The organism is Microbacterium sp. HMH0099 (assembly GCF_049384025.1).
Taxonomy (GTDB): domain Bacteria; phylum Actinomycetota; class Actinomycetes; order Actinomycetales; family Microbacteriaceae; genus Microbacterium.
The window spans coordinates 159279-274621 of the sequence record NZ_JBMRJR010000004.1; the positions used below are offsets into that span (position 1 = coordinate 159279).

Annotated in this window: 100 protein-coding genes and 1 tRNA gene (1 of these 101 only partly in view); 40 read left to right on the forward strand and 61 right to left on the reverse strand. The window is 72.2% G+C overall.

Annotated features, from left to right (window positions below; all coding sequences use genetic code 11):
- Positions 1-315: 315 nt before the first annotated feature.
- From ACO03V_RS10860 to ACO03V_RS10930, 15 genes are all read right to left on the reverse strand, one after another.
- Positions 316-1257 carry an endonuclease domain-containing protein gene (locus tag ACO03V_RS10860; protein WP_423137592.1) on the reverse strand — a complete coding sequence of 314 codons (942 nt, stop codon included), beginning with the start codon at positions 1255-1257 and terminating at the stop codon, positions 316-318.
- A 423-nt stretch (positions 1258-1680) separates the two neighbouring features.
- Positions 1681-2757, reverse strand: a complete 1077-nt coding sequence (gene prfA / locus ACO03V_RS10865) for a peptide chain release factor 1 (RefSeq protein ID WP_423137742.1) — start codon at positions 2755-2757, stop codon at positions 1681-1683.
- A gap of 33 nt (positions 2758-2790) precedes the next feature.
- On the reverse strand, positions 2791-4974 hold the full coding sequence (gene rho, locus ACO03V_RS10870; RefSeq protein WP_423137593.1) for a transcription termination factor Rho: 2184 nt from the start codon (positions 4972-4974) through the stop codon (positions 2791-2793).
- A gap of 154 nt (positions 4975-5128) precedes the next feature.
- Positions 5129-6061: a homoserine kinase gene (thrB, locus tag ACO03V_RS10875; RefSeq protein ID WP_423137594.1), complete on the reverse strand. Its 933-nt coding sequence runs from the start codon at positions 6059-6061 to the stop codon at positions 5129-5131.
- On the reverse strand, positions 6058-7140 hold the full coding sequence (thrC, locus tag ACO03V_RS10880; RefSeq protein WP_423137595.1) for a threonine synthase: 1083 nt from the start codon (positions 7138-7140) through the stop codon (positions 6058-6060). Before thrC ends, thrB begins: the two co-directional genes overlap by 4 nt.
- A 1-nt stretch (position 7141) precedes the next feature.
- Positions 7142-8467, reverse strand: a complete 1326-nt coding sequence (locus tag ACO03V_RS10885; RefSeq protein WP_423137596.1) for a homoserine dehydrogenase — start codon at positions 8465-8467, stop codon at positions 7142-7144.
- Entirely contained in the window at positions 8464-9930 is a 1467-nt protein-coding gene (gene lysA / locus ACO03V_RS10890; RefSeq protein WP_423137597.1) for a diaminopimelate decarboxylase, read from the reverse strand. The genes ACO03V_RS10885 and lysA overlap by 4 nt, the downstream gene beginning before the upstream one ends.
- Before the next feature lie 147 nt (positions 9931-10077).
- The gene (locus tag ACO03V_RS10895; RefSeq protein WP_423137598.1) at positions 10078-11664 is read right to left on the reverse strand and encodes a M60 family metallopeptidase; all 1587 of its coding nucleotides are present in this window, start codon (positions 11662-11664) and stop codon (positions 10078-10080) included.
- Positions 11665-11711: 47 nt separating this feature from the next.
- A complete protein-coding gene (locus ACO03V_RS10900; RefSeq protein ID WP_423137599.1) occupies positions 11712-12374 on the reverse strand; it encodes a hypothetical protein in 663 nt (220 codons plus the stop codon).
- Between the two features lie 200 nt (positions 12375-12574).
- Positions 12575-13342: a DUF2993 domain-containing protein gene (locus ACO03V_RS10905; protein ID WP_423137600.1), complete on the reverse strand. Its 768-nt coding sequence runs from the start codon at positions 13340-13342 to the stop codon at positions 12575-12577.
- A gap of 3 nt (positions 13343-13345) precedes the next feature.
- Positions 13346-15010: an arginine--tRNA ligase gene (gene argS / locus ACO03V_RS10910; RefSeq protein WP_423137601.1), complete on the reverse strand. Its 1665-nt coding sequence runs from the start codon at positions 15008-15010 to the stop codon at positions 13346-13348.
- 241 nt (positions 15011-15251) lie between these two features.
- Complete coding sequence (locus ACO03V_RS10915; protein WP_423137602.1) at positions 15252-16052, reverse strand: transglutaminase-like domain-containing protein; 801 nt, start codon at positions 16050-16052, stop codon at positions 15252-15254.
- Between the two features lie 69 nt (positions 16053-16121).
- Entirely contained in the window at positions 16122-16745 is a 624-nt protein-coding gene (locus ACO03V_RS10920) for a hypothetical protein (protein ID WP_423137603.1), read from the reverse strand.
- Positions 16745-17956, reverse strand: a complete 1212-nt coding sequence (locus ACO03V_RS10925) for a serine/threonine-protein kinase (RefSeq protein ID WP_423137604.1) — start codon at positions 17954-17956, stop codon at positions 16745-16747. Before ACO03V_RS10925 ends, ACO03V_RS10920 begins: the two co-directional genes overlap by 1 nt.
- A 41-nt stretch (positions 17957-17997) precedes the next feature.
- On the reverse strand, positions 17998-18252 hold the full coding sequence (locus ACO03V_RS10930) for a DUF6458 family protein (protein WP_367730227.1): 255 nt from the start codon (positions 18250-18252) through the stop codon (positions 17998-18000).
- Between the two features lie 120 nt (positions 18253-18372).
- On the opposite strand from ACO03V_RS10930, the gene ACO03V_RS10935 reads away from it, so the two are divergent.
- From ACO03V_RS10935 to ACO03V_RS10945, 3 genes are all read left to right on the forward strand, one after another.
- Positions 18373-18570 (forward strand): DUF2188 domain-containing protein, encoded by a 198-nt coding sequence (locus tag ACO03V_RS10935; protein ID WP_387055878.1) that lies wholly within the window; start codon positions 18373-18375, stop codon positions 18568-18570.
- Between the two features lie 202 nt (positions 18571-18772).
- A tRNA-Arg gene (locus ACO03V_RS10940) sits at positions 18773-18848 on the forward strand.
- Between the two features lie 200 nt (positions 18849-19048).
- A complete protein-coding gene (locus tag ACO03V_RS10945) occupies positions 19049-23383 on the forward strand; it encodes a family 43 glycosylhydrolase (RefSeq protein ID WP_423137605.1) in 4335 nt (1444 codons plus the stop codon).
- A gap of 253 nt (positions 23384-23636) precedes the next feature.
- On the opposite strand, the gene ACO03V_RS10950 is transcribed toward ACO03V_RS10945, so the two are convergent.
- The 7 genes from ACO03V_RS10950 to ACO03V_RS10980 all read right to left on the reverse strand — a co-directional run bounded on the left by ACO03V_RS10950 (position 23637) and on the right by ACO03V_RS10980 (position 28979).
- On the reverse strand, positions 23637-23810 hold the full coding sequence (locus ACO03V_RS10950; protein ID WP_367730221.1) for a hypothetical protein: 174 nt from the start codon (positions 23808-23810) through the stop codon (positions 23637-23639).
- A 245-nt stretch (positions 23811-24055) separates the two neighbouring features.
- Positions 24056-24508, reverse strand: a complete 453-nt coding sequence (locus ACO03V_RS10955; protein ID WP_423137606.1) for a hypothetical protein — start codon at positions 24506-24508, stop codon at positions 24056-24058.
- Between the two features lie 73 nt (positions 24509-24581).
- The gene (locus ACO03V_RS10960; protein ID WP_367730217.1) at positions 24582-24872 is read right to left on the reverse strand and encodes a hypothetical protein; all 291 of its coding nucleotides are present in this window, start codon (positions 24870-24872) and stop codon (positions 24582-24584) included.
- A 161-nt stretch (positions 24873-25033) separates the two neighbouring features.
- Positions 25034-27574, reverse strand: a complete 2541-nt coding sequence (locus ACO03V_RS10965) for a bifunctional lysylphosphatidylglycerol flippase/synthetase MprF (RefSeq protein WP_423137607.1) — start codon at positions 27572-27574, stop codon at positions 25034-25036.
- Between the two features lie 184 nt (positions 27575-27758).
- The gene (locus ACO03V_RS10970; protein ID WP_423137608.1) at positions 27759-28115 is read right to left on the reverse strand and encodes a hypothetical protein; all 357 of its coding nucleotides are present in this window, start codon (positions 28113-28115) and stop codon (positions 27759-27761) included.
- A gap of 133 nt (positions 28116-28248) precedes the next feature.
- Positions 28249-28428 (reverse strand): hypothetical protein, encoded by a 180-nt coding sequence (locus tag ACO03V_RS10975; RefSeq protein ID WP_423137609.1) that lies wholly within the window; start codon positions 28426-28428, stop codon positions 28249-28251.
- Positions 28425-28979 carry a MarR family winged helix-turn-helix transcriptional regulator gene (locus ACO03V_RS10980; protein ID WP_367730206.1) on the reverse strand — a complete coding sequence of 185 codons (555 nt, stop codon included), beginning with the start codon at positions 28977-28979 and terminating at the stop codon, positions 28425-28427. Before ACO03V_RS10980 ends, ACO03V_RS10975 begins: the two co-directional genes overlap by 4 nt.
- Before the next feature lie 119 nt (positions 28980-29098).
- Between ACO03V_RS10980 and ACO03V_RS10985 the strand changes: the two genes are divergently transcribed.
- The 3 genes from ACO03V_RS10985 (at position 29099) to ACO03V_RS10995 (ending at position 30204) form a co-directional block, all read left to right on the forward strand.
- On the forward strand, positions 29099-29464 hold the full coding sequence (locus tag ACO03V_RS10985) for a hypothetical protein (protein ID WP_367730136.1): 366 nt from the start codon (positions 29099-29101) through the stop codon (positions 29462-29464).
- 1 nt (position 29465) lies between these two features.
- Positions 29466-29807: a hypothetical protein gene (locus ACO03V_RS10990; protein WP_367730134.1), complete on the forward strand. Its 342-nt coding sequence runs from the start codon at positions 29466-29468 to the stop codon at positions 29805-29807.
- A 235-nt stretch (positions 29808-30042) separates the two neighbouring features.
- Positions 30043-30204: a hypothetical protein gene (locus tag ACO03V_RS10995; protein WP_367730132.1), complete on the forward strand. Its 162-nt coding sequence runs from the start codon at positions 30043-30045 to the stop codon at positions 30202-30204.
- A gap of 9 nt (positions 30205-30213) precedes the next feature.
- Here the strand turns inward: ACO03V_RS10995 and ACO03V_RS11000 are convergent, their stop codons facing one another.
- The 5 genes from ACO03V_RS11000 to ACO03V_RS11020 all read right to left on the reverse strand — a co-directional run bounded on the left by ACO03V_RS11000 (position 30214) and on the right by ACO03V_RS11020 (position 35489).
- The gene (locus tag ACO03V_RS11000; RefSeq protein WP_423137610.1) at positions 30214-31284 is read right to left on the reverse strand and encodes a spore photoproduct lyase family protein; all 1071 of its coding nucleotides are present in this window, start codon (positions 31282-31284) and stop codon (positions 30214-30216) included.
- Positions 31285-31293: 9 nt separating this feature from the next.
- The gene (locus tag ACO03V_RS11005) at positions 31294-32118 is read right to left on the reverse strand and encodes a DNA-formamidopyrimidine glycosylase family protein (protein ID WP_423137611.1); all 825 of its coding nucleotides are present in this window, start codon (positions 32116-32118) and stop codon (positions 31294-31296) included.
- 2 nt (positions 32119-32120) lie between these two features.
- Positions 32121-33632 (reverse strand): phytoene desaturase family protein, encoded by a 1512-nt coding sequence (locus ACO03V_RS11010; protein WP_423137612.1) that lies wholly within the window; start codon positions 33630-33632, stop codon positions 32121-32123.
- Positions 33629-34132: an SRPBCC family protein gene (locus ACO03V_RS11015; protein ID WP_367730060.1), complete on the reverse strand. Its 504-nt coding sequence runs from the start codon at positions 34130-34132 to the stop codon at positions 33629-33631. The genes ACO03V_RS11010 and ACO03V_RS11015 overlap by 4 nt, the downstream gene beginning before the upstream one ends.
- Positions 34133-34304: 172 nt before the next feature.
- Positions 34305-35489 (reverse strand): sensor histidine kinase, encoded by a 1185-nt coding sequence (locus tag ACO03V_RS11020; protein WP_423137613.1) that lies wholly within the window; start codon positions 35487-35489, stop codon positions 34305-34307.
- A 108-nt stretch (positions 35490-35597) separates the two neighbouring features.
- Between ACO03V_RS11020 and ACO03V_RS11025 the strand changes: the two genes are divergently transcribed.
- Positions 35598-35867: a hypothetical protein gene (locus ACO03V_RS11025; RefSeq protein ID WP_367730056.1), complete on the forward strand. Its 270-nt coding sequence runs from the start codon at positions 35598-35600 to the stop codon at positions 35865-35867.
- Between the two features lie 82 nt (positions 35868-35949).
- Here the strand turns inward: ACO03V_RS11025 and ACO03V_RS11030 are convergent, their stop codons facing one another.
- From ACO03V_RS11030 to ACO03V_RS11045, 4 genes are all read right to left on the reverse strand, one after another.
- Positions 35950-37254: a hypothetical protein gene (locus tag ACO03V_RS11030; protein WP_423137614.1), complete on the reverse strand. Its 1305-nt coding sequence runs from the start codon at positions 37252-37254 to the stop codon at positions 35950-35952.
- Between the two features lie 184 nt (positions 37255-37438).
- Entirely contained in the window at positions 37439-38320 is an 882-nt protein-coding gene (locus ACO03V_RS11035) for a CPBP family intramembrane glutamic endopeptidase (RefSeq protein WP_423137615.1), read from the reverse strand.
- Positions 38317-39036: a tRNA (guanosine(46)-N7)-methyltransferase TrmB gene (gene trmB / locus ACO03V_RS11040; protein WP_423137616.1), complete on the reverse strand. Its 720-nt coding sequence runs from the start codon at positions 39034-39036 to the stop codon at positions 38317-38319. The genes ACO03V_RS11035 and trmB overlap by 4 nt, the downstream gene beginning before the upstream one ends.
- Positions 39037-39131: 95 nt before the next feature.
- A complete protein-coding gene (locus ACO03V_RS11045; protein ID WP_423137617.1) occupies positions 39132-39965 on the reverse strand; it encodes a DUF3097 domain-containing protein in 834 nt (277 codons plus the stop codon).
- A gap of 151 nt (positions 39966-40116) precedes the next feature.
- Between ACO03V_RS11045 and ACO03V_RS11050 the strand changes: the two genes are divergently transcribed.
- The 4 genes from ACO03V_RS11050 to ACO03V_RS11065 all read left to right on the forward strand — a co-directional run bounded on the left by ACO03V_RS11050 (position 40117) and on the right by ACO03V_RS11065 (position 44318).
- Entirely contained in the window at positions 40117-42135 is a 2019-nt protein-coding gene (locus ACO03V_RS11050; protein WP_423137618.1) for a TPM domain-containing protein, read from the forward strand.
- A gap of 92 nt (positions 42136-42227) precedes the next feature.
- The gene (locus tag ACO03V_RS11055; RefSeq protein WP_423137619.1) at positions 42228-42980 is read left to right on the forward strand and encodes a PspA/IM30 family protein; all 753 of its coding nucleotides are present in this window, start codon (positions 42228-42230) and stop codon (positions 42978-42980) included.
- Between the two features lie 73 nt (positions 42981-43053).
- Positions 43054-43866, forward strand: a complete 813-nt coding sequence (locus ACO03V_RS11060; RefSeq protein ID WP_423137620.1) for an arginase family protein — start codon at positions 43054-43056, stop codon at positions 43864-43866.
- Entirely contained in the window at positions 43863-44318 is a 456-nt protein-coding gene (locus tag ACO03V_RS11065; protein WP_367729970.1) for a Fe-S oxidoreductase, read from the forward strand. Before ACO03V_RS11060 ends, ACO03V_RS11065 begins: the two co-directional genes overlap by 4 nt.
- A gap of 39 nt (positions 44319-44357) precedes the next feature.
- On the opposite strand, the gene ACO03V_RS11070 is transcribed toward ACO03V_RS11065, so the two are convergent.
- Genes ACO03V_RS11070 through ACO03V_RS11080 form a run of 3 tightly spaced genes read right to left on the reverse strand, consistent with a single transcriptional unit; the run spans position 44358 to position 46151 of the window.
- On the reverse strand, positions 44358-44822 hold the full coding sequence (locus ACO03V_RS11070; RefSeq protein WP_423137621.1) for an SIP domain-containing protein: 465 nt from the start codon (positions 44820-44822) through the stop codon (positions 44358-44360).
- Positions 44823-44856: 34 nt separating this feature from the next.
- Positions 44857-45603, reverse strand: coding sequence for a tyrosine-protein phosphatase (locus ACO03V_RS11075; protein WP_423137622.1), 747 nt, complete (start codon positions 45601-45603; stop codon positions 44857-44859).
- Complete coding sequence (locus ACO03V_RS11080) at positions 45600-46151, reverse strand: carboxymuconolactone decarboxylase family protein (protein ID WP_423137623.1); 552 nt, start codon at positions 46149-46151, stop codon at positions 45600-45602. Before ACO03V_RS11080 ends, ACO03V_RS11075 begins: the two co-directional genes overlap by 4 nt.
- 150 nt (positions 46152-46301) lie before the next feature.
- Between ACO03V_RS11080 and ACO03V_RS11085 the strand changes: the two genes are divergently transcribed.
- The 8 genes from ACO03V_RS11085 (at position 46302) to ACO03V_RS11120 (ending at position 54048) form a co-directional block, all read left to right on the forward strand.
- Positions 46302-47222: an alpha/beta fold hydrolase gene (locus tag ACO03V_RS11085; protein ID WP_423137624.1), complete on the forward strand. Its 921-nt coding sequence runs from the start codon at positions 46302-46304 to the stop codon at positions 47220-47222.
- A gap of 146 nt (positions 47223-47368) precedes the next feature.
- Complete coding sequence (locus ACO03V_RS11090; RefSeq protein ID WP_423137625.1) at positions 47369-48883, forward strand: ABC transporter substrate-binding protein; 1515 nt, start codon at positions 47369-47371, stop codon at positions 48881-48883.
- On the forward strand, positions 48880-49830 hold the full coding sequence (locus ACO03V_RS11095; RefSeq protein ID WP_423137626.1) for an ABC transporter permease: 951 nt from the start codon (positions 48880-48882) through the stop codon (positions 49828-49830). Before ACO03V_RS11090 ends, ACO03V_RS11095 begins: the two co-directional genes overlap by 4 nt.
- Positions 49831-49892: 62 nt before the next feature.
- The gene (locus ACO03V_RS11100) at positions 49893-50798 is read left to right on the forward strand and encodes an ABC transporter permease (RefSeq protein WP_367730930.1); all 906 of its coding nucleotides are present in this window, start codon (positions 49893-49895) and stop codon (positions 50796-50798) included.
- Positions 50795-51664 carry an ABC transporter ATP-binding protein gene (locus ACO03V_RS11105; protein WP_423137627.1) on the forward strand — a complete coding sequence of 290 codons (870 nt, stop codon included), beginning with the start codon at positions 50795-50797 and terminating at the stop codon, positions 51662-51664. Before ACO03V_RS11100 ends, ACO03V_RS11105 begins: the two co-directional genes overlap by 4 nt.
- Complete coding sequence (locus ACO03V_RS11110) at positions 51661-52452, forward strand: ABC transporter ATP-binding protein (protein ID WP_423137628.1); 792 nt, start codon at positions 51661-51663, stop codon at positions 52450-52452. The genes ACO03V_RS11105 and ACO03V_RS11110 overlap by 4 nt, the downstream gene beginning before the upstream one ends.
- Before the next feature lie 242 nt (positions 52453-52694).
- On the forward strand, positions 52695-53753 hold the full coding sequence (locus tag ACO03V_RS11115; protein WP_423137629.1) for a M4 family metallopeptidase: 1059 nt from the start codon (positions 52695-52697) through the stop codon (positions 53751-53753).
- The gene (locus ACO03V_RS11120; RefSeq protein WP_367729954.1) at positions 53740-54048 is read left to right on the forward strand and encodes a protealysin inhibitor emfourin; all 309 of its coding nucleotides are present in this window, start codon (positions 53740-53742) and stop codon (positions 54046-54048) included. The genes ACO03V_RS11115 and ACO03V_RS11120 overlap by 14 nt, the downstream gene beginning before the upstream one ends.
- Before the next feature lie 147 nt (positions 54049-54195).
- Here the strand turns inward: ACO03V_RS11120 and ACO03V_RS11125 are convergent, their stop codons facing one another.
- Genes ACO03V_RS11125 through ACO03V_RS11140 form a run of 4 tightly spaced genes read right to left on the reverse strand, consistent with a single transcriptional unit; the run spans position 54196 to position 56869 of the window.
- Positions 54196-54804: a GNAT family N-acetyltransferase gene (locus ACO03V_RS11125; RefSeq protein ID WP_367729953.1), complete on the reverse strand. Its 609-nt coding sequence runs from the start codon at positions 54802-54804 to the stop codon at positions 54196-54198.
- Positions 54805-54830: 26 nt separating this feature from the next.
- Positions 54831-55517 (reverse strand): uracil-DNA glycosylase, encoded by a 687-nt coding sequence (locus ACO03V_RS11130; RefSeq protein WP_367729952.1) that lies wholly within the window; start codon positions 55515-55517, stop codon positions 54831-54833.
- A 43-nt stretch (positions 55518-55560) separates the two neighbouring features.
- Complete coding sequence (locus ACO03V_RS11135) at positions 55561-56055, reverse strand: phosphoribosyltransferase (protein ID WP_423137630.1); 495 nt, start codon at positions 56053-56055, stop codon at positions 55561-55563.
- Between the two features lie 43 nt (positions 56056-56098).
- On the reverse strand, positions 56099-56869 hold the full coding sequence (locus ACO03V_RS11140; RefSeq protein WP_423137631.1) for an SDR family oxidoreductase: 771 nt from the start codon (positions 56867-56869) through the stop codon (positions 56099-56101).
- A 146-nt stretch (positions 56870-57015) separates the two neighbouring features.
- Here ACO03V_RS11140 and ACO03V_RS11145 point away from each other — a divergent pair, with 146 nt between their 5' ends.
- On the forward strand, positions 57016-58338 hold the full coding sequence (locus tag ACO03V_RS11145; RefSeq protein WP_367729949.1) for a bifunctional o-acetylhomoserine/o-acetylserine sulfhydrylase: 1323 nt from the start codon (positions 57016-57018) through the stop codon (positions 58336-58338).
- A 174-nt stretch (positions 58339-58512) separates the two neighbouring features.
- Here ACO03V_RS11145 and ACO03V_RS11150 read toward each other — a convergent pair whose 3' ends face one another.
- On the reverse strand, positions 58513-59223 hold the full coding sequence (locus ACO03V_RS11150) for an SDR family NAD(P)-dependent oxidoreductase (protein WP_423137632.1): 711 nt from the start codon (positions 59221-59223) through the stop codon (positions 58513-58515).
- Positions 59224-59493: 270 nt separating this feature from the next.
- Here ACO03V_RS11150 and metX point away from each other — a divergent pair, with 270 nt between their 5' ends.
- Entirely contained in the window at positions 59494-60699 is a 1206-nt protein-coding gene (gene metX / locus ACO03V_RS11155) for a homoserine O-acetyltransferase MetX (protein ID WP_367729947.1), read from the forward strand.
- 106 nt (positions 60700-60805) lie between these two features.
- Here metX and ACO03V_RS11160 read toward each other — a convergent pair whose 3' ends face one another.
- Positions 60806-62089 (reverse strand): MFS transporter, encoded by a 1284-nt coding sequence (locus ACO03V_RS11160; RefSeq protein WP_423137633.1) that lies wholly within the window; start codon positions 62087-62089, stop codon positions 60806-60808.
- A 265-nt stretch (positions 62090-62354) separates the two neighbouring features.
- Here ACO03V_RS11160 and ACO03V_RS11165 point away from each other — a divergent pair, with 265 nt between their 5' ends.
- From ACO03V_RS11165 to ACO03V_RS11180, 4 genes are all read left to right on the forward strand, one after another.
- On the forward strand, positions 62355-67787 hold the full coding sequence (locus tag ACO03V_RS11165) for a DUF6531 domain-containing protein (RefSeq protein ID WP_423137634.1): 5433 nt from the start codon (positions 62355-62357) through the stop codon (positions 67785-67787).
- 472 nt (positions 67788-68259) lie between these two features.
- Positions 68260-68838 carry a hypothetical protein gene (locus tag ACO03V_RS11170; RefSeq protein ID WP_423137635.1) on the forward strand — a complete coding sequence of 193 codons (579 nt, stop codon included), beginning with the start codon at positions 68260-68262 and terminating at the stop codon, positions 68836-68838.
- A 1628-nt stretch (positions 68839-70466) separates the two neighbouring features.
- A complete protein-coding gene (locus tag ACO03V_RS11175; RefSeq protein ID WP_423137636.1) occupies positions 70467-71057 on the forward strand; it encodes a hypothetical protein in 591 nt (196 codons plus the stop codon).
- Positions 71050-71565: a hypothetical protein gene (locus ACO03V_RS11180; RefSeq protein ID WP_423137637.1), complete on the forward strand. Its 516-nt coding sequence runs from the start codon at positions 71050-71052 to the stop codon at positions 71563-71565. Before ACO03V_RS11175 ends, ACO03V_RS11180 begins: the two co-directional genes overlap by 8 nt.
- A gap of 325 nt (positions 71566-71890) precedes the next feature.
- On the opposite strand, the gene ACO03V_RS11185 is transcribed toward ACO03V_RS11180, so the two are convergent.
- The 4 genes from ACO03V_RS11185 to ACO03V_RS11200 form a co-directional block, all read right to left on the reverse strand.
- Positions 71891-72469, reverse strand: coding sequence for a serine/threonine-protein kinase (locus tag ACO03V_RS11185; RefSeq protein WP_423137638.1), 579 nt, complete (start codon positions 72467-72469; stop codon positions 71891-71893).
- A 102-nt stretch (positions 72470-72571) separates the two neighbouring features.
- Positions 72572-72895: a thiamine-binding protein gene (locus ACO03V_RS11190; RefSeq protein ID WP_367729945.1), complete on the reverse strand. Its 324-nt coding sequence runs from the start codon at positions 72893-72895 to the stop codon at positions 72572-72574.
- Positions 72896-72999: 104 nt separating this feature from the next.
- Positions 73000-74295, reverse strand: coding sequence for a hypothetical protein (locus tag ACO03V_RS11195; protein ID WP_367729944.1), 1296 nt, complete (start codon positions 74293-74295; stop codon positions 73000-73002).
- 108 nt (positions 74296-74403) lie between these two features.
- Positions 74404-75255, reverse strand: coding sequence for an ADP-dependent NAD(P)H-hydrate dehydratase (locus ACO03V_RS11200; RefSeq protein WP_423137639.1), 852 nt, complete (start codon positions 75253-75255; stop codon positions 74404-74406).
- Between the two features lie 28 nt (positions 75256-75283).
- On the opposite strand from ACO03V_RS11200, the gene ACO03V_RS11205 reads away from it, so the two are divergent.
- On the forward strand, positions 75284-76345 hold the full coding sequence (locus tag ACO03V_RS11205) for an NADH:flavin oxidoreductase/NADH oxidase (protein ID WP_423137640.1): 1062 nt from the start codon (positions 75284-75286) through the stop codon (positions 76343-76345).
- A 162-nt stretch (positions 76346-76507) separates the two neighbouring features.
- On the opposite strand, the gene ACO03V_RS11210 is transcribed toward ACO03V_RS11205, so the two are convergent.
- Positions 76508-77569: a hemolysin family protein gene (locus ACO03V_RS11210; RefSeq protein ID WP_367729941.1), complete on the reverse strand. Its 1062-nt coding sequence runs from the start codon at positions 77567-77569 to the stop codon at positions 76508-76510.
- Positions 77566-78909: a hemolysin family protein gene (locus ACO03V_RS11215; RefSeq protein ID WP_423137641.1), complete on the reverse strand. Its 1344-nt coding sequence runs from the start codon at positions 78907-78909 to the stop codon at positions 77566-77568. The genes ACO03V_RS11210 and ACO03V_RS11215 overlap by 4 nt, the downstream gene beginning before the upstream one ends.
- Positions 78910-79038: 129 nt before the next feature.
- Here ACO03V_RS11215 and ACO03V_RS11220 point away from each other — a divergent pair, with 129 nt between their 5' ends.
- Positions 79039-80022, forward strand: coding sequence for a glycoside hydrolase family 76 protein (locus tag ACO03V_RS11220; protein WP_423137642.1), 984 nt, complete (start codon positions 79039-79041; stop codon positions 80020-80022).
- Between the two features lie 33 nt (positions 80023-80055).
- Here the strand turns inward: ACO03V_RS11220 and ACO03V_RS11225 are convergent, their stop codons facing one another.
- The gene (locus ACO03V_RS11225) at positions 80056-81513 is read right to left on the reverse strand and encodes a GuaB1 family IMP dehydrogenase-related protein (protein ID WP_367729938.1); all 1458 of its coding nucleotides are present in this window, start codon (positions 81511-81513) and stop codon (positions 80056-80058) included.
- Between the two features lie 154 nt (positions 81514-81667).
- Between ACO03V_RS11225 and ACO03V_RS11230 the strand changes: the two genes are divergently transcribed.
- Positions 81668-85345 carry a multifunctional oxoglutarate decarboxylase/oxoglutarate dehydrogenase thiamine pyrophosphate-binding subunit/dihydrolipoyllysine-residue succinyltransferase subunit gene (locus tag ACO03V_RS11230; RefSeq protein ID WP_423137643.1) on the forward strand — a complete coding sequence of 1226 codons (3678 nt, stop codon included), beginning with the start codon at positions 81668-81670 and terminating at the stop codon, positions 85343-85345.
- 110 nt (positions 85346-85455) lie between these two features.
- Here ACO03V_RS11230 and ACO03V_RS11235 read toward each other — a convergent pair whose 3' ends face one another.
- From ACO03V_RS11235 to ACO03V_RS11255, 5 genes are all read right to left on the reverse strand, one after another.
- On the reverse strand, positions 85456-86757 hold the full coding sequence (locus ACO03V_RS11235) for an alpha/beta hydrolase-fold protein (protein WP_423137644.1): 1302 nt from the start codon (positions 86755-86757) through the stop codon (positions 85456-85458).
- Positions 86754-89276, reverse strand: a complete 2523-nt coding sequence (locus ACO03V_RS11240; protein ID WP_423137645.1) for a bifunctional lysylphosphatidylglycerol flippase/synthetase MprF — start codon at positions 89274-89276, stop codon at positions 86754-86756. The genes ACO03V_RS11235 and ACO03V_RS11240 overlap by 4 nt, the downstream gene beginning before the upstream one ends.
- 51 nt (positions 89277-89327) lie before the next feature.
- Positions 89328-90632: a GNAT family N-acetyltransferase gene (locus tag ACO03V_RS11245; RefSeq protein ID WP_423137646.1), complete on the reverse strand. Its 1305-nt coding sequence runs from the start codon at positions 90630-90632 to the stop codon at positions 89328-89330.
- 69 nt (positions 90633-90701) lie between these two features.
- Entirely contained in the window at positions 90702-90944 is a 243-nt protein-coding gene (locus ACO03V_RS11250; RefSeq protein WP_367729933.1) for a zf-HC2 domain-containing protein, read from the reverse strand.
- Complete coding sequence (locus ACO03V_RS11255; RefSeq protein WP_367730928.1) at positions 90941-91537, reverse strand: sigma-70 family RNA polymerase sigma factor; 597 nt, start codon at positions 91535-91537, stop codon at positions 90941-90943. The genes ACO03V_RS11250 and ACO03V_RS11255 overlap by 4 nt, the downstream gene beginning before the upstream one ends.
- Before the next feature lie 98 nt (positions 91538-91635).
- Between ACO03V_RS11255 and aroA the strand changes: the two genes are divergently transcribed.
- Genes aroA through bcp form a run of 3 tightly spaced genes read left to right on the forward strand, consistent with a single transcriptional unit; the run spans position 91636 to position 94514 of the window.
- On the forward strand, positions 91636-92979 hold the full coding sequence (aroA, locus tag ACO03V_RS11260) for a 3-phosphoshikimate 1-carboxyvinyltransferase (protein ID WP_423137647.1): 1344 nt from the start codon (positions 91636-91638) through the stop codon (positions 92977-92979).
- A 3-nt stretch (positions 92980-92982) separates the two neighbouring features.
- Entirely contained in the window at positions 92983-94044 is a 1062-nt protein-coding gene (rsgA, locus tag ACO03V_RS11265) for a ribosome small subunit-dependent GTPase A (protein ID WP_423137648.1), read from the forward strand.
- Positions 94041-94514 (forward strand): thioredoxin-dependent thiol peroxidase, encoded by a 474-nt coding sequence (gene bcp / locus ACO03V_RS11270; protein WP_367729930.1) that lies wholly within the window; start codon positions 94041-94043, stop codon positions 94512-94514. The genes rsgA and bcp overlap by 4 nt, the downstream gene beginning before the upstream one ends.
- Before the next feature lie 22 nt (positions 94515-94536).
- Here bcp and ACO03V_RS11275 read toward each other — a convergent pair whose 3' ends face one another.
- The gene (locus ACO03V_RS11275) at positions 94537-94920 is read right to left on the reverse strand and encodes a histidine kinase (RefSeq protein WP_367729929.1); all 384 of its coding nucleotides are present in this window, start codon (positions 94918-94920) and stop codon (positions 94537-94539) included.
- A 217-nt stretch (positions 94921-95137) separates the two neighbouring features.
- Here ACO03V_RS11275 and ACO03V_RS11280 point away from each other — a divergent pair, with 217 nt between their 5' ends.
- Complete coding sequence (locus tag ACO03V_RS11280; protein ID WP_013583608.1) at positions 95138-95386, forward strand: WhiB family transcriptional regulator; 249 nt, start codon at positions 95138-95140, stop codon at positions 95384-95386.
- Positions 95387-95446: 60 nt separating this feature from the next.
- Here the strand turns inward: ACO03V_RS11280 and ACO03V_RS11285 are convergent, their stop codons facing one another.
- Entirely contained in the window at positions 95447-96943 is a 1497-nt protein-coding gene (locus ACO03V_RS11285; RefSeq protein WP_367729928.1) for a sensor histidine kinase, read from the reverse strand.
- 258 nt (positions 96944-97201) lie between these two features.
- Between ACO03V_RS11285 and ACO03V_RS11290 the strand changes: the two genes are divergently transcribed.
- Positions 97202-97648, forward strand: coding sequence for an Rv3235 family protein (locus tag ACO03V_RS11290; RefSeq protein ID WP_423137649.1), 447 nt, complete (start codon positions 97202-97204; stop codon positions 97646-97648).
- A 36-nt stretch (positions 97649-97684) separates the two neighbouring features.
- On the opposite strand, the gene ACO03V_RS11295 is transcribed toward ACO03V_RS11290, so the two are convergent.
- Positions 97685-98911 (reverse strand): pyridoxal phosphate-dependent aminotransferase, encoded by a 1227-nt coding sequence (locus ACO03V_RS11295; protein WP_423137650.1) that lies wholly within the window; start codon positions 98909-98911, stop codon positions 97685-97687.
- A gap of 156 nt (positions 98912-99067) precedes the next feature.
- Positions 99068-101878: a preprotein translocase subunit SecA gene (gene secA, locus ACO03V_RS11300; protein ID WP_423137651.1), complete on the reverse strand. Its 2811-nt coding sequence runs from the start codon at positions 101876-101878 to the stop codon at positions 99068-99070.
- 185 nt (positions 101879-102063) lie between these two features.
- On the opposite strand from secA, the gene ACO03V_RS11305 reads away from it, so the two are divergent.
- A complete protein-coding gene (locus ACO03V_RS11305; RefSeq protein ID WP_423137652.1) occupies positions 102064-103383 on the forward strand; it encodes a hypothetical protein in 1320 nt (439 codons plus the stop codon).
- A 182-nt stretch (positions 103384-103565) separates the two neighbouring features.
- On the opposite strand, the gene hpf is transcribed toward ACO03V_RS11305, so the two are convergent.
- From hpf to mtrA, 5 genes are all read right to left on the reverse strand, one after another.
- The gene (gene hpf / locus ACO03V_RS11310) at positions 103566-104228 is read right to left on the reverse strand and encodes a ribosome hibernation-promoting factor, HPF/YfiA family (protein ID WP_387055821.1); all 663 of its coding nucleotides are present in this window, start codon (positions 104226-104228) and stop codon (positions 103566-103568) included.
- A 91-nt stretch (positions 104229-104319) separates the two neighbouring features.
- Entirely contained in the window at positions 104320-105012 is a 693-nt protein-coding gene (locus tag ACO03V_RS11315) for a ComF family protein (RefSeq protein WP_423137653.1), read from the reverse strand.
- 93 nt (positions 105013-105105) lie between these two features.
- A complete protein-coding gene (locus ACO03V_RS11320) occupies positions 105106-106764 on the reverse strand; it encodes an LpqB family beta-propeller domain-containing protein (RefSeq protein WP_423137654.1) in 1659 nt (552 codons plus the stop codon).
- Entirely contained in the window at positions 106761-108452 is a 1692-nt protein-coding gene (gene mtrB, locus ACO03V_RS11325) for an MtrAB system histidine kinase MtrB (RefSeq protein WP_423137655.1), read from the reverse strand. Before mtrB ends, ACO03V_RS11320 begins: the two co-directional genes overlap by 4 nt.
- A 7-nt stretch (positions 108453-108459) precedes the next feature.
- On the reverse strand, positions 108460-109140 hold the full coding sequence (gene mtrA, locus ACO03V_RS11330; RefSeq protein WP_367729919.1) for an MtrAB system response regulator MtrA: 681 nt from the start codon (positions 109138-109140) through the stop codon (positions 108460-108462).
- 160 nt (positions 109141-109300) lie between these two features.
- Here mtrA and ACO03V_RS11335 point away from each other — a divergent pair, with 160 nt between their 5' ends.
- The 6 genes from ACO03V_RS11335 to ACO03V_RS11360 all read left to right on the forward strand — a co-directional run.
- The gene (locus ACO03V_RS11335) at positions 109301-110686 is read left to right on the forward strand and encodes a glycerophosphoryl diester phosphodiesterase membrane domain-containing protein (protein ID WP_423137656.1); all 1386 of its coding nucleotides are present in this window, start codon (positions 109301-109303) and stop codon (positions 110684-110686) included.
- A complete protein-coding gene (locus tag ACO03V_RS11340; protein ID WP_423137657.1) occupies positions 110683-111354 on the forward strand; it encodes a DUF4129 domain-containing protein in 672 nt (223 codons plus the stop codon). Before ACO03V_RS11335 ends, ACO03V_RS11340 begins: the two co-directional genes overlap by 4 nt.
- Positions 111351-112532: a DUF4350 domain-containing protein gene (locus tag ACO03V_RS11345; RefSeq protein ID WP_423137658.1), complete on the forward strand. Its 1182-nt coding sequence runs from the start codon at positions 111351-111353 to the stop codon at positions 112530-112532. The genes ACO03V_RS11340 and ACO03V_RS11345 overlap by 4 nt, the downstream gene beginning before the upstream one ends.
- Complete coding sequence (locus tag ACO03V_RS11350) at positions 112529-113521, forward strand: AAA family ATPase (RefSeq protein ID WP_423137659.1); 993 nt, start codon at positions 112529-112531, stop codon at positions 113519-113521. Before ACO03V_RS11345 ends, ACO03V_RS11350 begins: the two co-directional genes overlap by 4 nt.
- The gene (locus ACO03V_RS11355; protein WP_367729914.1) at positions 113521-114822 is read left to right on the forward strand and encodes a DUF58 domain-containing protein; all 1302 of its coding nucleotides are present in this window, start codon (positions 113521-113523) and stop codon (positions 114820-114822) included. The genes ACO03V_RS11350 and ACO03V_RS11355 overlap by 1 nt, the downstream gene beginning before the upstream one ends.
- A 133-nt stretch (positions 114823-114955) precedes the next feature.
- Positions 114956-115343 carry the 5' portion of a 3-oxoacyl-ACP synthase III gene (locus ACO03V_RS11360; RefSeq protein WP_387055600.1) on the forward strand. Its footprint extends 635 nt past the window's final position, so only the first 388 of its 1023 coding nucleotides appear in the window; the start codon lies at positions 114956-114958; its stop codon lies off the right edge, out of view.

Sequence of the window (115343 nt, forward strand, 5' to 3'; positions counted from 1 at the left end):
ACGCGCAGCCCACCCCTGCGCGAGCAATTGCGACAAGTCACGGAAGCAGCAGACCCACCCCCGCGCTGGCTGGGCGCACATGCACGCGGAGCGCATCCCCGCGCGAGCAAATGCGACAAGTCAAAGACCCAGACCCGGTGACTGGGCGCACATGCACGCGCAGCCCACCCCTGCGCGAGCAATTGCGACAAGTCACGGAAGCAGCAGACCCACCCCCGCGCTGGCTGGGCGCGAATGCACGCCCAATACGCGCCTGCGCACGCGCGTGCGGCCAGTCACGCCTGCAGCAGATACACCGCGGGGCGCGGGCCGTCGTCAATGCTCGAGCGCGCGGAGCACGAGGCGGACAAGGGTCTCCGGCTTGGAGAACAGCATGTCGTTCGTCACTCGCACGATGCGCCAGCCCGCCGCCGCGAGACGCTCGTACCTCTCGATGTCGCGGAACCACTGTCGGCTGTCACTGCGGTGCTGATCGCCTTCGTACTCCACCCCGACCAGTGCCTGGGGGTAGGCGAGGTCGACGCAGGCGACGAACCCGTCGCGGTCGTAGACATCGTGGTTCAGCTCGGGCTCGGGCACGCCGCCGTCCAGGAGAATTAGTCGGGTCCACGTCTCGCGCCGCGAAGCCGGTCCCGGCCGGACCATCGGAAGCGCCTCACGCAGCGCGACGATGCCCCGTCGCTTGGGAGCGCGCAGCACAGCCGCCTCGAGCTCCTCGATACTTGCGAGCGGCTCACGCAACACCCGTCCGCGGGGGCCCGGCACACGCGGGGTGGTGACCAGGTAATCCGCGGCAGCGACAAGATCGAAAGGATGCCGCACCGTGCCGCCGAGCAGCGCCCACGTCGTCGCGGCACTGGTCAGCGGCATCCCGACGTCGTTTCTGGAGAGGCGCACTCCCGCCGGCCGTAACTGGTGGCCACGCACGCCGCGCCCCCTCGGTGCGCGCACGGGCGGCAGGACGGAGACGTGGATGTCCTCATCCGGCAACGGCGGAAGAGGGATGCCGTACAGGAGTGCGGCGGTCGTATGGGAGAAGAACTGTCCCGGCGCGAGGAGGACCGCGTACTCCTCCGTCCGACGCAGGACGTCGAGCTCTCGTCGTCGAGCGGGATGCATGTCGTCCGGGTGCTCTCTGGCGAGGGACCGGACTCCATGGAAAGGTCTGATGAACGCCGGCGCGTCGACCTGTCGGCGGGTGAGGCCGAGTAGACGTGCCTGGGCCGTGGTGAACACACCCACCCCATCGATATCCATGTCGCGAAGTCTGCCCACCGGCATCCGTTCATCCGGGGTTGTCCACAGCCCTGCAGAGCTTTCCCCAGGTGTCCGTGTACGAATGCGGCAACTCAGGGCAGAGAAGACCCACCACAGGCGCAGCCGGGGCAGTGAACCCCCTAGCGCTGACTTGGCGCAGATGTACACGCAGACGCCCCCACACGTACATCTGCGACAAGTCACGGCGGAGAACACCCACCCCTACCGCTGACTGGGCGCAGATGTACACGCAGACGTCCCCCACACGTACATCTGCGACAAGTCACGGCGGAGAACACCCACCCCTACCGCTGACTGGGCGCAGATGTACACGCAGACGCCCCCACACGTACATCTGCGGCAAGTCACGGCGGAGAAGCCCCACGCGTGAGCGCGGCCGCGGGCGGGCAGGGAGCCCGAGGGTCAGGCGTCGGAGAGGGCGGCCAGGCGGGCCTCCTCGTCGGCGGTGATCGCCGACTGGATGATCGGCGCGAGTGCGCCGTCCATCACCTGGTCGAGGTTGTACGCCTTGTAGCCGGTGCGGTGATCGGCGATGCGGTTCTCGGGGAAGTTGTAGGTGCGGATCCGCTCCGACCGGTCCATGCCGCGGATCTGCGATCGGCGGGCGTCGGCGGCGACCGCGTCCCGCTCCTCCTGCTGCTTGGCGAGCAGACGGGCGCGCAGCACGCGCATGCCCGCCTCGCGGTTCTGCAGCTGCGACTTCTCGTTCTGCATCGACACGACGATGCCCGTGGGCACGTGGGTGATGCGGACGGCGGAGTCCGTCGTGTTGACCGATTGCCCGCCCGGCCCGGACGACCGGAAGACGTCGATCTTCAGGTCGTTCGGGTCGATGGCGATCTCCTCGGGCTCGTCCACCTCGGGGAACACGAGAACACCGGTGGTCGAGGTGTGGATGCGCCCCTGCGACTCGGTCGCCGGGACCCGCTGCACGCGGTGCACCCCGCCCTCGTACTTCAGGTGCGCCCAGACGCCCTGCGCGGGGTCGCTGGACGAGCCCTTGATCGCGACCTGGACGTCCTTGTAGCCGCCGAGGTCGGACTCGTTGCGCTCGAGGAGCTCGGCCTTCCACCCCATGGATGCCGCGAACTGCAGGTACATACGGAGGAGATCGGCCGCGAACAGCGCGCTCTCCGCTCCGCCCTCGCCCGCCTTGATCTCCATGATCACGTCGCGGGCGTCGTCGGGGTCGCGCGGGATCAGCAGCCGCCGCAGACGCTCCTGCGTCTCGGCGACCCGCTCCTCCAGGGCCGGCACCTCGTCGGCGAACGCCGCGTCCTCACGCGCGAGCTCGCGAGCGGCATCCAGGTCGTCGGATGCCGCCCGCCACGCGTCGTGCGCGTGCACGACTCGGTTCAGCTCGGCGTAACGGCGGTTGACGCGCTTCGCGCGCGCCGCGTCGGCATGGACCGCCGGGTCGTTGAGCTCGAGCTCGACCTGCCGGTGCTCCTCGAGCAGTCCGCGGACGGACTCGAGGATGCCGGACTGCTCGGCGGGCTCAGGCGACACGGGTCAGCGGATGCCGTTGTCGTCGCCGCCGCGCGCGGGCGCCGGGATCGACTTCTGCATCTGCACGAGGAACTCCACGTTCGACTGAGTCTCCTTGAGCTTGCCGAGCACGACCTCGAGGGCCTGCTGGGGCTCGAGACCGGCCAGCGCGCGGCGGAGCTTCCAGGTGATCTTGACCTCGTCGTTGGACAGCAGCATCTCCTCGCGGCGGGTGCTGGACGCGTTGACGTCGACGGCCGGGAAGATGCGCTTGTCCGCGAGCTGGCGGTTCAGACGCAGCTCGCTGTTGCCGGTGCCCTTGAACTCCTCGAAGATGACGTCGTCCATCTTGGAGCCGGTCTCCACCAGCGCGGTCGCGAGGATCGTCAGCGAGCCGCCGTTCTCGATGTTGCGCGCGGCGCCGAAGAAGCGCTTCGGCGGGTAGAGCGCCGAGGCGTCCACGCCACCGGTCAGCACGCGGCCCGAGGTCGGCGCCGACAGGTTGTACGCACGGCCGAGACGGGTGATCGAGTCCAGGAGCACGACGACGTCGCGGCCCAGCTCGACGAGGCGCTTCGCGCGCTCGATCGCCAGCTCGGCGACCGTGGTGTGGTCCTCGGCCGGACGGTCGAACGTCGAGGCGATGACCTCGCCGCGCACCGTGCGCTGCATGTCGGTGACCTCTTCGGGGCGCTCGTCGACGAGCACGACCATGAGGTGGACCTCGGGGTTGTTGTGCGCGATGGCGTTCGCGATCTGCTGCAGCACGATCGTCTTGCCCGCCTTCGGCGGCGCGACGATGAGTCCGCGCTGGCCCTTGCCGACTGGGGCGACCAGGTCGATGATCCGCTGCGTCAGCTTCTCGGGCGCGGTCTCCAGGCGCAGGCGCTCCTGCGGGTACAGCGGCGTCAGCTTGCCGAACTCGACGCGCGCGGCGGCGTCGTCGACCGAGAGGCCGTTGATCGAGTCGACCTTGACCAGCGCGTTGTACTTCTGGCGGGTGGACTGCTCGTTCTCGCGCGGCTGCTTGATCGAGCCGACGACCGCGTCGCCCTTGCGCAGGTTGTACTTCTTCACCTGGCCGAGCGAGACGTAGACGTCGCTGGGACCGGGCAGGTAGCCGGTGGTGCGCACGAACGCGTAGTTGTCGAGCACGTCGAGGATGCCGGCGATCGGCACGAGCACGTCGTCCTCGCCGATCTCGGTCTCGAACTCGTCGCCCGTGGTGTTCTGCCCGCGGCGCTTGTTGCGCTGGCGGTTGCGACCGTTGGCCTGCTGCTGCTGCGCCTGCTGCGCGCCCTGCTGCGGCGCCTCGGGCTCGTCGGCCTTCTCGGCCGGCGCGGGCTTCTCGACCGGCTCCGGCTTGTCGGCGGCGTCGGCCTTGTTCCGGTTGCGGTTGCGCGACCGGCTGCGGCTGCGGCTGCGGGACGGGGTCTCGTCGGCGCTCTCGCCGTTCTCGGGCGCCGCGGCCGGGGCGTCCTCGCTCGCGGGGGTCGCGTCGCCCTCGGCGGTCGTGGCGGTCTCGGCCTCGGCGGGAACGGTGGATGCCGCTGCGTCGGGCGTCACGTCGGCGGCGGTGTCCGCGGCGGCCGGCGTCTCGACCTCGACGGCGGGCGCCTCGACGGCGGCCGGCGCCTCGTCGGCGGCGGGGGTCGCAGCCTCGGGGGCGGCACCCTCGGCGGGGATCTCGGTGGCCGCAGCGGTCTCGACCGGCGCCTCGGCGGTGGGAGCCTCCGCAGCGGGCGCCTCGTCGGCGGGCGCGCTCTTGGCCCGGCGGGGCGCACGCTTGCGCGGTGCACGGGCCGGCTTCTTCTCCTCCCCGGGGGCGGTCTCCTCCGCAGCGGGCTCCGCCGCGGCGGGCTCCTCCGCAGCGGGCGCCTCGGGGGCGGGCGACGTCACGGGCTCGACGGGCTCGGCGACGGGCGCCTCGGGGGCGGCCTCCACGGCCGTCTCCTCCGCGGCCGGCGCGTCCGCCGCAGCGGGCTCCTCGGCAGCGGGCTCCGCCGCGGCGGGCTCCGCGTCCTCGGTCCCGGAGGCCGCGGCATCCGGGTCCTCGTCGGCGGGCACCTCGTCGAACAGCGTCGGCTCGGCGGGAGTCTCGTCGGCAGACGTCTCGGTCTGCTCGGCAGCCGCGGCGGGCTGCTCCTCGGGGGTGGTGTCGGCGCCCTCGGGCGCGTCGACGGGCTGGGTCTCGGAGATGGACTCCACGACTGCTCCTCAGAAATGAAACGTGATCAGATCGCGGGTCGTCGGTGCAGACGGCAGACGAAGACACTCACCAGCGGCTCGGAAGACTGCAGCCGACGCCGGGTTCGCGATTTGTTGCGGATTTCGCGGGGTGCAGAGGCTCAGATTCGCGTCTTTACGCGGAACCCTCTGCGGTCCTCACTGTACCACCCTTGACGTCGACGGCCAGCATGAGCGCCTCCCACGGGGTGTCGACGAGGGATGCCGTAAGATCCGCTGCGGCCAGGCGCTGGCCCGGTCCGTCGGCGAGCACCAGCACGCTCGGCCCCGCACCGGAGACGACCGCCGCGTAGCCCTCGGCCCGCAGCGCCCGAACCAGCCGGTCCGTCTCGGGCATCGCCTGCGCGCGGTAGTTCTGATGCAGCTTGTCCTCGGTCGCCGCCATGAGCAGCTCGGGGCTCTGCGTCATCGCCGCGATCAGCAGCGCCGAGCGCGAGACGTTGAACACCGCATCCTCGCGCGGCACCTGCAGCGGCTGCAGGCTCCGGGCGACGGCCGTGGACATCGTGAAGCTCGGCACGAGCACGAGCGGGGAGACGCCGCGGTGCACGATCAGCTGCTTGTGCTGGGGGCCGGCGGCATCCATCCACGCGATGGTCAGGCCGCCGAAGAGGCCCGGCGCCACGTTGTCGGGATGCCCCTCCATCTCGGTCGCCAGGCGCAGCAGGTCGGTGTCGGTCAGCTCCACCTCGTCCGCGAGCAGGCCTTTCGCGGCGAGGATGCCCGCGACGACGGCGGCGCCGGACGACCCCATCCCCCGGCCGTGCGGGATGACGTTGGTCGCCGAGAGCCGCAGGCCCGGCATCTCACGGCCCACCGCCGCGTACGTGTGGGCGATGGCCCGCACGACGAGGTGGGAGGCGTCGCGCGGGACGTCCGCCGTGCCCTCGCCGGCGACCTCGATCTCGAGGCGGCCCGCCTCGAGTGCCTCGACCTCGAGCTCGTCGTACACGCTGAGCGCGAGACCGAGGGTGTCGAAGCCGGGCCCGAGGTTCGCGCTCGTGGCCGGGACGCGGACGGCGACCCGGCGCCCGAGGGCTGCGGTCACGCGGTCACCGGCTGCAGGTCGAGCACGGAGGCGACCTCCGACGTCGTGGCGTCCACGACCGTGGGCTGCACGTCGGTGCCGTCGCTCTGGCGCAGGGCCCACTGGGGGTCCTTCAGGCCGTGACCGGTGACGGTGAGGACGACCTTGGCGCCGGCGGGGATGACCCCGGCCTCGGCACGGTCCAGCAGACCGGCGACGCTGATCGCGGAGGCGGGCTCGACGAAGACGCCGACCTCGCCCGCGAGGATCTTCTGCGCCGCGAGGATGCGCTCGTCGTCGATCGCCCCGAACCAGCCGTCGGTGGCATCCCGGGCCTCCAGCGCCAGGTCCCACGAGGCCGGGTTGCCGATGCGGATGGCGCTGGCGATGGTCTCGGGGTTCTTCACGACCTCGCCGCGCACGAGCGGGGCCGAGCCGGCGGCCTGGAACCCGAACATGCGGGGAACCGTGCGGGCGGCGCCGCGGGCGGCCTCCTCGCGGTAGCCGCGGGAGTAGGCGGTGTAGTTGCCGGCGTTGCCGACCGGGATGAAGTGGAAGTCGGGGGCATCGCCCAGGACCTCCACGACCTCGTAGGCAGCGGTCTTCTGACCCTCGATGCGGTCGGGGTTGACCGAGTTGACGAGGTGCACCGGGTAGTGGTCGGCGAGCTCGCGCGCGATCTCGAGGCAGTCGTCGAAGTTGCCGCGGATCTGGATGAGACGGCCGTTGTGGGCGACGGCCTGGCTCAGCTTGCCCATCGCGATCTTGCCCTCGGGCACGAGCACGGCGGCGGTGATGCCGGCGTGGGCGGCGTAGGCCGCGGCCGACGCGGAGGTGTTGCCGGTCGAGGCGCAGATGACGGCCTTCGCGCCGTGCTCGACCGCGCGGGACAGCGCGACGGTCATGCCGCGGTCCTTGAAGGAGCCGGTCGGGTTCATCCCCTCGAACTTCACCCAGACGTCCGCGCCGGTGCGGCGCGACAGCGACGGCGCCGGAATGAGCGGCGTGCCGCCCTCGCCCAGCGTGACGACGGTGGAGGCGTCGGTGACGCCCAGACGGTCGGCGTATTCGCGGAGGACTCCGCGCCAGACGTGTGCCATGTCAGTTCCCTTCCACGCGCAGTACGGAGACCACGCGCTCGACGACGCCGCTTGCGGCGAGACGCTCGACGGTCTCGCTCAGGTCCTGCTCGCGGGCTGTGTGCGTTCCGATGACGAGGCGCGCCGATGCGCCCGTCGCGTCCGCGGTCGGCTCGATGACGGTCTGCTCGACCGTCGCGATCGAGACGCGGCCGTCGCTGAGGATGCCGGCGACCGTGGCGAGCACGCCCGGCTTGTCGTCGACCTCGAGCGTGATCTGGTAGCGCGTGATGACGCGGCCGATCGGCACGGTGGGCAGGTTGGCGCGGGTGGACTCCCCCACGCCGACACCACCGGCGATGTGGCGACGGGCGGCCGAGACGACGTCGCCGAGGACCGCCGAGGCGGTCTGGACGCCACCGGCGCCGGCGCCGTAGAACATGAGGTCGCCCGCGGCCTCGGCCTGGACGAAGACGGCGTTGTTCGCGCCGTGGACGCTGGCGAGCGGGTGGGCGCGGTCGACGAGCGCGGGGTAGACGCGCACCGAGATGGACTCGCCCTCCTCGCCGTCGGCGGCGGAGAGGCGCTCGCACACGGCGAGCAGCTTGATGACGTAGCCGGCGTGCCGCGCGGACTCGATCATCGCGGCATCCACCGAGATGATCCCCTCGCGGTGGACCGCCTCGAGCGGCACGGTCGTGTGGAACGCCAGGCTCGCGAGGATGGCGGCCTTCTGGGCGGCGTCGTAGCCCTCGACGTCGGCGGTGGGGTCGGCCTCGGCGTACCCCAGGTGCTGCGCCTGCGCGAGCACATCGGCGAAGTCCGCGCCCTCGGTGTCCATGCGGTCGAGGATGTAGTTCGTCGTGCCGTTGACGATGCCCATGATGCGCACGACCCGGTCGCCGGCGAGCGAGTCGCGCAGCGGACGGATGATGGGGATGGCACCGGCCGCCGCGGCCTCGTAGTACACCTGCGCGCCGACCTGGTCGGCGGCGTCGAAGATCTCGGTGCCGTGCGTGGCCAGCAGGGCCTTGTTGGCGGTGACGACGTCGGCGCCGGAGTTGATCGCCTGCAGCACCTGCGTGCGGGCCGGCTCGATGCCGCCCATCAGCTCGATGACGATGTCCGAGCCGACGATGAGCGTCTCGGCGTCGGTGGTGAACAGCTCGCGCGGCAGGTCGACGTCGCGCTTGCCGTCGAGGTTGCGGACGGCGATCCCGGACAGCTCGAGCGTGGCTCCGGCGCGGTCGGCGAGCTCGTCGCCGTGCTTGAGGAGCAGGTCGGCGACCTGCGAGCCCACGGCGCCGGCGCCCAGCAGGGCGACCCGGAGCGTGCGGTAGTCGGTCATTCGGTGTCTCCGTACGTCGAAGCGGCGAGGCCGCGGAAGGCAGGCGACGCGGTGGCGTCGCGGGAGTCGGATGCCGCGACCCCGACGTCCCGCGCGAGCAGGTCGTCTACGGTCTCGCCGCGGACGATCACGCGGGCGCGGCCGTCGCGCACGGCGACCACCGGCGGGCGGGGGGTGTAGTTGTAGTTGCTCGCGAGCGAGAAGCAGTAGGCGCCGGTGGCGGGGACGCCGAGCAGGTCGCCGGGCGTGACGTCGCCGGGCAGGTACTCGGCGTCGACGACGATGTCGCCGGACTCGCAGTGATGGCCGACGACGCGGGACAGCGCGGGCGTCGCGTCGCTCGTGCGCGAGACGATGCGGGCCGAGTAGTGCGCGCCGTAGAGCGCCGTGCGGGCGTTGTCGCTCATTCCCCCGTCGACGCTCACGTAGGCGCGGTCGAGGTCGTCGCCGACCGGCACCGTCTTGACCGTGCCGACCTCGTAGAGGGTCACCCCGGCCTGGCCGACGATCACGCGCCCGGGCTCGCAGGCGATGTCGGGCATCGGGATGCCGCGGACGGCGCACTCGTCGGCGACGGCGTCGACGATGCCGTCGGCGATCTCCTCGATGGGCCGCGGCGCGTCGACGGAGGTGTACGAGATGCCGAAGCCGCCGCCCACGTTCAGCAGCGGGATGACTCCCCCGGCGAGCAGCTCCGCGTGCAGGTCGACCAGGCGTGCGGCGGACTCGCGGAAGCCGGCGACGTCGAAGATCTGCGAGCCGATGTGGGCGTGCAGTCCGACGAAGCGCAGGCTCGGCAGCTCCCGGATGCGCGCGACGGCCGCGGCCGCACCGGCGAGCGGGAACCCGAACTTCTGGTCCTCGTGGGCGGTGGCGAGGAACTCGTGCGTCTCGGCGTGCACGCCGGTGCGGACGCGGACGAGCACCGACTGGACGGCGCCGCGACGGTCGGCGATGGCGGCGAGACGCTCGATCTCGATGGCGCTGTCGACGATGATCGTGCCGATGCCGACCTCGACGGCCCGCTCGAGCTCGTCGACCCGCTTGTTGTTGCCGTGGAACCCGAGGCGGGCCGGGTCGGCCCCGGCGGCGAGCGCCACCTCGAGCTCTCCCCGGGTGCACACGTCGACGGCCAGGCCCTCGTCGGCGACCCAGCGGACGACCTCGGTCGAGAGGAAGGCCTTGCCGGCGTAGTACACGCGCGCCGACACGCCGTGGCGGGCGGCCGCGGACGAGAAGGCCTCCCGGGCGCGTCGCGCGTGCGCGCGCACCTCGTCCTCGTCGAGCACGTAGAGCGGGGTGCCGAAGCGGTCGCGCAGGTCGAGAACGGAGACCCCGCCGATCTCGACGGAGCCGTCGTCGACGCGATGCGCGGACGCGGGCCACACGGGGGCGACGAGCTCGTTGGCCTCGGCCGGGGCGAGGAGCCACGCGGGCACGGGCGCGGAGTGCGAGGCGGACACGGAGGGACCAATCGGTTTTGCGGCGACGCGACGGCCGCGGATCACGGCACCCACCCCCGCGGGGCGTCACGCGGCGGGCAGTCCTTGCAGTCTAGGGCACGACGTATGCCGTCCCCGTCCCGCGTCTGCCCGCCGCGGACCGGCGCGTCAGACCTCGAAGCGCCCGTTGCGGACCACCAGGGTCTGCGGGGTGGAGGAGAGCGTGCCGGAGCGCTCGCTGTTCTGCCACACCCGGACCCGGCTCGGCTCCTGCGCCTCCACGACGAGCCGGTACCCGTCGCCGACGGCCGTCCCGTCGAGGGCGGTGACGACCTTGTCGTGCGTGTCGTCGCCGTTCACGGTCACCGTCCGCAGCTCGGTGCCGTCGGCATCCTGGACCGTGATCTTGTAGTACGGCTTGCCCGTGAAGTACTCGTGCAGCACCTCGCCGGTGGAGGTGGCGACGAGGCGCGAGCCGTCGCGGCTGATGCCGAGCCACCCGCCGACGACATCGCTCAGGCCGTGGAACTGCAGCGCGGACGTGGCGGTCACCGGGACCCGGTCGTGCCAGAGCACCTCCTGCGTGCCGTCGGGCGCCTCGAGCACGGCCAGGAGTCGTCCCGCCGTCGGGCTCACCTCGGGGGCCGACGACTGCTGGGCCACCACCGTGCTCGACGACCCGCCCAGCGTCGACGCGCCGCTCACCACGCCCGAGGCCCCGTCGCGTTCGCCGAGGTTCAGCGAGCCCGTCTTGCTCGACAGCGATCCGACGGGGAGGTCGTAGCCCACCTCTCGCTCCCGGTGCGCGTCGCGCGAGTCGATGGCGGTCCAGATCTTGTTCTGCAGCGCCGGGTAGGAGGCGAGGGACTTCTTGACGGATGCCGAGAGGGGCACACCCCATTCGGCAAAGAACGGGCTGAGGTCGCGGTCGGCGACCTGCGAGGCGACCTGAGCGAAGAGGTCGCGCTTCTCCTGGTCCGATGACGGCCTGACCTGGCCGCGGATCCTCCGCACGCGATACGCCTGGCTCACCGCCGGGTAGAACCCCTCCCCGAAGGACTGTCGCAGCTGATCGAACAGGAACAGGCCGTAGAACGCGCTCTCCTCGGTGAGCTTGGCGTGGTCGCGGTCGCCGACGGGCTGCTCGAAGTAGCGTCGGATCCGGTCCTTCGAGTCCTGGTCCTCGTCGAGGCGGTGCTTCCCGGTCAGACGCTGCTGCAGGGCGAGTGACGAGATGTTGACCGTGACCTCCGTCAGCCCGCTCCATGTGTAGTCCCGCGTCTGGAAGGTGTGCCCGACCTCGTGCCACGTGCCCCACCCGTCGGGAGTGACGAGCAGGTCCTTCGTCGCCCCGGTGTCGACATGGAAGCTCAGCCACTGCTCGGTGGCGAACGCCCAGCCGACGCCCGTGTCGGGACCGGAGAAGTACACCCGTCCGGGACGCTTGCGGGCGATGCCCACGGCGGCGCGGGACAGTCCGTAGACGTCGCTCGTGTAGGCCACGATCCGGTCGAGCCGCATCACGACGTCCGCGGGGTCCCACGCGGTGGACGTGGCCGCCATGTCGTCGATGACCCGCCGCTGCACGTCGACGAGTGCGCGGTCGCCGACCAGCTCCACCACCGGCGCCGTCGACCATCTCGTGAGCTGACCGGCGAACTCCTCCGTCTTCGTCCGGTCCTTCACCCAGGCCGGGTGCGGTCTTCCCCCGGAGATCGTCATGCAGCCGGGCGTCTCGGTCGACGAGTTCGTCACGAAGACGATCCCGTCCTGCGGGGCGGTGATGCTCTGCCGGCCCTTCTTCAGCGGGACGATTGAGAGGTCCTGTTCGGTGGAGCCGTTGAAGTCGCGCCAGGGCCCGCGCGTTCCGATGGCGAGCGACAGCGTGTCGGGGCGTCGGAGTCGACGACGACCTCCAGGGTCTCGCCGGAGCGGACGTGACCCCCGGTGGGCTGGGGGTCGCTGTGCGAGAAGGCCCGGTTCTCGAGGCCGCTCGTCTCGCTCTGGCTGCCGTGGGGCAGCGCGATCACCCGGGTCGAGGCACCCGTGTCGTCGTGCACCACGACGGCGGGCTCGCGGATCTCGAAGGCCGTGACCGCGCCGCCGGACGCCGAGCTGACGTTCAGGGTGCCGGAGGCGGCGGCCGCGCCGCTCCGGACGCGCATCGTGGTGCGGTACCGTCCCTCGCTGTCGGTCACCCCCGACGGCTGGCCGATCTCCCCCTGGTTGCGGTCCCCCAGCGACAGGGTCAGCGGTTCGCCGCGGCGAGGGCGGCCGGCGTCATCCGAGCTCATGACCCACACGGTCGCGACCTCGTCCGGGTAGAGCCAGGACCGCGACATCGTCACGGTCCACCCCCGGGCGAGGGTGGCGGCCGCGGCCGGGGCGCTCGCCACGGTGGTCACCGCGGGGACGGCCCAGGCGGCGGCCCTGAGAACGGTTCGACGGGTCGGGAGAAGGGTCATGTTTCGGCCTCCGTTTCGCATGTGCGCTCGACGGGGTCGCCGAGCACGAAGTGGTGACCATAGGTCGGTCGTCTCGCGCATCCGGCACCCACGGGACTGCGGGCGGCGGGGTGAAGACCGCGGGAGGCGCCCGGACGGTGTACGTCGCCGTCACCCGACCATGACCGCGGACGGGCCGCGGGGATCGCGGCGCCGGGGTATCAGCCGCAGGTGCCGTTCTGCTGCAGCGCCGGGTCGACGATGATGCCGCCGTCGATCGCGAGGCCGGCGACGACGTCGCTGCCCTGGACGGTCACCGAAGTGAGCGTGAGCCCGGCGGGGAGCTGGTCGGCGATGCACAGGCTGCGGGTGGCGACGAGTCCGTCGGTCAGGCCGCCGAGCTGCCCGCGCAGGGTGTCCGCGTCGATGTCGTTGCCGGCGAGCTGGAACGAGATCGGGGTCAACGTGAGGTCCCCCTCCGCCGCCCCGGGGGTGAGCTCCACGCCGACGGGGATCGCGAGCCCGAGCACCGACACCTCAGTGGCGAACTGCAGGTTCGGCGCGGCGATGCTCACGGCGTCCGCCGGCAGCCCGTCGATCCCCGCGAGGAGCGCGCGCAGCTGCGCCTCGTCGAGACGGACGGACGCCTCTCCACCCGCGGCCGCGGCGTCGCCGCTGATCGGCACGCCCTCGAGCCGGACCCGCACGTCGCCCGTCAGCGGGCCGAGGGCCACGTCGTCCGAGGAGACGGCGACGTCGTCCAGCCGACCGGCGATGACCTGCGGCAGCACGATCCCCGGCACGTCGACGTCCACCTGCTGGTCGTCGGGCAGGCCGATCTGCTGCACCACGAGCGTCCGCACCGTCCCGGTCACGATTGAGCGGGCGATGAACTCGGCGGCCACCGCCAGACCGGCCAGCAGCACGACGACGACCACCACGACGGCGATCCACCGTCCCGTGCGGCGGGGGCGGGCGGCATCCGTCATCTCTTACATCCGTTCCGGAGCGCTGACGCCGAGCAGCGTCAGACCGTTGCGCAGCACCTGTCCGGTCGCGTCGTTCAGCCACAGGCGGGTGCGGTGCACGGACTCGACGGGGGCGTCGCCGAGCGGGATGACGCGGCAGTTGTCGTACCAGCGGTGGTACAGGCCGGCCAGCTCCTCGAGGTAGCGCGCGACGCGGTGCGGCTCGCGCACCTCCGCCGCGTACGACACGATGCGGGGGAACTCCTGCAGGGCGCCGAGCAGCGCCGACTCGGTCTCGTGGGCGAGGAGCTCGGGCGCGAACTCCGACCGGTCGACTCCGGATGCCGCGGCGTTCCGCGCGACGTTGTGGGTGCGGGCGTGGGCGTACTGCACATAGAAGACGGGGTTGTCGTTCGTCCGCTTCTGGAGCACGTCCAGGTCGATGTCGAGGTTGGAGTCCGCCGAGCTGCGCGTGAGCGCGTAGCGCGCGGCATCCACGCCGACGATCTCGACGAGGTCCTCCAGGGTCACGACGGTCCCGGCGCGCTTGGACATGCGCATCGGCTGGCCGTCTCGGACGAGGTTGACCATCTGCCCGATGAGCACCTGCAGGTTGACGTACGGCTCGTCGCCGAAGGCGGCGCACATCGCCATGAGGCGCTGGACGTAGCCGTGGTGGTCGGCGCCGAGCATGATGATGCAGCGGTTGAAGCCGCGCTCGCGCTTGTCGAGGTAGTAGGCCAGGTCGCCCGAGATGTAGGCCGGCTGCCCGTCGGACTTGATGACGACGCGGTCCTTGTCGTCACCGAAGTCGGTGGAGCGGAGCCAGGTCGCGCCGTCGGCCTCGAAGATGTGGCCGAGCTCCCGCAGCCGCGCGACCGCGCGGTCGACCGCGCCGGAGTCGTGCAGGTCGTTCTCGTGGAAGTACACGTCGAAGTCGACGCCGAACTCGTGCAGCGACTGCTTGATCTCGCCGAACATGACGTTCACGCCCAGCTCGCGGAAGGCCTCCTGCTTCGCGGCCGGATCGAGGGCGTCGATGTCGCCGTCGTAGGCCTCGGCGACGCGACGCGCGATGTCGCCGATGTAGGCGCCGCCGTAGCCGTCCTCCGGCGTCGGGTCGCCCTGGTGCGCGGCGACGAGGCTGCGCGCGAAGCGGTCGATCTGCGCGCCGTGGTCGTTGAAGTAGTACTCCCGCGTGACCTGCGCGCCCTGCGAAGAGAGGATGCGGGCCAGCGCGTCGCCCGCGGCCGCCCAGCGGGTGCCGCCGAGGTGGATGGGGCCGGTGGGGTTGGCGCTGACGAACTCGAGGTTGATGATCTCGTCCGCGCGGGAGTCGTTCGTCCCGAAGGCCGCGCCCTGGTCGACGATCGTCTTGGCGAGGGCGCCGGCGGCGGCCGCGTCGAGACGGATGTTGATGAAGCCCGGGCCGGCCACCTCGACGGAGGCGATGCCGTCCACGTCCTGCAGCCGTTCGGCGACCTCGGCGGCGAACTCGCGCGGGTTCGCCCCGACGACCTTCGACAGCTTGAGCGCCGCATTGGAGGCCCAGTCGCCGTGGTCGCGGTTCTTCGGCCGCTCGAGCGGCAGGTCCGCCGCGGTCAGCCCCTCGGACGAGCCCTCTCGTCGGGCCTCGGCGAGCGGGGCGATGACGGCGAGCAGGGCGGCGGAGAGGGCTGCGGGATCCATAACCCTCCGATTCTAGGGCGCGCGCTCCGTCGGGCGGAGCCGCTGGGGCTCCGGTGGCGCGCGCGTCTGCAGGACCGGTGGGGCGCACGTGCACGCGTGCGACGGATGATACGGCCGCGGGGCCGGCCGTCCTGCAGACGCGCGGTCTGACCCTGCAGACGCGCGGCCCCGGCCGCTCGGCCGTCCTGCAGACGCGCGGTCCGGCCCTGCAGACGCGCGGCCCCACCGGCCTCGAACGGGCTCAGGCGATGCGTACCAGCGACACGTGGTCGTCCGGCTCCCCCGCCGGGTTGTCGGACACGGCATCCACGGTCATCCGCTCCAGGCCGACGTAGCCGCCGTGATAGCTGAGGAAGGCGCAGTCCGCGGCGTCACGGCCCGTCGCAATGCGGACCAGCTGCCGACGGTCGGACAGGCGGGTGGCATCCACCACGTACCAGTCCCCCGCGACGTACGCCTCCGCAACGGCGTGGAAGTCCATCGGCACCAGCCCCGGCGCGAAGCACGCGGCGTAGCGGGCGGGCACGTCCATCGCGCGCAACAGTGCGATGACGAGGTGCGCGTAGTCGCGGCACACGCCCTGGCCGCTCGACAGCGTCTCCACGGCGGAGTCGGTCCCCAGGCTCATCCCGGGCGAGTAGGTGACGGTGGATGCCACGAACTCCGAGATCGCGCCGAGGAGCTCGACGCCCGCGAGTCCGCCGAACTGCCGCCGCGCCTGTCCGAAGACGGCGTCGGACTGGGCGTACCGGCTCGGGCGCAGGTAGGAGATGAGGTCCAGGTCGGTCGACGCGGGAGGCGTGGCGTTCCCGTCGGCGACGGCCTCGTACCGGATCGTGAGCGGCCCGGCGGTGCCGGTGAGGCGGTGGAGGCGACTGCCGGCGGCATCCACGATCTCGTGCGGGACCACCTCGCGATCGCCCTGGACGATCCGCAGCTCCTCGTGGGCGAGGGGCACGCCGCGGGCGGCGGTGATCTGCAGGATGAGGTCGACGGACGCCCCCAGATCGAGGTCGAGTTCGGCGGTCACTCGGCGCGGCACCGGGCAATCCTCGCACGCTCGCGACCCCCCGCGGCGCGCAGGCCGCAAGGCCGTCGGGAACCGGCCGTGTCAGCCGCGTCCCGGCCCGCCGGGAGTGGCGCCGCCGGGGGTCGTCGACGCGGCGCCCTCGACACCGCCGGGGGTCGTCGCGCCCTTCTTCTGCCCGCCGGGGCTGCTGGAGCTGCCGTTGCCGTTGCCGTTGTTGTTGCCGGGTCCCGTGTTCCCGTCCTCGGACGTGTCGTCCTTTGACTTGTCCTCCTTCGGCTCCTTCTCCTCCTCTTCCTCGGGGGTGGAGTCGTCGCCGCCGTCATCCGTCTCGGTGGCCGGCGTCTGCGGCGCCGGCTCCTGCGTCTGAACCGGCTCCTGCGTCTGCTCCTCGGTCGGCGTCGACTCCGGCGTCGGGGACGGGGCGGGCACGAGGGAGGTGAGGTCGGCTCGCACGGCCGCGATGGCCGCGAGGATCCGCTCGGCCTCGTCCGCGGGGATCTCCCCCGCGTCACGACGGGCGACCACCTCGGCCTCCAGAGCGTCCAGCGAGGCGAGCGCCCCGGCGTAGTCGCCCGCGGCGGCCTGGTCGGCGACGGTCTCGACGCTGCCCTGCCACGCGGTGGGCTCCGCCGCGGGGGGTGTGCAGCCCGCGAAACCGAGCGTCGCCGCCACGACGACGGACGCGAGCATCAACCGACGGCGCATCACTCCCCCACCTCTCGCCACAGATCGTCCACGTGCTGGTCCAGCGGTTGCGGCAGGCCCGGCAGATCGGGCTCCGGCGCGGCCGGGTCTCCGCCCATCGAGGCCGCAACGGCGACCCCTCCCCCCGCGAGGAGGAGGGCGACGAGGGATGCCACGAGGATCGGCGTGCGACGGGAACGACGGCCGGCAGTCGGTGCGGGCGGCCGCGGCGGGGCGTCGAACACCCGCGTGGGGGCCGTCGTGGTCGGCAGCCGCGTGGTCGCGGCGGCGGTCGCCCCCGCGGCGGCGGGCACCGAGACGTTGCCGAGCGTGCGGAGCGCGACGATGACGCTCGCGGCATCCGGCCTCTCCGCCGGGTCGACCGCGGTCATGGCCTCGAGGATCTCCCGCCACGGCGCAGGCACCCCCTCGGGGATCGGCGGCGGCGTCACCAGACGCGCGGCGAGCGACTCGTTCGCCGTGCTGCCCGCGAAGGGGCGCCGACCGGTGAGGGCCTCGATGAGCACGAGGCCGAGGGCGTAGATGTCGGTGGCCGGTGCCGGCGGCATCCCGCGGACCTGCTCCGGGCTGAGGTATGCGGCGGTGCCGATGACGGTGTTCGTACCCGTCATGCGGGTGGCGCCCACCAGAGAGGCGATGCCGAAGTCGGCGAGGGTCGCCCGCGGGGTGGTCCCCGTGTGCGCGGCGGGACGCAGCAGGATGTTCGACGGCTTCACGTCGCGGTGGACGATGCCCCGCGAGTGGATGACCGCGAACGCCTCCGCGATCTCGCGTCCGACGCGCGCCGTCTCGGATCCGGTGCGCGGGCCCTTCGCGATGAGGTCGGTCAGGGTGGGACCGGCGATGAGCTCCATCGCCAGGTACGCCGGCTCGGCGTCGAGACGCGCGTCGTACAGCGTGACCAGCGACGGATGCGAGAGCGAGGCGAGCAGCCGGATCTCCGAGCGGACGCGCGCGACGTCGGACGGGTCGGCGCTCTCCCCCGAGATGACCTTGAGGGCCAGCGTCCGACCGAGCGACGTGTCGACCGCCTCGTACACGCTCGCGTAGCCGCCGCGACCGAGGAGCCGGCCCAGGCGGTACCGCCCGTCGAACAGGTCGTCGACGCCCGGCCGGAAGGCCTGGGTCGCCTGCGAGTCGTCCTGACGGTCGGTCTGCGGGGTCAGGTCCGGCGCAGTGCGCTCGCCCGACGAGGTCGCCGGTTCGGTCATAGCGTGCTCCTCAGGGGCCGAGCCCCGGCGGATCCTCGGGGTCAGATGACGTCGTCGTTGGACGATCGGGTGCTCGAGCGGGTCACCTGTGCGCCGCCGACGCCCTCGGTGCGGGTCACGGTGTCGGTCTGACGACGACGGACCAGCAGGACGAGGCCGATCACGAACACGATCGCTCCCGCACCCATCATGATGTAGCCGATGGTGCTGAGGTCGACGTACTCATTGGGCAGGTTGACCGCGAAGGCGAGGACAGCGCCGATGACGAACAGCGCGATGCCGGCTCCGATGCTCATGACAAAACCCCTTTCGAAGGTCTCACAAGCATCCCAGTCGGGACGGGTGACGCTGTCAGCCTTGACAAGACCGTGTCAACCGCGGCGCGTCGTCCAGCCCCGGACGGTTGCATGGATGCCATGAGCAAGAACGACGTGACCACCCGTTCGAACCGCGGCCAGTGGGAGAACTCCGTGGAGGGGCGCCCCGAGTACTCGGCCAGCTTCTCGAGCAAGGACGAGGCCGTGGACCAGGGCCGCGCGATCGCCGACGAGCTCGGCGGGCAGCATTTCGTCGAGGATGCCGAGCCGACCGGCGCGATCACCGACGAGGACTGACCCCGTCCTGCGCCGCGCCGGCTCCGCGCCGCGCTGCGGTGCTGCGCCGCGCCGAGCCGCGCAGGCCGTGACTTGTCGCATATGCCCGCCCCGCGGCATCCCTCGCGTACATCTGCGACAAGTCAGCGCGGAAGGGGCGGGACGTCGGCGTCGGCGTCGGCGTCGGGGCGGTGGGGTGCGCGGTGCTAACCTTGACCGGTCCGCCTCCGTAGCTCAGGGGATAGAGCGTTGGTTTCCGGTACCAAAGGTCGCAGGTTCGATTCCTGTCGGGGGCACCACGTCGAACGGCCGCGAACTCAGTGAACAGCTGAGAGCGCGGCCGTTCCGCCGTTGACGCGGGCGATCCGGGGATCGCGGAGCGTGGGAGCGCTCCCTTCGCCGCGGCTGACCGCGGGCTCTTGTGACCACGCTTTGTGAGCGATAACATCACCGGGTCACAGGATTCGGCGGCCGACGAGGGCCGCGCGAAAGGACCGCAATGAAGCAGACCCTTCCCCGTCGGACGCTTGCGAGCGTCACGACATTGGCTCTCGCGCTGACCGGCGCGCTCGTCGCCACGCAGCCCGCCGCGGCCGCGGACGATCGACTGGTCGCGCACTACCCCCTGACCGAGACGAGCGGCACGACCGCCGTCGACGCGTCGGGCAAGGGCCGCAACGCCACCTACGTCGGGGGCGCCTCGCTCACCGGCGCGGAGGGCGTGCGGCTCGACGGGACGGACGACTACGTCGACCTCCCCGACAACCTCCTCTCCGGGCTGAACTCGGTGACGGTCAGCACCGACGTCCTCGTCCGGGCCGGCCAAGGCACCCCGTACTTCATCTACGGCCTCGGCAACACCTCCGGCGGCGCCGGCAACGGCTACCTGTTCTCCACGGGCAACCCGTTCAAGACCGCCATCGCCACCGGCAACTGGACCACCGAGCAGACGGTCAACAGCAACGCCGACCTGCAGCGCGACGTGTGGAAGACCATCACCTACACGCTCGACGACGCGACCGACACGGCGCGCGTCTACCTCGACGGCGTCCAGGTGGGCCAGGCCACGAACGTCACGATCACGCCCGGCGCGATCGGCGGCGGCACGACGACGGCGAACTACCTCGGTCGTTCCGTGTACGACGCCGACCGCCGTCTGTCCGGCAGCCTCCGCGACTTCCGCATTTACAACACGGCGCTCTCCGCCGCCGACGTCGCCGCGCTCGTGCCCACCGACGCGACCCGCCTGCAGCGCGATGCGGCGGCGCTGTCGCTGGGCGACCTCAGCGCCGTGACGGCGGACCTCACCCTCCCCGCGACGGGCGTCAACGGATCGGCCGTCACCTGGGCCACCAGCAACGCCGGCGCCGTCAGCGCGACCGGCAAGGTCACCCGCCCCGCCGCCGGACAGCAGCCCGCCACCGCGACGCTCACGGCGACACTCACGCGGGGCTCGGCGACGCAGACGCGCACCTTCGCGGTCACCGTCGCCCCGATGCCCGGCCGGGACGACCTCGCCCGCGCCGATCTCGACAAGATCTCGATCGCCAACGCCGGTGACATCCGCGGCAACATCACCCTGCCCACGAAGGGCGCCGTGAACGGTACCGCGCTCACCTGGACCGCCTCCCCCGCCGGCGTCATCTCGACGACCGCCCAGGGCGGAAAGGCGGCCGGCGTCGTCACCCGGCAGGCCGCCGACACCACGGTGACGCTCACCGCAGCGGCATCCGGAACCTCCCTCACCCGGCAGATCCAGGTCACCGTCAAGGCCGCCCCGGCGGGCCTCGACAAGGACTACTCGGCCGGATACCTGTGGACCCACTTCGCCACCGAGGGCGGCTACGAGAAGATCTTCCTCGGCCACAGCACCGACGGACTGCACTGGGAGAAGCTGAACGACAACAAGCCCATCCTCGCCAACCTCGGCGGCGACCTCGGCGTGCGCGACCCGCACCTCGTCCGTTCCCCCGAGGGCGACAAGTACTGGATCATCGGCACCGACCTGCATGCCGAAGGCGGCGGCCCCGGCGGCTCCGGCTGGAACCAGCTGAACGCCAGCCAGAACATCGTCGTCTGGGAGTCCACCGACCTGGTGAACTGGAGCGACCAGCGCATCGTCTTCGCCGGGTTCGACAAGGCCGGCTGCGTGTGGGCGCCCGAGGCGATCTACAACGAGGCCACCGGCGAGTACTACGTCTACTGGGCGGCCCGCGACCAGCGCGACAACGGGACCGAGGACTGGGCCCTGCGGATGTACCTGACCAAGACCCGGGACTTCGTCTCCTTCACCGAGCCGGAGATCTGGACGACCCTCAACCCGAAGGGCGACGGTCAGGGCGGACGCAGCATCATCGACTCGACGATCGCCAAGGAGGGCGACACCTACTACCGCTTCTCCACCTCCGACTGGGACACCGTCGTCGACACGGCACCGTCGCTGGACGGCCCGTGGACGCAGAAGATCGGCCCCGGCCAGGCGGCCGCCGCCGGGATGCGGGCGCGCATGGAGGGCCTGACCGTCTATCAGCTGCCCGACGGTCGCTGGTCGGTCATGGGCGACGAGTTCAACTACTACGGACACATCGCCGACACGCTCTCGAGCCTGAAGTTCCGTCAGCTGAGCAGCGGTAGCGGCGCCGACCAGTTCTCGTTCGACCAGTCGTTCCGGCACGGGTCCGTCCTGCGCCTGTCGAAGGCGGAGGAGCAGCGCCTGCTCGCCGCATACGGTGACGCGCCGGTCGAGCCGACCGAGCCGGAGGAGCCCGCGCAGGGCCCGATCGCGGAGTACACCTTCGAGAACGGCTCCCTCGCGGACACCGTCGGGGACGCCGACCTCACCGCGTCCGGCACGGCGGCGGTCGCGACCGACGCCGACCAGGGGTCGGCCCTGCGCCTGACGGGTGCGGCGAACGGGTTCGCCTCGTTCCCGGCCGGGTTCTTCGACGGCCGCGACACCATGACGGTGTCGATGGACGTCAAGTCCGAGCTGAACGACGGCAACTTCTTCACCTTCGCCTTCGGTCAGAACCAGGACCGCTACTCGTTCCTGCGGGTGCGCGGCGGCGACGCCCGGACGGCCATCACGAAGTCGACCTGGCAGGGCGAGTCGGACGTCACCGGCTCCATCTCGGCCGGGCAGTGGCACCGCTACGACCTCGTCTACGACGGCAAGACGCTGCGGATGTACATCGACGGCGTCAAGGTGGACGAGAACACCGCGCTCAACGCCTCGGTCAGCGAGCTCGGCTCGAACCTCGCCGGCTACCTCGGCCGGTCCTTCTACGGCGCCGACCGCGCATTCCAGGGATGGTTCGACAACGTGCGCGTCTACAACCGCGCGCTGTCCTCGACCGAGATCCTCGAGAACGCGGGCGTCGAGGACCAGCTGCTCGACGTGTCGCTCACGCAGCCCGAGAAGCTCAAGCTCGCGCCGATCGTGAACGGCGACGCGCGCACCGTCATCCTCCCCGTCGTGAAGGGCACGGACGTGTCCCGGCTCGCCCCGACCTTCACCACCGTGTCGGGGGCGACCGTGTCGCCCGCGTCGGGGACGACGGTCGACCTGCGCACCCCCGTCACCTACACGATCACCACGCCCTCGGGCGAGAAGGCGACGTGGAAGATCGAGGCCCGCGTCGTCAACAGCCCGGTGCTGCCGGGGCTGTACGCCGACCCGAACATCGCGGTGTTCGGCGACACGTACTACATCTACGCGACGACCGACGGCTTCCCCGGCTGGGGCGGCAAGGAGTTCTACGTCTGGAAGTCGAAGAACCTCACCGACTGGACGCGCTCGGCCGCGCCGTTCCTCACGCTCGACGGCGCCAACGGCAACGTCCCGTGGGCGACCGGCAACGCGTGGGCGCCGACGATCATCGAGCGGGGCGGGAAGTACTACTTCTACTTCAGCGGGCACAACCCGACGTACGACCGCAAGACGATCGGCGTCGCGGTGGCCGACTCCCCCGAGGGTCCGTTCGTGGCCCAGCCCACCGCGATGATCCTCAACAACGAGGCCGTCACGTCGGGCCAGGCCATCGACCCCGCCGCGTTCCACGACCCGGTGACGGACAAGTGGTACCTCGGCTGGGGCAACGGCTCACCGGTTCTGGCGGAGCTGTCGGACGACATGCTCTCGATCAAGCCGGGGACGTACCAGCGGATCAACGGACTGACGGACTTCCGTGAGGGCGTGTTCTTCAACTACCGGAAGGGGCTCTACCACCTGACGTACGCGATCGACGACACGGGGTCCGAGAACTATCGGGTCGGCTACGCCACCGCGACCAGCATGAACGGTCCGTGGACCTACCGTGGCGTGATCCTCGAGAAGGACCTCGCCCTCGGCATCAAGGGACCGGCGCACAGCTCGATCATCAACGTGCCCGGCACGGACGACTGGTACATCGCCTACCACCGGTTCGCGATGCCGAACGGCAACGGCACCAACCGTGAGACCACCATCGACCGGGTCACCTTCGGCGCGGACGGCCTCATGCAGAAGATCGTGCCGACGCTGGAGAGCGTGGCTCCGCAGACGGTGCCGGCGGCCGGCCCGGAGATCACGTCGACGGCGGGCACCCGCTGCGTGGCGGGCAAGGTGACCCTCGTGGTCAGCGCCGTCAACCGCGACGACGTCCCGGTGTCGGTGACGATCGCCACCGCCTTCGGGTCCAAGACCGTCGCGTCCCTCGCGCCCGGGAAGACGACGACGCAGAGCTTCACCGTGCGTCAGTCGTCGGTCGCGGCGGGCACGGCGACCGTCACGGCGACGGCGAACGGCGGGAGCACGGAGCTCAAGCCGGCGTACACGGCGCGCAGCTGCGGCTGACACCGGGCGGGCCCCCTCGGCCCGCAGACGAGAGGGGCCCCTCCGTTCGGAGGGGCCCCTCTCGTCTGTCCGGCGTCCGTCGCCGGTGCCGTCGAGCAGGGTCCGGGCCGGCGTCCGTCGCCGGTGCCGTCCTGCGGAGTCCGGGTCCGGGCCGGCGTCCGCCGCGCCGTCCTGCGGAGTCCGGGTCCGCCACGCCGTCTGGCCGTGCCGCGACGCGGCGTGTCGCCTCACGACTCCGCAGGACGGCGGCCGGTCACTCGTCGCCGATGACCCCGATGCCGCTGGCCTGGTGGTCGGCGTTCGGGTCGTCCTTCGCCGGGGCCTTCGCCCCCTCGTCGGGGTCGGTCTCCTGGCTCGGGGCGACCGTCGGGTCGTCGGCGAGGGTGTCGGCGTCCTCGGCGGGCGCGCTGTCCTGGGGGTCGCTCATGGGGTGTCCCTTCGTCGAAGCGGAGCACCATCCTGTCGCGCCGCCCCGCCCCTCCCCAACCGCTTGACCCCCGCCCGTCACCGCGCAAGGGATGCCACGGCGGTGACATGGCGCACATGCACGCCGCACGCCGCCCACGGCGGGCATTCGCGACAGGTCAGCGCCCTGGGGGAACCGGGATGCCACGGCGGTGACATGGCGCACATGCACGCCACACGCCGCTCACGGCGGGCATTCGCGACAGGTCAGCGCCCGAGCACGCCGCGCAACCGGTCCGTCCAGGACTGCGTCAGCAGGACCTCGCGTCCGTCCACCTCGACCGCGAGCGTGGAGCCGCCGAGGAGCCCCGACCGGCGGGGACGCTCGTCGCTGCGCACGTAGGCGGCGGCGATCTCGACGTAGACCGCCAGCAGGCGGGCGCTCTCGTCCTTCGACGAGGCCTCATCGACCAGCTGAACGCGATGACGCGTGTCGACGTTGACGCTGAACCACCGCGATCCCGGCGTCGACACCCTCGCCCACCGTTCGCCGCGCGCGAGCCGCGCCCAGGCGCTCCCGGCCGAGACGCCGGTCTCGACCTCGAGGTCCGCGTGCGCGACGACGAGCACGTCCAGCATCGCCAGCGCCTCGGGAGCGCTCACGTAGTCGGCACGGCCGGGTCCGATGCCGCCCCACTCGAAGCGCGATCCGGAGCTCATGATCGCCGGGATGCCAGGGGGGCCATGTCGAGAGCGTACTCTCCGACGGTCGTGTCGCGGCGCGTGCCGCCGGTCAGCTCGGCCGCAGGCGTGCGTCCGGATGCAACGAGCGCAGACGCACCGACCCGTCGACGATCGCCCGGAGCGCGCGCGGGCTCAGCTCCAGCTCGGCCGACACGCGCTCCACTCCCGCTCCGGACGACACCGCGCCCCGCAGCGCCGCCTCGGCCGCCCGTGCCGCGGCCTCGACGCCGTCCGCCGTGCTGCCCACGAAGGCGGCCAGCCGCTCGGCGGCGAGACGGATGGATGCCGAGCGCTCCCGCTCGAGAGGGGAGGTGGCATCCCTCGGTCCGAGTCGGCTCATGCCCGCACCTCCGCGACGGAGGCGGTGGGGGTATCGGCGAGGTTCATCGGGCCTCCGCGGGTCGGCGTGGACGGGCGAGGACTCCATGCTCGCCCGCGCGCCGCGGTGGCACATCCTCCGTGCGGACCATTTCCTCCCCCGGTCGGGGGAGGCGGGGACGCTCAGGCCCGCGTCGCCCGGGAGGACGCCCGCAGTCCGATGCCGAGGCGGGCGGCCCGCCCCAGCGTGAGTCCCGGGACGTAGCACCGCACGAGCGCGATGCCGATGGCCGGCAGCTGCGCGGCGTCGGGGTACAGCATCCAGACCGCGGCGTGCTCCGGCTGGAACTTCTTCTTGAAGTTCGCCAGGGAACGGAACCCGTACGCCGGCTCGAGGAGCGTGCTTAGCGTCTCGAGCAGACGCTCGACGGCATCCCGGTCCGCGTCGTGTTCGCTGCGATGGAACGCGAGGGGCGAGCCGGACAGGCTCAGCGTCACGCACCCCTCCTCCTTCGCCTGCTCCACGACCGCGCCGATGACGAACTCCATAACGCCGTTTATCGCGTCGTCGCGCCGGCGCATCACGTCGAGCGTGTAGCCGGTGACGCCGTCCGCGGAGAAGACGGGCAGCCAGCTCGTGACCGCGATGACGCGTCCGTCCGCGTCGCGCGCGAGCATGAGACGGACGGCGGGGTCGAGGAGCTCGTCGACTCCGCCGAGCGTGAACTCCATCTCGGGAATGGTCTTGTCGGCGACCCACGCCTCGGAGATCTCGCGCACGTGCGCGCGGTCCACGAACGACAGGGCGCTCCAGCTCGTCCACTGCGCGGTCACGCCCTCCCGCTGCGCGCGGTTCGTCGCGGTGCGGACGTCCTGCCGCTTCTTGCCCGCGGGCGTCCACGTGCGCGGGTCCAGCAGCGCCTCCTCGGCGACCTGCGTCTCACGCCAGCCGAGGTCCGCCAGCGCCGCACGCTCGACGTCGTCGACGCTGTAGAAGACCGGGGTCCAGCCGTGCTCGCCGCAGTAGTCGACGAAGCCGCGTCCGACGCCCGGGTGGGAGCGGTCCGCGCCGAAGGCTCCGCCGAGGGAGACGGCGATCCGGCCGTGGACGCGGTAGGCGATGGCGGCGTCGAGACCGGGCGCGAACCAGTACGCGTTGCCGGACCACGTCGTCATGAACGCGAGCGATCCGCCGCCGCCCCGCTCCAGGACCTCGCGCGCGCGGGCGCGGTCCCCAGAGTGCGCGACGGTGCCGCCGCTGGTCACCAGGCGGATGGATGCCACGATGCACACGATCCAGAACAGGACCGACGGCAGATACCACGTCGCCTGCGCCCACCCGCTCACGGGGACGAACGTCGCCGAGTCGTACGGCAGGAGCGACGGGGGCAGGAGGCGCAGCGGCAGGGATGCGACGATGTCGCGCACGCTCGCCCACGGACGGAACTGATCGCTCACGACGAGCATCGACAGCAGCGTCACGACGAGGACGAGGAGGCCTCCGCCGACGACCGTCCCGACGAAGACCGAGCGGGCCCCCGGCGCGGACGCCACGCGCACCGCGCGCCGCGACAGGAAGAGCACGAGCGCCACCGCGAGCGGTGTCAGGGCGGCCACGCCGAGTCCGATCAGGTACTGCACGGCCGATGTGCCGATCGTGGGGCTGCGGATCTGGGAGACGGCGTCCCACGTGCCGGGGCTGAAGACGAGGAACTGCAGGGACAGCCCGACGAAGGCGCACAGCTCGACGACGATCGCGATGCTGAGCGCCCCGCGCCGGCCGCGGAGGATGCCCCAGGCGCAGACCACCAGCAGCAGCATCGGCAGGGCCGCGATCCACCCCGCGTCGGGCTGCATCTCCGCGTAGACCTCGCCGTCGGGGCACGGCACGACCGACGAGGTCACCGAGCAGGGCTGTCCGTCGACGAAGGTCAGGGGGTCGTAGGAGAGGTAGCCGTAGACCGTCATGAGCCCGTAGCCGACGCCCCACACGGTCGCGATGACCGGCCCGATCGCGCTGATCGCGGTGACGGCCGCGAGCAGGATCCGCGTCTCGTGGTGCGAGCTCCGCAGGACGCGCAGCCCCGCCCCCCGCCCGCCGCTCAGACGCCCGATGAGCAGGCCGACCGGCAGCGAGACGAGGGTGTACAGGTCGTCGGCTGTGCCCGAATACAGGAAGAGGGTCACCGCGAGCAGGGTGAAGGCGAGCCGCACGCGACGGCGCCAGAGCGGACGGGCGAAGCAGCTGGCCGCCATGGCCACGCCGATCGCCGCGGCGATGGGCGGGGCGCCCGACAGGGGCTCGTCGTTGAGCGGAAGCACCGCGAGGACGCTCCGCTCGACCGTGGAGAGCGCCAAGCCCGCGAGCGAGGTCAACAGCCCTCCGCCGAGGTAGGCCAGGACCACCCGGCGAGCGCCCATCGCCCGCTCCGCCGCCGCGGTCACGAGGAGGACGACGGAAGCGACGACCAGCAGCCGCCGCCACGAATCGACGGTGAACAGCGCGAGACCGACGGCCCGGAGGTCGTAGGCGTTCCGCCACGGCAGGGTGTCGCGCATGAGCATCACGGTGCTGACGACGACGACCGTCAGCGTGAGGACGACCGCCACCCACGGCACGCGTCGCCACCACGCGGCCGCCGGCGACGCGGTGACGACGGGATTCCTACCGTCCGCGGCGGGGGGCGTCGCGGGTACGGTCGGCACGACGGCTGTGGGGGTCATGGGATCTCCACTCGGGTGCGGGATCGTCCCCCCGGGTTCGGAGACGACTCCCCATCCTCATGACCGCTGTACGCCCGTGGCATCCGTCCGCGGGGTTATTCACCCCCGCCACCCGGCGTATTCACCCCTCGCCACCCGGCGTGGCCGGATGCCGCCCGTCGGGCGGGGATCCCCCGGCCCGCGGTTACGCCTGCGTGGGCGTGTCGAAGTCCCAGTCGATCGACTCGTCGGCACCGTCGCGCTCGTCCGGCTCGACGGCACGGAGCTGGGTGCGGGGGAAGAGCCGATGCTGCGTGAGCTCGGCGGCGGCCCGGGAGAAGTCGGGCTCCTCGCCCGTCCAGTCCACCGGCGCGGACAGGACGTCGTTGCCGACGCCGATCACGAGCTCCGCCTGCGCGACCGTGCCGTCCTCGGTCACGATCGGGATGCTCACGGCCTCCGCCTGGCCTTCCTTCGCCACGGCGGCGGTCAACTCCACGAGCGACGCGGCGACGTCGTCAGTGGTCTTCACGGTCTCTCCGGCGTAGGTCACACATCGCATGGTCACAGCCTGGGGCTCGGGCCACGGCCGGGAGGGCGGGTTGCACCCTCCGGGTCCGGTGGGGTACGCGCGCCCACCTCCACGGTGCGACGGATGCCAGGCGCGTGCGAGGGCGCGTCGAGCGCCGCGGCGGTCACTCCCGGCGCTGGACTCCGCGCAGCATCGCCGCATCCAGTTCGTGCCACACGGCCCGGACGGTCTCGAACTCGGCGAACCGCTCCGGTGGCGGCTCCTCCAGGGAGAGGCGGTATCCGCGGGGCAGGTCGTCCACGTGCTGTCCGTCGCGGGGTCCGCCGACGAGCACGTAGATCACGATGACGGGTGCGCGTCGGACTCGACCGCGACGCCGTCGACGGCCTCGCTCATGCGCTGCAGGAAGGCCACGACGGCACCCGACTCCTCGGGGCTCATGTCGATCACGGCCGCCAGCATGCGATCGTGCATATTCCCCAGGGTCTGACGGACCTCGACGTGGGCGCGATCGGTCGCGCGGACGAAGATGCTGCGCCGGTCGGCGGGGTTCGCCACGCGGGTGAGGTGACCGGAGCGCTCGAGACGGTCGAGGATGGCGGTCGTGGAGGCGGTGGACAGGCCGAGATAGCGCGTCAGCTCGCCCGGGCGCACCCCGCGGCTCGGGTCGCGGAGCAGGTAGCGCAGCACGAGCAGCTCGTTCTCGCCCATCGACATGGACTCGCGGGTGCGACGGCGCATGGCCATCTCGGCTGCGCGGTATACGCGGAGCGCCTCGAGGACGGCCTTGCTGCGGGTGCGCCGGTCGGCGCTCTCCTGGCCGTACCAGTAGGTCGACGACGGGGTGGTCTCCGCGGAGGCGGGGACGCGAGGAGCCGTCTCGATGTCGGTCATGGTCACTCCCCTTTCCGTTCGTTTGTACGTGGAGCATACCGCGAAACGAATAGTTAGACAAACTAGTTACTAACCGAGTATGTTCGGATCACAGCAACCGCTTCACGAAGGGAGATCCCATGGGCCACCTGTTCTACGGCGCCACCACCGAGCCGATCGCCGTTCCCGACCGTCTGCTCGCCCACCTCAAGGTCGTCACCGCGACCAAGCTCCGCCGCGGCGAGAGCTTCACGATGTCGTGGCGTCACCTCGACGGCGAGGCCGGTCGCACCACGCTGTGGCTGCAGCCTTCGATCCCCCTCCGTTTCGTCTTCGAGTCGGCCGAGGCCGAGAAGTTGCACGCCCCCACGCTGAAGAACATGGCCGACCTGGCGAACTCCTCCGCCGGCCTCGTCGTCGACCTCGACGCGCAGATCCCCGAGGTCGAGGACATGGGCCGCCCGTCGGCCGCTCCGCTGCGTCGCTCGCTCACCACGGCAGCCTGACGTGACCTCCCCGACATCGGCCACGATCACCCCGATCTCGACCGCTCGCGTGCTGTGGGCGAAGGTCGACACGGGTTTCTGGGTCGCCGACCGCGGCGGCGAGTACTTCGGATGCGTCGACTCCGTGGCGGGCGGGTTCGTCGCCCGCGACAGCCACGGCATCCCGGTCGGACGCTACGAGACCCTGGATGCCGCCAAGGCGTCCCTCCGCACGACGATGCACCCGGCGAACTCCGCACGCCGTCGTCGTCTGGAGCGGACCCCACTCGTCGTCGCGACCGCCGCGGGCTCCACGGCCGTCGCCTTCGCCCTGACCGCCGGCGCTCTTGCGCCGTACCTGTGAGGCGCAGATGAACGGCGAGGACCTCCGGGACGAGGCCGACGACTTCGAGGACGCGGCCGCCGCCGCGTTCCGCGTGCGCTACGGCGTCGCACCTCTCTGAGCCGCGGCACCGGGGTGCGCCAGGGGGTGTACACCCGGCGTCACGTGTGGAACCGTGCAGGTCTCGGACGATCCGGCCCGCATCCCGTGCCTCGGGACCGCGCCCGGGTGAGGCCGGAGGAAGAAGGGCAGAGCCATGACGACGAACGACACGACGGGTCGACCGGACGACGAGGACGTGCCGGGCGCGGACGCGCACGGTGCCGGATCGGAGTCCCCCGAGGAGGGCGCGGCGGCTCAGGATGCCGCGGACGACGCCTCCACCCAGGCGGACTCCCCCACCGGTCAGATCGACTGACCGCGCGCCTCAGAAGGCGTAGCGCACCCGGCAATACGGCAGCGTGGTCGCGATGAGATCGGTGAGGGCCGCCACGCTCTGCGCTTTGAGGGGGTGACGGTACCGCACGTTCGTCGCGCCGTTCTGCGAGCGCTTCTCCTCCTGCGCGGCGGGCGTCCACAGGAGCTGCTCGGCGGTCGGATGCCACCCAAGGTTGACCTCGTGCAGGCCTTCGTTGTGCGTGAGGAAGATCACCTCGCACGCGAGCTGGGCCTTCGCCCGGGGGTGCAGGGCGGCATCCAGCTGTTCGAAGAGCTCGCGCCAGTCCGCGAGCCAGGTCGGCGTCAGGATGACCGGCGAGAAGTTGACGTGCACCTCGTAGCCCGCGTCGACGAAGTCGTTGATGGCGGCGATCCGCTCGGCCATGGGCGACGTGCGCAGGTCGGTGACCCGCGCCGTGGCGGCCGGCATGAGGGAGAAGCGGATGCGCGTGCGGCCGGCGGGGTCCCAGTCGAGCAGGTCGCGATTGACGAACTTGGTGGCGAAGGACGCCTTGGCCGTCGGCGTCATCCGGAACAGCTCGCAGACGTCGCGAACGTTCTCGCTGATGAGGGCGTCTACAGAGCAGTCGCCGTTCTCGCCGATGTCGTACACCCAGGCCTCGTCGTCGCACTGGTTCGGCTCGGTCTTGGGGCCCCGCGCGGCGATGTGACGGGCGAGGTGCCGACTGATCTGGTCGACGTTCGCGAAGACCGTGATGGGGTTGCTGTAGCCCTTGCGGCGCGGCACGTAGCAGTACGCGCACGCCATGGCGCACCCGTTGGACAGCGACGGCGCGATGAAGTCGGCCGAGCGGCCGTTCACGCGGGTGACGACGCTCTTCTTGACCCCGACCACCAGGGCCTCCGTCTTGATGCGGATCCACCGTGCGACGTTGGCCTCGTCGCCGTGCACCTCGGGGATCTGCCAGTGGGATGCCACGGGGACGATCTCGGCCTCCGGCCAGCGGGCCACGATCTCCCGTCCGCGCTCCAGCTCGAGCGCCGCGTCCTCGGCGTAGATGCGGGTGACGCCGAGCAGCTTCTCGCGAGTGACGGACATACGTCCGTTCTACTCGGGGGTTCCGACATCGCCCCCGTCGGGCAGGGGCTGGCACCGCGGGCACCACCACGTCCGCCGCTGCTCGGGGTCGTTCGCGACCTCGTCGCGCACCCGCACCCGGGTGCCGCACCGCAGGCACGGCCGCCCCGCCCTGCCGGCGACCCAGTGCGAGGCCCCCTTCCGGCGGTCCCCCGTCGTGACCTGGTACATCCCGGGAACCATGGCCGAGAGGCGCAGGCACCGAGCGGCCAGGGCGACGAGCGCGTCCAGGTCCGTCCGCCCGATCGGGGCGAAGGGATGGATGCCGCGGAGGAACGCGAGCTCGTTGACCCACAGGTTGCCGAGCCCGGCGATCCGCGTCTGGTCGAGCAGTGCCGCCACGACGGGACGGGCAGGATCGCGACGGAGGCGGCGCACGGCCTCGGCGGCATCCCAGTCGTCCCGCAGGGGATCCGGACCGAGCCGGCCCACGACGTCGTCCTCCCGCGCCGTGGGGACGAGCTCCACGACCGGCAGGTCCAGTCCCCAGACCTCCTGCCCGTCGTCCAGGCGCAGCCGCACGCGCGCCGTCTCGCGCGCCGACGCCGGCAGACGCCGTCCCGGACGGGTGACGGTCCAGCTGCCCTGCATGCGCAGGTGCGTGTGCAGCGTGGATCCCCCCGAGAACCGGGTGAGCAGGTGCTTGCCGTGCGTGTCGTAGCCGACGATGCGCTCCCCCGCGAGCGACCGGCCGGCCGCGTTGCCGGAGCGCAGCTCGCCGTCGACGACCACACGGTCCCGCGTGGCGGCGTCGAGCCGCATCCGCAGGCGGTAGACGCTGTCGCCCTCGGGCACGGCTAGGGGGTCGCGTCGCGCCGCGACGCCGCACCGGGATCGATGTCGCGCAGCGACTCCTCGCGCGGGGCGAGGTCCGGCCGCAGGCGTGTGCCGAACTCGTGGCGCAGTGCGCTCAGCGCCGCCTGCCACCCCGCGAGGCCGTGCACGCCGGGGCCGGGGCTCGTCGAGGACGAGCACAGGTACACGCCGTCCATGGGCGTACGCCAGGGGTCCGGGCTGTAGACGGGACGGCCCAGCAGCTGCGGAAGAGAGGGGGCGCCGGCGGAGATGTCGCCACCGGGGAAGTTGGGGTTCCAGGCGGCGATGTCCACGGCGGTGCGAGAGGTCGACGCGAGGATCGTGTCGCGGAAGCCGGGCGCGAAGCGCTCGACCTGACGGACGACGGCCTCCTCGCGATCCGCGGGGCTGCCGGGCGGGACGTGGGTGTACGCCCAGAGCACGTGCTTCCCCGCCGGGGCGCGGGTCGGGTCGAACAGCGTCGGCTGCGCCGCGAGCACGTACGGCGCGTCGGGCAGTTCTCCCCGCGCGACGGCGTTCTCAGCCGCGGCCACCTCGGCCCGTGTCCCGCCGATGTGCACCGTCCCGGCGCGTGCGACGTCGGCGTTCGTCCACGGCACCGGCTCGGACAGGGCGAAGTCCACCTTCGCCACGCCCCCGCCGTAGCGGAAGCGCTCGAGCTTGCGGCGGTAGCCGGACGGCATCCGGCATCCCGCCAGCCGCACGAGAGCGCGGGGGGTGACGTCGAGCAGCACCGCGCGGGCGGGGGGCAGCTCGTCGAGGGAGGTCACCTCCGTGCCCGTGTGGAAGACACCGCCGTGGGCGCGGACGTCGGAGATCATCGCGTCGGCGATGGCCTGACTGCCGCCCACGGGGATGGGCCAGCCGCGGCCGTGCCCGTAAGTCGCGAGCACCAGGCCCGCGCCGCCGGCGGCGATGCTCGGCTGGTGCAGGATCGTGTGCGCCGAGACGCCGGTGATCAGCGCGGGCACCACCTCGTCGCGGAAGCGCTGATTCCACCACGGCCCGCCCTGCTCCAGGGAGCGGATGCCGAAGAAGAACGCGGCCAGCGGGTCTCCGGGGACCCGCAGCAGGGCGTTGCCGGTGAAGTCGGCGACGCCGCGCAGATGGTCCACGAGGGGGCGCATGAGCCGCTCGTACGCGGGGCCGTCGACACCGAGCCCCTCTGCGGCGCGCGCGAGGTCGCGGAAGGCGAGGCCGGCACGGCCGCCGTCCAGGGGATGCGCGTACGACACCTCGGGCCGGACGAACGGCACCCGGCGCTCGAGCGCGAACTCGCGGAAGAACCAGGACTCGAACGCGAGCGGGTGCACCGCGGAGCCCACGTCGTGGCGGAAGCCGGGCAGGGTCAGCTCCGCGGTGGACGCGGCACCGCCCAACGTGTCGGCCCGTTCGTAGACGGCGACCGACAGACCCGACCGCGCCAGCGTGACCGCGGCGGCCAGGCCGTTCGGGCCCGACCCGACGATGATCGCGTCGTATCCCTCGCTCATCGGTCGACCGGCTCTTCCTCGGCGGTGGAGACGTGGCCGAGCGCCGACGCCCCGCCGGACGTGCCGGGGGCACCGCCCTCGGCGAGGTACGCCAGTCGGTGGAGCGTCTCGGCGTTCCGCCAGCGGGTGACGGCGTCGAAGACGACGTCGGGCAGCAGCCTCGTCGGTCCGGTCACCGGCTCCTCCTGGATCCGCACGACGCAGGTGTCGCCGCGTGGCTTGACGTCGATCGCGACGCGCGCGACGCCGATCGGTCCGCCGTGGGGCTCGAGCACCACGCGGCGCGGCGGATCCCACACGCGCACCACGGTCCGGTCGTTGGTGACGATCGGCCAGGAGCCGAACGAATGATGCAGGGTCGCGCCCTCGGCGGGCCAGTCCTCCGACACGTCGCGCATGCGGGAGGTGCCGACGACCCACAGCGGATAGAGCCAGCCGTTCTCGAGCACGCGGAAGACGTCCTCGGGGGTGCAGCGCATCACCCGGACATTGCGTGCCATGGGACGATCCTGCCCTTCGTCGTCGTCGTCACGGCGGTGGACCCGCCGCGCAGGCGTCGGACCGGCGGACAACGTCGGTCGGGGCGCCTGGATGCCACGCTACGCACCGCTGCGCCGACCGCCTCGACCGTTGCGCCCCACCCGCCGCAGCGGGTAACGCGAGCTGCGCGGCTCAGCGCTCCCGCGGCGAGCGCGGCAGCACGATCCACACGCGCGTGCCGCCGGTCGGCGCCTCATCCAGGCCGATGTGCCCGCCGTGCGCCTCGACGATGCGCCGGCACGTGGCCAGGCCGATGCCGATGCCCGCCACGTCCGCGTCGTGGCCGCGCTGCATCGGCTCGAACATGCGCTCGCGCAGCTCCGGCTCGATGGCGTCGCCGTTGTCGTCCACGGTGAGCCGCCAGCCGTCGGGCAGGGCCTCGAGGCGCACCTCGACCCGCGGGACCCGCCCCGCCGCCACGGTGAACTTCACGGCGTTCGCGATGAGGTTCTGCAGCAGCACGCGGAAGAGCGTCGCGTCCGCCCGCACGAACTCGGAGGCATCCACGCTCACCTGCGCACCCGTCTCGACGAGGGCGCCGTCCAGGTCCTCGAGCACCGCGTCCACCGAGTCGGCGACGTCGACGTCGCTGAACTGCGGGCGCGCGCCGCCCATGCGGGCGAAGTCGAGGAGGTCGGTGACCATGGCGGTCATGCGTCCGGCGGCGGCCTCGGCGCGGGCCAGGGACTGCGCGGCGCGGGGGGCCTCCGCCATCTCGGGGCTGTCCGCGGCGAGCTCCAGGAAACCGGAGAGCGCGGTGAGCGGGTTGCGCAGGTCGTGGCTGACCTGCGCGGCGAACTGCTCGAGCTGGGCGTTGGACTCCGCGAGGTCGCGCGTGATGCGGCGCAGCTCGAGCACGTCGATGACCTGGTGTGCGAGCAGGTCGAGGGCGTGGCCGTGGGCCGCCGAGAGCTCCCCCACCTCGTCGTCGAAGACGCACAGCGTGCCGATCGCCACGCCGGACGGCGTGATGAGGGGGCTCGAGGCGTAGAAGCGGACGTTCGCGATGACGCCGGTGACGAAGGGGTTGGCGGCGAAGCGCTCGTCGAGGCGGGCATCGGAGACGACGACGCGACCCGGGCGGGAGATGACCGCGGCGCACATCGAGTCCTCGCGGGAGCAGCTCGCCGCCTGGATGCCGACGGCGGCGACCTGATGCTGCATCCGGTCGTCGATGATGTTGATGACGGCCGTCGTGACGCCGCAGATCGTCGCGGCGAGCTCCACGAGGCCCTGCAGGTCCGGTTCGGGCGCCTCCCCGACCAGTCGGTACTGCGCGATCGCCTCGCGTCGCGTCACATCGTGCGCTGTGGACACAGCCGTTCCCCTCGAGCTCCCCAGTGAGGTCAGCCTAGGGGACTACACCCTTCCCTTCGTAAGTCCAAGACCCTCGCGTGCGGGCGCCCGGGCGACGAGAGTGTGGGGATGAGCGATTCCACCCCCGTCCCCACCGACCCGACCGCGCCCGGCGTCCCCGGGGCCCCGGCGGAGCCCGTCGCCCCGAACCCGGTCGAGCCGACGGCGCCGAACCCCGTCGAGCCGACCGTCCCCCTGCCGCCCGAGCCCTCCCCCGAGCCCGTGGGCGCCTTCGCCGACGACGACGGGGATGCCGTCTCGTCCGACGAGCTGCACGCGGACAACGCCGTCGAGGAGGACATGATCGACGCCGTCGACCCGGGCGGTCGTCCCGACTGAGCCTTCCCGCCCGCACCGCGGGCCCGGATACGACGATGCCGCCGCGGTCCTCCGCGGCGGCATCGTCATGCGGACGTGCGGGTCAGGGATTGCCCCGCGTCCACAGCAGGAGGATCGCGACGACCTGGAGCACGAGGCATCCCGCGAGGATCGCCGTCCGCCGCCGGGGCGTCGAGGACCAGCGCTCGTCGCCGAAGAGCGGTGCCATCGGCATGATGAGGCGGAACGTGCTCTGCTGCGGCAGGAACACCGCGAACAGGTAGAGGCCGTAGCTGAAGCTGTAGGCGACGACCATCAGGCCGAGGCGGCGGACCGGGCGCGACCACATCAGCATGGCGAAGCCGACCACGATCGCGACGACGATCAGGATGCCGACGGGGCCGAGCCACGTGCCCGCCTGGCGGAACCACGGGGTGAAGGGCATGAACTCGTCGTTGCCGACGAAGTCGATCCACCACCCGATCTCGGTGCGGATGTAGGCGTTGTGGGTGCCGGTGGCCGCCTGGGCGATGTGGTTCCAGGACAGACCGGCCGCCGCGAGGCCCATGCCGGTGACGAACAGCCCGGCCCACTCGCGGAACGGGAACGGGTCGACGCGGCGGCGGAAGAAGCGGACCGCGAAGACGATGCCCAGGCCGAGCGCGAGCGCCAGCACCCCGGGACGCGTGTAGGCGGCGACGAGCCCGATGGGCAGGATCCAGATGTACTGCCGTCTGATGGCCAGCAGCATCGACGCGAACATCAGCATCATGAACAGGCCCTCGCTGTAGCCGAGGACCATGATGAACGACAGGGGGGCGAACGAGAAGATGACCGTGCCCCACCAGGCGGAGCGGGGCGTGGTGACGGTGCGCAGCAGCACGAACAGCAGCCAGGTGGCGCCCAGGCCCGCCGCGACGCTCAGCAGCACGGCGACGACCTGCCACCCCAGCCCCGTGGCTCCCGACAGGGTGCGGATGAGGAACGGGAACACGGGCAGGAACGCCCAGTTGTTCGGCAGGATGTCGCCGGAGACGTTCATCGGCAGCGAGGTCGGGTAGCCCTGGGCGGCGATCTGCCCGTAGCGGTCGGCGTCCCAGCCGGTGAGGTAGTCGAAGAAGGTGCCCAGGCGCTCGTCGTCCGGGCCGAAGCCCCAGCGCCCCGCCTTCGCGATGGAGTAGAAGCCCCACAGCATCCCGACGTTCACGAGGCGGGCGACGGCCCACAGCAGCAGGACCTTGGTGAAGGCGCCGCGCTCGAGGGGGACGACGCCCTGCGGCTTCCGCAGGACGTCCGCGGCGTACTCGCGCAGGGCGCGGCCGGCGCGGGAGTCGAGGAGGCGGCGTCCGCGGTCGCCGAGGCGGGTCGGGACCGTCCGCGGGGACAGCTGGCTCGGCGGTGCGCTCACTCGGAACCTTTCAAGAAGAGGGCGAGGTGACGACGTTGTCGGGCCCGGGAAGTGCATCTGGGCCAGATGGTAGCGGATGCACCCGGACATTCCCCCTGCTTGACTTCTCTGAAGAAGCCCCGGTCAGGCGTTTTCACCCCCGCTCTCATCCCCCTGCCGGAAGCGGGAGGGGCGGCATCCCGAATCAGATGAGGAAGATGCTCACCGCGCCGGGATTGTGCGCGTGCACGAGGACGCCGAAGACGACCGCGTCGAACAGGAGGTGGACCGTCACGACGTACCAGAGGGACCGGGTCTTCAAGAAGAGGAAGCCCTGGACGATCGCGAACGGCACCGTCAGCAGCGGCCCCCACGCCTGGTAGCCCAGCTCCCACAGGAACGACACGAAGACGATCGCCTGCAGCAGGTTCGCCGTCAGGTCGGGGAAGTGGCGGCGCAGTAGGACGAACACCGTGCAGATGAAGAAGAGCTCGTCCCAGATGCCGACGGCGCCGACCCCGACGAACAGGCGCGCGATGAGGTCCGGGGTGTCCACCACCGGCCAGTTCATGTAGACGCCCGAGGTGATGAAGTAGAACGGCAGGATCAGGTAGCCGAGCACGATCACACCCGCCAGCCACGCCCACTGCCACCACGTCCAGCGTCCGCCGCCGCGCCAGGGGAAGCGGATCGCGTCGTCCCGGTAGACGAACCGCGACACGACGTACGGGACGACGACGGCCCCGCCGAGCGCGAGGGTGAAGCGGACGAAGGCCGCGTCGTCGAGCTCGGCGTGCAACGGGATGAGGCTGACGATGAATTGACCGACCGCGACCAGCGACACGTCGCGGGCGATGCTCGGCTCGGCGGTCCCCCGGCGCGCCCCGGCGGGCGGCAGGACCGGCACGGCCCGCAGGCGGTCGACGAGGACCCCGGATGCCACGGCCAGCACGAGCAGCACCCACCCGAGCCACACGACCTGGACGACGAAGAGCGCGGGGGCGGCGAGGCACACCAGCAGCGCCGGGACGAGCTTCGGCGTCCACGTGGAACGCTCGTGCACGGGCACCGCGGTGTGCGCGGTCACGGGGAGACCCGGGTGTAGGTCAGGTCGCGGATGTCGCGTCCGACGCGCAGGCCCTTGCGCTCGAACGCGGTCAGCACGCGCCCGTCGAAGCGCTCGGCCCACTCCCCCGCGAAGGCGCGGTCGAAGTCGGGGGCCTCGTCGAGCACGTCGCGCATCCGATCGGCGTAGTCCTGCCAGTCCGTCGCCAGGCGCAGGACGCCGCCCGGGCGCAGCGCTCGTGCGGCGACGCGGGTGAAGTCGGGGGCGATGAGCCGTCGCTTCGTGTGCTTGTTCTTGTGCCAGGGGTCCGGGAAGAACACCCACAGCTCGTCGACGGAGCCCTCCGGCAGCAGGTGCTCGAGCACCTCGGGTGCGTTGGCCTCCGCGAGGCGCAGATTGCGCACCCCCTCCCGGTCGGCGTCGAGCATCGTGCGGGCGAGCCCGGCCCGGAAGACCTCGACGGCGAGGAAGTCGCGGTCGGGATGGGCGGCGGCGGCCGCGACGATCTGGTGCCCCTGGCCCGACCCGATCTCGACCGTCAGCGGCGCGCGGCGGCCCCACACCTCCGCGGGGTCGACGACGGTGCCCGCGCGGACGCTCGTCGCGGCGGTGCCGCGCTCCACCGGCAGCAGGTAGAAGGGCGAGTGGTCGGCCCAGGCGCGGTCCTGCGCCTCGGACATGCGCCCGCTGCGGCGCACGAACGACACCGGCTTGTCGCGGAAGACGGGGGTGTCCATGGCATCCAGGGTAGGCGTCCCCTCCGACGCGGACGGCGCGAGAGGGGCCCCGGATGCCGCGGAGGCGTCGGACGCGACGGCGCGCTTGCGGCCGCTCACGGGACGGTCACGAAGTCGATGAGCTCCTCGACCCGACCGAGCAGCGCCGGCTCGAGGTCACGGAAGGTGGTGACGCGGGACAGGATGTGCTGCCAGGCACGGGCGAGGTCGGCCTGCTCCTCCGCGGGCCAGCCGAGGGCCCGGCAGACGCCGACCTTCCACTCCACGCTGCGCGGCACCTCGGGCCAGGCGCGGATGCCGAGGGCTCGCGGCGTCACGCACTGCCAGACGTCCACGAAGGGGTGCCCGACGATGCGGAGGTGGGCCCCATGACGGCCCGCCATGATCCGGTCGGCGATGCGGGACTCCTTGGATCCGGGGACGAGGTGGTCGACCAGCACGCCGTATCGCCGTTCGGCTGTCGGGGGCTCGGCATCCAGGGTCTGCTCCAGCAGGTCGACGCCCTCGAGGAACTCCACGACGACGCCCTCGGCGCGCAGGTCCGCGCCCCACACCTTCTCCACGAGCTCCGCGTCGTGCTTGCCCTCCACGAAGATGCGGCTGGCCCGCGCCGTGCGCGCGCGGGGGTCGTCGACGGCGAACGAGCCCGAGGCGGTGCGCGTGCGTCCCTTCGGGGCCGCGGCGGGAGGCGTCAGGACGACGGGCGCGCCGTCGACCAGGAAGCCGCCGCCCAGGGGGAAGAGACGTCGCTTGCCGAATCGGTCCTCCAGCTCGACGTTCATCCCCTCCAAGCGGGTGACCGCGCCGCAGAACCCGTCCCCGGCGACCTCGACGACGAGGTCGACGGCGGCCTCCACGCGGCCGACCTTCGTCCGCCCCGCCTCGCGCCACCCCCGGGCCAGCACGTCGGTCCCGTAGCGATCGTCCATCCCGCACCTCCGAGCGTCCGAGCCTAGGCGGCCCGCGCAGGCGGGCGGAGGGGGCGCGCCGACGGGGTGCGCTGTGAGCGGACGCATCGGCCTTCCCCCCTGTCGGCGGGGGTTTATAGAGTTGAACGGATCGGCGGAGGAAGGCGGACGCATGGGGGCGGCGAAGACGACGCGCATCGTGGCGGCACTTTCGGCTGCGCTGCTGCTGGGCGCCCCGACGGCCGCCGTCGCCGAGACGCCGCCGTCGCTCGGGTCGTCGTGGGTCGTGGACCGCGCCGACGTGATGACCACCGCACAGGAGGCCCAGGTCGAGGAGCGCCTCGAGCGCCTGTCGCAGGACACGGGACTGGACCTCTGGGTCGTCTACGTCGACGCCTTCGCCTCGCCGACCGACCCCGCCGACTGGGCCAACGAGACGGCCAACCGCAACGGACTCGGACCCCGTCAGTACGTGCTGGGCGTCGCCGTCGACGAGGTCGGGAGCAGCTTCTACCTGTCCGGCGACGTCGACGACGGCGAGCTGTCGGCCGACCAGCTCACCGCGATCGAGAACGACCGCATCGCCCCCCGCCTCGCGGAGTCCGACTGGGTCGGCGCGGCGACGGCCACGGCCGACGGCCTGCAGACCGAGCAGGCGGCGGCGCGCAGCACGGCCGGCGGGACCGGCGGCGGTCTCGGCCCCGTCCTGCTCATCGTGGCCCTCGTGGTGCTGATCGGCGGGGGGCTGCTGTGGTTCGGGCTGCGCCGCCGTCGCGCCGCCGCGACGGCGCAGGCTCCGCAGGAGAGCGTCGAGGAGCTCGCGCGCCGCGCCGGGTCCGCGCTCGTGGCCACCGACGACGCCCTGAAGGACAGCGAGCAGGAGCTCGGTTTCGCCCGCGCGCAGTTCGGCGAGGATGTCGCGGCGCCGTTCGCGGAGGTGCTGGCACGCGCCCAGGCGGATCTGGACCGCGCGTTCGCGCTCCAGCAGTCGCTCGACGACGACACCCCGGAGACCCCCGAGCAGCAGCGCGCCGCCTACCTCGAGATCCTCCGGCTGTGCGGGTCGGCGGATGAGGCCCTGGATGCCAAGGCGGCGGACTTCGACGACCTGCGAGCCCTCGAGGCGGACGCCCCGGCCGCTCTCGCCCGGGCCGAGGAGCGGCGCGCCGCGGCCGCGGCCGCCCTCGACACCGCCGAGGCCGAGCTGGCCCGGCTCCGCGGACGGTACGCCCCCGACGCGCTGACGGCCGTCGCCGACAACCCCGCCCAGGCCCGGACGCGCCTGGAGTTCGCCGCGGTCCAGGCCGACACCGCCCGCACCGCCGTCGCCGCCGGGCGGAGCGGCGAGGCCGCCGTCGCCATCCGCGCCGCGCAGACGGCCGTCGGCGAGGCCGAGACGCTCGAGCGCGCCGTGACCACGCTGTCGACCGACCTCGCCGCGGCGGAGCGCCGTGCGCCCGACCTGATCGCCGAGATCGAGGCCGGCATCGCGAGCGCCGTGGCCGTCCCCGACGCCGACGGGCGTGTGGCCGGTGCGGTCGCCGGGGCGCGGGCGCAGCTCGCGTCCGCCCGCGAGGCGCTGACGCCCGACCGGCTCGACCCGATGCGCGCCCTCACCGGGCTGCAGGCCGCCGACGCCGCCCTCGACGAGGTCGTCGCCCGCGCCCGGGATGCCGACGAGCGGCAGCGACGGGCAGCGGCACAGGTCGACGCCGCCCTCGCGCAGGCGCGGGCGCAGGTCTCCGCCGCCGAGGACTTCATCTCCGCCCGCCGGGGCGCGGTAGGTGTGACGGCGCGCACGCGTCTGGCCGAGGCGGCATCCGCCCTCGTCCAGGCGGAGCAGCTGCGCGCCGCCGATCCGGCGTCGTCCCTCGCGGCGGCCCAGCGCTCCGCGCAGCTGGCCGCGCAGGCCGGTTCCCTCGCGCAGAACGACGTAGGCGCCGTCGGCGGTGGCGGCGGGTCCGACCTGCTGACCGGCATGATCGGCGGCATGGCCGTCAACGCGCTGCTCGGCGGCGGTCGCCGCGGCGGCTTCGGCGGCGGCGGGCTCGGCGGTCTCGGCGGTCTCGTGGGCGGCGGGTCGTCGCGCGGCGGCGGCTTCGGCGGCGGGGGCGGGCGCTCCCGGTCCGGCGGAGGCTTCGGCGGCGGTGGGCGCGCCCGAGCCGGCGGCGGACGGGTGGGCCGCCGCTGATCCCCGGCCGTGGCCGTACCGGCCGGACACAGAAAACTCGTAGCATCCGCCACCAGACTCGACACCGTCTCCCTCAGGAAGGAACACCCCGCATGGCCAAGCAGTCCATCTTCGGTCGCATCTCGACCCTCGTCCGCGCGAACGTCAACGCGCTCCTCGATCAGGCCGAGGACCCGCAGAAGATGCTCGACCAGCTCGTCCGCGACTACTCGAACTCGATCGCCGACGCCGAGTCCGCCATCGCCGAGACCATCGGCAACCTGCGCCTGCTCGAGCGCGACCACCAGGAGGACGTCCAGGCCGCCGCCGAGTGGGGCAGCAAGGCCCTCGCCGCCAGCCGCAAGGGCGACGAGCTCCGCGCGTCCGGCAACGCCGGCGAGGCCGACAAGTTCGACAACCTCGCCAAGATCGCGCTGCAGCGTCAGATCACCGCCGAGTCGGAGGCGAAGTCGGCCGAGCCCACCATCGCCGCGCAGACCGAGGTCGTCGACAAGCTCAAGGACGGGCTCAACGGCATGAAGGCCAAGCTCGAACAGCTGCGGTCGAAGCGCAGCGAGCTCCTCGCCCGGGCCAAGGTCGCCGAGGCCCAGAACAAGGTCCACGACGCCGTGAAGTCGATCGACGTCCTGGACCCTACCAGCGAGCTCGGCCGCTTCGAGGACAAGATCCGCCGCGAGGAGGCCCTCGCCGCCGGCAAGCAGGAGCTGGCCGCGTCCAGCATCGACGCGCAGTTCAACGCCCTCGAGGACGTCGGCGAGCTGACCGAGGTCGAGGCGCGGCTGGCCGCGCTGAAGACCGGCGGCCCCCAGCGCGCGGCGATCGACGCCCCCAGCCCCGACCTCTGATCGACCCTGCGGGAGCGCATCGTCGGCGTCGGCCGGGCGGTGCGCTCCCGTCCTTCTCCCCGGGAGTGACCGGATGACGCGTTTCGTCGTGGCCCCGCAGTGGCAGGGATCCTCCTCGTCGCGGGCGATGCAGCTCATCGACGGTGCAGAGGCGATCGCGGGCGACCTGCCCCGCGCCTCGACCACCGTCCTCGATCCCCTGCCCGAGGCCGGCGACGCCCAGGGCACCGGTGTGCACCGCCTCAGCGCGCTCGTGCGCATGCGCGCCCTCATCGAGGACGCTCTCGGCTCCGGCGACGGCCAGACGGTCCTGGTGGGCGGCGACTCCGGCGTCACCCTCGCCGCCGTGTCCGCCGTGGCCGGCGACGACCTCGCCGTGGTGTGGCTCGACGCCCACGCGGATCTGCACACCGCCGAGACCAGTCCGAGCGGCGCCTTCCACGGCATGGTCCTCCGGGCCGTCGCGGGAGAAGGCGAGGAGCTGTTGCGCCTGTCCCCCGGCATCCCTCCCTCCCGGCTCGTCCTCGCCGGGACGCGGACGATGGCCGCCGAGGAGGTCCGCTACGCCGCCGAGAACGGCCTTCGCCGTCTGTCGGCGAGCGATCTCGCCGACCCCGCCGCCCTCGCCGAGGCCGTCTTCGCGACCGGCGCCTCCCGCGTCTTCGTGCACGTGGACCTCGACGTCCTCGACCCGGCCGAGATCTCCGGCGTCGCCCTGCCCGAGCCGTTCGGCGTGCCGGCGGCCGACCTCGTGGCATCCCTCCGCCGTCTGCGCGAGACCCTCCCCCTGGCCGGGGCGAGCCTGACGGAGTTCTCCCCGTCGTCGCCCACCGCGGCCGTCGACGACCTCGGCACCATCCTGCGGATCATCGGGGCGCTCGCATGAGCCCGATCCCGACGCCCCCGGCCGACTGGCGCGAGCGCGCGGACGCCGCCGTCCGCCGAGGCCGCCGGTGGGATCGGCTGATCCCGTCCGTGCTGCTGGACTCGCCGATCAGCCGGGTCGGCTACTGGTACGGCTGCGCGCTCGGCCGCGTCTGGGGCGGATTGTGGAGCACCGGACGTGTCGAGCACCGCAACGGCCTCCGGGTGTTCCGGGGAATGCCGACGTGGGCCTTCCCCCGCGGCGGCGTCTGCGTGGGCGACTGCTTCCTCACCGGTGACGCCCGTCCGACCGACGCCGTGCTCCGGCACGAGGCCGTGCACGAACGCCAATGGCGCCGCTACGGCTTCCTCATGCCCGTTCTGTACTGGCTGGCGGGCCGCGATCCGCTCCGCAACCGCTTCGAGATCGAGGCGGGACTCATCGACGGCAACTACGTCCCGCGGGGGTCCTGAGGACGACGGGATGCCACCCCTCGCGGGAGCGGCCGGCGGTCAGCGGGAGGTGGCCAGACCGAACCGCGCCGGCGTGTGGATCGCCGTGGCGTCCACGCCGTGGCGGTGGGTCAGGTCGTCGACGATCTCGGCCGTGCCGAGGTAGGCGCCGAGGAGGAAGACGCGCGTCGCATCGTCGTCGCAGCACAGCATCTCGCCGGCCCACCCGGAGACGGCCCGCACGACGGCCTGGCCGGGGGCGCAGGTCGCCCCGGTCCCGGGCGCTCCGCCGCGGCGCGAACGGTCGAGCCAGCTGACCGTCATGCGCGGAGGCGCGGTGACGACACCGATCCAGGTGGCATCCGGAACCTCGATGAACACCCGGCCGGTCGAGCAGACCGGCAGCGTAGCGAGCAGCGCGTCGAGCTCGGCGAGAGAAGTCTCGTCGGCGGTCACGAGGTGCTGGACACGGGTGTGCCGCGACGCACGGCAGGCGGCGTCGTTGTGCTCGGTGGGGGGAACCATGATGCGACCATCATACCCCGGATGAAGGGTTGCCTTACCTGTGTTCCAGCTCGGAAACCGGCGGTCCTCCGTCGACCAGGACCGCACGGAGGGCGGCGAGCTCGGCGTCCGTCATCCCGTGGGCGCGGAGATACCCGGCCGGCGAGCCGTAGGCGCGGTCGAGGCGGTCGAGGAGGGCCCGCATGACCGGGGCGGGCGAGCGGTTGGCGAGGTCCTCGGCGTGCACGTTGTCGGGGTACACCGCCCGGATGCTCTTCAGCACGTGCGCGTTGCGCTCCGGCGACAGCATCGACTCCGTGCGGGCGTAGTCCGCGATGACCGCCTCGCGGTCGACCCCCGCCGCGGCGAGCGCGAGGGCGACGGTGACTCCCGTCCGGTCCTTGCCGACCGTGCAGTGGACGAGCACCGGCTGCTGCGCGGCGATGGCGCGGACGGCCTCGACGACGCGGTCGGCGGACTCCTCGACGATCGCGGAGTAGAGATCCTCGAGGCTGAGGTCGCGCGCGAAGAAGGAGGCGACGGACCCGAGGAAGAGCGGCACGCGCTGCACCTCGCAGGCGAGGTCGTCGAGGCGGCTCGGCGAGCGGGCGACCTCGGCGTCGTCGCGCAGGTCGACGATCCGCCGGATGCCGAGGCTCCGCATCGTCGCGACGCCGTCGTCGTCGAGGCCCACCAGGTTGCCGGAGCGGAAGAGGACGCCCGGGCGGGTGCGCCCCTCCCCCGCGGGCAGGCCGCCGACGTCGCGGAAGTTGGTGGCCCCGGAGACGAGGGATGCCGTCACGTCGCGGCCCCGTCATGGGCGTGCGGCGTGCGCGGGGCGGTGGTCGCCGGCGGAGGCGTGCCGCCGACGACGGCGGCCGTGTCGCCGGAGCGAGGCGGCACCGGGTAGCGGCCGGCGATCGCGACGCGGTTGAACGCGTTGATGGCGACGAGGATCCAGCTGAGCGCGACGTACTCCTCCTCGCTGAGGATGCCGCCGGCGTGGTCGTAGACCTCGTCCGGGAGGCCGTCCTCGTGGATGAAGACGAACGACTCCGTCAGCTCCAGGGCGGCGCGCTCGCGCTCGTCGAAGACGCCGGATTCCCGCCACGTCGCGATCTGCGCGATGACGTCCGCGTCGAGGCCGGCGGCGACGGCCGCCTCCACGTGCACGCGCACGCAGTAGGCGCAGCCGTTGAGCTGCGACGCGTGGATCTGGACGATCTCGCGCAGCCGCGCGTCGATGCCGGCGCGGGCGGCGAGCCCGCCGACCGTGGTGGAGAACGCGCGCAACGCGGCATACGCCTCGGGGGCCTTCTTCGACAGGTGCACGCGACGTTCCTCGCCCATGGCCACAGCCTAGGCCCGTGCTGCGCCCACACTGACTTGTCGCAGATGTACGTCGCGACTGTGTCCGGGCGTACATCTGCGACAAGTCAGCGCCCCAGGCAGCACTAAGGACCGGTGGCGCCTCGGCGACGGGGGTGGAAGGGTGGGCGGGTGCCCGCCGACGACGAGTTCTCGTTCCTGCCCGCCCAGGCCGCCGCCGCGGCCGCGCCGCTCCCCCGCGTTGAGCGCCGCACCCTGTCGCTCCCCGACGGGCGCGTCCTCAGCGGACTGGCCTGGGGCGACGCCCCGCCCGCGGTGACCCTGCTGCACGGCGCGGGGCTGAACGCGCACACGTGGGACACGACGCTCCTGCATCTCGGCCTCCCCGCCCTCGCGCTCGACCTCCCCGGCCACGGCAACTCGTCCTGGCGCGACGACGCGGCGTACGTCGCGCGCGTCCTGGCCCCGGACGTCGTCGCCGCGCTCGAGGAGTGGACCGGCCGGCCGCAGACGCTTGTGGGCCACTCGCTCGGCGGACTCACGGCGGCGGCGGTCGCGGCGGCGCGGCCCGACCTCGTCGAGCGGCTGATCGTCCTGGACATCACCCCCGGCGTGGACCCGAGCGCCGGTCCCGCGCAGATCCGGGCGTTCTTCGCCGGGCCGACCGACTGGGCCTCCCGCGACGAGCTGGTGGAGCGCGCCCTGTCGTTCGGTCTCGGCGGGTCGCGCGCCGCCGCGGCGCGCGGCGTCTTCCTGAACTCCCGGGTGCGCCCGGACGGGCGCGTGGAGTGGAAGCACCACTTCGCCCACCTGGCCGCGGCCGCCGCCGCCGGCGGCTCGGCGGACACCGGGACGCCCGACGCGGTCCGGGCCGTCCCCACGGAGACCGGCTGGGAGGACCTCGCCGCGGTCCGCACGCCCCTCGACCTCGTCCGCGGCGAGCGCGGCTTCGTCACGGCGGCCGACGCGGACGAGCTGCTCCGCCGCCATCCCGGCGCCGCCGTGCACGCCCTGCCCACCGGCCACAACCTGCACGAGGAGGATCCGGCGGCCCTCGCCGCGCTCCTCCGCGACATCATCGACGGGCGCTGAGCGGCCGACGTCCGGTGCCCGCGACGGGCCGCTGTCGCCGATCGTCACACGGCATCGAGCCTATGCGGGTGAAAGTAGGCTGTCACCACCCCTGCACGGCATCCCACAGCACCCGGATGCCTCGGCCTGCGAAAGGAACCCCCGCAATGCTGCGCCGCACCGCCCTCGCCACGAGCGCCCTCCTCCTCGGAGCGCTCGTGCTGACCTCCTGCACCGGCACCTCGGACGCCCCCACCGCGACCGGCACGCCCGACCCGGACGCGACGCTGACCGTGCGCCTGACGCTCGAGCCCACCAACCTCGACATCCGCCGGACGAACGGCGCCGCGCTCGAGCAGGCCCTCATCGACAACGTGTACCAGGGGCTCGTGACCCGCGAGGGCGCCGAGGACGGCACGGTCTCGATCGCCCCGGCCCTCGCCACCGAGTGGACCGTGTCGGACGACGGCCTCACCTACACCTTCTCTCTCCGCGAGGGCGTCACCTTCCACGACGGCAGCGAGCTGACCGTCGACGACGTCGTGGACTCGCTGCAGAGCACCAAGGACGACGCGACCCTGCAAGGCAGCGCGGACCTCGCCGGCGTCTCGTCGATCACGGCCCCGGACGCCTCGACCGTCGTCGTCACGCTGGCCCAGCCGAACATCGACTTCCTCTTCGCGCTGACCGGCCGCGCCGGTCTGATCTTCAACTCCGGCGACACGACCGACCTCGCGACCGCCGCGAACGGCACCGGCCCCTTCCGCCTGCAGTCGTGGAACACCGGCGACAGCCTCGTGCTCGAGCGCAACGACGACTACTGGGGCGACCCGGCGGGCGTCGCGGAGGTCGTGCTCGACTACATCCCCGATCAGAGCGCCGCGGTGAACGCGGCCGTCAGCGGCGACGTCGATGTCGCGCTGGAGGTCGACCCCGAGCTGCAGAGCCAGCTCGAGGGCGGCGACTTCGACCTGCGCACGGGCCTGACCACCGACAAGGGCACCCTGGCGTTCAACAACCAGCGCGCGCCGTTGAACGACGAGCGCGTGCGCGAGGCGCTGCGCCTGGCGATCGATCACGACGCCCTCGTCGAGGCCCTCGGCACCGGGGAGACCCTCTACGGTCCGATCCCGCCGCTCGACCCCGGCTACGAGGACCTGTCGGACACGCTGTCGTACGACCCGGACCGCGCACGCGAGCTGCTCGCCGAGGCCGGCGTCTCCGACCTGGACCTGACCCTGACGATCCCCAGCGTCTACGACACGACGCTGCCGACGTTCCTGGTGTCGTCGTTCGCCGACATCGGCGTGACCCTCGAGGTCGATTCCGTCGAGTTCCCCGCCTGGCTGCAGGACGTGTTCCAGAACAAGGACTACGACCTCAGCTTCGTCCGCCACGTGGAGGCGCGCGACTTCGGCAACTGGGCGAACCCGGACTACTACTTCGGCTACGACAACGCCGAGGTCCAGGACCTCTACGCCCGCGCCCTGGCCACCACCGACGAGGACGAGTCCTCCGCACTGCTGTCCGAGGCGGCCCGGATCGTCGCCGACGAGGACGCCGCCGACTGGCTGTTCCTCTCCACGCCGATCGCCGCCGTCGGCACGCACGTCGCGAACTTCCCGCAGAACTCGCTGAACGTGCGGATGCCGCTGGCGGAGACGACGGTCTCGGCGGAGTGATCCGTTACGCGCTGACACGGCTGGGCCTGCTCGTGCTGGGCCTGGCCGTGGCCAGCGTGCTGATCTTCGTCTCGCTGCGCGTGCTGCCCGGCGACGTCGCGCAGCTCATCGCCGGCACGGAGTCCACCCCCGCGCAGGTCGAGGCGCTGCGCGAGAGCCTCGGACTGAACACGCCGCTGCCGGTGCAGTACCTGGACTGGGTGGGGGGCCTCCTGCGCGGCGACCTCGGCACATCGCTGCTCACCGGCGCTCCCGTCGCCGCCGAGCTCGGGGACAAGGCGCAGGTCACCGTCCCGCTGGGGATCATGTCCCTCCTCGTCGCGCTCGTCATCGGCGTGCCCTTCGGAGTGCTCTCGGCGATCCGCCGCGGCCGCGCCGACGGAACGGCCATCGGCGTCGGGGCGCAGGCGCTCGCGGCCGTCCCGGTGGTGTGGGCGGGGATGATGCTCGTCGTCGTCTTCGCGGTGTGGCTGGGCTGGCTGCCGCCGCAGGGCTTCCCCCGCGCGGGGTGGGCCGACCCGGCCGCGGCGCTGCGCGCGCTCGTGCTGCCGGCCCTCACCATCGGGGTGGTGGAGGGGGCGATGCTGCTGCGCTTCGTCCGCAGCGCGACGCTGCAGGCGATCGGGCAGGACTACGTCCGCACCGCCGCCGCGAAGGGGCTCACGCGCACCCGCGCCCTGCTCACCCACGGTCTGCCGAATGTGGGGCTGTCGGTGATCACCGTGCTCGGCCTGCAGATCGCCGGGATCGTCGTGGGGGCCGTCGTCATCGAGCAGCTCTTCACGCTCCCCGGCGTCGGACGGATGCTCGTCACCGACGTGGCCACCCGCGACCTGCCCAAGGTCCAGGGCGAGCTGCTCGCCCTCACCGGCTTCGTCCTCGTCGTCGGATTCCTCGTCGACCTGGTCCACCGCCTGATCGACCCGCGGCAACGGGAGGCCTCGTGAGCGCGACCGACCCCCGCCGCGACGAGCGGGCCTCCACGCCCGGCGGCCGTCGGCGTCCCGGCATCCGTCCCGCCCGCCGCAGCGCCGCGCGCGACCGGCGCCGCACCCTGGGCCGCCTGTGGGCGCTCGGCACCGGCCGCTTCGGCATCGCCGTCGTCGCCGTCGTCGTGCTGACCGCGCTCGTGTCGCTGGTCTGGACGCCGTTCGACCCCGCGGCGGTCGACGTGCGGGCGCGGTGGGAGGGTCCGTCGTGGCCGCACCTGCTCGGCACCGAGGACAACGGCCGCGACATCCTCAGCCTCCTCATGGCCGGAGCCCGCACGACCGTGCTGGTCGCGGTCGGCGCGGGCCTCGTCGCCACCGTCGTGGGCCTCGGCCTGGCGGCCCTCGGCGCGCTCACACCGCGGTGGGTGCGCGAGGGCGTGGCGGTCCTCGTCGACATCCTCATCGCGTTCCCCGTCCTCATTATCGCCATGATGATCTCCGCGGTGTGGGGCGGGTCCCTGTGGGTCGTCGTGTGGTCGGTCGGCATCGGCTTCGGCGTGAACATCGCCCGCGTCACCCGGCCGGAGCTGCGCCGGGTGCTGCACAGCGACTTCGTGCTCGCCGGGCGCGCGAGCGGGCTCACCGGCGCGCAGAACCTGCGGCGTCATCTCCTCCCCAACGTCGCCCCCGTCTTCATCGTGCAGCTGTCGTGGGGCATGGCGGTCGCCGTCCTCGCCGAGGCGGGCCTGTCGTACCTCGGCTTCGGCGCCCCGATCACCCAGCCGTCGTGGGGCGTGCTGCTCAGCGACCTGCAGAGCTACATCGCCGTGCACCCGCTGACGGTCGTCTGGCCCGGCCTGGCGATCACCGTGACGGTGCTGGGGCTCAATCTGCTCGGCGACGCGCTCCGCGAGGCGGGCGACCCGACGCTGACGCCGCGGACCCGCGCCGCCCGGACGCCGGTCCCGGAGGTGATCGCGTGAGCCTCGTCGTCCGGGATCTGCGGATCGAGATCGACGGGAGGGCCGTCGTCGACGGCATCTCCTTCGACGTCCCCGACGGCGCCCGCCTGGGCCTGATCGGCGAGTCCGGGTCGGGCAAGTCGCTCACCGCCCTGGCCATCCTCGGCCTCCTCCCGGACGGCGCGACCGCGAGCGGGAGCGTCCGCTGGGACGACCGCGAGATCCTCGGCCTCCCCGACCGCGAGCTCGCTCGGCTGCGCGGCGACGACATCGGCATCGTCTTCCAGGACCCGCGCACGGCGATCAACCCCATCCGCACGGTCGGACGCCAGATCGGCGAGGCCGTGCGCATCCACGAGGGCATCTCCCGTCGCGAGGCGCTCCGCCGGGCCGTCGTCGAGGCGGAGCGGGTCGCCCTGCCCGATCCCGAGCGCATCGTCGCGCGCTATCCGCACCAGCTCTCCGGCGGACAGCGCCAGCGCGTCGCGATCGCGATGGCCCTCGCCTGCCGTCCGCGCCTCCTCATCGCCGACGAGCCGACGACGGCGCTGGACGTCACCATCCAGGCCGGGATCCTCTCGCTCCTGCGATCGCTCGTCGCCGACGCCGGCATGTCGCTCGTGTTCATCACGCACGACCTCGCGGTGCTCGCGCAGGTCGCCACGCACGCCGTCGTCCTCGAGCACGGGCGGGTCGCCGAGCGGGGCACAGTGGCGGAGCTGCTGCGCGCCCCGGCGGCCCCCATCACGCAGGCCCTCGTCCGCGACGCGACCGCGACCCTGTGGCATCCCGAGATCGGACGGAGGGATGCCGCCGCCCCGGGGCCGTCGCCGACCCCGCCCGGCCGCACGCCCGACGACGCGACACCGGAGGGCGAGCGCGCATGAGCGACACGATCATCCATGCGCGGGGGCTGTCGCGCTCGTACCCGGCGCCCCGCACCCCCGGACGCGGGCGGGCGGCGCGGACGACCGCCCTGGAGGACGTCGACCTCTCCGTCCTGGCGGGCTCGGCCGTCGGCGTGATCGGCGAGTCGGGGTCGGGCAAGTCCACGCTCATCCGTCTGCTGCTGGGTCTCGACATCCCCACCGCCGGGACGGTCGAGGTCGACGGGCAGCCGGTGGACGCACGCGGCTCGGCGCGGTCGCTGCACTGGCTGCGGCGGCAGACCGGCATCGTGTTCCAGGACCCCTACGCCTCCCTCGATCCGCGGATGAACGTCGGGCGCATCGTCGGCGAGCCGCTGTGGGCCCTCGACATCGACGGCGACCGGCGCGCCCGCGTCGCCGAGGTGCTGGAACACGTCGGGCTGGACGCCGACATGGCCGAGCGTTTCCCGCACGAGTTCTCCGGCGGTCAGCGCCAGCGGATCGCCCTCGCGCGCGCCATCGTCCACCGTCCGCGGATCCTCGTCGGCGACGAGCCCCTGTCAGCGCTCGACGTCACCGTCCGCGCGCAGATCCTCCGGCTCCTCGCCCGCCTCCGCGCGGAGGAGCAGTTGACCCTCGTCCTCGTGTCGCACGACATCGGCGTGGTGCAGAACGTGTGCGAGCAGGTGGTCGTCATGAAGGACGGCAAGGTCGTCGAGCAGGGCCCCACCGAGAAGGTGCTGCTGCAGCCGCAGGCGGCGTACACGCGGGCGCTGCTGGCATCCATCCCGACCCTGCCGTCCTAGGGCCTCGGGACGGGATGCCGCGGGGCGGGATGCCGCGAGGCGGGGATGCCGCGAGGCGGGGATGCCGTGAGGCGGGGCCGTCTGCTCCCGGGACATGCGCCGCGGCCGGGACAGGCGGATCCGGGGTGTCGGCGCCTGTCCCGGGTTCGTCGCCTGCCCCGGATGCGCGGCACCCCGAGCGGAGGAGCGACGGCGGAGGCAAGTGGTCCGGGAATGTCGGGAGCGGGCGCTACTCTCGCCGCATGGCAGCCGGAATCGTCCCCCCGTTCCTCCTCGACCGCATCGCCTCGACCGACGACCCGCGTCTCGCACGCGCGGCCGCGGCGGCCCGCAAGACCCTCGCGATGCCGCGTCCGCCGCGGCCCGCGCGGACGCGGCTGCGCCTGTCCATCGACGAGGGCGCGCTCGTCGCGGAGGCCGTCCCCGCCCCCGACCGCATCATCTCCGACGCGCAGAACGCGGAGCTGCTGCCCGGTCGCCGCGTGCGCAGCGAGGACGAGCCCGCCACGGGGGACGCGGCGGTCGACGAGGCCTACGACGGCCTGGGCGCGACCTACGACTTCTTCTGGGACGTCTTCGCGCGCGACGGGATCGACGGCGCCGGCGGCTCGCTGCTGGCGACCGTGCACTTCGGCGACGACTACGACAACGCCTTCTGGAACGGCGAGCGCATGGTGTTCGGCGACGGCGACGGGGAGGTCTTCGTCGGGTTCACCCGGTCGCTGAGCGTCATCGCGCACGAGCTCGCGCACGGCGTGACCGAGGCCGCCGGTGGACTCGAGTACCAGGGGCAGTCCGGCGCGCTCAACGAGTCGCTGTCCGACGTGTTCGGAGTGCTCGCCGAGCAGCACCACCTCGGGCAGCGCGCCGACGAGGCGACCTGGCTCGTCGGCGCCGGCATCTTCGCCGACGCGGTCGAGGGGGTCGCGCTCCGATCCGTGAGCGACCCGGGCACCGCCTACGACGACGACGTGCTCGGGCGCGACCCCCAGCCGGGGCACATGCGGGACTACGTCGACACGCAGGACGACAACGGCGGGGTGCACATCAACTCCGGCATCCCGAACCGGGCGTTCTTCCTCGTCGCCTCGGCGCTGGGCGGCTTCGCCTGGGAGCGGGCAGGGCTCATCTGGTACCGCACACTGACCTCCGGCACCCTGTCGGTGACCGCGGACTTCTCCGCCTTCGCGACCGCCACCCTCGCCGCCGCGGCGGCAGAGTACGGTGAGGAGTCGGAGGAGGTCGCCGCCGTCCGCGCCGCATGGGCAGGAGTCGGCGTCGAGGAGGATGACGCAGCCTGACCAGGACACCGCGCCGCGGCTGATCATCGTCGTCGCCCGCTCGGGCGGTCTGGCGGGCCTGACGCGCGAGTGGCGCGCCGAGGCGGACCCGGAGCGCGAGCCGCGGTGGCGGGAGCTCGTGGAGAGCTGCCCGTGGGACGCGACTCCCCCGCCCGCCCGCGGCGCCGACCGGTTCCACTGGCGCATCGAGGTCCGCGCCGACGCGGCGACCCTGCACGAGGCGCGGCTCGGCGACACGCAGGTGTCCGGCCCCTGGCGCACCCTCGTCGACGAGGTCCGCAGCGCCGCCGCCTGACCCCCGCCCCCGCGCGCGCCTCCCCCGTCGAGATCACGTGATCTCGTCGAGGTCACGCGCTCCGGCGCGCACGAACGTGTCGTCTCGGCGAGATCACGTGATCTCGCGGCCGCCGCCGCGCGCCCGGCCACCGGCGCGGGCGGCGGGTCAGCGGAAGAGGCCGCGGCGCTTCTTCTTCGGGATGCTCAGCTGCAGGTAGATCACGCCGAGCCAGCGCCCGAACTTGAATCCGACGCGGCCCATACGCCCCACCTCGGTGAAGCCGAGCTTCTCGTGCAGGGCGATCGAGGCGTCGGCGCCCTTATCGCTGATGGCGGCCACCATCTCGCGGATGCCCTTCTCGGCACAGGCCTCGATCAGCGCTTCGAGCAGCGCGCGTCCGAGCCCCTTCCCGGCGGCGGCCTGCCCGAGGTAGATCGAGTTCTCGACCGTGTACCGGTAGGCGGACTTGGACTGCCACGGCTGCACGAGCGCGTAGCCCAGCAGCTGACCGCTCGGCGACTGCGCGACGAGGAAGGGCAGCCCGAGCTTCTCGATCAGGGCGAACTTGTCGCGCCACTGACCGATCGACCACGCCTTCTCGTCGAACGTCACGACCGAGTTGCGGACGTAGTAGTTGTAGATCTCGCGGATGTCGGGGATGTCCCCCGCGGTCGCCGGACGGATCTCGTACGAGAACGGCGCCTCCGGTGCCGGCTGGCGCCGCAGATGCGCCGGCAGGCGGCGGCGGCTCTTCTCGTACTCCTCTTCCAGCACGCCCGCCAGCCTACGGCCGCGGTGTGTCAGGCAGGTAACCGCCAGTCCACGGGCTCCGCACGCTGCTCCTCCAGCAGGGCGTTGACCCGGGAGAACGGGCGCGAGCCGAAGAAGCCGCGGCTCGCCGACAGCGGCGAGGGGTGCGCGGATGACACGACGGCCGTCTCCCCGAGGAGCGGGGTGAGGCCGGCGGCATCCCTCCCCCAGAGCACCGCCACCAGCGGCTTGTCGCGCTCGACGAGACTGCGGATGGCCCGCTCGGTCACCCGTTCCCACCCCCACCCCCGGTGGGATGCCGGCTGCCCCGGCGCCACGGTGAGCACTCTGTTCAGCAGCATGACGCCCTGGGCGCCCCACGCGGAGAGGTCGCCGTGCGGGGCGGGGGCGATGTCGAGGTCGTCCGACAGCTCGCGGTAGATGTTCGCGAGGCTCCGCGGGAGGGGACGCACGTGCGGGTCCACTGCGAAGGACAGCCCGATCGGGTGGCCGGGCGTCGGGTACGGGTCCTGTCCGACGATGAGCACGCGCACCTCGTCGCGCGGGACGCGGAACGCCCGCAGCACGAGGTCGCCCGCGGGGAGGTACGGGGCGCCCTCCGCGCGGAGGCGCTCCCCGATGGCCGCGATGTCCGCCGCGACCGGTGCGAGCGGCTCGACCCAGGACGGGTCGATGAGGCCCGCGTCGGCGAGCTCGGGGAGGGTCTTGGCGGTCACGCGGCGAGGCCCGACGGCGTGACGGCGCTGGACGCGTCCGCCGTCACGCGGCGTCCTCCTCGCTGACCGACCCCTGGAACGACCACGGGAAGTCGATCCACAGCGAGGTGTCCTTCCATGCGTAATCCGGGGTGATGATCGTCGAGGGCTTGGTGTAGATGACCGCGGACCGCGCCTCCGCGTCGTGCCGGGCCAGCAGTTTCACGGCGAGGTCGAGCGTCCGTCCGCTGTCCGCCACGTCGTCCACGAGCAGGACCCGCCGGCCGGTCAGGTACGACAGGTCCAGCTCCGGGGGCAGGACCTCCGGAGCGTCCAGCACCGTGCCGACGCCGGTGTAGAACTCGACGTTCAACGCACCGCAGTTCTTCACGCCGAGGCCGTAGGCGATGGCGCCGCCCGGCAGCAGTCCGCCACGCGCGATCGCGACCACGACCTCGGGGTGGAAGCCGTCGGCGACGATGTCGCGCGAGATCGCCCGGGTGGCCTCCCCGAAGTCGTCCCAGGTCAGCCGCTCGCGCTCGTCCGTCGTCTCCGCCACGCGGGTCCCCTCTCGTCGTGGTCCCACCCTACGGGCGGTCGTCTCAGCGGGTCTTCAGCGGTCCGCGTGCGAGCAGGTGCTGGGCGGACTGCGCCACCGGCCGCACCGTCACGAGGTCGAGGTTCACGTGACCCGGCGCGTCGAGGGCGTAGGCGATGACGTCCGCGACGTCCTCCGCCACCAGCGGCGCCTCGACGCCCTCGTAGAGCGCGTCGGCCCCCGCCTGGTCGCCGCCGAGGCGGTTGAGGGTGAACTCCTCGGTGCGGACCATGCCCGGCGCGATCTCGATCACGCGGATCGGCTCGCCGTTCAGCTCCTGCCGGAGCGCGTGCACCAGCATCGCCTCCCCCGCCTTCGCGGCGTTGTACCCGCCGCCGCCGGGGTACGCCACGCGCGCCGCGGTCGAGGTCACGAACAGCGCGTCCGCGTGACCGGCGCGGTCGGCGGCGCTCCGCAGGAGCGGGAGGAGGGATGCCACGAGCCGCTGCCCCGAGAGGACGTTCGCCTCGAACATCCAGCGCCAGTCGTCCGGGTCGCCGTCCTCCACGCGGTCGGTGCCGCGGGCTCCGCCGGCGACGTGCACGAGCGCGTCGACGCCGCCGGTCTCCTCCAGCCACGCGGCGAGCGCGGCGATCGCGTCGCCGTCGGTGAGGTCGGCGGCGTGCGCGACGACCCCGGTCTCCGCCTCGAGCGCGGCGAGGCGATCGGCGCGGCGGGCGACGCCCACGACGTCCCATCCGCGTGAGCGGAGGTGGCGGGCGGTGGCCTCGCCGATCCCCGAGCTGGCCCCGGTCACTACTGCACGTCGCGTCATGGCATCCACGCTACTGTCCCGCCCGGGCGTCCCGGCACGGGGCAGGTTACGGCGCGTGTCCGACCGGTTGTCCCGGGCGAGGGGGCTGCCTACGCTCGCAGGAGGCCGCGGCATCCGTCGGGCCCCACGCGACTTCAGGAGTAGCCATGTCCGCACCCGAGAACTGGCGTTTCGAGACCAAGCAGATCCACACGGGCGCCCAGCCCGACCCGGTGACCAAGGCCCGCGCCACGCCGATCTACCAGACCACCTCGTACGTGTTCGACAACGCCGACCACGCCGCGAACCTGTTCGCGCTGGCGGAGTTCGGCAACATCTACACGCGTATCCAGAACCCCACGCAGGACGTCGTCGAGCAGCGCATCGCCGCGCTGGAGGGCGGCACCGGTGCGCTTCTGGTGGCCAGCGGACAGGCGGCGGAGACCTTCGCCGTCCTGAACATCGCCCAGGCGGGCGACCACATCGTCTCGTCGAGCTCGATCTACGGCGGCACGTACAACCTCTTCAAGTACACGCTGGCCAAGCTCGGCATCGAGACGACCTTCGTCGAGAACCAGGACGACCCCGAGGCCTGGCGCGCGGCCGTCCGTCCGAACACCAAGCTCTTCTTCGCCGAGACCATCGGCAACCCGAAGATCAACGTCCTCGACATCCGCTCGGTCGCCGACGTCGCCCACGAGGCCGGCGTGCCGCTCATCGTCGACAACACGATCGCGACGCCCTACCTCATCCGCCCGTTCGAGCACGGCGCCGACATCGTCGTCCACTCCGCGACCAAGTTCCTCGGCGGACACGGCACGGTCATCGGCGGCACCATCGTCGACGGCGGCACGTTCCCGTGGTCGGAGCACGCCGACCGCTACCCCGGCCTGACCACCCCGGACCCGTCGTACCACGGCGCCGTCTACACGCAGGCGGTCGGCGACGGCCTGGCCTACATCATCAAGGCGCGCGTGCAGCTGCTGCGCGACCTGGGCGCGTCCATCGCCCCGCAGAGCGCGTGGCAGCTGATCCAGGGCATCGAGACGCTGTCGCTGCGCATCGAGCGCCACGTGCAGAACGCGCAGGAGATCGCCGAGTGGCTCGAGGGCCACCCCGACGTCGCGAGCGTCAACTACTCGGGTCTGCCGTCGTCGCCCTGGTACGCCGCCGCGAACAACTACGCCCCGAAGGGCGTCGGAGCGGTGCTGTCCTTCGAGCTCAAGGGCGGCGTCGAGGCGGGGCGCGAGTTCGTCAACTCGCTCGTCCTGTTCAGCCACCTCGCGAACATCGGCGACGTCCGCTCGCTCGTCATCCACCCGGCATCCACGACGCACTCGCAGCTGACGCCCGAGCAGCAGCTGACCGCGGGCGTCACCCCGGGGCTGGTGCGCCTGTCGGTCGGGCTCGAGAACATCGCCGACCTGAAGGCCGACCTCGACCAGGCCCTCGCCGCCGCGCGTCGTCTCTCCGAGGCTGCCCGCGTCTGAGGCCGTTCGCGAGGACGCCCCGGCCCGTCAGGGTCGGGGCGTCCCCGTCTCCCCTCCCAGATTCGGAGCGGGGCGCCGGAATCGGAGGATTCGGCGCCCACGGTCCGATTCCGGCGCGCGACTCCGACTCCGCGGCGGTCGGAGACGAATGGATGCCACCGGGGTGGCATCCGGTCAGATCTTCTGCCGTGGCCGCAGGCTGCCCAGCCCGCCGTCCACGCCGAGCACCTGGCCCGTGACCCAGACGTTCTCGGGGTCGAGCAGGAACTGCACCGCGCGGGCGATGTCGTCCGGCTCGCCGAGGCGGCCCGTCGGGTGCATGGCCTCGGACACCTTGCGCGACATGTCGGACGAGGTGAGCTTCGCGGTCAGCCGCGTCTGCACCAGCCCGGGCGCGACGGCGTTGACCCGCAGCCCATGTGCGGCGTAGCTGGCCGCCGACGAGAGCGTCAAGCCGATCACGCCGGCCTTCGCCGCGGCGATCGCGTCGTGGTTCGGCAGTCCGGCCAGGGCGGCGGCGGACGACACGAGCACCACGGACCCGCCGTCGCGCAGGTGCGCCCCGGCCGCGCGCACCGCGGCGAACGCGGTCGTCAGAGACGCGGTCACGATCCCGTCGTACTGCTCGCGCGAGGTGAGGTGCGCGGGCTTGAGCAGCATGGACCCGGCGAAGACCGCCAGCCCGTCCAGGTGCCCCGCCCGTTCGACCGCCTCGCCGACGACGCGGTCCACGGCGTCGAAGTCGGCGGCATCCAGGGGGAAGTCCGGCTCGATGACCGAGGAGTCGCGAGCCGTCGTGAGGACGCGGTGCCCCGCGTCGGTGAGTCGTCGTGCCGTCGCCCCGCCGATGTCGCTCGAGGCTGCGATGAGGAGGTAGTTCGCCATGCCGCGATTGTGCGCGACGGCGCCGCTCGCGATCGGGGGCTGGACAGGCGCCCGCGGGCCCGCCCGCCCGTCTGCAGGACCGGTGGGGCTGGACAGGCGCCCGCGGGCGGCCCTCCCGCCCGTCTGCAGGACCGGCGGGGCTGGACGCGCCTCGCGTGGCCCGTGCGCCGTCCGCGCCCGCTCCGCTCCTGCAGACGCGCGGGCCGACGCCCCCGCACTCCCGGCGTAACACGGGAGGCCGCGGCCGTCCGACCGGGGAGAATGGATGCCATGGACTGGCAAATCTCCGAGGACACGGTGCCGTCGGCGCCGATCACGGAGGCCGACGCCCGGCTGCTCCTCGGCCGCCCGCCCGCCACCGGCGCCTGGCGCGACGGCGATCCCGCCGGCGACCGGCTGTTCGCGGCGTTCGGCGCGTTCGAGACGGAGAACGGCCAGTCGCTCCCGGGGTACCGCCTCGCCTACGAGACGTGGGGCGAGCTGTCCCCCGCGCGCGACAACGCCGTCCTGGTGCTGCATGCGCTCACCGGGGACGGGCACGTCCGCGGCTCGGCCGGTCCCGGCCACCCCACGGCCGGCTGGTGGAACGAGCTCGTCGGCCCCGGCGCGGCGATCGACACGGACCGGTGGTTCGTCGTCGCGCCCAACATGCTGGGGGGATGCCAGGGCTCGACCGGTCCGGCCAGCATCGCACCCGACGGGTACGAGTGGGCCGCGCGGTTCCCGCACCTGACCATCCGCGACCAGGTGCGCGCGCAGGTGCAGCTCGCCGACGCGCTCGGCATCGACGTCTGGCACGCGGTCGTCGGCGGGTCCATGGGCGGCATGCACGCGCTGGAATGGGCCGTCGGCCACCCCGACCGCGTGGCGCGGGCGGCCGTCCTGTCGGCACCGCCGGTCACGACCGCCGACCAGATCGCCCTGAACTCGGTGCAGCTGGACGCCGTCCGCATGGACCCGCGGTTCAACGGCGGCGCGTTCTACGACGCCGGCGACGGCGACGGCCCTCACCGCGGGCTGGCCCTCGCCCGCCGCATGGCGCTGTTGAACTACCGCAGCCCCACCGAGCTGAACTCCCGCTTCCAGCGGTCCTGGCAGTCCGGCGTCAGCCCCCTCGGGCACGGCGGCCGCTTCGCGGTGGAGTCGTACCTGGACTTCCACGGCAACAAGTTCACGCGCCGCTTCGACGCCAACAGCTACCTGACGCTCGTCGAGGCGATGAACTCGCACGACGTGGGTCGCGACCGCGGCGGTGTCGAGGACGCGCTCGCCCGCGTCACCGCGACAACCCTGGTCCTGGGGGTCGACAGCGACCGCCTCTTCCCCATCGAGGGGCAGCACCGCATCGCCCGCGGCATTCCGCATACCCTCGACGGCGACGAGGCGGTCGTCCTCGTCAGCGACTACGGCCACGACGGCTTCCTCATCGAGACCGCGGCCGTCGCCACGCATCTGCGCCGCCTGTTCGCGGCCTGACCGAGGGAGGGATGCCACCGCGATGGCATCCCTTTCCCCGGAGCGCCCGGGCCGGGCAGGGCCGCAGCGCTGCGTCGGGATGAAAGCCTTCCCGCCGGGCGGAGCCTCAGCGCTGGGTCGGGATGGATCCGGTGATCGCGGTCTGCGCGGCCTCAGCGACGGGCACGCGGTGGCCGGCGGCGGCGCGACCGGCGCGCTTCTCCACGCGGTACGACAGCGCGGCGACGACGAAGCCACCGAGGGCGAGCAGCGCACCGACCCAGGCCGGGGCGACGAGTCCGAGGCCGGCGGCGATCGCGAGGCCGCCGAGGAAGGCGCCGAGGCTGTTGCCGATGTTCAGCGCCGAGTGGTTCAACGCGGCGGCGATGGACTGGTTGTCCTCGGCGACGTCCATGAGCCGGGTCTGGATGGCGGGGCTGAGGGCGGCGCCGAAGAACGCCACGAGGAACGCGAAGAGCACGAGGCTGACGATCCATCCCGCGGTCAGGGCGAGCCCCACCGACGCCGCGCCGAGCGCCAGGAGGCCGGTGAGCAGCCAGAAGCGCAGGTCCTTGTCGGCGAGGGTGCCCCCGACGACGTTGCCGACGGTCATCCCGACGCCGACGAGCACCAGCACGAGCGAGACGGTCCATTCCGGCTGCCCGGCCACATCCGTGTTCATCGGGGCGATGTAGCTGTACATCGCGAAGAACCCGCCGAAGCCGACGGCGCCGATGCCGAGCGCGAACCACACCTGGCCGATCCGGAAGACGCGCAGCTCGTCGCGCAGGCGGCGGCCCGGGACGCCCGGGTGGTGCGGGACGAAGAGGGCGATGCAGACGGTCGCGAGGAGGAAGATGCCGGTGACCACGGCGAACGCCGCGCGCCACCCGACCTGCTGGCCGAGGAAGGTGCCGATCGGGACGCCGACGACGTTCGCGATCGTCAGGCCCGTGAGCACGAACGCCACGCCCTTCGCACGGTTGCCCGGGCCGAGTGCGTCGGCGGCGACGAGCGCACCGATGCCGAAGTACGCGCCGTGCGGGAGGCCGGCGAGGAACCGGGATGCCGCCACCAGCTCGAACGTCGGGGCCACCACCGTCAACAGGGTGAAGAACGTCAGGGCGGCGGCGAGCACGATCATCACCCGGTGCCGCGGGAAGCGGGCCACGGAGCCGGCGATCGTGGGGGCGCCGACGACCACGCCGAGGGCGTAAAGCGAGATGAGCCAGCCGGCCTGCGCGATCGCCTCGTCGGGCGACGCGGCCCAGGCGGCCGGGTTGAGGTCGCGGGCGATGTTGGGCAGCAGGCCCATCACCACGAACTCGGTCATGCCGATGCCGAAGCTGCCGATGGCGAGGGAGAGGAGCGCCCTCGTCGCCGCCCCCCTCGAGGTCGTCGAGGAGGTCATACCTCCGATGCTATGCCCCGCGCGACGCTCGTGTCGAATCGATTCGGACAGTCACCGCGCCCGCACGCCGACGAGGCGACCAGCTCGCGCTCTGCCGCGTCCAGGACGGACCTCGCCTCGCAAACTGTTCGCTTTAAGAGTCGTACGTTGCGCGAATCGAGTAGCGGTCTCGTGAATGGACCTTTGAAGTCGCCCGATCGATCGTTGTACGGTCGTCGCGCCGCGAACGGTCGCCGCCGCGTGACCGCTGACGAGAGGGGCTGCGATGGTGGATGTCGAGATCGGCGGGGCGGCCGACCTGACCTATGACTTCGGCGCTGCGGACGCGGTCGCGTCGGCGGCGCGGGCGGCGGCCTGGGCGGTGGACGGGCAGGCGGGGTCGCGAGCGTCGTTCGCGAAGACGGCGGGTGAGGACTTCGAGGGTCGCTTCGCGCGGTTGTTCGCGGCGAACGCCGCGACGGCGGTCGGCGATGCCCGGGAGGTGGCGCAGCGGCTGAGGGATGTCGCGACGTTCGTGGGGCGGCTGTCCGAGGCCGCGCGGGAGGAGAACTCCCGGCGGCGGGCGGCGCGGGAGTGGCGCGATCGAGTCCAGGCGCGGCGGGCGAACATGATCGACGCAGCCTGGGACGGGTTCTTCGGCGAGGAGCCGCCGCCGACGACGGCACCGGTGTCGCCGCCGCGATTCTCGCCGTCGGGGCCACGGGTCCGAGCGCGGCAGACGCCGACGCCGGGTGGGGGCGGCTCGGGCGGAGGAACCTCGTCCGCGCGTCCCGACCGTCTGCGCGCGTTCGCTGCGGGTGTCGCGAGCCTCGATGCCACCCTGGCGGCGCATCCGGCTCGCCTCGCCGGGGCGGCGTCCGACTTCATGGCCTGCTGCGATTTCGGCGGGATCGATGTCGGCCCTGTCGTGGCGGGGTTCCGAGCATGGCTGGACGCCAACGCCCAGGATGCGAGCTGGGCGAACACGATCGCGCAGGCGTTCGAGGACGCCGGCGCTGCAGGTGGCGTCGGCACGGTCTCGGACGCGGCGCTGGAGGCGTCTCTGGCTGCAGCCGGGGTGAGCGCTTCGCGCGAGGACCTGGTGATCGACCCGCCCACAGCGTGGGGCGGCGTTCCCACGACGGGGTTCGTGAACGACCCGGTGAACTCCGCCACGGGTAACTTCGTGGAGCCGGAGACCGACCTCGTCTTCGCCGGGCCGGACGGGCTGTTGTCGGTGACGCGGATGTACAACTCCCTCGACGACGGGGGCGGGGTGTTCGGGCCGGGGTGGTGGTCGCTCTTCGACATCACACTCGTCCTGGGCGACGATCAGGCCCGCTTCGTCCAGGCCGACGGCCGGGAGGTGGTGTTCGGTCGGGACGGGCACGGATGGGCACGCGCTGCGGGGGAGAGCTTCTGGCTCGAGCGTGCGGCGTCCGCCCCTCTGAACGGGTGGAGGGTGTACCCGAGCGCGGTGGAGGTGCTGCGCGTCACCGACAACACCGGGCGGTGGTGGGCCTTCGACACTGCCGGGGTGTGGCTGGGTGCCGGGCGCGGGACAGGAGACAGCATCCGCGTGCTGCGGAACGAGAACGGCTCGGTGACATCGGTGACGCACTCTCGCGGCCGCTCGGTCGCGGTGGAGTACGTCGGCGGTCGGGTCGGGTCGGTCACGGCGTCGGATGGGCGCCGCCGCGAGTACGTGTACGACGGTGCGCACCGTCTGATCGGAGTGACCGGCCCGACCGGCACCCGCTCGTATCGATGGAACGAGGACGATCTGATCGACCGGGTGGTCTCCGCGGCCGGGGTCGTCGAGTGCGTCAACGTCTACGACACGCGGCGGCGGGTGCGCGAGCAGCTCACCGCGTTCGGTCGGCGTACCCGGTTCTCGTACTTGCCGGGGCGCGTGACCGAGGTCGCGGACGTCGACGGCGGCAACGCGAACACGTGGATCGCGGACCGGAAGGGCCGGCTGGTGGGGATCGTGGATGCCGCCGGCTGCCGCCAGTCGATGGGCTACGACCCGCACGGTGGCCTCGTCTCCGTCACCGACCGCGAGGGACGGGTGACCGTCCACGCGTACGACGACCGGGGCCGACGCATCCGTACCCTCACCGCAGAGGGCGCGGACCTGACCTTCGGGTACGACCAGCATGACCGCGTGACGACCGTCGTCACAGCCACCGGCGGCGAGGTCCGCTACGACTACGCCAACGACACCGACCGCGACCCGTCCCGCATCACCGACCCCTGCGGCGGGGTCACCCACCTGACGTGGGTGGCGGGACTCCTGGTCCGGGTCGAGGACCCCATGGGTACGGTGGTGCGTTTCGAGTACGACGAGCACGGGGAGCTCATCGCCACCCGCAACGCCGATGGGGCGGTGGCTCGGGTGGACCGGGATGCCGCCGGGCGGGTGGTGCGCGCGATCTCCCCGTCCGGGGCGACTACCCACTACACCTACGACAGCGCCGGGACCCTGACCTCACGGGAGGACCCGGACGGCGGGGTGTGGCGGTTCGAGCACGGCCCTGGCGAGGTGCTGACCGCGGTGATCGACCCGCTCGGCGGGCGCACCGAGCACTCCTACGGACCCCACGGGCAGCTCACCGGCATCACGGACCCGCTCGGGCGGACGGTCCACCGGGAGTTCGACACGTTCGGCAACGTCTCGGCGGTGACCCTGCCCGACGGAGCCGCGTGGGGCTTCGCGCACGACGCTCTGTCGCGGCTGCGGGAGATCACCGATCCCGCCGGCGGAGTGTGGTCGCGCGAGTACGACCCCAACGGGGAGCTGGCCGCCACGGTCGATCCCACCGGCGTGCGTGTGGAGCTCGTCTCCTCCCCCGCCGATGCGACCCGCACCGTCCGCTCCGCTTTCGAGCAGGCGACGGTCCGGTTCGACGTGTACGGGCGCCCGGAACGGATCCAGGATGCCACCGGCGCGGCCTCCCTGATCACCTACGACCCCTGCGGACGCCCGGTGGAGATCCTGGACGCCGATGGCGGCCTGACCCGGATCGAGCGCGACCTCGCCGGGCGGGTCACCGCCGTCACCAGCCCGGCAGGACGGAGGACGGTCTACGAGTACGACCGATGCGGGCGCCCCATCGCCGCGATGGACCCGGCGGGGGCGCGGACGGCCCTCGAGTACGACGCCGACTCCCGTGTCATCGCCCGCATCCTGCCCACCGGTGAGCGCGCGGAGACCGTGTACGACGTGATGGGGCGCGTCACCGTCCTCCGGGAGCCGGGAGTCGGGGTGGCCCGCTACGGGTACGACCGGCTCGGGCGAGTGGTGCTCGCGCACGACACCCGGTACGGCATCCGCCGCTTCGCCTACGATCCCGCCGGGCAGCTGATCACCGCGACCAACGGCCTGGGCGGTGTCACGCGGTACGACTACGACGACCGCGGTCGGCTGACCACCGTGACCGACCCGGCCGGAGGCGTCACCACCCGCACGTACACCGCGACGGACAAGGTCGCCTCCGTCACCGACCCGCTCGGGCGGACCACCCGCGCCACGTATGACGACGCCGGCCGACAGCTCACGCAGACCGCCGCCGACGGAACCGTCACCCAGTGGGGATACGACGAGGCCGGCCGGGAGAGCTCGCTGCGCATCGACGGGCGGCCCGTCAGCGAGACCCACCGGGATGCCGGGACCCGCACCGTCACCATCACCGACCACACCACCGGCCGCCCCGTCGTGCACACCCTGCGCTTCACCCGCCTCGGCCAGCTCGCCGAACGCACCACCACGACCGGCGGAGGGTATACAGGCGCCGCACAGAGGACCCGATGGGAGTACGACGCCGATGGCGCCCGCACCCGTCTGACCACCTCCGATGGTGTCGCCGTCGATTACACACGGGATGCCGCCGGGCGTCTGATCCACCTGGACCACTCCCGCAACGGGGCGGTCCACTACACGCGTGACGCGTTCGGACGCCTGCTCACCGCATCCGCCGGCGACGCCGTCCACTCGTGGACCTATACCGACGGGTACCCCACGGCCCACACCCTCACCGGTCCCGACGGCGTCATCGCGACCCGCATCATCCGCGACGACAGCGGCCGCATCACCGCCCTCCACCATCCTCACGGCACCACTCGGTACACGCACGACGACGCCGGACAGCTGCGCACGGCCACCACCACGGAGGTCGACAGCGGCGCCGACGAGACGCGCCGCCGGGGCGAGCAGCAGTCGGAATGGGACTACGACGAGGCCGGACGCCTGACCCGCGAGTCCACGCGCGAGGGACACCGGCTCTACACCTACGACATCGCCGGACAGCTGCTCACCGCCACGCACGGCGAGGACCTGACCGCTTTCGCCTACGACGCGCAGGGTCGCCGTACCCGCGAGAGCACCCCCGGCCGGGACCGTCAGTACACCTGGGACCAGCGCGGATGGGTCCGCACCATCACCCACACGACTCCCACGGGTGAGCGGCGCCTCACCCTGCACGTCGACGCTCTCGGCGAGCTCGCCGACATCGATCACACCGTTCTCACCTGGGACACCGCGGCCTCCGTCTCCACCCCGCTCACGCTCGGCGACCACCCCGTCATCGCCGCGCCCGGCGGCTTCACCGGCATCGACGGACACTGGGGGCCCACCGCGTGGCGAGACATCCGCACCACCATCCCCGAGGACCCGTGGCACACCCTCCACGCAGTGACCCGCGGAGCGGTCGGCCTTACCGCACACGGTGGCATCCACGTCGACGGGCTCGAATGGCTCGGCGCCCGCGCCTACGACCCCGCCACCCGCGGGTTCCTCAGCACCGACCCCCTGGCCGCGCCCGCCGGCACGGCGTGGTCTGCCAATCCCTACTCCTACGCCGGCAACGACCCCCTCCACTCGACCGACCCGCTCGGCCTGCAACCCGTCACCGACGCCGATCTGCGCACCTACGCCCATAACCACCAGGGCGCGCTCGGGAACATGAAGGACTGGGCGGATGAGAACCCCTATCTTGTCGGCGGCGTCGCGCTCGGCTTCGGCGCCGCGCTCATGTTCTTCGGGGGGCCCGTCGGCGCCGTCGTGGGTGGCGCCTTGTTCTCGGCAGGGACCTCGATCCTGTCGCAGAAAACCGTCGACGGCTCCGTCGACTGGGGCCGGGTGGGCTGCGACAGTCTTGTCGGTGCCGTCGGTGGCGGTGCCGGGGGTCTTGTCGCCTCCAGTCTCGCGCGGGCCGGCACGGTGGCGCGATCAGTGGCCCTGGCGAACGCCGCCCCCTCGCAGACCGCGCGGGTCGCCTACAACGTGCTGGGGAACACCGGGACACGCGCCGCCATCGCGGGTGCCGCCGATGGCGCCGCCTCCAATGTCACCGACTACACCCTGAACTCCTCGGAGCACAGCATCGGAGGCTATGTGCAGGCTCTCGCGACGGGAACGGTGACAGGCGCGGGGAGTTCCCTGCTCATGACGCGACTCGGCGGGCCGCTCTCGAACATGGTCGGGTCGAAACTCACGCCAACCTGGACAGCTCCACCATCTCTCCGCAGCCACGGCGGTGCACCCGTGAACTGGGGGCAGGTCGCGTCCGAACACACGCTCAACCACGTCGCGGGAGCAGCAGCGGGGTACGCGAACCCGTACATACAACCAGGTGAGCCGGAGGACTCTGCTGCTGTGAGTAGCGCGATACAGGGCTTAGTCAAGGGAGCTGCCGGACCGTCATCGAGTCTGCGATGAGAAACAGGAGGGAACCTCAGCGGAAAAGCGACCTATCTGTTCTTCTCGTCGGCATACCGGTGTTCGCAATCTTGACCGTTCTGTGTGCTCTCGGCCTGTCTGCGTCAATGTTGGAGAACGTCGATATACAGACAAGATACTGCAACATTTTGGACGCCCACCCGTCACTGTCAGGTGGGGGGCGTGCCGCGACCGTTCATGTCGTAGTTATCCGAACACGCGAGTGCGGGAATCTCGCCTGGACGCGGGGCGTCAATTCTGACAGCGAGGACCGAATCGCTAAGACGTTCGCACCCGGGCTGTACAGGGTCGAGATGGGTTGGTACTCGCGGACGATTGTTCCCCTGACACCGAACGGCCTCGCGTCCATACACAGCTACGAGTTCATCGGACCACTGAGCCGATAGCCAACCGCCGCGCGAGAATAACATCCGTCGACAGCGCCCTACACTTCAAAAAAACGAGCACATATATGGATCGACGCAAACTGCACTCACCGAGCAATCGGCAGAACATGATCTGTGACCTTTCGAACGAGTGCGATCGCACTGGTGCGCAGAGAGTGGCTCTGGCGAACAGCACTCCCTCGCAGACCGCGCGGGTCGCCTACAACGTGCTGGGGAACACCGGGACACGCGCCGCCATCGCGGGTGCCGCCGATGGCGCCGCCTCCAATGTCACCGACTACACCCTGAACTCCTCGGAGCACAGCATCGGAGGCTATGTGCAGGCTCTCGCGACGGGAACGGTGACAGGCGCGGGGAGTTCCCTGCTCATGACGCGACTCGGCGGGCCGCTCTCGAACATGGTCGGGTCGAAACTCACGCCAACCTGGACAGCTCCACCATCTCTCCGCAGCCACGGCGGTGCACCCGTGAACTGGGGGCAGGTCGCGTCCGAACACACGCTCAACCACCTGTTAGGAGGGACAACCTCGTGGCTGAATTCAAACGTGCAGCCGGGAGAAACAAATCAGGCGAGCGTCGCCAGCAACTCGCTACAGGGATTGCTGAAAGGCGCCGAGGGATCTGCCCTTAGCCTCCGCCGATGAAACACGATCGCAAATCTAGAATTTCCAATGTCCTCCAAGGCCTCCTTGCGCTTGGCGTCCTAACAGCACTTGCGTGCGTGGTGCTATTCGCCCTTTCAGCACCAATTCTAGATCGATTCGGAGTCGAAGCAAAAACTTGCGAAGTGACCGGTGCGTATGCGTCCACATCAGGAGGGGGACGAGGCGCCACCCTCGCAGTCGTTGTCCTCGACAGCAAGGACTGCGGGAAGCTCGGATGGTTTTCAGGAGTGAACTCCGACAACAAGTCACAACTTGCTGCAGATATCAGACCGGGAGTTTATCTAGTCCAAATGGGTTGGGTGTCGAGAATAATTGGTCCTCTTACGCCGAAAACGCTTAGAACTCTACGCTCCTACGAATACCTCAGGCCACTCAACAAGCCCGAGGGTGCAGAGTCGCAATCTGCCTACCAGACTCCCGGTAACTCGGCTGCGCGCCGGACGAGCACCGGCCTGGATAGTTCTTATGGCAAGACAGTTTCATCCTTCGCCCCGAACCATGTTGCGGGAGGCCCCGCCGGAAAGCTGGACGGATTCATCAGGCCGAATTCGTTCGGCCCCGCCGGCATTATGTCGGGACTGCTCCAAGGTGCAGGCAGCGGAGCGGAAGGGCCAGTTTCTCGCCGATGATGAATAGGTATCAGGGGAACCAGAAAGATACGCCCGTAAAAACCGCCGCATCCATCGTCATTTTCCTTGCGATGTGCGCGATTCTTGTTTTTAGTGCGTTCGTGGCTCCCGTCCTTGAGAGCAATGTCCTTTCGACGTGGCCGTGTGACGTCATCGCCACCGTCCCACACCATACGTCTGGCGGATTTCGAGGGGGGCGAGCCTGCCCGGCATCATCCTGGACACATCCAATCAGCATGGGAGGCTATGTGCAGACTCTCGCGACGGGAACGGTGACAGGCGCGGGGAGTTCCCTGTTCATGACGCGACTCGGCGGGCCGCTCTCGAACATGGTCGGGTCGAAACTCACGCCAACCTGGACAGCGACACCATCTCTCAGCAGCCACAGCGGTGCACCCGTGAACTGGGGGCAGGTCGCGTCCGAACACACGCTCAACCACCTTGTCGGAGGCATATCTGCGAGCGTCAACGCAGCTAACCAGCCCACTGAGCCGGACGATGCGACGTTTGTCGGCAATATCTTCCAAGGCATACTGAAAGGCGCGACCGGTCAGACAGTATTACTTCGATGACGAGCCGAAAGAATCCGCCAGGAGAGATGACTCGCGGGAAGATTATTTTGGCCGTCGCATTCATGATATTTGGTGTCATTTTCCTGGTCTTCTCATTTAGCGGGCCGGCCATCGATCAGCACGTCCAGGAAGTCATGACATGCCAGGTGGTCGGCGCCAGGGCGTCAAAGTCGAGTGGCGGAAGGGGGGGGTCGATAACGGTCGTGGAGATTCGAACCCGCGATTGCGGTCCCTTAGGGTGGACCTCGGGCGTCGATTATCAGAACGTCAAGGAAGTAGCCGCAAGCATAAAGCCCGGTGTCTATAAAATCCGTATTGGGTGGTTTTCGCGCTACTTCGTGTCACTGTGGCCGAATGGGGTTCCCCGAATACAATGCTACGAATACTCGGGTCCGCTTCCGCCACGATGAAAAGCAACAGAGAACGCCAACGGAGAAATGACCGGATCGTTCTTCTCGTCGGCACGCCGATCATCCTATTAATGATCCCTCGAGCCACGCTCGGCCTGTTCGCGCCCCTGTTGGATAATCTTGATGTGCAGACGAAATACTGCAATATCTTAGACGCCCACGCGTCGCGATCAGGAGGGGGTCGTTCCGCAACCGTTCACGTCGTGGCCATTCGAACACGCGACTGCGGGAAACTCGCCTGGACGCAAGGAGTCAATTCCGAGACCGAGGACCGGATCGCGAGAACCTTTTCACCCGGGCTCTACAGGGTCGAGATGGGTTGGTATTCGCGGACGATTGTCCCCTTCTCGCCGAACGGCCTCGCATCTATACACAGCTACGAGTTCGTCGGGCCGCTGAGCGAATCAGCCAATCGCCGTGAAGAACTGACATCCGCAGCCAGCACGCTTCACGTCGAGGAGAGCCTTGCCGCTGGCCTGAATACGAGCGCTCAGCCGGATCAGCCCGACGCAGACGCCGCGATCGGCAACGCGATCCAGGAGCCCTCGAGGGCGGCACAGGTGCAACCGCGGCATTTCGATGACTGAAAACAACTCACCCAAGGCGCAGATGTCTCGCACCCGCCTCATCCTGTCCGCCGCATCTGTTGTGCTCATGTTCCTTGGCCTGGTATTTTTCCTGAGCGGCCCCATGATAGACAAGGCCGTCACAGAAACGCTGATCTGCCAGGTGACCGGAGCACAAGCATCGAAGTCCGGCGGCGGCAGAGGAGCCACGCTCACGGTCGTGGAGATAAAGACACGGGACTGCGGGATTTTCGGCACCTACACCGGCGTCAACTATCAGAACGCAGGAGAGGTGGCCGCAGCGATCCGACCGGGCGTTTATGAAGTCGAGATCGGATGGTATTCCCGGTATTTCGTCTCCCTGTGGCCCGATGGCCTTCCAACGATCAACTCTTATAGGCGGCTGGGCCCACTTCCAGCCTCTGGGTCGAGTACAGGAAGCCAAGACTCCACCGCGGATGGACGCGTCATGACGACCGCCCCGCCCGACGTCGTCGATTCGGTCGCGGCCGGCCTGATCTTCGCTTGAACGGCAGGTCGGCTGACATCAGACACGTGAATATCTGCGCACGCGCCGTCCCGAGACCCACGGACGGGCGACACCGGCTCGCTGACCAGATGACCTTGCAGGCGAATTGCGTGACGAGACGGATAGCCGCGCGGCCGTCGCACCGCCGTCGTAGAGCGGGCTCACACCTGGTCAGGTGCAGAGCGAAAGCGGGTCCCTCTGAAAGCGGGGGGTGAGAATTCGAGCGCGTGAGTCGCTCACGGAAGCCGTCCTGAGCCGCGCATGACTTTGGCGCAGAGCGCTCCGGGAAGGACTCTCATGGACCAACACCTCGTCTCCAAGATCATTATGGGAGCGTCACCAGCTCCGGCGACATGTACTCCGGCGTGCCGATGATCGCGGTCGTCGAACGCCGCCGTTCGTCGATGACGCGGGCGATTCCGAAGTCGACGACGCGGACGACGGCCCCCGGATCGTCGCCCAGGTCACCGGCGAGCAGGACGTTGTCGGGCTTGATGTCGCGGTGGACGGTGCCGACGGCATGTGCGGCGGCGAGCGCGTCCAACACGGTCGCCGCGAGCGCCACCGCGGTCATCGGAGGAAGCGCCCCCTGGACGGCGAGCACATCGCGCAGGCTCCCCCCGCGGACGAGGTCCATGACGATCGCGAGACGTTCGCCCTCGACGACCAGGTCGCGGACGCCGACGACGTTCGGATGCCGGAGACGGGCCAGCACCGTCCGCTCGCGGACGAACCTCTCGACGAGGTCGGCGTCCTGCGCGTGTTCCCGCCGCAGCACCTTCGCCGCGAGGGCCGTCCCGTCTCGGACGTCCACGACCTCCCACACCTCGCCGGCCGCTCCCGCGCCGAGGCGTGCCTCGAAACGGTACGACGCTCCGAGCGCCTCACCGACCTGCGGTTCCACCCGCTCCTCCCGCTCCGCACCCCGCCCTCTGACAACGTACAGGAAGCGAACAGGAGTCCGGAAAGCGCAGGAACGTCCGCGTCGGCGGCCTTGCGCCGGACGTCAGGACCGGGCGTCGAGAGCGCGCTCGAGGCGCTCGATCTTGCCGTCGATCTCGCCGGTGCGCCCCGGGCGGATGTCGGCCTTGAGCACGAGAGAGACCCGCGAGCCGTACGGCAGGACCGCGTCGGTGGCGCGCTTGACGACGTCCATGACCTCGTCCCACTCCCCCTCGACCTCGGTGAACATCGACGACGTGCGGTGCGGCAGTCCGGACGCGCGCACGACGGCGACGGCCGCGGCGACGGCATCGTGCACGGAGCCGTCGGGGGTCTCAGCGGAGGCGGGACCGACGCCCGAGGGGGCGACCGAGAAGGCGATGAGCATGCGTCGAGGCTACCGGCGCGCGGCGGCGAGCGGCAGGCGCCTGCCGCGTGCGAGCCGCCGGCGTCGGACGGGGACGGATGCCACCGGGGTGGCATCCGTCGTCCTCACACGCGCGATGCCGCGGGCACCCGCTCGCCGGTCAGCAGCTCGCGCACACCGCGCGGGCGCGCGACACGGCCCACCGGGACGCGGACCAGCCGCACCACCGCCCACACGAACAGCCAGATCGCGAGGACGTTGCGCAGCTCGAGCAGCAGAACCGGGCCGAGGTACGGCCGGGTCGCCATGAGGCCGTCGTACCAGAGCGGGTAGACCAGCTGCGTGACGCCGGCGATCGCGAGGGTGAGCAGCGCTGGCCCGAACCACCGGCGCCGGTCCAGGACGAGGCCGACGACGATGGGGGCGAAGATCCACACGTAGTACTGCGGCGATCCCACCTTGTTGAGCACGATGAACGCGGTGACGAGCACGAGCGACAGCGGCGGGAACAGCGTCGCGAACGTCGCACCCCGCCACATCTTGACCGCGCCGAGCGCCGCGGCACCGGCGATGGCGAGCAGCAGCAGCGGGGTCATGAGGACGATCAACGGGTCGACCTGCGGCCCGGTCACCTGGAACGTCAGGACGTCGGGGTCGTAGTACACCCAGGCCTCGGGCACGTCGAGGGCGGCCAGGATCATGTAGACCCCGGCGACGGGCGCCTCCATCTGGATGCCGCGGCTCGTCTGATCGCCGACGAAGCCGAACACGTGGCTCGCTCCCCCCAGCAGGGCGACGAGCAGGATCGTCCCGCCCGAGACGGCGACCGCGCCCCAGACGAGGGACAGACGGCGACGGGCCGCGACGAGACCGGCGGCGAGGATGGCGGCGGGCCACACCTTCATCCACACCGCGGCGGAGAGCAGCACGGAGGCGACGAAGGGCCGGCGGACGAGCCACAGGCTGCCCGCAATGGCCAGGGGGACGGTGAAGCCGTCGATGCGGTAGATCCCGACGGGACCCATCAGGAGGATGGCCGCGAGCCAGAACGCCGCGGCGGTGAGGCGGCCGCGCGACCGGCCGCGTCCGAGGAGCAAGGCGAAGGCGCCGGCGTTGGCGAGCGAGACGGTGATGGCCCACGCGGGGGTGTAGGACACGGCCCACGCGAACGCCCAGGCGACGGCCATGGGGATGAGGGCGAGCTGCGGGTAGATCCAGCCCTGCGTCACGCCGGGCAGCTCCCACGAGCCGGAGAGGGTGCAGGCGGCGGGATCGGCCGCGCCGAAGAGGGCGCAGCGCGACCACGGTTCGTAGACGAGGTACACGTCGCCCATGGGCGCGTTCGGCTGCTGATAGCCCAGGACGCCCACGACCACGTGCACGACGACGAACGCGATCCAGAGAACGACAGCCCACGGCACCGTCACATCCTAGGGGTCGCCTCATCCCGGTCTCCTGAACGAGGGATGCCGCCGGCTCCCGCCTCGTCTGCCGTCGGTGGCGGGGCGTCGGGCGGCGCGCGCTGCGCGTCAGACGGCGAGCGCGGCCGCGACGGCGGCGCTCAGCCCCTCCGCGACTTCCAGCGCAGTGATCGGACCGCCGGCGGCCCCGTGCCGCGCGGCCGCCGTCGACCCGGCCGTGCCGTGCAGCCACGCAGCGGCCGCCGCCGCGTCGGCGAGATCGTCGAGGGTCGTGCGCCCGGCCGCGACCGCGCCGGCGAGGACCGCGCCGAGCGCGCCGCCGAGGACGTCCCCGGTCCCGGCGGTCGCGAGCCACGGCGTGCCGCTGGTGACCCGGCGGACGACGCCGTCCGGGGTGGCGACGAGCGTCGCCGCCCCCTTCAGCAGCACGACCCCGTCGATGGCGATGGCCGTCTCCCGGGCGGCCGCGGCCCGGCCGTCATCGTCGGCGTCGGCTGCCACCGGGTCCAGGTCCAGGGCCTCGCGCAGCCGGTCCAGCTCGCGCGCGTGTGGGGTCACGATCACGGGCGCCCCGGCCCCGGGCACCAGGTCGAGCGCGCCGGCGTCCACGACGACCGGCAGCTCCCCCGAGAGCACCTCGCGCAGCGCCGCGGTCTCGTCGGCAGAGCGGGAGGCGGCATCCATCCCGGATCCGATCACCCAGGCCTGCACGCGGCCGTCGGCCGTGACGGTCTCGGGTCGACGCTGCATCACGAGGTCCTGCGCGCGCTGCGGGCCGAGGTAGCGGACCATTCCCGTGCCCGCGCGCCACGCGGCCTCGACACCCAGGACCGCGGCCCCCGGGTAGCGCGCCGATCCGGTGCGCATGCCCACCACCCCGCGGGAATACTTGTCATCGCCGGCCGTTGGCCTCCGAAGTGCGCGCGCCGTCTCGCGTGCGGTCCAGTCCGTCGCCGTCATGGCGCCACCCTAGGAGAAAGGGTCCCCCGTGAGCAGCCTCTTCACGCCCCTCGCGATCCGCGGTATCGAGATGCGCAACCGCCTGTGGGTCTCGCCGATGTGCCAGTACAGCGCCGTCGACGGGGTCCCCAACGACTGGCACCACGTGCACCTGGCCCAGTTCGCCGCCGGCGGGGCGGGACTGGTCGTCGCCGAGGCCACCGCGGTCTCCCCCGAGGGCCGCATCTCCCCCGAGGACGTCGGCCTGTGGAACGACGCCCAGCTCGAGGCGTGGCGGCCCGTCGTCGCCGCCATCCGTGCGCGCGGCGCGGTCGCGGGCGTGCAGCTCGGCCACGCGGGACGCAAGGCCTCGACCACCTCGCCCCTCACCGGCGGGCGCGGGACCGTCGCACCGGCCGACGGCGGGTGGCAGACGGTCGCCCCCTCCGCCGTCGCCTACGACCGCTTCGCCGAGCCGGTCGCCCTCGACGCGGAGGGCATCGAGAAGGTGGTGCGCGACTTCGCCGAGGCGGCCCGCCGCGCCGTCGTCGCCGGCTTCGAGGTGCTCGAGCTGCATGCCGCCCACGGCTACCTGCTGCACCAGTTCCTCTCCCCGCTGACCAACCTCCGCGACGACGCCTACGGCGGGTCGTTCGAGAACCGCGTACGCCTGCTCGTGCGGGTGACGGAGGCCGTGCGCGCGGCCGCTCCGGATGCCGCGGTGTTCGTGCGCTTCTCCGCCACCGACGCCGCGGAGGGCGGCTGGGACGTCGCCGACACCGTCGCCGCCGCCCGCCTCGTCGCGGACGCCGGGGCCGACCTGATCGACGTGTCGAGCGGCGGGCTCGTGCCCCACCAGCGCATCACCACGGGCCCGGGCTACCAGGTCGAGTACGCGGCGACCGTCCGCCGCGAGACGGGTCTGCTCGTCAGCGCCGTCGGCATGATCGACGACCCGGCCCTCGCCGAGAACGTGGTCGCCGACGGGCGGGCCGACGCCGTGATGTCCGGCCGGGAGTGGCTGCGCGACCCTCACTTCGGCCTGCGCGCCGCCGCCGCCCTCGGCGCCGACGTGCCGTGGCCGGCGCAGTACACCCGCGCCGCCCGCTGACCGGCCGGCGTTCCGACGCCGAGAAACGCCCGCTGCACCGAGAAACGCCCGCACCCGGCGTTTCCGGGTGCAGCGGGCGTTTCTCACGGACCCCCGGCGGGCGCACGCCGAGGACACGGGATGCCACGGGGCCGGGACCCGCGGCATCCGGTGTCGGGACGGTCAGGCGTAGCGGCGGCGGGCGGTGGCGTCCTGCACCTCGCCGACGAGCTCCTCGATGACGTCCTCGAGGAACAGCACCGCGGTGACGTCGCCGCGCTCGTCGCGCACCTGCGCGAGGTGCCGGCCGGCGCGACGCATGAGCCCGAGGGCGTCCTCGAGGTCGGTCGTCTCGAGCACGGGGACCATGTGGTGGATGCGCTTGGCCGGGATGGGCCGTGCGAGGTCCGCCGGAGTGTCCGCGTCGTCGGCCACGCGCAGGACGTCCTTGAGGTGGACGTACCCGGTCGGGGCGCCGCTCTCGTCGACGATCACGTAGCGCGAGTAGCCGTGCCGGGCGACGGCGCGCTCGATCTCGTCCACGTTGGTCGTCGCCGGCAGCGTCACGAGGTCGGCCATCGGCACGGCGATGTCGGCGGCCTTCTTCTCGGTGAACTCCACGACCGCGGTGACCGTGCCGGCGCTGTCGTCGAGCACGCCCTCCAGGCGCGACTGGTTGACGATGGTCGCGACCTCGTCGAGCGTGAAGGTGGAGGCGGCCTCGTCCTTCGGCTCGACCCGGAAGAGCCGGACGACGTGGTTGGCGATCCAGTTGAGCGCGACGATGACGGGGTAGAACGCCTTCGACACTGCGACCAGCGGCGGCGCCAGCATGAGCACCGCCCGGTCGGGCAGCGAGAACGCGAGGTTCTTCGGCACCATCTCGCCGAACACCACGTGCAGGTACGACACGATGAGGAGCGCGACGACGAACGCCGCGACGTCCACGGCGGCCGCCGGCAGCCCGGTCAGCTCCATCGGCACCGCGAGCAGGTGGTGGATCGCGGGCTCCGACACGTTCAGGATCAGCAGCGAGCAGATCGTGATGCCGAGCTGGCACGTCGCCAGCATGAGCGTCGCGTGCTCCATCGCATAGAGCGCCGTCTTGGCGGATCGGGAGCCGCGGTCGGCGAGCGGCTCGACCTGCGACCTCCGGGCGGAGATGACGGCGAACTCGGCGCCGACGAAGAAGGCGTTGGCGACGAGCAGCACCACGAGCCATGCGAGTCCGGCCCAGTCGCTCATCGCTGGTCACCGCCCTTCGTCGCGCGGACGAGGTCGTCCACGTCCTCCTCCACGGGCGTCGGCGTGAACTGCACGCGGTCGACGCGGCGCCCGTCCATGCGGTGGACCGTCAACGTCCCGCCGTCGATGTCCACGCGGTCCCCGACGGCGGGGATCCGCTCGAGCTGCGCCATGACGAACCCTCCGACGGTGTCGTAGACCTCCCCTTCGGGCACGACCACGCCCGCGCGGTCCAGCGCCTCGTCCGGCCGCAGGTCGCCGGGGAAGGTGAGGGACTGCGCCGACCGCACCACGCCCGCCCGCGACCGGTCGTGCTCGTCGAGCACCTCGCCGACGATCTCCTCCACGAGGTCCTCGAGCGTGACCACGCCGGCCGTCCCGCCGTACTCGTCGACGACGATCGCCATCTGGTAGCCGCGGGACCGGAGCTCCTCCACGAGCGCGTCGAGGTGCACGGTCTCGGGTACACGCAGCGGCTCGGTGGCGAGGGCCGCGGCGGGCACCTCGCCACGGCGCTCGCGCGGCACGCCGATCGCCGCCTTCAGGTGCACGACGCCGACGATGTCGTCCATGGACTCGCCGTACACCGGGAAGCGGCTGTGCCCCGTGCGCCGGGCGAGCTGCACGACGTCGTCGGCCGGGTCGCCCGCGGCGAGCGCGTGCACGCTCGGACGCGGGGTCATCACGTCGGCCGCGCTGAGCCGCGCGAAGGTGAGGCTGCGGTCCAGCAGCGACGCGGTGTCCTTCTCGAGCATGCCGGCGCTGGCGGAGCGCCGCACGAGGCTGGACAGCTCCTCCGCCGTGCGGGCGCCGGACAGCTCCTCCTTCGGCTCCACCCCCATGGCCCGCAGCACGCCGTTGGCGCTGCCGTTCAGGACCATGATCGCGGGGCGGAACACCGTCGTGAAGGCGACCTGGAAGGGCATGACGAGCTTGGCCGTCTGCCGCGGGATCGCGAGCGCGAAGTTCTTCGGGACGAGCTCGCCGAGGATCATCGACAGCACCGTCGCGAACGCGATGCCGATGAACGCCGCGAGCGGCACGACCAGCCCCTCGGGCAGCCCGGCGGCGAGGAACACCGGACGCAGGAGGTTCGAGATCGCCGGCTCCATCGTGTACCCGGTGAGCAGGGTCGTCAGCGTGATGCCCAGCTGCGCGCTCGACAGGTGCGTCGACGTGATGCGCAGCGCGTCGATCGTCAAGGACAGACGGGACTCGCCGGCGGCCCGACGGGACTCGAGGTCGGCGCGGTCCAGGTTGACCAGCGCGAACTCGCTCGCGACGAACAGGCCTGTTCCGACAGTGAGAAGCAGCCCCACGCCCAGCATGACGTAATCCATCAGGCATCACCTCCGCTCGGCGCGGAGGCGGGTCGTCGGGGCCTGGGTCTACAACTGGGAGGGTCGTCCATCGTGAGGGCAATTCTAGGGCAGGGGCCCGACATCGGTCCCGCCCGTCAGGATGGATCCATGGATGCCACCGCCCCGGCGCCCGCGCGGGCCGCTCTCGCCGAGCGGGCCGTGCTGTCCCGGTACCTGCACCGCTTCGGACCCGTGGCCTGGGCGCACGCCTCCCCCGGGTCGCGGACGTGGCACTACTGGTGGCACGCGCACCTCGTGCACGTCCTCGCCGACACGGAGCGACGTGCGCCCGACCGCCGGCGTCGCGCCGTCCTCGCCGCGGTCGTCCGCGGTGTGGGCCTGCGCACGGGACTCACCTGGATCACCCCGTACTACGACGACATCGCGTGGATGGGTCTGGCCCTCGACGCCGCCGGCGGGCACCGGTGGCCGCGGCGCCGCATCGCCCGCCGACTGGCCCGGGCCGTCGATCCCCGGACCGGGGTCCTGCCGTGGCGGGTCGGCAGCACGCTCTTCAACGCCCCGGCCAACGCGCCCGGCGGACTCGTCCTGGTCGCGCACGGGCGGAGGGATGCCGCGGAGAGGTTCGCCGACTGGATGGCATCCGTCCTCCACGACGACGACACGGGACTCGTCAGGGACGGCCGCGAGGACGGGCGCGTGCGTCCGGACCTGTGGACGTACAACCAGGGCGCGGTCATCGGACTCGAGCTCGCACTGGCCGACGAGAACCCCGTCGGCGCCGCGCACGAGCATCGGGCACGGGCGCTGGTGCGCGCGGTCGACGCCTGGTGCGCCCCGCAGGACGGGCTGTTCCCCGCGGCGGGCGGAGGGGACGGCGGACTGTTCGCCGGCATCCTGGCGCGCTACCTCGCCGAGGCCGCCGTGCGAGTGAGCGGACCGGAGGGCGCGACGGCGCGCCGACTGGTCGAGCGCAACGCCGACGCGATCTGGGCGACGGCGGTGGACGGTCTGTTCTCCGCCGACCCGCGCCGCCCGGCGCGGCCCGAAGGCGACGACCTCGACCTGTCGGTGCAGCTCGGGGCGTGGATCACCCTCGAGGCCGCGGCCGCGATCGCCCCGCATCCCTGAGCCCCGCGGCATCCCTCCGCCCGGTCGAGGCGGTCACCAGCTGACGGGCAGCGCCTTGCCCTCCTCGTACCCGGCGGCCGACTGCAGTCCCACCCGGGCGCGCTCGTGGAACTCGGCCACGCTCGCCGCCCCCGCATAGGTGAAGGAGGAGCGCACGCCAGAGGTGATCATGTCGAGCAGGTCCTCCAGGCCGGGGCGCTGCGGGTCGAGGTAGATGCGCGACGACGAGATGCCCTCCGCGAACAGCTCCTTGCGGGCCCGCTCGTACGGGTCGAGGCGTCCGAAGCGCCCCTGCACCGCCTTCGTGGAGGCCATGCCCCACGACTCCTTGTAGATGCGGCCGTCCGCGTCCGCCTGCAGCTCCCCCGGCGCCTCGATCGTTCCGGCGAACCACGAGCCGATCATGACGGAGGCGGCGCCGGCCGCCAGGGCCAGCGCGACGTCGCGCGGGTAGCGGACCCCGCCGTCGGCCCAGACGTGGGCGCCCACGGCGCGTGCGGCCTCGGCGGTCTCGAGCACGGCCGAGAACTGCGGACGGCCGACCGCCGTCATCATGCGCGTGGTGCACATGGCGCCGGGGCCGACGCCCACCTTGAGGATGGACGCGCCGGCGTCGGTGAGGTCGCGCACGCCCTCGGCGGTCACGATGTTCCCGGCGGCGATCGGGATGCCGAGATCGAGCGCGGCCACCTCGCGCAGGGCGCGCAGCATCTGCTCCTGGTGACCGTGCGCCGTGTCGACGACGAGGACGTCCACGCCCGCCGCGGCGAGCGCGCGGGCCTTCTCGGCGACGTCGCCGTTCACGCCGACCGCGGCGGCCACGACGAGGCGGCCGTCGGCGTCGACGGCGGGGCGGTACAGGGTCGTCCGCAGCGCGCTGCGCCGCGAGAGCATGCCGACGACGCGCCCGTGCCGGACGACGCAGACGAGGTCCGTGTCGGCGGCGACGAGCAGGTCGAAGGCGTGACGGGCATCGGTGACGTCGTCCGCGTCGATCGAGACCGGACGCGCGCGGACGAGGTCCCCGAGCTGCGCGTCCGGGAGGGCGGTGGCGAGCCGGGTCGCGGGCACGATGCCGACGACGTCGTCCAGCGACAGCGTCTCCGCACCCGGATCCGCCACGAGGATGCCGTGACCTTCCGTCGGCGGCAGCACCTTCGCCGCTTCCGCGGCGGTCGCGTGCGGCGGCAGGACCAGGGGGCTGTCCCACGGCACCGGCTGCGACTTCACCCAGCGGATGGCGGCGTCCAGCTCCTGCAGCGGCATGTCCTGCGGCAGGACGCCCAGTCCGCCGCGGCGCGCCAGCGTCGCGGCGAGCCGCGTCCCGGTCACCGAGTTCATGTTCGAGGAGACGAGCGGGATGGTGGCCCCGCTGCCGTCTCCGGGAGCGAGGTCCACGTCCAGACGGCTGCGCACGTCCGAGTGCCGGGGCACCAGGAAGACGTCGGAATACGTGAGATCGACCTCGGGTGACGCGCCGTAGAACTCCATGGCATCCACCTCACCACATCAGGGGAATGTAAAGACCCGGAAGGCGGGCGGGAACCTCGGCTAGGCTGGAGTATCGCGCGCAACGTCGACGACTTCCTGCCGACGGATGCGCGCATCCACAGGAATCTTCATCGAGGAAAGCAGGCGATCGACTGTGTCGAGCCAGGTGACGGGCGTCGGTACTTCGAGCGAGGGCGAGTTCGGCGCGAACGAGTGGCTCGTAGACGAGCTCTACGAACAGTTCAAGGTCGACAAGCACTCCGTGGACAAGGCCTGGTGGCCGATTCTGGAGGCGTACCACCCGGTCGTCGACGGAACCGCCGCCGCCCCGCCGTCCGCGAAAGCTCCCACCGAGCCGAAGCCGGTGACGGCACCGATCCCCGTGGTGGGCCAGGCGCCGGTGGCACGCACCACCGCGAAGCCCGCCGCTCCGCAGCCGATCCCCGCGCAGGCGCCCGCGTCGGCGCCGTCCGCCGCGAGCGAGAGCACCGAGGAGGACCGGGTCACCGTCCTCAAGGGGATGCCGAAGGCGCTCGCCTCCAACATGGACGAGTCGCTGACGGTTCCCACCGCCACGAGCGTGCGCACCGTGCCCGCCAAGCTGATGATCGACAACCGCATCGTCATCAACAACCACATGTCCCGCACGCGCGGCGGCAAGGTGAGCTTCACGCACCTCATCGGGTGGGCGCTGATCCAGGCGCTCAAGGAGTTCCCGAGCCAGAACGTGTACTACGCCGAGATCGACGGCAAGCCGGCCGTCGTCGCCCCCGCGCACGTGAACCTGGGCATCGCCATCGACCTGCCCAAGCCCGACGGCACCCGCGCGCTCATGGTGCCGAGCATCAAGCGCGCCGACACCCTCACGTTCAGCGAGTTCCTCGCGTCGTACGAGGACCTCGTGCGCCGCGCCCGCAACAACAAGCTGACCGCGGCCGACTTCCAGGGCACCACCGTCTCGCTCACCAACCCCGGCGGCATCGGCACGGTCCACTCGGTCCCGCGGCTCATGCGCGGCCAGGGCTGCATCGTCGGCGCCGGCGCGCTCGAGTACCCCGCCGAGTTCCAGGGCGCGAGCGAGAAGACGCTCAACGAGATGGCGATCGGCAAGACGATCACCCTCACCAGCACCTACGACCACCGCGTCATCCAGGGCGCCGGCTCCGGCGAGTTCCTCAAGAAGGTGCACGAGCTGCTCATCGGCCAGCGCGGCTTCTACGACGACATCTTCGCGGCCCTGCGCATCCCCTACGCGCCCATCCACTGGGCGGCCGACATCAGCGTCGACCTGTCCGAGCGCATCGACAAGAGCGCGCGCGTCCAGGAGCTCATCAACTCGTACCGCGTCCGCGGCCACCTCATGGCCGACATCGACCCGCTCGAGTACGTGCAGCGCACGCACCCCGACCTCGAGATCGAGTCGCACGGCCTGACCTTCTGGGACCTCGACCGCGAGTTCGTGACCGGCGGCCTCGGTGCCAAGCGCGTGGCGAAGCTGCGCGACATCCTCGGCGTGCTGCGCGACTCGTACTGCCGCACCATCGGCATCGAGTACATGCACATCCAGGACCCGGCCCAACGCCAGTGGTTCCAGCGGCAGGTCGAGGTCAAGTACACCAAGCCCGGCCACGACGAGCAGCTGCGCATCCTGTCGAAGCTGAACCAGGCCGAGGCGTTCGAGACGTTCCTGCAGACCAAGTACGTCGGCCAGAAGCGCTTCAGCCTCGAGGGCGGCGAGTCGCTCATCCCGCTGCTCGACCAGATCCTCCAGGGCGCCGCCTCCGTCGGTCTCGACGGCGCCGCCATCGGCATGGCGCACCGCGGTCGCCTGAACGTCCTCACCAACATCGCCGGCAAGACGTACGGTCAGGTCTTCCGCGAATTCGAGGGCGCGGTCGCCATCGGCAGCAAGCGCGGCTCCGGCGACGTGAAGTACCACCTCGGCACCGAGGGCACCTTCGTCGGCGACGCCGGCGACGAGCTCCCCGTGTACCTGGCGGCCAACCCGTCGCACCTCGAGACCGTCGACGGCGTGCTCGAGGGCATCGTCCGCGCCAAGCAGGACCGCAAGCCCATCGGCACGTTCTCCTGGCTGCCGATCCTCGTCCACGGCGACGCCGCGTTCGCGGGTCAGGGCGTCGTTGTCGAGACGCTGCAGATGTCGCAGCTGCGCGGCTACCGCACCGGCGGCACGATCCACGTCGTGGTCAACAACCAGGTCGGCTTCACCACCACGCCGACCGACGCGCGCACCTCGGTGTACGCCACGGACGTCGCCAAGACGGTCCAGGCCCCGATCCTCCACGTGAACGGCGACGACCCCGAGGCCGTCGTCCGCGCCGCCGAGCTCGCGTTCCTGTACCGCGAGGAGTTCCACCGCGACGTCGTGATCGACCTCGTCTGCTACCGCCGCCGCGGTCACAACGAGGGCGACGACCCCTCGATGACGCAGCCGCTGATGACGAACCTCATCGAGGCCAAGCGATCGGTGCGCCGTCTCTACACGGAGTCGCTCGTCGGTCGCGGTGACATCACCGAGGACGAGTACGAGCAGGCGAAGCAGGACTTCCAGAACCGTCTCGAGGTCGCCTTCGCGGACACGCACGAGGCCGAGACCGGCACCAACCCGGTCGTCTCGACCGACGCGGCCGACGAGGTGCCGACGGGCGAGCCCGAGACCACCGGCGTCTCGCGCGAGGTCGTCCAGCACATCGGCGACGCGTTCGTGAACAAGCCCGACGGCTTCACCGTCCACAACAAGCTGCAGCAGCTGCTCGACAAGCGCTACGACATGAGCCGCAACGGCAACATCGACTGGGCCTTCGGCGAGCTCCTCGCCTTCGGCTCCGTGCTGATGGAGGGCACCCCGGTGCGCCTGGCCGGTCAGGACTCCCGTCGCGGGACGTTCGTGCAGCGCCACTCGGTGCTCCACGACCGCTCGAACGGTCAGGAATGGCTGCCGCTGACGAACCTCAGCGAGAACCAGGGCCGCTTCTGGGTCTACGACTCGCTGCTCAGCGAGTACGCCGCGATGGCCTTCGAGTACGGCTACTCGGTGGAGCGCTCCGACGCGCTGGTGCTGTGGGAGGCGCAGTTCGGCGACTTCGCCAACGGCGCGCAGTCCGTCATCGACGAGTTCATCTCGTCGGCGGACCAGAAGTGGGCGCAGCAGTCCAGCGTCGTCCTCCTCCTGCCCCACGGCTACGAGGGCCAGGGACCGGACCACTCGTCGGCGCGCATCGAGCGCTACCTGCAGATGTGCGCGCAGGACAACATGATCGTCGCGCGTCCCTCGACCCCGGCGTCGTACTTCCACCTGCTCCGCCGTCAGGCCTACCAGCGCCCGCGCCGCCCGCTCGTCGTGTTCACGCCCAAGGCGATGCTCCGCCTGCGCGGCGCGACGAGCCCCGTCGAGGACTTCCTCGAGGGTCGGTTCGAGCCGGTGCTCGACGACGACCGCGGCGGCGACCGCGGCGCGGTCACCCGCGTGCTGCTGCACGCCGGCAAGATCCACTGGGACCTGCGTGCGGAGCTCGAGAAGAACCCCAACCCGGCCGTCGCGCTGGTCCGTCTCGAGCAGTACTACCCGGCGCCGGTCGAGCAGCTGACCCGCGTGCTGGAGAACTACCCGAACGCCGAGCTCGTGTGGGTCCAGGACGAGCCCGAGAACCAGGGCGCCTGGCCGTTCATCGCCCTCGAGGTCGCGCAGCAGCTGGGCGGACGCGCCATCCGGTGCATCTCCCGCGCCGCGGCGGCGTCGACGGCGACCGGCTCGCCGAAGGTGCACGCCTCCGAGCACGCCGAGATCATGAAGGCGGCGCTCGCGCGCTGACCCGCGACAGCGGACCCCGGGGCCCGGTCGACATCGTGTCGGCCGGGCCCCCTCGTCGTCCGGGGCGGAGCGCACCGCCCGGCGGCGCTCAGCCGCACGGCCGGGTCGGATCAGGTGGACGGCGCCGCGAGCCCAAGCGCGGGAGCGAGGCGGGGGATCCCCCACGCCAGTCCGGCGTCCAGCGCCTGACCCGTGTGTCCGGCGCCGGGCACGGTGTAGGTGAGGGTCGTGAACCCGGCCTTCTGCGCGGCCTGCGCGTTCGACGCCTGTCCGGGACCGTAGGTCGTGTCGTCCGCACCCCAGGTGAACACGGCGGTGTGCCCGTCGAACGTGCCGGCCGGTGCGGCGGCCATGAGTGAGGACGGCTTGGCCGCCTCGAACGCGGTCGCGTTGCCGCCGTAGACGTCGGCGACGGTCTCGCTCACGTGCTCGGACCCGGGGTACTCGTTGCCCGACACGTCGAGGATGTTGCCCCAGACGTCCGGGTGACCCGCGCCGTAGAACGCCGCGCACGAGCCGCCGTTCGAGAACCCGCCGATCGTCCAGTAGCGGTTGTCCGGGGTGACGTTGAGGTTAGTCTTCGCCCACTGCGGCAGCAGCTCGTTGATGTAGGTGCTGACCGCGCCGTACATCGCGGAGTCCGCACAGGCGGGGTCGCTCGTGGACGCCGCCAGCTGGTCGACGACGACCGCGATCGGCGCGAGGCCGCGGTTCTGCGCGGCGTAGGCGTCGAGCGCCTTCGCCAGGCTCGTCGGGTCGGGCGACCCCGGCTGGCCCATCATGAAGACGAGGAGCGGGAGGGCCGGCGGGTCGGCGACGAGGGCGGCGGGCGGGAGATAGAGCGAGGCGTCGCGGGCGGCGAACTGCCCCGTCGGGATCTGCGCGCTCCCGCTCAGGGCGCTCACCGTCCCCTGCGTCGGCATGTCCGCCGGCGGCTGCCACCGCTGGTAGAGGGTCGCGGGGTCGCCCTCGGTGGCGTTCGTGGTCGGCAGGTCGGCGGCGTCGAGGGCCTGGATGCCGAGGACAGCGGCCGGCGTATGGGTCACTCCGTACGCCGCGTTCACCCCGAGGGCGCCGGCCAGCAGCGAGGCGAGCACCGTCACCACACCGACGATGCGACGCCCCCACGGGCGCCGGCAGATGCCGACGACCCCGATGGCGATGCCGAACACCGCCAGCGCCGACCACTTCGCCGCCCCGACGGGCAGCGGGCCCTGCATCGTCTCGAGGGCGTTCAGGATGAGCGCCACGACGTACATCACGGCGCCGGCGATCACGCCGATCACCAGGGTCAGCACCACCCGTCGGCGCGGCCAGAGGACGACCGCCAGCGCACCGGCCACGGCGATCGCCGCCACGACGGCGAGCAGGGGGCTGTCGATGAGCTCGATCGACAGGAAGAACTTCCTCACTTGCGTCCCTCCCACGCCGTCCGGGCGAGGGCGACGAGCTCGCGGCGGGAGGCGTCCGGCAGATAGGCGCGGCCCACGGCCGCCCCGATGGCGGGCAGCTCCAGCGGATCCCGGTACGCCAGCGACAGCGGGCGGTAGCGGGGACGGAACTTGCCCTTGAAGCGGAACAGCGAGGCGAAGCCGTAGGCCGGCTCGAGCACCTCGGCGAGCCAGCGCAGCACGGCCCGCAACGGGGAGGCATCCGCCCCCGGCTCCTCGCCCGGGTCGTCCGCGAGCGGCGCACCCGACAGGCTGAGCACCGTCGCCCCCTCGGACTGCAGCTGCAGCGCGGCCTTGGCGATGAGGAACTCCATCATGCCGTTCTGACCGTCCGCGCGCCGCCGCATGAAGTCGAGGGTCCAGCCGGTGATGCGACCGTGTTCCCAGCTCGGCATCCAGCTCGTCACGGCCTCGATGCGCCCGTCCGGGCCGACCGCGAGCTGCAGGCGCACCTCGGGGTCGCGCAGCTCCTCGAGCGAGCCCAGGGTGAACCCCATCTCGGGGAGGGCCCGGTCGGCCACCCACTCCTCGTCGATGGCCACGACCTGCGAGGCCTGCGAGACCGTGAGATCCGGCCAGCGCGTCCAGATCGAGGTGAAGCCGTCACGCTCCGCGCGGGTCAACGGCTGCCGCACCTTCTGCCAGGCCTTGCCGGCGAACTCCAGGCCCGGCAGGTCCATCACGGTCTCCACTCCTACCGGCACCTCCCGCCAGCCGCGGGCCCGGAGATCGTCCATGGTCTCGGCGTGGATGCTGTAGAACGCCGGCGTCCAGCCCTGCTCGAGGCAGTAGTCGGTGAATCCGGCGAGGGCGGCGGGACGCTCCCCCGGGGCGGCGAGCGGATCCCCGACGGCGAGCGCGACGTCGCCGACGAGGCGGTAGGAGACGGCGGCGGTGCGGTCCTCGGCGTACCAGTAGCGGTTGCCCTCCCAGGTGCCGAGGAAGCCGAGGGTGTCGCTGCCGCGGCGCAGCAGGTCGCGGTACAGACGGTCGTCGCCCGCGTCCGGCCGCTGCACCTTGCGGAACAGCCACAGCAGCGCCGCGCAGACGATCGCCCAGAACAGCACTCCCACCCACTGGTAGACGAACAGCGCCGGACCGTGGTGCGGGAACGGCGACGACCCCGGGGGGTGGAGGAAGACGGGCGGGATGAAGCGGCGCACCGTGAGGCCGAGCAGGTCGAGGACGCCGAGGTCGCGGTCGAACTCCCGGCGGTTGACCTCTTCGACGACGAAGAAGGCCGCACCGCAGACGACGAACGCCGCCCCCACGACGACAGCGACCGTCCGAGCCGCCCGGGCCGTCGCCCGGATCCGGAACCGCTCGCGCGCGACCAGCAGCGCGGCCGCCAGGGCGAGCGGGATGACGATCGACGCCAGCGCCCACAGCACGTACTCGGCGCCGCTGCCGTCCACCCACGGGTCGATGACCAGGCGGCCGTCGAGCAGCGACACGACGGGGAGGACCGCGGATGCCACGAGCACCGCGACCGCCAGCACGAGGGCCGCGCGGCGTCCCTGCCGCAGGCCCCAGGCGGCGATGAGCAGCAGCACGAGCGGCGTCACGGCCAGCAGGGCGGGACCCACGCCCCGGGTCATGAGGAGCGCGAACTGCTCGTCGCACGCCGACGACGACAGTTGGTCGCACTGCTCGATGAGCGCCTCGTCGAACTGCGTGTAGGCATCGACGACGAGCGACAGCGGACCGCGCCCCCCGCCGCTGACGAGGGCGACCAGCGGCCCCAGCCCCACGACGGTCGTCAGCAGCGCCAGCAGGGTCCGCGTCTCGCGCGTCGAGCTGCGGTGCCAGGACCCCCGCGCGCTGCCGCGGGCGAGGAACGCCCCGGTCAGCAGGCCGAGCGTGGCCGCGATGAGTCGGTACCAGGAGTCCGCGTCGCCCGCGTAGAGCGCGAACAGCGCGAGCAGGGCGAAGCCGACGAGCCGCACCCGGCGTCGCCAGAGCGTGGATGCCATCGCCGACGCGGCCATGACGACGGCGGCCGAGGTGATCGTGGGATCGAGGACGGGCACCTCGGTGGCGATGACGGGGCGGAGGTCGGTGAGCCCCCACGCCGCGGCGTGCAGGCCGATGCCCGTCAGCAGGCCGAGGACGCCGAGTCCGCCGAGGAGGGCGGCGGTGCGCCGGGAGCCCAGACGCCGCTCCGCCCACGCCAGCAGTGTCACGGCGACGAGGATCGACGCCAGCGCGTCCACGGTCGAGTCCGGCACCACCAGGGCGGTGACGAGCGTCCACCACCGCCCCGACACGAAGGTGGACAGGGGCCCCGCGCCCCAGGCCGAGGCGTCCGTCCCCCACAACGACCCCGTGGCGGCGGACGCCGAGAGGATGGCGACCGCGAAGGCCAGCGCGACCGGGTTGACGGCCGCGTAGCGCCGCAACGCGTCGCCGAGGGAGCGCAGACGGGCGCGCAGGACCGCGCCGCGGGTCGGGGCCGGCGGGGTCGTCGTGGTGTGGGACATCGGCGGGATGCTACTCCAGAACTCGATACCGGATGCCGTGAACCCGGCGGATCAGTACCAGATGTCGAGCAGCGGCGTCGCGGCGGGCGCGAAGGCCGCGTCGAGCGCGGCGAGCGCGTCCGGACCGCCGCGGACGAGACCCGCGACGGACAGCTCGGTCGCACGGACGCCGCCGAGCAGGAGCGAGCCCAGCGCGTTGACCGACAGCGTCACGTCGGCCTCGTCGTCGACGGGGACGACCTCCGCGGATCCCTCCTCGTCGATCCGGAGCGACCAGGTGCCGTCGGCGAAGCCCAAGGGGTCCTCGACGCGGATCGTCGTCGTCAGCGCGGCCGCGTACGTCCGCGCCGCGAGCGCGCGGGGCACGTCGAGCACGCGCAGCCAGTGATGGTCGGTGAGCGTCGCGGTGACCGCGCGCCGGTCGGACACCATCCACTGCACCGGCGGGACCGCGGGCTGCAGGCTGGCCGTGACCCGCGAGACGAGATCGTGCTCGAGGGCGAAGCGCCAGAGCGCCGCGACGGCCTCGTCGTCGTCCGCGAGCAGGATCCGCACCCGCAGCTCGTGGTCCGTGAACGCCGACCCGTCCTTCTCGGCGAGCGTGTACACCAGGATGCCGCGCTCCTCCCCCGCCGCATCGGTGTAGGCGACGGCGCGCACCTTGCGGGCCTCCTTGTCGTCGGGGTTCAGCCCGGCCATGCCGCGCCACCGCGCCTCCCACCCGCGGACCGAGCCCGGACGCTGGACGCGGATGCGCTCGTGCAGCGTCTCGAGCCGCACGGGGAGGGTCTCGCGGGCCACGAAGTCGAGACGACCGGATGCCACCGGGCCGGTGAACGCGGCGCGGCGGCTGTCGATCACGACGTCCGACGCCCAGGCCGCGGGTGAGAAGCCCCACCGCCCGTAGATGGTGGCCTCGGTGACCGTGAGCCCCGCGACCGCGAAGCCGGCGGCCGCCGCCGTGCGCAGCTCACCGGTGAGCATCGCGCGGGCGATCCCCCGCCGCCGGTGCGTGGGGGCGACGGTGACGGCGCTGATGGACCAGAGCGGGAGCGTCCGCTCGGGCGAGACGGTCAGCTCCGACGGCCAGGACTCGATCGTGCCCACCGGGGCGTCGGGCGCCTCGCCCGCGCGGTCGAAGACGCCGATCAGTCGACGGGCGCGCATCGCGCGCCGTGCCGTCTCGACCACCTCGTCCGTCGGCTCCTCGTCCAGGAACCCGCGGACCACCGACCGGAGGTAGGGCACGAAGTCGTCGCCGTCGCCGGAGACGAGCGCGTACTCCAGCTCGTTCTCGGCGAGGGCCTGCGATGACGAGGCGTCCAGGGGCAGAGTCGCGGTGTCGGTGTGAGCCATGCCCCCAGCCTAGGGAGGGCCGGCGTTCGTGTCCGGCGGGCTTGTCCCGGATCGCGGGAGCCCGGACGACTAGTGCGTCGCCTGGATCGAGCGCAGGCGCGTGAGCACCTGATCGCGCAGCTCGTCGGGAGCCGTCTCCTTGCAGGCCCGTGCGACCACCTCGGTCAGGGTGCGGGCGACGAGCGCCTCGTCCTGGCATCCGGGGCAGTTCTCGAGGTGCTCGCGGATGTCGTTGTGCTCCGTCTTGCACACCTCGTTGCGGAGGTACTCCTCCAGGTCGCGCCGTGCCTTGTCGCAGCCGCAGTCGCTCATTTCTTCACTCCCGTCGCGGCCTGGTAGCCGCGCTCCTTCGCGTAGTCCGACAGCAGGTCTCGCAGCAGCCGCCGGCCGCGGTGCAGACGGCTCATGACCGTGCCGATCGGGGTTTTCATGATGTCGGCGATCTCCTGGTAGGCGAAGCCCTCGACGTCGGCGAGGTACACCGCCATCCGGAAGTCCTCGGGGATCGACTGCAGCGCGTCCTTGACGACCGACGCGGGCATGTGGTCGATGGCCTCGGCCTCGGCGGACCGGGCACTGGTGGCGGTGGTCGACTCGGCACCGCCGAGCTGCCAGTCCTCCAGGTCGTCGATCGCGCTCTGGTAGGGCTCGCGCTGCTTCTTGCGGTACGTGTTGATGTACGTGTTCGTCAGGATGCGGTACAGCCAGGCCTTCAGGTTCGTGCCCTGCGTGAACGAGGCCCACGAGCCGAAGGCCTTCACGAAGGTCTCCTGCACGAGGTCCGCCGCATCGGCGGGGTTGCGCGTCATGCGCATCGCCGCCGCATAGAGCTGGTCCATGAAGGGCAGCGCCTGCTCTTCGAACTGCGCGCGGGGCTCCGTCGCATCTGCCGTGTCGTCCATCATGCGCCAGTCTACGTCCGGCGTGTCCGCCGGCCACTGGACGGTCTCGCGCTCGAGAAGTGCGGTCACGTGTCGTCCCCCTTTCAGTAGGGTAGGAACCGATGACCGACCACGGGTATTCCCCGCTCTCCCCCTCCGCCGCCCCGCGCGGCCCATGGGACGCGCCCGTCGCCGACGGAGTCCTGGATGCCTCGATCACGGTGCCCGGTTCGAAGTCGCTGACGAACCGCGAGCTCGTCCTCGCCGCCATCGCCGACGGCCCGGGCATGCTCCACGCCCCGCTGCACTCCGACGACTCGGCCCGCATGGTCGACGCCCTGCGCGCGCTCGGCGTGACCATCGAGGACGTCCCCACCGACTCCCCCTACGGACCCGACCTCCTCGTCACCCCGCCGTCGGCGTTCACCGGCGACGCGACGGTCGACTGCGGGCAGGCGGGCACGGTCATGCGCTTCGTCGCCCCCGTCGCAGGCCTCGCCCGCGGCGACGTCCTCGTCACGGCGCACGAGAGCGCGCTGCACCGCCCGATGGGCACGATGATCTCCGCCCTCCGCGACGTCGGCGTCGACATCGACGACGGCGGGCACTGGGCCCTCCCGTTCTCGGTCCGCGGCCACGGCCACATCCGCGGCGGCGAGGTCGACATCGACGCGAGCCAGTCGAGCCAGTTCGTCTCGGGGCTGCTTCTGGCCGCCCCCCGCTTCGACGTCGGCCTGCGCCTGCGCCACGTCGGCTCGCGCCTGCCGAGCGTGCCCCACATCGACATGACCGTCGAGGCGCTCGGGCACCGCGGCATCCACGTCGAGCGCCCCGCGCCGGGCGAGTGGATCGTGCCCGCCGGCCCCGTGCGGGCCAAGGACGTCGCCATCGAGCCCGACCTGTCCAACGCGGCGCCGTTCCTCGCGGCCGCCATGGTGGTCGGCGGGTCCGTCACCGTCACCGGATGGCCGCTGCACTCGACGCAGCCGGGCGCCCTGCTCGGCGACATCCTCACCGAGATGGGGGCCCGGGTCGTCCGCCGCGGCGGCAACCTCACCGTCTCGGCCGGGGAGGGCATCTCCGGCGTCGAGCTCGACCTCTCGGCCGCCGGAGAGCTGGCGCCGACGATCTTCGGCCTCGCGGCGTTCGCCGACGGTCCGACGACGCTGCACGGCATCGGCCACATCCGCGGACACGAGACCGACCGCATCGCCGCTCTCGTGGGCAACCTGCGCTCGCTCGGCGGCGAGGCGCACGAGCTGCCCGACGGCATCCGGATCGTCCCCCGCCACCTGCGGGGCGGCGAGTGGAAGGCGCACCACGACCACCGTCTCGCGACGACCGGCGCGCTCATCGGTCTGCGGGTCCCCGGCGTCCGTGTGGACGAGATCGGGACGACCGCCAAGACCCTCCCCCAGTTCGCCGCGCTCTGGCGGATCATGCTGGGGATGGATGCCACGGGCTGACGCGTGAGCTGGCTCGACGACAGCGACGACGACGACGATCTCGACTACGACGAGTCGTCCATCCGGGTCCGCCCGAATCCCAAGGCGAACCGTCCGCGGACCAAGCGGCGTCCGGCACACGCCGACGCGCAGATCGCGCGCGTGCTCGGCGTCGACCGCGGTCGGTACACGGTGCTCGTCGACGAGGACGGACCGGACGAGCGCCGCATCCTGGCCACCCGCGCCCGCGAGCTCCGCAAGCAGCCCATCGTCAACGGCGACCGCGCCCGCGTCGTCGGCGACCTGTCCGGCGACGAGGGCACCCTCGGTCGCATCGTCGGCATCGAGGAACGCACGTCGCTGCTCCGCCGGAGTGCCGACGACACCGACCAGGTGGAGCGCGTCATCGTCGCCAACGCCGATCAGATGCTCATCGTCGTCGCCGCCGCCGACCCCGAGCCCCGCGCGCGGCTCGTCGACCGCTACCTCGTCGCGGCGCTGGACGCCGGCATCCGCCCAATGCTCGTCGTCACGAAGACCGACCTCGCCGACCCGAGCGACTTCCTCGCCCACTTCGAGGGCGTCGACCTCCGCGTGTTCACGAGCGCGCAGGGCGACATGCCGGTCGAGCGCATCGGCGAAGCCCTCGTGGGGCACTCGACCGTGTTCGTCGGACACTCCGGGGTGGGCAAGTCCACGCTCGTGAACGCGCTCACCGGCTCCGAACGGGCGATCGGGCACGTCAACGTCGTCACCGGCCGCGGCCGGCACACGTCGTCCTCCGCCGTGTCGCTGCGCTACCGCGGGTCGGGCGGCTCCGGCTGGGTCATCGACACCCCGGGCGTCCGCTCCTTCGGGCTGGGGCACGTCGATCCGTCGAACGTGCTCGGGGCCTTCACCGACCTCGCCGCCGTCGCGGAGGAGTGCCCCCGCGGCTGCACCCACCTGCCCGACGCCCCGGACTGCGCGATCGCCGAGGCCGTGGCATCCGGTCGCCTGGGTCCCGGCGGACCCGCCCGACTGGACTCGCTGCACCGGCTGCTGACGACGTTCCAGGCGATCGAGCGCTCTAGGCTGGAGGGGTGACGAACCTCGAACCCGGCTCCGCCGCGCCCGACTTCACCCTGCTCGACCAGGACGAGCACCCCGTCTCGCTGAGCGACTTCCGCGGTCGCCGCGTCATCCTCTACTTCTACCCCGCCGCGCAGACGCCCGGCTGCACCACGCAGGCGTGCGACTTCCGCGACAGCCTCGCCTCGCTGCAGGGGGCCGGCTACACGGTGCTGGGCATCTCGCGCGACACCCCCGAAAAGCTCCGCGCGTTCCGCGACAGCGACGGCCTGACCTTCCCGCTGCTCAGCGACCCCGACCACGCCGTGCACGAGGCGTACGGCGCCTGGGGCGAGAAGCAGAACTACGGCAAAACGATCACCGGTGTGCTCCGCTCGACCTTCGTGGTCGACGAGGAGGGCGCCGTCGTCGAGGCGCTCTACAACGTCAAGGCGACGGGTCACGTCGCGCGTCTGCGCAAGACGCTCGGCCTCGCCGCGGCCTGAGTCGCGCGCGGGCCGCCGACTCTCAGGCGTCGTCGCGACGCGCGCGCGGCGCCGCCTGACGCACGGCGAGGATCAGCAGGATCAGGCCGACCACGGCCGGCACGGCGATCAGCGCCGCGACACCGGGCTCGGCCCACTCCCCCGTGACGGCGCCGAGCGCCACCGACAGGATGAGCAGCTGGGTCACGATCCCGCCGGACCGGCCCGCCGACACCCCGCGCGCCGTCGCCACGGCGAAGGCGCCGACGGCGACCGCTCCGATGACGGTGAGCACGATGAGTGCGATCGAGCTGGTGACGGAGTCGGTGTCGCCGCCGGCGAGGGCGACGACCTGCCATGCCGCGAGGGCCAGGATGCCGATCGCCTCGACGGCCAGGACGGCGGCGGCCAGAAGACGGACCGGCATGGAGCGGCATCCTCTCGGAGACATGTTTCGCCGACGTTGCTCGCTGGAAACCTGCCGGTTACCTCTTGATCGGCCGGAAGCGCTGTGGGAGCATGGAAAAAGCCGTGTGCTCCCACAGCGACGTGGGGCGAGCAATCGCTCGCATTTCCCACAAGGGTACCGGACCCGAACACCGGTGCCCGAATCACAAGAAATTTTCGCAACAAGGAGCACCCCCATGGACTGGCGTGATAAAGCAGCCTGCCTGACCGTCGACCCCGAGCTGTTCTTCCCCGTCGGCAACACCGGCCCGGCCGTCGACCAGATCGAGAAGGCCAAGTCGGTCTGCGCGCGCTGCACGGTGACCGAGGTCTGCCTGCAGTACGCCCTCGAGAGCGGTCAGGACTCGGGCGTGTGGGGCGGTCTCTCCGAGGACGAGCGTCGCGCCCTCAAGCGCCGCGCCGCCCGCGCCCGCCGCGCCTCCTGACCTCGCGGTCCCGCTGAAGAACCCGCCCCCGAGGGGCGGGTTCTTCGCATTCGGGGCGGGTCAGCCCGCCGAGCGGTCGATGTAGCGCAGCGGGATCTCGATCGTGACCTCGGTGCCGTTGCCCATGAGGGTGTGCCAGTCGATCGTGCCGCCCAGCTCGCCCTGGATGAGGGTGCGGACGATCTGCGTCCCGAGACCCCGACCGACCTGCCCCTCGGGCAGACCGACGCCGCTGTCGCGGACGCGCACCTCGAGCATCTCGTCGCCGCGCTCCGCCGCGATCTCGACGTCGCCCTCCTGCCCGGCCAGGCCGTGCTCGACGGCGTTGGTGACGAGCTCGGTCAGCGCGAGAGCCAGCGGGGTGGCGTACTCGCTCGGCAGCGTCCCGAAGCGTCCCGTCGAGCGCGTGCGCGCCCGGGTGTTCGGTGCGGCGGCCACCTCGGCGACGAGCTTGAGCACCCGCGCGAAGACGTCGTCGAAGTCGACGTTCTGCGCCAGGCCCTCCGACAGCGTGTCGTGCACGACCGCGATCGCGGAGACGCGGCGCATGGCCTGGGTCAGGGCGTCCCGCGCCTCGTCGGAGTGCGTGCGACGCGCCTGGATGCGCAGCAGCGACGCGACGGTCTGCAGGTTGTTCTTGACGCGATGGTGGATCTCGCGGATCGTCGCGTCCTTGGTGATGAGCTCCTGCTCCTGATGACGGATCTCCGTCACGTCCCGGCTCAGCACGATCGCGCCGATGCGGGTGCCCCGGTCGCGCAGCGGGATCGTCCGCAGCGACACCTGGACGCCGCGCGCCTCGATGTCCGCGCGCCAGGGAGCGCGGCCGGTCACGACGATCGGCAGCGACTCGTCCACGTCGCGGCGCTTGGCCGGCAGGATGCGGGACGTCACCTCCGCCAGGGACTCCCCCTCGAGCTCGTCGTCGAAGCCCATGCGGTTGAAAGCCGAGAGGGCGTTGGGGCTCGCGAACGTGGTGATGCCGTCCACGTCGAGGCGGATGAGGCCGTCCGACGCACGCGGGGCGCCGCGCCGCGGGGAGGTCGGGGCCTTGAGGTCGGGGAACTCGCCCGACGCGATCATCCCGAAGAGGTCGTCGGCGCAGTCGTTGAAGGTGATCTGCTGCCGGGAGGGGGTGCGCGCCTCGCCCAGGTTGGTGTGGCGCGTGAGGACGCCGACCGTGACCTCTGCGCGTCCGTCGCGGGCGAGCGTGCGCACGATGGGGACGGCCCGCACGCGCGTGGGCGTCTCCTCGAACCAGTCCGGGGAGGCCGAGTCGACGATACGCCCGCTCTGGAACGCCTCGCGCACCTGCGTCCGCCACTGCGGGCGCACCCGGTCGCCGACGATGTCCCGGTAGAACAGCGTCGCCGCTCCCCCGGGCCGCGTGTGCGCGACGGCGACGAACGAGTCGTCGGGGGTCGGGACCCAGATCACGATGTCGGCGAAGGCGAGGTCGGCCAGCAGCTGCCCGTCGCCGGCGAGGCGGTGCAGCCACTCCACGTCCTCTTCGCTGGAACGGCCCTGGGCGTAGACGAGTTCGCTGAGTGTCGACACGCGACCAGCCTATTCTGCGGGCGACCCGGCCCCGCCCGCGGGGGTCGTCGCGCCGACGGGCCGACGGGTGAGGCACGGGTCCGGCAAGGGTGACGTCGGCGCCGCTGACGGGTGATGTGATGCGGCGTCGACCGGTGAATCCCCTGCCCCGGCTTCTCCACAGGTCCCGGTTCTCGTGGGAGTGCATGCCCCGGGTGTGCTCTACTGGCCGCGACGACGCCCCCCGATCACCGTCGGCACACGATCGAGGGAGCTCCCATGCCTGACACCACCGCACGACGGTCGCCGTCCGAGACGCGCACCGAGCAGCCGCCGTCCCTGGCGCTCGTCCCTGCCGACCCCGACGCGGCGAGCGGGCACGGCGAGCTGCCCGACCCGCTGCCGCTGGTTCACGCCCTCGTCCGGGGCCTGCTGGAGGTGCTCTCCGGCGTGCGGGAGGCCGAGCAGATGTCGCGGTGGTTCAGCCAGGACGCCTACCGCGCCCTCGTGACCCGCGCCGGACTCGCCACCCGGGCCCGGAGCGCCCGGAACACCCCCGCACAGCGGCCCCACTACGGCATCCGCAGCGTCCATCTGTCGTCGCCGGCCGACGGTGTCGTCGAGGCCGCCGCGGTGGTCGCCGCCCGGGCGCGCACGCGGGCCGTCGCCCTGCGCCTCGAGGCCACCGAGCGACGGTGGCGCGTCACGGCCGCGGCGCTGCTGTGACCCGCCGTGCCGCGCCCTCCACGGCGGCCCGTCGCGTCAGGGACGCCAGGTGGACAGGAAGTTGCCCAGCCGCTCGATGGCGTCCGTGAGCACACGCGCCTCGGGCAGCGTGACGATGCGCACGTGGTCCGTCGACGGCCAATTGAAGCCCGACCCCTGCACGAGGAGCACGTGCTCCGCGATGAGGAAGTCGTGCACGAACTTCGCGTCGTCGGGGATCTCGTACACCTCGGGGTCGAACCGCGGGAAGGCGTAGAGCGCGCCGCGAGGACGCACGCACGAGACGCCCGGGATGGCCTCGAGACCCTCCCACGCCGCGTCGCGCTGCTCGTGGAGCCGGCCCGTCGGCGCGATGAGCGAGTCGATCGACTGCACGCCCGACAGCGCGGCCTGCACCGCGTACTGCGCCGGGACGTTCGGGCACAGGCGCGTGGAGGCCAGGAGGTTGATGCCGTGGAGGAAGCCCTCGGCGTGCTCCTTCGGGCCGGTGATGGCGAGCCAGCCCGACCGGTAGCCGGCGACGCGGTACGTCTTGGAGAGGCCGTTGAAGGTCAGGCACAGCAGGTCGGGGGCGATCGTCGCGAGGGGAATGTGCTCCGCGTCGTCGAACAGGATGCGGTCGTAGATCTCGTCGGCCAGCAGCAGCAGCGAGTTCTCGCGTGCGATCGCCGCGATGCCCTCGAGGACCGCCCGCGAGTAGACGGCCCCGGTCGGGTTGTTCGGGTTGATGACGACGATCGCCTTGGTCCGCGGCGTCACCTTCGAGCGGATGTCCTCGAGGTCGGGCTGCCACTCGTTCGTCTCGTCGCAGACGTAGTGCACGGGGGTTCCACCGCCGAGGCTCGTCATCGCGGTCCAGAGCGGGTAGTCCGGGGCAGGGATGAGCACCTCGTCGCCCTCGTCCAGCAGCGCCTGCATGGTCATCGTGATCAGCTCGGAGACGCCGTTGCCGAGGTAGACGTGGTCGGGATCCAGGTGCGGGAAACCGGGGGTCTCCTCGTAGCGCGAGACGACGGCGCGACGCGCGGACATGATGCCACGGCTGTCGCTGTACCCGTGGGCGCGCGGGATGGACGCGATCATGTCGCGGACGATCTGGTGCGGCGCCTCGAACCCGAACGACGCCGGGTTGCCCGTGTTGAGCTTGAGGATCGTGTGCCCCTCGGCCTCGAGCCGGTCGGCCTCCACGAGGGCCTCTCCACGGATCTCGTAGAGGACGTCCTTCAGCTTCGATGACTGGTCGAGGGGGCGCAGCGGGCTCATCGCCTCAGGATATCCCCGCTCCACAGCGGCCAATCGACCCCCCGTGGACCGCCCGCCCTCCGGACGACGGGACCTCCGCCGGCCGCGACGGACCCCCGGACGACGGATGCCGCGACCGGGGCGTCCGGCCCCCGTCGCGGCATCCGTGGTCCCTGCTTACTTCTTCTTGCCGGTGGTGCGACGCTCCGCGCGGTTGTTCGCGGCGGCCGGCTCGGCCACCTCGGTGCGCTGACCGAACGCTCCGCGCGGGCCGGTCGCGGCCGCGGCCTCGGCGGGCGGCGCGGACGACGAGGCCGCCGCCGCCTGACGCAGGCGGTTGGTCGCGGCCTGCTGCACCTGTCCGCGGTCGTTGCGGACCTCGACCTCGCCGGCGTCGTTGGCCGCCGAGTACTGCAGACGCTGCCCCTCGACGGGAGCGGCGGTCAGGCCCTTCGCCTCGACCTCGGCGCTGTCGCCCTCGACCTTCTTCACCTCGACCTCGAGGTTGTAGAGGTAGCCGACCGACTCCTCCTTGATCTGCCCCATCATCGACTGGAACATCTGGTATCCCTCGCGCTGGTACTCGATGAGCGGGTCGCGCTGGGCCATGGCGCGCAGGCCGATGCCGTCCTTGAGGTAGTCCATCTCGTAGAGGTGGTCGCGCCAGCGGCGGTCGAGCACCTGCAGGACGACGCGGCGCTCGAGCTCGCGGACGGCCTGCTCCCCGAGCGTCTCCTCGCGGTTGTGGTACGCGATGCGGGCGTCCGAGATGATCTCGCGCTTCAGGCCCTCGGCCGTGATGCGGCCGCGGTTGCCGCCGGCCTCGGCGACGACCTCGTCGATCGTCACTCCCACCGGGTACAGGGTCTTGAGCTCCGTCCACAGGGCGTCGAAGTCCCAGGACTCGGTGTGCCCGTTGCTGGTGTGGTCGTCGATGACCGCGGTGATCGCGTCCTCGATGAAGTGCTGCACGCGGTCGGCGATGTCGTCGCCCTGCAGCATGTGGCGCCGGTCGGCGTAGATCGCCTCGCGCTGACGGTTGAGGACGTCGTCGTACTTCAGCACGTTCTTGCGCATCTCGGCGTTGCGGGCCTCGACCTGGGACTGGGCGCTCTTGATCGCGCGCGAGACCAGCCCGGACTCGATCGCGACGTCGTCGGGGAAGTTCGTGCGGGCGAGGATGGCCTCCGCGGCGCCGGACTGGAACAGGCGCATGAGGTCGTCGGTGAGCGACAGGTAGAAGCGGCTCTCGCCGGGGTCGCCCTGACGGCCCGAGCGACCGCGCAGCTGGTTGTCGATGCGGCGCGACTCGTGGCGCTCGGTGCCGAGCACGTAGAGACCGCCGGCGTCGACGACCTTCGCGGCCTCCTCGGCCACGGTGTCGCGCGTCTGCTGGTAGACGGAGTCCCACTCGGACTCGTACGCGTCCGGGGTCTCGACGGGGTCGAGGCCCTTGGCCTTCATCTCCGAGACGGCGAGGAACTCCGCGTTGCCGCCGAGCATGATGTCCGTTCCACGACCGGCCATGTTGGTCGCGACGGTGACGGCGCCGAGGCGACCGGCACGCGCGACGATCTCGGCCTCGCGGGCGTGGTTCTTGGCGTTCAGGACCTCGTGGCGGATGCCCTTCTTGGCCAGCAGCCGGGAGAGGTACTCGCTCTTCTCGACGCTCGTCGTGCCGACCAGCACAGGCTGGCCCTTCTCGTGGCGCTCGGCGATGTCCTCGACGACCTGGGCGAACTTGGCGGTCTCGTTCTTGTAGACGAGGTCGGCCTGGTCCTTGCGGATCATCGGCTTGTTGGTCGGGATGGGGACGACGCCGAGCTTGTAGGTCGACATGAACTCGGCGGCCTCGGTCTCGGCGGTACCGGTCATGCCCGAGAGCTTGTCGTACAGGCGGAAGTAGTTCTGCAGCGTGACGGTCGCCAGCGTCTGGTTCTCCGCCTTGACCGGCACGCCCTCCTTGGCCTCGATGGCCTGGTGGATGCCCTCGTTGTACCGGCGACCGACCAGGATGCGGCCGGTGTGCTCGTCGACGATCATGACCTCGTCGTTCATGACGACGTAGTCGGTGTCGCGCTTGAACAGCGCCAGCGCCTTGATCGAGTTGTTGAGGAACGAGATGAGCGGCGTGTTCGCGGACTCGTAGAGGTTGTCGATGCCGAGGTAGTCCTCGACCTTCTCGATGCCGGGCTCGAGCACGCCGATCGTGCGCTTCTTCTCGTCGACCTCGTAGTCGACGCCGGCCTCGAGCGTGCGGGCGAGCTTGGCGAACTCGGCGAACCAGCGGTTCGCCTCCCCCGACGACGGGCCCGAGATGATCAGCGGCGTGCGCGCCTCGTCGATGAGGATCGAGTCGACCTCGTCGACGATGGCGAAGAAGTGCCCGCGCTGCACGAGGTCCTCCTTGCGCCAGGCCATGTTGTCGCGCAGGTAGTCGAAGCCGAACTCGTTGTTCGTCCCGTAGGTGATGTCGGCCTCGTACTGCTCGCGGCGCACCTCGGGGGTCTGACCCGCGACGACCGTCCCGGTGGTCATGCCGAGCGCGCGGTAGACGCGGCCCATGAGCTCCGACTGGTAGCTCGCGAGGAAGTCGTTGACCGTGATGACGTGCACGCCCTTGCCCGCGATGGCGTTGAGGTACGCCGGCAGCGCCGCGGTCAGCGTCTTGCCCTCACCGGTCTTCATCTCGGCGATGTTGCCGAGGTGCAGGGCCGCGCCGCCCATGATCTGGACGTCGTAGGGGCGCTGACCGAGCGTGCGCTTGCCCGCCTCGCGGACGGCGGCGAAGGCCTCGGGCATCAGCTGGTCGAGGGTCTCGCCCGCCTCGTACCGCGCACGCAGCTCGACGGTCTCGTTGCGCAGCTCCTCGTCGGTCAGCTGCTCGTAGTCCTCTTCGAGGGCGCCGGTCGCCTTGACCACGCCCTGCAGCCGTCGCAGGATGCGTCCCTCTCCGGCGCGCAGCAGTTTCTCGAGCGGATTGGCCACGAAGCATCTCCATCTGTCGGGTGTCGCGTCCACACAGACGCCGGCATGCCCACAGGCATACCGGGGGCCATGTTAGTCGTGTTACCCGTTCGTGACCTGCGAGCGGGCGGGTTTCGGTATTCCGGCGTTCGCGCCCGCAGCGAACACTCGGCGACGCCGCCGGGTACGCGGCCTAGGATCGTGCCATGGCTGGGTTCTGGGGCAAGAGGAAGCGCGAAGAACAGGATGCCGCGGATGCCGACCTGGCACGACGCGCCGAGCTGGCGATCGTCGCGGCGGACGAGCGGGTGCGCCTCACCTCCGACGAGCTCGACTTCGCCCGGGCGGAGCTCGGCGACAAGGCCGTCGAGGACCTCAAGGCCGCTCTGGACTCGGTGCGCACGCACCTGGCCGAGGCCTTCCACCTGCACCAGCTGAACCACGACGAGATCCCCGACACCCGCGAAGAGCTGCGCACCCGCAACGCGCGCATCATCCAGCTCTCGGAGTGGGCCGAGGACCTCCTCGAGGAGCGCACGCTCGTCCTCCAGCCGAAGATCGACGCGGTCCGCCGCGCGCCCGAGATCCTCGCCCGCGTCCGCGCCGACCGCGAGCAGCTCGCGGCGCGCGTCCCGCACGCCCGAGCGGTCGTCGAGCGTCTCGCCCACCGCTACAGCGACTCGGCGATGCAGCAGATCGGCGGCAACCCCGAGGAGATCGACCAGCTGCTGGACTTCGCCGTGCACACCGCGGGCGTCTCCGAGCGGCGCCGGGAGGCCGGCCAGCGCGAGCAGGCGTCGGTGGCGCTGGAGGCGGCGACGGAGGCGGTCCGCCGCGCCGAGTCGTTGCTGGACGCCGTCGACACCTTCGAGATCGAGGCCCTGCGCGCCGAGTCCACCCTCGCCGCCGTCGTCGACGACTCCCGCGGCGACCTCGTCGAGGCCCGCCGCGGCCCGCAGACCCCCGCGGTCGCCCAGGCCATGACGGCCCTGGAGCGCGCGCTCGCCGCCCTGCCGGCCTCGGGCACCCGCACCGACCCGTTTGCGGCGCTGTCCTCCCTGCGCCAGGCCAACGCCGACCTCGACACCGCTCGTGAGCGCGCGTCGCGGCCGGTGCCCTCGCAGGAGCAGGTCGACCACGCCGTGGACGACGCGGACCGGCAGATCGCGGTCGCGCGCGGGCTGATCACCGGCCACCGCGGCTGGGTCGGCGCCGACGCCCGCACCCGCTTCGTCGAGGCCGAGCGCCTGCGGTCGGGCCTCCCCCTGGGGCCGGTCCCCGAGGACGACCGCGAGACCGTGCTGGCGACCGCCCGCCGCGCCGGCGGCCTGGCCGCGGAGGCGCTGCAGCTCGCGCAGAACGACATCCAGCAGGGCCGTCCCGACGAGTGGAACGACGGCGGCTACGGCGGCAACGGCTGGGGCGGTCGCCCCCGCGGCGGCGGCATGGGCGGCGGCAACATGGTCGGCGGCATGCTCGGCGGTCTCGTCATCGGCTCGCTGCTCGGCGACATGTTCGACGGCTGAGCCCCGCTCCTCTCTCCGGCGGGGCGGACGGCGCCCCGCTCGCACACCCCACGGCTCCCGCGTCGCCCCGTGACGCGAGCGACGCCCCGCGGCATCCATGACGCCCGGCACTATCCGGCGAGCCCGGCGACAGCGACGACGGCCCCCGTCCCGGAGGACGGGGGCCGTCGTGACGGTCTGCGTCAGCTCGCCGCCTGCGCGGCCGGAGGCGCCTGCGTGCCGAGGGCGATGACGCCGTAGTCCCATCCCTTGCGGCGGTACACAACGCTCGGGTGATCGGTGCGCGCGTCGATGAAGAGGAAGAAGTCGTGGCCGACCAGCTCCATGCGGTCGACGGCGTCCTCGACGGTCATCCACTCGGCGTCGAACTCCTTCTGGCGGATGACGACCGGGGAGTAGTCCTGCTCGTCCTCGGCGGACGACTGGATGGGCACCTCGCCGGTCGCGACCGCGCGCAGCACATCGACGGAGGCGGGCTCGACGTCAATGCCCGACAGCTCGCCGGTGCCCTTCTCGAACCGTGCGCCACGGGGGTGGTTGCGGGCGTCGACGCGCTTCTCCTTCGCGCGCCGCACCTGCTCGGAGATCTTGTCGACCGCCAGGTCGAGCGCGGCGAACTTGTCCGCGTCGGTGGCCTCGGCGCGGACGACGGGGCCCTTGCCGTCGAGGGTGAGCTCGACGGTGTCGTCCTCCATCCGGCCGTTGCGGTACGAACGGTGCGTCACCTTGACCTCGAGGACGGTGGCGCGGGGCGCCAGATGCTCGATGCGACCGACCTTCTCTTCGACCACCGAGCGGAAACGATCGGTGATACCGACTCCCACGCCGACGATGTTGGTGTCCATCCGTGACCTCCTTGTTCCGGGTTCCGCCCGGAGAGGGCGGAACATCCGTCGCCTTCAGTCCCTCCCACGCTAGTGGCGCGGCACCGGGGTGTCACGTGGGAATCATCTGCTGTTCACCTCCCGATCCCCTGCGCGACGGCGTGTGCGCCAGCGCCACCGCCCGGACGGGCTCCGCGCCGGCCGCCCGGAGCGCCCGCACGGCTTCGGCCAGGGTCGCGCCGGTGGTCACCACGTCGTCGACCACGACCACCGCCCGTCCGCGCACCCCCCGCGCCACGACCGCGCCCGCGAGGTTCCGACGCCGCTCCTCCCGGTCGAGGCCGCGTTGATCGCGCGGGACACGCCGCAGGCGCAGGACGCGGACGGGACGACGCCCGGCCCGTCGGACGAGGAGCTCGACGACGACGAAGCCGCGCCGCCGGAACGCTGCGGCGCGCGTCGGGACGGTGGTCACGAGCACCGTCGGCGGGACGGCGGTCAGGACCGCGGCCAGCGCGGGGGCCAGGTCACGGGCGAGACCGGTCCGCCCCTCCTCCTTGAGCGCGCGGACGCAGCGCGCCACGACGCCCGAGAACGGCAGGGCGCACAGCACGGCCTCGCCCCCGGGCAGCCGGCGCGTCGACGGCCGGGCGGCGAGCTGTGCGCGGCACGCCGCGCACAGCGCCACGTCCAGCGCCCCGCATCCCGCGCACGCGATCGGAAGCCAGAACGACAGCGCCTCCTGCGCCGCCGCGCGCAGCGCGGCGGCGAACCGGCCCGCCCGGGAATCCGAGAGTGAGGTCATGCGGACCAGGCTGCCGGTGGCATCCCTCTCCCCGCTCGCCCTGCAGACGCATCCGTGGACGGATCCCCCGGACCGATGCCTGGGGAGGAGGGATCAGGACGCGGTGCCCTGCTGCGCGGCGAGCAGCCGGATGTCGCTCGCGACGAGGGTCCAGGAGCTGCCGCGGCGGCTGAAGAGCTGCCCCTCCGAATCCAGCACGCGGATGCTCGTGCTGCCGCCGGCCACCGAGCGTGCACCCTCGGGCGCCACGGCATCCGTGCCCCGTCCGCCGACGCCGATCTCGCGCAGGCGCGTGCCGCTGTCGCCCTGCGCCAGCACGCCGACGGTCGTGTCGTCGAGCCAGGCGATGTCGAACGCCCCGGCCTCGCTGAAGGACAGCACATGCGGGGGTCCGAGCGTGATCTGCCCCGCCTCCCGCTCGATACCGGCGAGCCACACCTCGCGCGCCCCGGCGACGGTGACGATGGCCGCGACGCGGCTGCCGTCGCGGGCGAGCTGGAACGCGGTCACCTCGGAGGCGTCCGGCCAGGCGTTGCCGACGGCCTGGGGGTTGCCGTCGGACGTGTAGGCCCGCAGCTCCCCCGGCGACGAGCGCGGCACGCTCCAGATCGCCCCCTCGGTGTCGATGGAGGGGTCGACGAGGCCCGGGCGCTCGTCGAGGAGGAAGGTGCGCCCGTCCGGCAGGGCGCTGACGACCGTGCCGCCGATGGTGCGCACCGCCGCGAGGCTCCGGTCGGCCTCGAGCTCGATCGAGGCGGCATCCAGTCCCTCGATCGCCTCCGAGAGGTCGCCGAAGGGGGTGACCTCCTCGCCGGACAGGGCGCCGAACACGCCCGCCTCGGTCAGGACGGCGGGGGTCGGGTCGACGCGCCCGCGCACCGACACCTCGCTGGCGGGCACCGGGGTGCCCTCGACCGTCATCTGCACCTCGGCGATGCCGGCCGAGGCCAGGCTGCGCGCCAGCTGCGTCTGCATGCGGTCGAGCGTCATGGTGTCCAGCGCCAGGGCGGCCCGCGGCAGCTGGATCTGCGCGACGCCGCCGGTCGACAGGGTCACCGACCGTCCGACGAGCGACAGCTCCTCCGGGAACGCGCTCTCGACGGCGCCGGCGAGCCAGGTGCTGGGCTGACCGTCGACGAGCGCGGTCGCGATGCGGCTGGCCACCGACTCCCGCGGGAACCAGCGGACATCGGGCACGATCGAGGTCCACGTCGGGTCGAAGTAGGCGATGGATGCCGTCTGGTAGACGGCCGGGAAGACCTCCTCGTACAGCACGACGCCGTCGGGGGCCTGGGTGATGCGCCACTGGTCGTCGACGAGCGCGAGGGCGAAGCCGAGCGTCTCGGTGGTGCCGCTGATGTCGGGCGTGTAGGCGCCCGTGCTGTCGACCTGCGCGACCGTGGCGAGGTCGACCGTCACGGCGGTGCCGTCCGCCGAGGCCGTCGCGCGGCGGTCCGCCAGCCGGTCGATGGTCACCTGCGCACGCGGGTCCCACGACGCCCCGGGGGCGAGGAAGAGCTTGGCGGTGCGCCAGTCGTCGGCCGGACCCGAGCCCGCGCGCAGGAACCCCTGCACGATCTCGGCCGGCGACGCCCCGTCCTGGGGGCTGTCCGGGACGAACGAGAACGCCTGCACGTCGTCCTCGCTCTGCGGGCCGCGTCCGGGGTTGACGTATCCGGAGGTCGGGAGGCCGGTGCACGCGGCGAGCGCGAGGACGAGGAGCAGGCTGAGAGCCGACAGGATGCGCTTCACGGCGTCCTCCGCATCGCGTCTCGGGAGAGCGAGATGGGCTGCGTGAGTCCGAGCGCCTCGCGCGGACCCCCGCCCTGCTCGTCCTCGGGGACGAGCGGCAGCGGCGAGCTCTCCACGGCCCGGCCGTCGCGCGGGAGGGTGAGGACGAAGTTGGACCCGCGTCCGGGCTCGGACCAGACGGCGAGCGTCCCCCGGTGCAGGCGGGCGTCGCCGAGGGCGATGGAGAGCCCGAGCCCGGTCCCGCCGATGGTCCGCACCCGGGACGGGTCGGCGCGCCAGAAGCGGTCGAACACGCGCTCGACGTCCTCCGCGCGCATGCCCATGCCGAAGTCCCGGACGCCGAGCGCCACGGCATCCCGGTCGCTGTCCACCGAGACGACGATCGGGCGCCCCTCCCCGTGCTCGATGGCGTTGCCGAGCAGGTTGCGGGCGATGCGGCGGATGCGGCGGGCGTCCATGTCCACGGGCGAGTAGCCGCCCGGGGCCACCAGGCGCACGTCGGAGCCCCGCTGCTCGGCGAGCTGCTCCATCGAGGCGATCACGTCCTCGGCAAGGTGGGCGAGGCTCGTCGCCTCGAGCTCCAGCTGCACCGAGCCGGCGTCGTAACGGCTGATCTCGAGCAGGTCGGTCAGCAGCACCTCGAACCGCTGCACCTGCGTGTGCAGCAGCTCGGCGGCCCGGCCGGTGACGGGGTCGAACTCGGCGCGCTGGTCGTTCAGCATGTCCGAGGCGAGGCGGATGGTGGTCAGCGGCGTGCGCAGCTCGTGGGAGACGTCGGAGACGAACCGCTGCTGCACGAGCGACAGATCGGCCAGCTCCTTGATCTGCGACTCGATGCTGTCCGCCATCGCGTTGAACGAGCGGTTCAGCGTGGCCAGCTCGTCCTCGCCCCGGACGGGGAGCCGCACGCCGAGGTCGCCCGCGGCCAGCTTGGCGCTGGTCTCGGCGGCGTCGGCGATCGGGGTCGTCACCGACCGCAGCACCACCCAGGCGATCGCGCCGATGAGGACGACGAGGACGAGTCCGACCACCCACAGCAGGACCTGGACGAAGGCGAGGGTCTGCGACGCGCTGGCGAGGTCGTACGCCATGTACAGCTCGTAGGAGTCGCTGCCGTCCTCGGAGGGGAAACGGAGCTGATGGCCGACGAGGATGCCGGGGACGGTCCGGCCGCCGTCGATCTCGAGGGGGACCGACTGCCACCACTGGGTGTCCGGGTTGGCCTGCACCTGCGCGCGCAGGGCGTCGGTCAGGATGCTCGCGTCGAACGCGCTCGAGATGAACGGCTGCGGCGCCAGCGAGGACGGCGGGCCAATGCGGTACAGCGCGATGAGGTCGCTGGAGGACTGCTGCGACAGACGCGTCGCGATGCCGTTCATCAGCGTCTGCGCCGCCGCCGGATCGGTCGAGTCGACGGCGGCATCCAGGGTCGCCTGAGCGGAGACGGTCGCGCGCTGGGCCTCCAGCAGCACCTGGTCCTTGCGGGCCGAGAACAGCTCGTTCTGGATGACGAGGGCCATGGCCACGCAGGTGACGAGGATCGTCAGCGCGGTGAGGGCGACCGTGACGACGATCGTGCGGAACCGCAGCGAACGGCGCCAGAGCGTGCGCAGCCGCTCGGCCCAGGCCCGCCAGTCCGGCCGACGCCGGAACCGCGGGACCGCGACGGTGCGCACGGCGGCGGACATGTCGGCCTCAGGCCACCGCGCCGGCGCGGTAGCCGACCCCGCGCACCGTCGTCACGATCCGGGGGTTGTCGGGGTCGGCCTCGATTTTGGCGCGGAGGCGCTGCACGTGGACGTTCACCAGACGCGTGTCCGCCTTGTAGTGGTAGCCCCACACCTGTTCGAGCAGCATCTCGCGGGAGAACACCTGCTGGGGCTTCTCGGCGAGGGCGACGAGCAGCTCGAACTCCAGCGGGGTGAGCGCGATGGGCGCGTCCCCCCGGCGGACCTCGTGCGCGGCGACGTCCACGACGAGGTCGCCGATGCGCAGCGTCTCGTCGACAGGTGCCGGGGAGGGGCGCAGCCGCGTGCGGATGCGGGCGACGAGCTCCTTCGGGTTGAAGGGCTTGACCATGTAGTCATCCGCGCCGGACTCCAGGCCCTTCACGACGTCGGCGGTGTCGGTGCGGGCGGTGAGCATGATGATCGGGATGCCGGACTCGGCGCGCACGCGCGTGCAGATCTCGATGCCGTCCACACCGGGCAGCATGAGGTCGAGGAGGATGAGGTCGGGACGCTCGGAGCGCCACGCGTCCACGGCCTGCGAGCCGTCCGCGCAGAAGATGGTGTCGAACCCCTCCGTGCGCAGCACGATGCCGATCATCTCGGCCAGAGCGGTGTCGTCGTCGACCACCAGGATCCGTGAAGTCATCGGGTCATCGTCTTCCATGTCTCACCCGCCGTGCAGCGGGGAACGCGTATCGGGTTTATACACGCGCCTTCGAGAGTAACGGACGTGGCGACGAGACAGCCGAGGGCGTCGGACGTGTATGACACGATGAACGGACCGCCGACGCACGAGGAGGCACGCCGTGACCGCGTACCCGGCCTGGACCCCGGCATCCCGTCCGGGCATCGTCCCGCTGCACCCCTACGGGTTCGGCACGATCCTGGGCCGCTCGTTCACCGCCCTGCGGCAGAACCCGCGCGTGCTCCTGGGCTTCGCCCTGGTCGTGCAGGCCGCGGGCTCGATCCTCGCCATCCTCGGCACCGCGGCGGTCGCGTTCGCGACGTTCTCGCGCCTGGACACGGTCCGCGCGAACACCGACGAGTTCGAGGCGGTCTTCGCCGGCTCCGTCGCTCTCACCGCCCTGACCGGCATCGTCCTCTCGATCGCCTCGGGCGTGCTGACGACGCTCGTCCAGGGGGTCGTGGTGGCCGAGGTCGCGCACGCGGTCGTCGCCGAGAAGGCGCCGCTGCGGACCGTCTGGCGCCGCGTGCGCCCGTCGGCCTGGCGGCTCATCGGCTGGGCGGCGCTGTCGGTGCTGGCGGTGGGGGTCGTCGTCGGCCTCGTCGCGCTCGTCTTCCTCGGCGCGGCGGTGGTCGGGCCCGGGTTCCTCCTGCTGCTCATCCCGCTCGTGCTGGCGCTCATCCCGCTCGGGCTGTGGCTGGCCGCCAAGCTGTTCCTCGTCCCGGCCGCGATCGTCCTGGAGGGCGCCGGCGTCTTCGGTGCCGTGGCCCGCTCCTGGCGACTCACGCGGACGCGCTTCTGGCCCACTCTCGGCGTGATCGTCATCATCACCGTCGCCTTCGGGGCGATCGGCCAGGTGATCTCGGTCCCGCTGGGCTTCGCGTCGGGGATCGTCTCGAGCATCCTCTCCCCGTCCGGCGAGACGAACGTCACCGCCGTCGTCACCCTCCTCCTGACGCAGCTGCTCGGGCAGGTCCTCGTCACGCTGGTCCAGTGCATCGCCCTGGTGGTCCAGGCCACCGCGGCCGGACTGACCTACGTGGACGCGCGGATGCGGCACGAGGGGCTCGATCAGGACCTCATCGCCTACGTCGAGGCCCGCGACGCCGGCGGCACGGGACTCCCCGACCCCTACCGGGCGGGCATCGGCCGGACCGCGCCGGTCCGGCCGTCGCCGGGGGCCGCCGCGCCCGTCGCGTACCCGCCGGCCGCCATGGCCCCCTCCCCTCCGGCCGCGACGCCCTTCGCGCCGGGTGCTCCGGCTGCCACGCCCTTCGCGCCCGCAGCCGCCCCGGCCTACCCGCCGCCGACGGGACCCGCCGGCGTCCCGACGGCGCCCGCCGCCGCTCCCGCCGCTCCTCCGCCGTCGGCCTTCCCGCCGCCGTCCGGCTCGCCCGTCGCGCCCGCCTCACCCCCGGCGCCCGGCCCGCCGTCCGCCGAGACGCCGCCCGCGCCCGCCCCGCCCGCCGCCACCCGCTGGGCTCCGCCCGGCGACGGCGCGTCGTGATCGTCCTCGACCGCGCCCTCTCCGCGGTGCCGCTGCTGCCCGACGGCGAAGAGGCCCGCGACTGGGCGAAGCGCGAGCTCGCCGACCCCGTCTACCGCGCCGCGGAGCCGACGTTCTTCGACCGCGCCTCGCGCGCCGTCGCCGACTTCTTCGCCCGCCTGTTCTCGCCGGAGGTGCCCGACGGCTCCGGCTCAGTCGCCCTCATCGTCCTCGCCGTCGTGGTGACCGCGGCGGTCGTCGTGGGCATCCTCGTCTGGGGCGTCCCCCGCGCGACGGCGCGTTCGCGCAGCGTCGGCGACGCGCTGTTCGACGCGGCGGACGACGGCCGGAGCGCCGATGACCTCCGGCGCGAGGCCGCCGCCGCGGCGGCGCGCGAGGAGTGGGACGACGCGATCGTGCTCCGCTTCCGTGCCCTCGCGCGCGGCCTCGTCGAGCGCGGGATCGTGGAGACGGCGCCCGGCGCGACGGCACGGGCGTTCGCACGCGAGACGTCGCGCGCCCTCCCCGCCCTCGACCCGGCCGTCGGCGAGGGGGCCGCGGTCTTCGACGACGTCCGCTACCTCCGACGCCCGGGCACCGCCGAGCGCTACCAGCAGGTCGCCGCCCTCGACGCGGCCGCCGTGGCCGCGCGCCCCCGGATCCCGGATGCCACCGGAGCGCTCCCGTGACCGGCCTCGCGCCGGCGCCGGCCGCTGCTCCCCCGCGACGGTCGCGCAGGGTGCTCGGATGGGCGTCGTTCGTCGTCGCCCTCGTCCTCTTCGCGCTCGTCGGTGCGAGCCTGCTCCCCGAGGAGTGGAGCGCACGGCAGCCCCTCGACCCCGAGTCGGCCGGCACGGACGGGACGCGCGCCCTGGTCCAGGTCCTGCGCGCGCAGGGCGTCGAGGTGACGATCGCCCGGAGCCGCGACGAGGCGCAGGCCGCCCTGGCCGGAGGCGACGCCACGCTCGTCATGCCCGCGGCATCCATGCTCTCGCTCGACGCGATCGACGGACTCACCGCGTCGGCGCGGGACGTCGTCCTCATCGAACCGCGGTCGCGCCTGCTCGACGCCCTCGTCGCGGGCTCCTCGCTCGGCGGCGTGACGGACGGGGAGGCGGTGGCGCCGTCGTGCGACCTGCCGGTCGCGCGGGCCGCGGGGCCCGCCGGCACGGGCGAGCTGCTGCTGCCGGGCGACGGCGTGCGCGCCTGCTACCCGCAGGCCGACGGGTTCGGCCTGCTGGTCGCCGAGAAGGACGACGGTCGCACCGTGGCCGCCGTCGACGGTCTCGCGACGATGACGAACGACCGGCTGGCCGCGGACGGCAACGCCGCCCTCGCGATCGGGCTGCTCGGCCGCAACGCGGAGGTGGTCTGGTACGTCCCCGCCCTGACCGACGCGGACGCCACCGGCGAGCCGCCCACGCTCGGCGATCTGACCCCGCCGTGGGTGACACCCGCGATCGTCCTCCTCATCGTGGCGACCGCGGCGGCGGCCGTCTGGCGCGGGCGGCGGTTCGGCCCCCTCGTGAAGGAGCGTCTGCCGGTCATGGTGCGGGCGGGCGAGACCACCGAGGGCCGCGCCCGTCTCTACGCCGCCTCCGGGGACGCCGCGCACGCTCTCGCCGAGCTCCGCCGCGCCGCGCGCACCCGCCTCGCCCGCTCGCTCGGACTCGCGACGAGCGCCCCGCCCGAGCGCGTCGTCGACGCCGTGGCCGAGCGCCTCGGAGCCGACCGCGCGGTCGTCCGCGGCATCCTCCTCGACACCCAGCCCCGCAACGATCGCGAGCTGGTCCACGCGAGCGACCGCTTACGAGACCTGGAGGCCAGCGTCCACGCCGCCCTCCGTACGGAAAGGAACGCCCGATGACCGACACCACCGCCGGGACACCCACCGCTCCCGCCGACGACGCCGCGCTCCGCGAGGCCATGCACCGGGTGCGGCTCGAGGTGGGCAAGGCCGTCGTGGGACAGGACGGGACGATCACCGGCCTGCTCATCGCGCTCCTGTCGCGCGGCCACGTCCTGCTGGAGGGCGTGCCGGGCGTGGCCAAGACCCTCCTCGTGCGCTCCTTCAGCCGCGCGCTCGGCCTCGACACCCGCCGCATCCAGTTCACCCCCGACCTCATGCCGGGCGACGTGTCCGGCTCGCTCGTCTACGACGCCCGCACCGGCGAGTTCGAGTTCCGGGCGGGTCCCGTCTTCACCCACGTGCTGCTCGCCGACGAGATCAACCGCACCCCGCCCAAGACGCAGTCCGCGCTGCTCGAGGCGATGGAGGAGCGGCAGGTGTCGTCCGACGGCGTGACGCGTCCCCTCCCGGACCCGTTCCTCGTCGCCGCGACGCAGAACCCCGTCGAGCACGAGGGCACGTACACGCTGCCCGAGGCGCAGCTGGACCGCTTCCTGCTCAAGCTCACGGTGGACCTGCCCGGGCGCGACGCCGAGGTCGACGTGCTGCGCCGCCACGCCGGCGGCTTCGACCCGCGCCGCCTCGACGCCGCCGGCATCGCGGCCGTCGTGAGCGCCGACGACATCCTCGCCGCGCAGCGGGCGGCCGCCGCCGTGGCCGTGACCGACGACGTGCTCGGCTACGTGGTGGACCTCGCGCGCGCCACCCGCCAGAGCCCGTCGGTGCAGCTGGGCGTGAGCCCCCGTGCGTCGACCGGGCTGCTCGCCGCCGCGAAGGCGTGGGCGTGGCTCGGCGGATACCCCGCGATCACCCCCGACCACGTGCAGACGATGGTCGTGCCGGCATGGCGCCACCGCATCCGGCTGCGTCCCGAGGCCGAGATCGAGGGGGTCTCGGTGGATGCCATCCTGACCTCGGTCCTGCAGCAGACCCGCGTCCCGCTCTGATGTTCGTCACGGGTCGTCTGGCGCTGCTCCTGGCCGCGGGGGTGGTGCCGCTGGTGCTGCTCAGCGCGGCGGGGGTGCCGCCGTGGGCGTTCGTCGGCGCGTGGGTGCTCCTCTGCGCGGCGTTGACCGCGTTCGACGTCGTCGCCGCCGCCGATGCCCGCGCCGTCGAGGTCACCCGGCGCCTGCCGGAACGGGTGCTGCGCGACGAGGCCGTCGCCGGCGAGCTCCGGGTGCGCAACCTCGGCCGCCGGACCCTCCGCGCGGTGATCCGGGACGCGTGGCAGCCCACGGCCGGCGCGCCCGCGGCGCGCCTGCGGATGACGGTCCCGCCCGGCGAGCGCCGGGGCGCCCCGCTGCCGCTGCGCCCCCGCCGACGTGGCGAGCTGCGCAGCGACTTCGTCGTCATCCGCGCGGCCGGCCCGCTCCGCCTCGCCGGGCGCCAGGCCCGTGTCGACGCGCCCGCCCGTCTGCGCGTGCTGCCGCCGTTCACCTCGCGTCGGCACCTCGCCTCGCGCGTCGCCCGACTGCGCGAGCTCGACGGCAACACGAGCCTGCAGGTGCGCGGGCAGGGCACCGAGTTCGACAGCCTGCGGGAGTACGTCCGCGGCGACGACGTCCGCTCGATCGACTGGCGCGCCACCGCACGGGCGGGCACGACCATGCTCCGCACGTGGCGTCCCGAGCGCGACCGGCACGTGGTCGTCGTCATCGACACCGGGCGCACCTCCGCGGCCCGCGTCGGCGACGGGGCGCGACTGGATGCCGCCCTGGAGGCGACCCTCCTGCTGTCCGCGCTCGCGACGCGCGCCGGCGACCACGTGCACCTCGTGATGTTCGACCGGATCGCCCGCGCCCGCGTCACCCGCGTGGACGGCGCGCAGCTCCTGCCGGCGCTCGTCGACGCCATGGCTCCGGTGGAGCCGCAGCTCATCGACACGGACTGGGATGCCGCCCTCGCGCAGGTGCGGGGGCTCGCGGTCCGCCCGTCGCTCGTGGTGCTGCTCACCGCGCACGATGATCCCGAGGCGGCGCGCGGCTTCCTCGCCGCGCTGCCCGCGGTGGCCCGGCGCTCCCGCCTGCTCGTGGCGACGGCCACCGACTCCCCCGGCGACGAGCCCGACCGCACGGACGCGCAGGCCGTGTACGCCGCCGCCGCGGTCGAGCGCGCGCGGCACGACGCGGAGCGCGTGCGCGACGCCGTTGTGCGCGCGGGCGGCGACGCGGTGACGGCGTCGGCCGAGGACCTTCCGCCGCTCGTCGCCGACCGGTACCTCGCCCTGAAGGCCGCCGGGCGGCTCTGACGCGTATCACACCGACCCCCTATGCGCCGGTCGACATACGACGCGGCTTATCCTGGGGGGTACCCTTCGAGCCGTCCGCGCGTCCCCTCCGTGCCCGGGCTGCCCCGTCTACGCACAGGATGCGGGAGATCTCTTGCCAGGAAACGCCACGACCCGCTTCGACGATGTGGCCCTCGTATCGGTGGCGAGCGTCCTGCCCAGCCGTGTGACGACCTCCGACGACATCGAGGACCGTCTCGCGCCGGCCCTCCACCGCCTGCGCCTCAAGCCGGGACTCCTGCGCCGCGTCGCGGGCGTCAACGAGCGCCGCAACTGGGCGGAGGGCGAGTCCTCGGACGAGGCCACCATCGCCGCCGGCAAGGAGGCCCTCGCCCAGGCCGGGGTGGATCCGTCCCAGATCGGCCTCATCATCAACACGTCCGTGACGCGCAAGCACCTGGAGCCCTCGGTGGCGGTGCGCCTCCACCACGGCCTCGGGCTGCCGAGCTCGGCGGTCAACTTCGACGTCGCCAACGCCTGCC

Excerpts from the sequence above, each read along its gene's own strand:
- ACO03V_RS10860 (WP_423137592.1), bottom strand. The coding sequence starts at position 1,257 with ATGGATATCGATGGGGTGGGTGTGTTCACCACGGCCCAGGCACGTCTA.
- thrC (WP_423137595.1), bottom strand. The coding sequence starts at position 7,140 with ATGGCACACGTCTGGCGCGGAGTCCTCCGCGAATACGCCGACCGTCTG.
- ACO03V_RS10885 (WP_423137596.1), bottom strand. The coding sequence starts at position 8,467 with ATGACCGACTACCGCACGCTCCGGGTCGCCCTGCTGGGCGCCGGCGCC.
- ACO03V_RS10900 (WP_423137599.1), bottom strand. The coding sequence starts at position 12,374 with ATGACCCTTCTCCCGACCCGTCGAACCGTTCTCAGGGCCGCCGCCTGG.
- ACO03V_RS10905 (WP_423137600.1), bottom strand. The coding sequence starts at position 13,342 with ATGACGGATGCCGCCCGCCCCCGCCGCACGGGACGGTGGATCGCCGTC.
- argS (WP_423137601.1), bottom strand. The coding sequence starts at position 15,010 with ATGGATCCCGCAGCCCTCTCCGCCGCCCTGCTCGCCGTCATCGCCCCG.
- ACO03V_RS10920 (WP_423137603.1), bottom strand. The coding sequence starts at position 16,745 with ATGCGCCGTCGGTTGATGCTCGCGTCCGTCGTCGTGGCGGCGACGCTC.
- ACO03V_RS10925 (WP_423137604.1), bottom strand. The coding sequence starts at position 17,956 with ATGACCGAACCGGCGACCTCGTCGGGCGAGCGCACTGCGCCGGACCTG.
- ACO03V_RS10930 (WP_367730227.1), bottom strand. The coding sequence starts at position 18,252 with ATGAGCATCGGAGCCGGCATCGCGCTGTTCGTCATCGGCGCTGTCCTC.
- ACO03V_RS10935 (WP_387055878.1), top strand. The coding sequence starts at position 18,373 with ATGAGCAAGAACGACGTGACCACCCGTTCGAACCGCGGCCAGTGGGAG.
- ACO03V_RS10945 (WP_423137605.1), top strand. The coding sequence starts at position 19,049 with ATGAAGCAGACCCTTCCCCGTCGGACGCTTGCGAGCGTCACGACATTG.
- ACO03V_RS10950 (WP_367730221.1), bottom strand. The coding sequence starts at position 23,810 with ATGAGCGACCCCCAGGACAGCGCGCCCGCCGAGGACGCCGACACCCTC.
- ACO03V_RS10955 (WP_423137606.1), bottom strand. The coding sequence starts at position 24,508 with ATGAGCTCCGGATCGCGCTTCGAGTGGGGCGGCATCGGACCCGGCCGT.
- ACO03V_RS10960 (WP_367730217.1), bottom strand. The coding sequence starts at position 24,872 with ATGAGCCGACTCGGACCGAGGGATGCCACCTCCCCTCTCGAGCGGGAG.
- ACO03V_RS10965 (WP_423137607.1), bottom strand. The coding sequence starts at position 27,574 with ATGACCCCCACAGCCGTCGTGCCGACCGTACCCGCGACGCCCCCCGCC.
- ACO03V_RS10970 (WP_423137608.1), bottom strand. The coding sequence starts at position 28,115 with ATGCGATGTGTGACCTACGCCGGAGAGACCGTGAAGACCACTGACGAC.
- ACO03V_RS10980 (WP_367730206.1), bottom strand. The coding sequence starts at position 28,979 with ATGACCGACATCGAGACGGCTCCTCGCGTCCCCGCCTCCGCGGAGACC.
- ACO03V_RS10985 (WP_367730136.1), top strand. The coding sequence starts at position 29,099 with ATGGGCCACCTGTTCTACGGCGCCACCACCGAGCCGATCGCCGTTCCC.
- ACO03V_RS10995 (WP_367730132.1), top strand. The coding sequence starts at position 30,043 with ATGACGACGAACGACACGACGGGTCGACCGGACGACGAGGACGTGCCG.
- ACO03V_RS11000 (WP_423137610.1), bottom strand. The coding sequence starts at position 31,284 with ATGTCCGTCACTCGCGAGAAGCTGCTCGGCGTCACCCGCATCTACGCC.
- ACO03V_RS11010 (WP_423137612.1), bottom strand. The coding sequence starts at position 33,632 with ATGAGCGAGGGATACGACGCGATCATCGTCGGGTCGGGCCCGAACGGC.
- ACO03V_RS11015 (WP_367730060.1), bottom strand. The coding sequence starts at position 34,132 with ATGGCACGCAATGTCCGGGTGATGCGCTGCACCCCCGAGGACGTCTTC.
- ACO03V_RS11025 (WP_367730056.1), top strand. The coding sequence starts at position 35,598 with ATGAGCGATTCCACCCCCGTCCCCACCGACCCGACCGCGCCCGGCGTC.
- trmB (WP_423137616.1), bottom strand. The coding sequence starts at position 39,036 with ATGGACACCCCCGTCTTCCGCGACAAGCCGGTGTCGTTCGTGCGCCGC.
- ACO03V_RS11045 (WP_423137617.1), bottom strand. The coding sequence starts at position 39,965 with ATGGACGATCGCTACGGGACCGACGTGCTGGCCCGGGGGTGGCGCGAG.
- ACO03V_RS11050 (WP_423137618.1), top strand. The coding sequence starts at position 40,117 with ATGGGGGCGGCGAAGACGACGCGCATCGTGGCGGCACTTTCGGCTGCG.
- ACO03V_RS11055 (WP_423137619.1), top strand. The coding sequence starts at position 42,228 with ATGGCCAAGCAGTCCATCTTCGGTCGCATCTCGACCCTCGTCCGCGCG.
- ACO03V_RS11060 (WP_423137620.1), top strand. The coding sequence starts at position 43,054 with ATGACGCGTTTCGTCGTGGCCCCGCAGTGGCAGGGATCCTCCTCGTCG.
- ACO03V_RS11065 (WP_367729970.1), top strand. The coding sequence starts at position 43,863 with ATGAGCCCGATCCCGACGCCCCCGGCCGACTGGCGCGAGCGCGCGGAC.
- ACO03V_RS11070 (WP_423137621.1), bottom strand. The coding sequence starts at position 44,822 with ATGGTTCCCCCCACCGAGCACAACGACGCCGCCTGCCGTGCGTCGCGG.
- ACO03V_RS11080 (WP_423137623.1), bottom strand. The coding sequence starts at position 46,151 with ATGGGCGAGGAACGTCGCGTGCACCTGTCGAAGAAGGCCCCCGAGGCG.
- ACO03V_RS11090 (WP_423137625.1), top strand. The coding sequence starts at position 47,369 with ATGCTGCGCCGCACCGCCCTCGCCACGAGCGCCCTCCTCCTCGGAGCG.
- ACO03V_RS11110 (WP_423137628.1), top strand. The coding sequence starts at position 51,661 with ATGAGCGACACGATCATCCATGCGCGGGGGCTGTCGCGCTCGTACCCG.
- ACO03V_RS11115 (WP_423137629.1), top strand. The coding sequence starts at position 52,695 with ATGGCAGCCGGAATCGTCCCCCCGTTCCTCCTCGACCGCATCGCCTCG.
- ACO03V_RS11120 (WP_367729954.1), top strand. The coding sequence starts at position 53,740 with ATGACGCAGCCTGACCAGGACACCGCGCCGCGGCTGATCATCGTCGTC.
- ACO03V_RS11140 (WP_423137631.1), bottom strand. The coding sequence starts at position 56,869 with ATGACGCGACGTGCAGTAGTGACCGGGGCCAGCTCGGGGATCGGCGAG.
- ACO03V_RS11145 (WP_367729949.1), top strand. The coding sequence starts at position 57,016 with ATGTCCGCACCCGAGAACTGGCGTTTCGAGACCAAGCAGATCCACACG.
- ACO03V_RS11150 (WP_423137632.1), bottom strand. The coding sequence starts at position 59,223 with ATGGCGAACTACCTCCTCATCGCAGCCTCGAGCGACATCGGCGGGGCG.
- metX (WP_367729947.1), top strand. The coding sequence starts at position 59,494 with ATGGACTGGCAAATCTCCGAGGACACGGTGCCGTCGGCGCCGATCACG.
- ACO03V_RS11160 (WP_423137633.1), bottom strand. The coding sequence starts at position 62,089 with ATGACCTCCTCGACGACCTCGAGGGGGGCGGCGACGAGGGCGCTCCTC.
- ACO03V_RS11165 (WP_423137634.1), top strand. The coding sequence starts at position 62,355 with ATGGTGGATGTCGAGATCGGCGGGGCGGCCGACCTGACCTATGACTTC.
- ACO03V_RS11170 (WP_423137635.1), top strand. The coding sequence starts at position 68,260 with ATGGATCGACGCAAACTGCACTCACCGAGCAATCGGCAGAACATGATC.
- ACO03V_RS11175 (WP_423137636.1), top strand. The coding sequence starts at position 70,467 with ATGAAAAGCAACAGAGAACGCCAACGGAGAAATGACCGGATCGTTCTT.
- ACO03V_RS11180 (WP_423137637.1), top strand. The coding sequence starts at position 71,050 with ATGACTGAAAACAACTCACCCAAGGCGCAGATGTCTCGCACCCGCCTC.
- ACO03V_RS11190 (WP_367729945.1), bottom strand. The coding sequence starts at position 72,895 with ATGCTCATCGCCTTCTCGGTCGCCCCCTCGGGCGTCGGTCCCGCCTCC.
- ACO03V_RS11200 (WP_423137639.1), bottom strand. The coding sequence starts at position 75,255 with ATGACGGCGACGGACTGGACCGCACGCGAGACGGCGCGCGCACTTCGG.
- ACO03V_RS11210 (WP_367729941.1), bottom strand. The coding sequence starts at position 77,569 with ATGAGCGACTGGGCCGGACTCGCATGGCTCGTGGTGCTGCTCGTCGCC.
- ACO03V_RS11215 (WP_423137641.1), bottom strand. The coding sequence starts at position 78,909 with ATGGATTACGTCATGCTGGGCGTGGGGCTGCTTCTCACTGTCGGAACA.
- ACO03V_RS11220 (WP_423137642.1), top strand. The coding sequence starts at position 79,039 with ATGGATGCCACCGCCCCGGCGCCCGCGCGGGCCGCTCTCGCCGAGCGG.
- ACO03V_RS11225 (WP_367729938.1), bottom strand. The coding sequence starts at position 81,513 with ATGGAGTTCTACGGCGCGTCACCCGAGGTCGATCTCACGTATTCCGAC.
- ACO03V_RS11240 (WP_423137645.1), bottom strand. The coding sequence starts at position 89,276 with ATGTCCCACACCACGACGACCCCGCCGGCCCCGACCCGCGGCGCGGTC.
- ACO03V_RS11245 (WP_423137646.1), bottom strand. The coding sequence starts at position 90,632 with ATGGCTCACACCGACACCGCGACTCTGCCCCTGGACGCCTCGTCATCG.
- ACO03V_RS11250 (WP_367729933.1), bottom strand. The coding sequence starts at position 90,944 with ATGAGCGACTGCGGCTGCGACAAGGCACGGCGCGACCTGGAGGAGTAC.
- ACO03V_RS11255 (WP_367730928.1), bottom strand. The coding sequence starts at position 91,537 with ATGATGGACGACACGGCAGATGCGACGGAGCCCCGCGCGCAGTTCGAA.
- aroA (WP_423137647.1), top strand. The coding sequence starts at position 91,636 with ATGACCGACCACGGGTATTCCCCGCTCTCCCCCTCCGCCGCCCCGCGC.
- ACO03V_RS11275 (WP_367729929.1), bottom strand. The coding sequence starts at position 94,920 with ATGCCGGTCCGTCTTCTGGCCGCCGCCGTCCTGGCCGTCGAGGCGATC.
- ACO03V_RS11280 (WP_013583608.1), top strand. The coding sequence starts at position 95,138 with ATGGACTGGCGTGATAAAGCAGCCTGCCTGACCGTCGACCCCGAGCTG.
- ACO03V_RS11290 (WP_423137649.1), top strand. The coding sequence starts at position 97,202 with ATGCCTGACACCACCGCACGACGGTCGCCGTCCGAGACGCGCACCGAG.
- ACO03V_RS11295 (WP_423137650.1), bottom strand. The coding sequence starts at position 98,911 with ATGAGCCCGCTGCGCCCCCTCGACCAGTCATCGAAGCTGAAGGACGTC.
- ACO03V_RS11305 (WP_423137652.1), top strand. The coding sequence starts at position 102,064 with ATGGCTGGGTTCTGGGGCAAGAGGAAGCGCGAAGAACAGGATGCCGCG.
- hpf (WP_387055821.1), bottom strand. The coding sequence starts at position 104,228 with ATGGACACCAACATCGTCGGCGTGGGAGTCGGTATCACCGATCGTTTC.
- ACO03V_RS11315 (WP_423137653.1), bottom strand. The coding sequence starts at position 105,012 with ATGACCTCACTCTCGGATTCCCGGGCGGGCCGGTTCGCCGCCGCGCTG.
- mtrB (WP_423137655.1), bottom strand. The coding sequence starts at position 108,452 with ATGTCCGCCGCCGTGCGCACCGTCGCGGTCCCGCGGTTCCGGCGTCGG.
- mtrA (WP_367729919.1), bottom strand. The coding sequence starts at position 109,140 with ATGACTTCACGGATCCTGGTGGTCGACGACGACACCGCTCTGGCCGAG.
- ACO03V_RS11350 (WP_423137659.1), top strand. The coding sequence starts at position 112,529 with ATGACCGACACCACCGCCGGGACACCCACCGCTCCCGCCGACGACGCC.
- ACO03V_RS11355 (WP_367729914.1), top strand. The coding sequence starts at position 113,521 with ATGTTCGTCACGGGTCGTCTGGCGCTGCTCCTGGCCGCGGGGGTGGTG.